A 115343-nucleotide genomic window follows, 5' to 3' on the forward strand; every position below is an offset into this window, starting at 1 on the left:
CAGAATAATCAGCATCAAGAAAAACAACTATATCTGTATTATCACAAGTTTTAAGGTAATCAATACCTTTTAAACATGCTCTTCCATATCCTTTTTCAGGTTGGTCGAGCACAGTAGCACCTGCTTTTGATGCCTCTTTCGAAGTTTGATCTACAGATCCATTATTTACCACTATCACCTCTTTAACGATGTCCATGGGTATTTCATTTACGACCTTCCCCACGGCATTTTCTTCATTAAAGGCAGGTATTATTATCCTTATATCCGGCTTTCTTTTCATAAGAGGTTAAAAAATGGCAAAATTACGATCCAACATCAGTCATAACAAGGTCTGGAGCAATTCATTTAGGCCGAAACAGTGTTTTCATTACCAGTCAGAACTTTGTCTCCAAATCTTCCTTTGCCATCTTTAACTTCAAGGTTTAGTACTCCTCTTGGGCAAACCGAAGAACATACACCGCAACCAACACAGGAAGACCTGATAATATTCTGACCTCTTTGTGCATACCATCTTACATCAATACCCATTTCACAATAAGTGGAGCAGTTACCGCATGATATGCATTGCCCTCCATTTGTCGTTATTCGGAATCTTGATTTAAATCGTTGAACGAGTCCCAGGTAAGCAGCTAATGGACACCCGAAGCGGCACCAGACCCTATTACCCATAAACGGATAAAAACCGGTTCCGATCGCCCCGGAAAATATAAATCCGATACCAAACCCGTACCAGCTTCTTATATCGTAACTGCTGATGCCAATAATATTTGCTTTTCCCGTGAAATATGTATAGAGAACTGCTCCGGTCATAACCACGGAGAATACTAATACAGAATGAACCAGCACTCTTTCTATTTTCCATGATTTTAATGACTTATCACTCAGGTGTCTGTATGGATCACCGAGAGTTTCTGCTAATCCTCCGCATCCGCAGACCCAGCTACAGTACCATCTTTTACCATAAAAATAAGTAAGAAGGGGTACGCCTATTATAATCAGGATTATGCCCCAGACCATCATCCAAATACCTATCGTTCCGGATTCTATATATTCATTTATTCTGTATTCAAAGAAGAATGTGTAATCCAACGGCCAGATATTTTTAAGATCTACTGAAGGAAGATTAAGAATGTAGAGTATTTCAGGAATAATAAATGCAAAGCTGACCTGAAAGAACATTACGGATGCCGTCCTTAATAACTGATAATTACTATGACGGTATTTTTTAAACATTCTGATACCCATGATCAAAATTGCCATGGTATAGAAAAACCCATACATAAACCATTGACTTGCGGTTTCGCCTTTGATCAGCATTGTAACTGGATCAAAAAGCATTATCCATTCGATAATGTAGGCGGGAAGTTTGTATAAGAAGATATAGAAAAGAATCAGGAAGATCCCCAGGGCTATTCCAATGACACCCCGATTGGTCATTGACCTGAACATAAGGTGGTCATTTTTTATTCCTGCGGGCTGATTTTTCCATTTCTGACTGATATACATTAAAGAACCAATAATACCTAAGCTAAGAATGGCTAACAGCCATAGAAGAGTATTAGATTTGACAGGCCCTGAAAGTGAAGCTCTTGTCAATGATAAGGTGTAGTCTGTGTAAATTACTTTATCCCATTCTCCCTTATCTTTAAATTGCTGGTTTACCGATTCCTTAACTGAGTTTACTTCGGAAATAAACTCTAATTTACCGAGTTGCCTGCCATAGATTTTTTCAAGTCCGGGATACAGACTTTCTAAATGGGATGATTCATCTATTGTATTTTTGGTGATTTCACTGGTCAGCGTAAATGATGATGAGAACAATAAGCTAATGAATATTGCCAGAGAAGAACAAAATGCTATTATACCGATTTTCTGAATAGTATTCATATTATGCAAAATCTTTTTATACCAGGGTTTTTGCTGGCTTTTCATTTCAATTTCAGGATAGGTGGTCTTAAACTCTGAGATTATTTCATCTTCATAACTTTTAAAAAACTCCGGATCAAAAGTAGCTTCTTTCAATTCAGACATAACATCACCAACCGAAGCTTTCATTTTGATCTTTTTATCAAAAAACTCATGCCTCAACCTGATGCCAAAATTATTTATCCCGATAAACCTTTCTGTGTTTTTATCAAATGCGATATGTACGGCGACGTTGTTTTTGGGATGCTTCCAGTAAAATCTGTTTTCATTTTCCTGCTTTTCAGAATTAACCATTCCGTAGGTTTGATATTCTATGTCAAAGAATTTAGCCGAGTTAAACCAGGGGCCGGGATTATAATCTATGTTTTTTCCGGTTAGGATTTGAGCCAGCGTTTCCCCCATAATTCTACCCGTATACCATACTTGTTCTATGTTTCTACGGCCTTCTGGTGGATTTTTATGTTGAACACAATCTCCTATTGCATAAATATCATCAACTGATGTCCTGAACTTTTCATCGATAAGCACACCTTTATCAGTTTCAATATTTGAATCTTTTAAAAATTCAATATTTGGAGATACACCGGCAGTGATGCCAACGAAGTCAGCCTCAAATTCTTCTCCTTTTTTTGTCAGTACACTGCTAACTCTTTTGCCATTCTTACTTTTACACTCACAGGCTTCGGTATTAAACCTCAGGTCAACATGGTGTTTTCTCATATGATCAGCGATCATTTGAGCTTCTTCTTCAGGAAGTACATTTCCCCAGAAATGACTTTCACGAACCAGGAATGTTACTTTTATATCTCTGGTTCTAAGCATTTCAGCCATTTCGACACCAATGAGGCCACCTCCGATGATAATCGCCTGTTTAATTCCCTCCGTGTTTTTCTCCATCTTCTGAAGGTCCTGATAGCTGTATAAACCCTGGATACCTTCATAACCTTCTCCCGGCCATCCGAAAAAATTAGGCCTTGATCCGGTGGCAATAACCAGCTTATCATAGCTGATCTGTTCCCCAGATTCTAATTTTAGTGATTTGTTATCAGTGTTAACCTTTTTTACATGATCATACACCAGATCAATATTATTTTCAGACCAGAAAAAATCTTCATATGGCTTGGTGTGCTTATATTCCATATGTCCCATATAGATATACATCAAAGCAGTTCTGGAGAAGAAATGTTTAGTTTCTGATGAGATTATTATTAATTGATCCCGGTATCCCAATTTTCTCATGAACCTTGCAAAGGTCACACCTGAGATACCATTTCCTATGATCACGATCTTTTCCATTAATGGCAGTTATTCAATTTCAATTTCCCCAATTTATATAAAAGTAGTGGTGTTTCTGAACCTTTAATCATGTCAATTGTCCCTACGGAGACAAAAAATTTATATCGGGCGGTATATATTTATTTTTAACACTAAAACACTAAATTTTTTTATTATGAAATATCCACTGGTATTAATTTTTTTCTGTCAATCAATACGCTGTTTGCCAATAATGAATACTATACATTTATTGACAAAGCAGATGAGTTTTTGAAAAAGCATGTTAAAAACGGCAAGGTTGCTTATCCGGAAATTAAGAAGAATCCCACGGAAATAAATAACCTGTATAACATGCTTTCTACTGTTAAAGTGGCTGGAAAAAGTAAAAATGAATTAACAGCATTTTACATTAATGCGTACAATATCATTGTAATTCATCAAATCGTTAAATACTATCCACTTAAGTCTGCGATAAATAAAAACGGCTTTTTTAATATGATCAAGCATGATGTGGCTGGTGAAAAACTCACACTAGATAAGATAGAGAAAGGGAAAGTCATATTTAAATATGGTGACCCAAGAGTTCATTTTGCTTTCAGCTGTGCAGCGAATAGTTGCCCCGAACTAGCCAATTTTGCATACAGGCCATCCCAACTTGATCAGCAATTAGATATTCGAACAAAAAAAGCACTAGATGATCCGGGTTTTATACGAATTAATACCTCAAACAATAAAATAGAGTTGAATCAAATATTTGAATGGTATAAAAAGGATTTTACATCTGCTGATAAAGACCTGATCAGCTGGATCAATAAATATAAAACCAAGGATATCCCAAATTCGTATACAATAACATATTATAAATACGATTGGGGATTAAACATCCTCTATTGAATTTAAATAAATTGGTTGTTGATTAAGAGGCTGTTTTTACACAGCCTCTTTTTATATTTTACAGGAAGTAATTATTCAAAATATTCGTTGCCATTCGGATCGATAAACCCTCTGACTCCTTTCACTCTCACTTCGATCAGGCCATTATTCATATTACTTAATGGAGTTCCAATACGGTCATATTTTATATCGGTCACTTGCTTATTATCGACAGATACAAGCCCGTATTTACCGTTCTTATACACTTTAATAAGTCCGTTTCCGAAAAACTCACTCATTTTATCGTAATAGAATGGCACAATTGTTTTTCCATCAGTATTGATAACACCGGCCTGCCCCTTGTCTCCAACAACTGCATAACCATTTACAAAAGGACCTCCGAAATCGTATTTGGGTTTGATTATTTCCTTTCCGTTTTTATCAATAAAACCAATTTTGCCATCCTGGTTGACCATAGCATAACCACCGGAAAACTTTACAACAGGCAGGTCATATTCAAATTCGGTTATTCGGTTCCCTTTTTTATCTATATATCCCCATCTCTCATTTAATCTTACCGCAGCCCGGCCTTCGGAAAAATGGTCAACATCTTCATATTTGAAAGGGATGATGATCATTCCCTGCTGGTTGACAAAACCCCATTTGTCATTGAGTTTTACTGCTCCCATGCCTTCTGTAAACCAGAGTGCATCTTCATATGCAAAAGGAACAACAACTTTACCTTTTCTATCAATGTAGCCCCATTTGTTTCGTTTCTTAACGCAGATGATAGGAGCTACTTCAGTGAAAATTCTTGCGAAAGGAACACTTTGATATTGTGCCTTGATTACTTCCCGACCACTTTCATTAATAAAGCCCCACAAACCGTCTTTAAAAACAGGAGCGAGGTCACCATTCCAGCCGGAAATTTTATCATACTCACCAAATTTAACGACTTCTTTGCCTTTCATATTGATCATGCCTAAGTCGTTTCCTTTAAGTACCTTGGCAAGACCATTCTCGAAGTCTTCTATTAGTTTTGAATATTGAAAAGGGATAACAAGCTTTCCTGTTTCATCAATAAATCCAACCCTTCCATTCATCTCCACTGCAGCTAAGCCCTCTGAAAAGGGTTAGCATTGTCATATTTAAAATCGATGATTACTTTTTTAGCTTTGTTGACATATCCCCACTTATCTCCTTTGCGAAAAGGAATCAGGTTTTGCGCAAAAGATACATTCACACTTAAAATTAGTGCTAGAATGAAGTAAAAAGATCTCATATTAGTTAGGTTAAAATCGAAAAAATGTCTTCCAATATAAAAAATGATTTTATAAAAATAATAATTTCAACTGTTTAAATATTACAGGGTTTTTATCGTTTCCAGAAATTGTGACATTTGCGAAAACGTTTTTTTCCCTAACCTATAGATCAGTTTTTTGTCGTTTTCTGTCACTGATACTATTTCCGGGATGTTTTCCGGGATGTTGTGTTTATTAAATGCATGCTCAACCCATTTTACCAAATGTGGAGATCCTTCTATTTTATATTTTCTGGAAAAATTATTTTTTCGAATAAATCTCCCCTGGTCCAAATCGAATTCAAATCCTTTTCCGGCAAAAAGATCATTGATCGAACCATCCATTATCAGTTCTTCCGGAAGTTTATCTACCAGCTCGCCTCTTTCATTAAGTAACCAAAACCGATGACATTTTTGAATTGCCAGGTCGAGGTCATGAGTTGCTGTGATCACCGTTTTATTTTCTTTTCTCACCAGGTCTGAGACCAAGCCAAAAATCTCCATTTTGCTGGGTTGATCCAGAAAGGAAGTTGGCTCATCCAAAAACAGGATTTTGCTTTCTTGGGCCAGAACTCTGGCTATCCATGCTTTTTGAAGTTGTCCATCGCTCAGCTCGCTTAACAGGGATTTTCTTTTTTATAAATTCCGGTTGCTTCAAGGGCATTGCTGACTTTTTTCAGATCTTCTTTAGTTAACCTGCCATGCCACGGTGTAAAAGGGTATCGTCCGAGCATGACCAGGTCTTCTACAGTCATGTTGGCTATTACTTCTCTTCGTGTCAGAACAATCCCTGTAAACTGGGCCTTATCTTTATCGTCTAAATGGTCCGAATCCTTTCCATTGATAGATATACTTCCGTCTAATTTGGGCTGTAAAAGACTTAAGGTTTTTAAGAGAGTTGATTTACCACTTCCGTTTTGGCCTACCAGAGCGATATTCTCACCCCAGTTAACTTTAGCAGATAGATTGGTAGCCACCGGTTCATTTTTTGAGTAACCTATAGACAAGGAGTCAAATTCAAGGGCGATATCGTTAAATTTGTTTATCAATTAAAAGTACCGCTTAGTTTTTTTCTAAGTAAATAAATAATGACCCACGGTGCACCGAAAAGAGCAGTGACAGTGTTTATCGGTAGCACAAAGTCCATCCCCGGTACTTGTGCGATAATATCACAAAATAGCAGAATTGCTCCACCTGTAATTGCCGTACCGGGAATCAGCCATGCAGGATGAAAAGTCTTTAAAAATTGCCTGCTTAAGTGAGGAACTGCCAAACCAATAAATCCAATCGGCCCGCAATATGCTGTGATCATTCCCGCCAGTACTCCTGAGGTAAGCAATATTAAAATTCTTACCGTCTGAACTTTTACTCCCATTGATAATGCGTATGACTCTCCAAGGTTAAGAGCGTTTAGTGGTTTTATAATTACTATTAATACAGTAACACAAACCAATAATGCGATAACAAGGCCTGAAATTTCCCACCAGCTCAATGCACCCAGGCTTCCCATGGTCCATAATAAATATCGCTGGATATCTTGTGACTGACTGAAATACTGAATCAGGCTGATCACCGCACTGACTGCCGATGAGATCATGAGCCCGACAATGAGTAGCGTGGTATAATCTTTATTGATCGACTGAATTAAAAGCAATAGCAACAAAACAGCCATAGCCCCAATTATAGCAGCAAAACTGACCATGGTTGACTGATGAATATCTATGCTACCCAGGGAAAGGCCTGCATACCATCCGGTCATTATTAATATAGCCACAAATAATCCTGCACCACTACTTACCCCCAGGACAAATGGTCCGGCCAGTGGGTTTCTGAAGAAATTTTGCATTAATAATCCACTGATGGATAAAGCCATGCCGGCGATCACTGCTGTTATGGCTTTTGGTAACCTGTATTCTATTATTATATCAGAATAAATAGAGCTTTTACCTGAAAACAACGCATCAATGATCTGCGAAGGCGAAAGTAAAACAGACCCAAGGCACAGGCTTAATATAAAACCTGCAAAGAGGATGATCACCAGAAAGATCAGTATGGTTGTTTTACTCATTTTAAAGCTTTGTAGTAAGTAAGTTCATGATCCTGGATCATTTCAGGATGCAAGATCAGTACGATATCTTTTAAAAGGATATCCGGATTCACAGGGCCGGTTTCAAAATAATCATTACCGCCATTTTCCCTTATTTTTCCAATGTAAGTATACACATTCTTATTTTCAACGGCTTTGATAGATTCAAACAACTTATCGTGCTCTTTTAATTTTGCATAATTATCAAATGCTGCTGCACCGATCCAGTAATCAGCCTGATTTGCACGGGTCAATACAATTTCTTTTGCAAGGGGTAATCCTCCGGTACCTTCTTTATCACTCCATATATAATCTCCACCGGCATCTGATATCAAAGTAGCCATATACGAATCTCCACCGGGGGCAAACCAGGCATCTTCATAAATCATCCCGCTTGTTACTCCCGGTTTATTTTCTACATTCCCGATCTTTTCTTTCAGGCAAAGGTAATTGTTCTTTATATCTTCGAAAATGGCTACGGAATGGTCGTATTTACCAGTTAATAATCCAAATACTTTGATCCATTCAGCTTTTCCCAATGGGTGTGTTTCCTGGTAATCCTGAACAAAAATTACCGGTATACCGAGCTTCCTGATATTTTCAATACTTGGATCTTCAGCTCCAAAAAGATTCAGGATCATCGCATCGGGATTCATTTCAGCGACTTTCTCTACATTCCACGAGATTTGGTTTCCGAGGTCAGTCACCTTACCATTTTCGATCCGATCGAGCAGCTTTTGATTGTACACTAGTTGCTTGCCGGGAAATCCCTGAATAACTTCTATTTTATTAAGCGTATTAAGAAAACCTATAAAAGTAGACGATCCGATTATTGTCTTTTTTAAAGGAATTTCAAGCTGTTGATAATTTGTGTTTTCTTCTGATTTTTTTTCTGTTAAGAAGATCTCATTTAATGGGTTTGAATTATTAACATCAAATAATCTTAGCAGGTATCCGTCTTTTGTTTTGGTGATTGAAAAGCCTTCGGCATAATCATTTTTTATTATTTCAGAAGTTGATTTGTCTCCTTCTGAATTTTGTTTTTTGCATCCTGAGAAAGCAATTGTCAGGATCAATATTAGATAAATAAGTCTGAGGTCAGTTTTCATTAATTAATTATAATGCTAATGAAGGCGATTTAATAATATGGATGTAAAACTATGAAATTCATCAATACTTTGTACATTTGCAGTGCATTTTGGTTTCGAAGGACTATCATCCGGAGAATTAATAGGGAATTTCGTGAGAATCGAAAGCTGTACCCGCAACTGTAAGCATTAAGATGCTGCTGTCTAATCTGCCACTGTGAAAACACGGGAAGGCGACAACAGTAATGCAAGCCAGGAGACCTGCCAGAACGCTCAACATTCAAGGCTTTCGGGATGAAAAGCGTTGAAAGACATAGTCTTTTAATTCTTCACGTATTCGTGTTACCAGAAGCTTTGGATCATTAATAAAAATGATTCAAATGCGAGTATTAGTATTAATATCAATTTTTTTAATTTCTACTCCCTTTTTGGGATTAGGTCAGACTGATTCTGTTCGGGTTTTAAATGAGGTCGAGGTAGTTTCTTCTCCATGGGAAAAGTTTATTCCTTCTCATAAAAAATATACAGCAGATTCGGTCATCAGATCCCTGGTTCCATATCAGGATCTTGCCTCCAGATTAAATTATATTTCTCCGGTGCATATTCGGTCTTATGGTGTTACTGGCTTAACGACCATTTCACAACGTGGCTTCGGAGGATCGAGAACTAAAATTTTATGGAATGGAATAGACCTCCAAAGCCTGTCAAACGGGAGTCTCAATATTGGGCAGATACCTGCTTTTTTCTTCGATAACATGTCTTTGTATAGTGGAGGGCAATCAGCAGTTGCAGGTTCGGCGGCGATAGGGGGAATTCTAAATCTTAAGCCAATTAATGATAAACGCAGACCGGCAAATCAAAGCCAGATATTTTTAAGAGCAGCAAGCTTTAATAGTGTTTCAGCAGGAGGAAAAACTAACTTTTCAAAAGGAAAACATAGTGGAAGCATAAAATTGTTTTACCATCTGGCTGAAAACGATTATTCTTTTATTAACACCTATAAAAGCGGGGCGCCTGAAGAAAGGCTTTCCCATGCTAACCGGGAATCAGGTTCCCTGGCAGCTGACTATAAATTTCAGCTGAATGACAAAGTATATCTTTCCACTTCCTTTTGGGGGCTTTATTCAGATAGCCAACTACCGCCTTTAGCCTCGAAAACAATGGGGTCTCAGGAGGAGCAAAACGATGAATACCATCGTGGAGCGTTTAATGTTTCAATTGAAGAAAAGAATTTTGATCTACAACTCACAACAGGGGTAGATCATCAAAATATTCTTTATTTGAATGATGCTACAGACCTCAAGTCGGAAACTGTGAGCTTCAGATGGCAAAACAATTTTATTTACAATTACTACCTGAATAAGTGGACATTTAATTTTACAGGAAAAGCAAACAGGGAGGAGGTGATCTTTAATAATGAAGGATACCCGAGAAAAGAAAATCGCCTGACCGGGGAAGTGCTTGGATTTGCACGCTACGAACCAAAAGCCGGCACGATCATAACAGGAGGGATTAATCAGACGCTTGTAGAAAATGTTAAAGTTCCTTTGACCCCTTCACTTTCTGTATTACACCAACTAAATAATCTGATATCTGCTCATGGAGAAATCAGTAGAGTCTTTAGAGTACCAACATTTAATGACCTATACTGGCGAGGAGCAGGAGCAAAAGGCAATCCCGATCTTAAACCGGAATCCGGAATCAGTGGTAGTTTTGGTGTAGAAATTAACACAGTTCAAATCACATCCTTTCGATCTTCCTTAAGTGTTGATTTGTACAGCACCAGCTTAAATGATCAGATTACCTGGGCACCTGATTTCGAGGGAGACTGGACTCCGATGAATTTACAGAAAGTATGGTCGCGTGGAGTTGAGATGGAGTCATTTTCTAAAATGAAATTTTCTCAAACTGAGATTTCAGTGAGATTGAATTATCAATTGACACGAACATCCTTGATGGAAGATAATTCTATTTCTGATGAGTATACAGGTAAAAAGAACCAACTGTTTTACACACCCGAACATGTATTTGGTGCCAATATTTCTATGAAACACAGCAGATGGTTACTTGCCATTTTTAACCAATATACCGGAAGTCAGTATACCACTCTGGATAATAATGAGCGATGGAGTCTGGATGGCTGGTTTTTATCAGATTTAAGCCTGGCTTATGCGATGCCATTAGGAGATCATACAATGTCTTTTGCGGGAGAAGTAAAAAATATTTTTGATACCGCGTATGAGGTTCGAAGAGAACGAATCATGCCCGGTAGAAATTACAGTCTTTCAATAAACCTTATATTAAACCACTAAGATGAAACAATTAAAATTTTTATTTATTGCGCTAGGTATAGCGTTGACAGTTGCATGTGATAATGAAGATCCCCAACCATCGGTCTCAGGGAAGGGGATTTTGATATTAAATGAGGGGAGCTTTGGAAACGGTAATGCCTCATTATCATACTATTCTTTTTCAGATGCTTCTGTGACCAATAATGTATTTTATAATACCAATAATTTTGATCTGGGGGATCAGGCTCAAGGAATAACTACCTATGATGGAGAAGTTTTTATAACTGTACAGAACTCTGGTAAGATTGAGGTGATTAACTCTACCGATTTTACTTCGATATCAACTGTTGATTCCAGGTTGATCTCCCCGAGATATACCTATGCAGGCCCTGAAGGCATTTTTGTCACTGATTGGAATGATGGATATAACGGATGGTTAAAAGAGATTGATCCATCTAGCTATGAAGTTATCGATTCTGTAGAGACAGGTGCAGGACCAAATGAACCTGCTATAGTAAACGGTAAAATCTGGGTACCGAATGGGGGAGGCTTTACAACCGATAGTACAGTTTCTATATTTAATGCTGACCTTTCTTTAGATAAGGAAATAGAAACAGGTATTAACCCTTCGTTTATAGTTGAAGATAATGCGGGTAATGTGTGGGTAGTGTGTAAAGGAAAATCGTGGCCAGCAGATGATACCAGGCGAACTTCAGTATATAAGTTCGACAGTAACGGGAATTTTCAGGAAGAAATATTAGGTCCGGAAGGCCAGTATTTTAATTCTGTATCATATAATTCGGCAGAAGGATTGATCTACCTGGGTAGCTCTTCGGGAGTTCATACTTTAGGCCAGGAAAAGACCTCAATAACACAATCTTTCATCGATGTTCAAGGTGTCTATGGATTGGAATATGATGAGATTAATGGATTAATAATGGTTGGAGTTTCAACAGGATTTACCACAGATGGAGAAGTTCATATATTTAATGAGGATGGTACTTTTGTGAAGAAAGAAACTGTTGGAATCGGTCCTAATGGATTTTCATATGCCCAAAAATAAAAACTATATAAGCTGGAGCGGCGGTAAGGACGCTGCTCTGGCTTTGTACTTTGCTCAAAAACGTGGATTAAATGTTGATCTGCTTTTCACTTCTATTCAGGCATCCGTAAACAGGGTGAGTATGCATGGAGTAAGAAGGGAGCTGATTAAAAAGCAGGCTGCATCAATTGGTTTGCCATTGCATACAGTTAACCTTTCACCGGAGACATCAATGGAAAGCTATCGGGAGCTTATGCGCGAAGAAACCTTGAGATTAAAGGAGAAAGGATATTCCGGCTGTGTATTTGGAGATATTTTTCTCGAGGATCTTAAAGAGTTGAGAGAACAACAGATGAAGGAGGTTGGGTTAACAGCTCATTTCCCGATTTTTGAACGAAACAAAACCAAAGATCTATTGCTGGAATGGATTGATCTTGGGTTTAAAGCCAGAGTTGTTTGTTGTAGTCTGCAAAAACTTGACAAATCTTTTTTAGGAAGAGAAATAGATTATTCATTTATCAATGAGCTTCCGGAAAACGTTGATCCATGCGGTGAGAATGGAGAATTTCATACGTTTGTTTATGACGGTCCGATATTTATGGAACCAATAGACTTTGAACTGGGGGAAATAGTAGAGAAAACATATCCAGCTTCAAGTCCCGGAGCACATGATACGCAGTTTGGATTTATCGATATGAAATAAATTAGTGCTTTAAATTGTCCTGCTTATTAACAGGAGCCTTTTGCATTTTTTTATTTGAGTGAGAAAAGAACCCACGAGGGTAGTGAGTTACCGACCAATTGGCAATAAATACTGATGTTGCCAATGCCAGGCAAATTCCTGTCTGGAAACTATTTGTGACCAGGGAAAGCGGAATAAATAAGACCGCGAAGAAACCAATAATATAATATAAAAATATATTGGCTCTGTTGAATAGTGTCCTGAATTTCTCAACTGTGGACTTCAACCCTGAATGCTTCTCTGAGGTAGCGATATTTTTAGTGTCTAAAAATTGCCTGAACTCAGTTTTTTCTTTTGGCAATAGCCATTCTTCAGAACTATCCATAAAAATATAGTGCCTTTATATAGCTTAAATGTTTATTGAAAGTATAATAGTTAAACGAAATAAGCAAGATATTATTGGTGAGGTTATCCACATTCCATACATGGGTATGAACAAAAAAAAAGCTGTCCGGGGAGGACAGCCATCTTTCAACCAAAACATTAGGATTTATCAACTATGCTAATGTGATAACGCTAAGATAGAAAAAAAGTTTAACATTCAAAGACTATTTCTAAGAAAAATGTCAAGTAACTTGTCTTTTCCCGCCGAAGCGTCAATATTTCCCGACAAAACTCCTGATTTTATCGACGAAATTTTTTGTCTTACCGCTGAGTTTTTATAAAAAAGGTCAAGAAGTTCCTCGGAAATCAATGTATTAAACCAATATAAATTTTGACTTTTCCTGTTTTCTTCAAAGTGTCCTGATTCCCGGTTTTGAGAAACGAATTTTTTTATTACAGAAAGGACATCATCCATCCCTTCATTTTTAATTGCTGAGGAGGTTGTTACCTGGGGAATCCAGCCATTTGGTTTAGGAGGAAAAAGGTGCATGGCATTTTTATATGTTCGCTTGGCACGTTCAGCTTGCTTCACATTATCACCATCGGCTTTTGTAATGGTAACGAGATCTGCCATTTCCATAATTCCCTTTTTAATTCCCTGAAGTTCATCACCGGCTCCACTAAGCATTAATAATAAGAAGAAATCGACCATTTCCTTGACCATAGTTTCACTCTGGCCCACTCCAACAGTTTCAATCAATATCATGTCATAACCAGCGGCTTCACATAAAAGCATCGTTTCCCGGGTTTTATTCGCTACTCCTCCAAGTGATGTACCGGCTGCCGAAGGTCTGATGTAAGCTTTTGGATTACGACTCAGGTGTTCCATCCTTGTTTTATCACCTAAAATACTGCCTCTGGTAACTCTACTGGACGGATCAACGGTCAAAACTGCGATCTTATAACCTTCTTCTATTAGTTTTAAGCCAAAAGATTCAATAAATGTACTTTTTCCGACCCCGGGGACACCGGTTATCCCAATCCTGATTGTATCATCCTTTTTTGGAATTTCTTTGATTATATCTTTTGCCAGTTCCCTGTCATCATCTCTCGTGCTTTCAATTAATGTGATCGCTTTACTAAGGATAAAACGATCTCTGGACAAGATGCCATTTAGATATTCTTCTTTCGTCAGTCGCCTTTTTTTTCTCCTTTTGTTTGCCTGGTCCATGAACAGATATTAAAAATTTTGCTGGAATTTAACTAATTATCCGTATTTTGTCCCCATGAAGCGGAATTCGGATTTTAGAATACGCTCCGGGAAATTTTTTCGTCATGTTATCGGGGCCACTTTTTTTATTTTTGCTTTTATTTTTATCGCCGGGAAGTTTTTGAATTCATTAGATTTTCTTGATCCGGTAGGAGAAGCACTAGCAGATTTTGATTTCACTGACATTGCCTTTATTGAGTTCAGAGATGAGCCAACGGATGATGAGCGGATCACCCTGGTAAATATTGGTCAGCTCAATCGTGCCGGGATAGCACGACAGCTTGAAATTATAAATAAGTATGACCCGAAAGTAATCGGTGTCGACATCGAATTTGATGGTGCTAAAGATTCAATCAGTGACCTGATGCTAAAGTTCGCAATGGCTGAAAGTGAAAATCTGGTGATGATCTCAAGGCTGGATTATGATAGCTCTTCAGGAATATTTAATGTAATTACTCCCCCTGAATCCTTTCTCGAGCATGGAACTCTTTCGTATGCCAACCTGATCTCACCGGCCGGGAGCCAGGAACAATTAAAAACATGTCGTTCTTTTTCTCCTGCTGAACCAACAACTATGGATTCGATGAATGCATTTAGTGTTGCTTTAGCAATGAAATATTCACCAGAGAAAACATCGGCTTTTCTTGAAAGAAAAAATCCTTATGAGCTGATTAATTTCCGGAGAAATATCTTTGACCCTTATGGGTACAGTGTTTTCCATGGAAGATACCTATCTGTCGATCCATTTCAGATACTTGAAGAAAATTTTGAACCGGAAATAATTAAAGACAGGATAGTAATACTCGGTTACTTGGGTGAAAATATACTGGACCCGAGCTGGGAAGATAAATATATCACTCCGTTGAATGTTAATTATGCCGGCAGGACCAATCCCGATATGTTCGGAGCCGTTATTCATGCTAATATAATCAGTATGATACTGGATGAGGATTACATTAATGAAATGGGGCCGGCGCAATCACTTATCTGGGCTATTTTACTTTGTCTGTTAAATGTGGCATGCTTTATGATAGTATACTATCGTCTGCCTGATTGGTATGACGGCATTACGAAATTAATCCAGTTGGTCGAGGTGATTTTTTTGTTTTTCGTAATTATTTACGTTTTTGCGGTTTATAACTATAAGATGCATTTGGAATTAGCTATAATCGCAATTGCTTTATCGGGAGATATGCTCGAAATATATAATGGAGTTATTAAAAATATAAGTACAAAGATTAAAAGAAAGATCAAACCAAAACTATCATGGTCAGAGTAATAATTTTTTTATTCACTGTTGGACTAACCCTTAATTTAACAGCACAAAGTAATAGCTTTAGAGTATTAGCTGTAAGTGGAGCTAACCAGTATTCAGAAAGTGGTTCTGCATGGAAGCCTTTGAAAGTAGGAGTTAAACTTTCGGGAGATTCCAAAATTAAAACCGCAAACGGGTCTTATGTTGGACTTATCCACCAGACCGGTAAAACATTTGAGATCAAAAAAGCCGGGGTTTATGACCTAAAGGCGATCAATGACAAAGCAGTCGCTTCAGCAGGCAGCACAGAATTGAGTGATAAATATGCTGAATTTGTCGTTAATAAGCTTTCAGAATCAGAAAACGAAGACATCAATAAAAATAAGGAACGGTATATGAATGTTACCGGGGCGGTGAAGCGCGCAGATGATGAGATCCTTGTGTTGATGCCTGAATTGAGTGAAGCGTATGGACCGGAAGTGAATATCACCTGGACAAGCATGCCTGATATCAATAATCCGAATTACCTTGTGGAGGTAAAAAACATCTATAACGAAGTTTTAAAGAAAGAAGCAGTCCAGGATACCAGTTATACATTAAGTTTTGACGAAGCTCCTTTTAACGAATCAAAAATGTTATTGATTTCAGTTACAGTTGATGGACGTCCGATGGTTACATCAAACAAGGTAGGAATCAAGAAACTTGAAGAAGATAAAAGAAAAGAGATCGAAGAAGAGCTGAATAAATTGAAATCAACACTTAGTGAGGATAATGCACTGGACATGTTGATCCTTGGAACTTTCTTTGAGGAGCACGGACTGAGAGTTGATGCATTAAGTGCCTATCATAAAGCGGTAGAATTAGCTCCGGATGTAGAGGTATTCAGAAATACCTATTTAATGTATGCTGCGAGCGCAGAGTAAAACGAGATATTAATAATTTAAAATAATGGCCTTCAGATTATTTCTGGAGGCTTTTTTTGTCTGAACTAAGATGGGTAGGATAGGAGGATGATAGGATGTCGGTTAATGATGTAGTTTTCTTTATTTAAGAAATAGTAGTATCCAAATTAAAAAGCTGCCTCATCGCCCTTGTTTAGCGAAGCGTAACGAGGGTGTGGGAGAACAGCGTTTGTAACGCTGGATTTGCTGTTTCAAATTATTTGGTCCACATCGTAAATAAAAACTGCTACATTGCTTGCCTGTGTCTCCACAGGCAAGGTGAAATATGTTATACATTTCAAGTGGAGACACTTGAAATCAGAGGCTGGGTTGTAGTAGTTGACCGATGTTTTCAATTCGAATTTAATTTTAATTTCAAAGCTGGATTACAAATTAAGGTATAGGACTTCGGAACTTTGGTAAAACTTTGTGTCAAGGCACAAGCGGATGCTTGCGCCAGCGGTTGACAGGAACCATGGCATGGTGGCAAGGATATAATAATTACATCCCAATCATAACAAATGGTGCCCAGTATTTTGGTTGGGAGTAGTTGGCTTTTACTTCTTTCTTCGCTGCGTAAAAGGCTTCTCTCTTGTCTTTGCCTTCTAACATCTGCTTGTAAAAGGTGATCATGAACTCACTGGTTACTTTGTCGTCTACTTTAAAAAGACTCATTACCAGTGTTTCTGCTCCAGCTACTAAAAAAGCTCGCTGTAATCCATAAACTCCCTCGCCAACTTTGATATCTCCACCTGCTGTTTCACAGGCACTCAATACTACCAGATCAGTATTGTCAAGGTCCATATTCATCGCTTCAAAAGCGGTTAACACGCCATTATCCGCATTGTAATTTGCCGGATGTTCGGCTAATAAATCTCCTGCACCGGTAAGCAGCAATCCACTACGCAAAAGAGGGTTGTATAAAGGATTTTGCAGGTCAGGTCCCTGGTCCGTTCCTTCATTGAAGAAGCCATGGGTCGCCACGTGAAATACCTTCGGGTTTTTGATTTCTTTAATTCGTTCTTCACTTGCCTCTATACCTGTCAGGGTATTGGTCGTCCAGCCTTTTGATGAAAGTAATGAATTGAGTTCTTCAGCTTCTTTCTTCGTTCCAGGCAATGCTTTTATCGTTTTTTTTCGCACATCATTGCTTGTATAAAACAATGGTGAACCGATGATTTCTGCTTTGTTATTTTTGTTCTCAATCTCACTATTATTTCTTTTCTGGTAGATTTCTTTGGTATTACTTACCAGTATAATGTTGGACTCATCAAACACATAGCTACCGTTATCATCACTTAAACTTTCCAGGTTGATCTGGTTATAGACACCATCTGGTGAAAAGTAGATTTTTGAAGCATCTGTGATCTGATTAGCAACTGACTTCCAGTATAGATCGTACGATTCATTATCTTCAATACCGAAATAGATTGAATTCTTATATAGAGCATGGCCTTTCGATTCCATGTAATTACCTCTTGATAAGTTCACCCGTTTGATCTCTTTATCATTTAGGATGTAGCTGACATAGATCACGCTGTCACTGAAATACTGATCAAAAGTTCTGATTCGAACCATCTCAATAGCTGTTTCATTGTCATCGAGACTCTTTTGTACGTCATTGGAGGTGATTTTATTACGATCTTCTTCTTGCAGGAATAATACTGACTTACTGGTAAGTTGCTTTTCAAGCTTTTCTGTTTGTCTGGAAAGATCATTAATATCAATGCCGAGTTCTGTTTGTCTTTCGGCACTCATTGATACTGCCTGTGCCATCAATTCTTTAGACATACGCCAGGTTTCAAACATGTCGATCAGTTCTTCATCTCCGGAATTTAAAATTCGGTTTCTCAACTTAAGCCCTGAGTTAAGTAGAATGGCTTTAGTAACTAATGCGTAATCATACGCCTGCTCCAGTTCCTTATCTTTTGGATCATCCTTTTTGCTGATCAGGAAGTGATAGAATTCAAAATCATCTCGAATTGTATTCCAGTATTGTGTCTTGGCTCTCTCAGAAAGGGCGGGGAAGTAATCGGTGAGATAATTCAGGTGATTATCCAGAGCTTCCTGGAGATATGATTCAGCTCGTTTAGTATTGCCCTGCATATATTCTGATCTGGCAAGCTTAGCTGTGTTTTTCACATATTCAGGATGCTTTTCATTAAAGATCTTGCGGAGAGTCTTTCTCGCATCCTCATAGTAGTCTTCCGATTTAGAATATTCCTTTTTACTGTAATGCCAGTCACCTTTAAGGGAAAGAATTGACGCCAGGTTCACGTTGTTTCTTCTTCCGATTTTATCTTCATAAACATCTTCGGCATGGTTGAGAAGCCTCATCGCTTCCTGATATCTTTTCTTTTTGATATAATAGACTGCCTGGTCTTTTGATACGGAAGCAAACTCAGGGTTCTTCGTTCCTAATTTTGAGCCGAGAGTAGCTATTGCTTTCTTAAAAAGCATCTCAATTTCTTCTTCATTCTTATTCTGGTAATTCAGTAGTAAGGCCAGGTAAGCCTGAGAAGATGCTACATCTATATGTTCCTCTCCAAAATACTTTATCTGTGTTTCCAGCACTTCACGAGTTAACTCTTCCGCGCTTTCATAATCTCCAATAGCAGTACTTAGTTTGGCCAGTATTTTTGCTGGCTGAATCGCTTTAGAAGTGTTTTCTCCATAGAAAGATAGTGCAATGTTTCTGGCCCTTGAAGCAAATATTTCTGCGGTTGAATAATCACCATATATAAACTCCAGTTCTGCTTTTTGGGTATTGGGAACGATCATTTTAAAGTGATCTTCACCATATTTTGCTCTGGTATCAGCGAGCTGAGTGTGGATAATTTCCAATGCCTCGTCGTATTCACCGATAGCCAGATAGATCTTTGCTTTTTCGGCTTCCGTGCTAAAGCTTTTAAATTTCGACTGCATTATTATGTCAGCTTTTCTGATCAGCTTATCTACATCTTCGATAAGTTCTTCAGCTTCGTCATATTCGGCTTCGATGGTTTTTAAATTGGCTTTTGTTAAAAGAGCTTTTGGATAGTAGATACCGTATTCTGTATCTTTTTTATTTTCTTCCAGGATCTCTAATGCTTTATTGAGGTTCCATCGGGCCTGGCCATAGTCTGCTAATTTAACTTGCAGTGAAGCCATGTATTCCAGTTGAACTGCTCTTGCAGGATCATCTTCAACGCCTCTGAATTTTTTGTCAGTAGCATCTTTGGCTTCTTCCAAAGTTTGTATGGCCTTTTGATGTTCATCAGCTACCTCGTAATATGTGGCGAGGTGATTCAGTAAATTTAGAACTTTAGTATGCTGATTGGTCGATTGATCTTTTAGTATCTTTTCATAGCTATTTTCATAAATCTCCCCTGCTAATTTAATTTTTGCAGTAAAATCAACATAAAAATTTGCCAGGTCGATTTTAGACCAGTGATATTCTACAGAATTTTCTCCGTAAATGTTCTTTTTAAGCTCAAGAGCCTCGTTAAGATAACTCTCTACATTTTGGGTGCTTTCTTTTAAAATGGCAACCTCAGCAAGAGAATAATACCAGTTTAACTTTCCGGGATAATTCTCCGGTAATGAATTCGAGCTTAGGATGATATTCAGGGTGTTTTCAACTGAAGAAAGTTCAGAGTCTGTTAATTTTCTTCCAGTGTTTAGTGCCTGGTGATGCAGGTTATAAATTGAAGACTCATCATATGACCGGGCCTCTCTTTCGTATCGGCTTTCATATTTCCGGTAGCCGCCCTCGTCACCTCTGTATAAATATGCAAGTGCCAGTTCCCTTAGGATATGCATTTTCAGAAAGTGACTGTCTTCAGCTCCTTTGAACTCATGATAGGCGTCGATAAGTTCTTCAGGAACATCAAAGCTGCCATTTTCATTAGCAATCATCCCTGTAAAAAATTTGTTTTCGGCATACCCCTGAGTATCGTCTCCCTTTTTGCCTCTGATAAAAGTAGCGGTAGAGGTCAGGTGTGAAAAAGCTTTCTGAATTTCTCCGTATCTCGCTAATGCCAGACCATAATAGTTATTCCAGGATGAATAATGGTTAATAACTGTTGTTAGATTTTCTGATTTTGAGGATTGAGCTTTAAAAAGACGTTGTCCAAAAAATTCATTGTAGTCATTAAACAGATCGAATACTTCATTGTACTGACCTTTTTTAGTGAGATTTTTTATTTTAATAAGCCGGTAGAGAGAAAGGTAGCTACCTGTACGTTGAAGGTTATTTTCAGTTATTCTTTTTTCTGCCAGGTTCAGAAGACTATCTGATAACAGGATATCTCCATAGTCGGAAAAAACCTCAGCTGATTCGAGGATATAGTAGGGTCCTTTTGGGTCATCGTTCTTATAGAGAACATTGATCAATTCGGTAAGCTTTGTAAAGTCCTTAATTAATTCTTTAGGCTGGCCTGTGTAAAAATTGAGTTTGAGTTTATAGAGTTGATGATCAACTAAGTACGGATTGTTTGTGTCGTATTTCTTTTCAGATTTTTTCAGCAGTTTCTCATTGAATTTTTGAGCCTTATCATAATCACCTTCAACGATTTCGTCATTGATTTTCGAAATGTATTTGTCAAGCTTCGAGTTTTGAGCTTCTGAATTAAAAAAGACAAATGTTGAAAGAGTAAGCAGAATTAAAAAATATCGCATAACTGAAAAAAATCTAATACACCGAATTCAAAAATAACAAAAAATATTGTTAATGAGATTAAAATCAGGGAGTTGTTGGGTTATAAAAGTCTCGTTATGTGTGATTACCGGATTACAAATCCGTGGATAAGGCTTCGGAATTACAAATTCCGAAGAGCGTTAATGATGTAGCTATAGTTAAAAAGGCAGCTTCATTTTGTAAGGTTGAATCATTAGAGAAAGCTGCTGTTCGACATTTGCAATGTCGAACTGTTATCATAGGATTTGTAATCCGAATTAATAGCTTAATATTTTAAACGTTTATTTTTAAGCAAAGAAAGTCCCAGTCTTTAAATTTGAGTCAATTTCAAACCACTTCATAGGATTTTATTTGATAATTATGGGGTATAGCTATGTTATTAAAGATCAAGGAGCTGTTCATTTTGTGACTTTTACAGTGCATCAATGGATAAATGTTTTTACAAAAAGTGAGTATGTGAAAATATTGATCGATAGCCTTAAGCATTGTCAAAAAGCAAAGGGACTAGAAATATATTCCTGGGTAATTATGAGTAATCATTGTCATTTTATTTTAAAAGCGCAAAATGAAGATTTGAGCGATATAATTCGCGACTTCAAAAAATTTACAGCTAAAAGAATTTATTCAGCGATTAAAGGTAATATGAATGAGAAAAGGCGAGATTGGCTACTATCTGCTTTGAACTATAAGGGGAACATATGGTTTTGGCAAAGAGGTTATCATGGTGAGGAGATCACGACTGACAATTTCTATGATGTGAAAGCCAACTATATTCATATGAATCCAGTTAAAGCGGGGATCGTTGAAAAGGAGGAAGATTATTTATTAAGTAGTGCTGGTGATTTTTATGGAATTCGTAAAGGTCCTATAAAATTAGATTATTTTTAATATCGTTCATGATTACAAATCCAGAGATAGGGCTTCGGAATTACAAATTCCAAAGAGCGTTATTGATGTAGCTATAATTAAAAAGGCAGCTTCATTTTGTATAGTTGAATCACTAGAGAAAGCTGCTGTTCGACATTTGCAATGTCGAACTGTTATCATAGGATTTGTAATCCGAATTAAACTAAAAAAAGCGAGAACCTTTATCCTCGCTTTTCATTTATAATTCTCAAAATACGTTCTATTCTTCCAGGTATTTTTTCATAATTTTTACTGCTGCATCAGGAATTACCGTTCCTGGTCCGAAGACTGCCGAAACGCCTGAGTCGAATAAAAATTGATAATCCTGCTGAGGAATTACTCCACCGGCGATGACCATGATATCATCTCTTTCGATCTTTTGAAGTTCATTGATCAAATCAGGAATAAGAGTCTTATGACCACCGGCCAAACTACTCGCACCGATAAAATGCACATCATTTTCTGCCGCCTGTTTTGCAGCTTCTTCCGGTGTCTGGAATAAAGGTCCGATATCCACATCAAATCCGATGTCGGCAAAGGCAGAAGCAATTACTTTGGCACCTCTGTCGTGTCCGTCCTGACCCATTTTTGCAATCATGATCCTTGGTCTGCGTCCTTCAGCTTCAGCGAATTCATCAGACATTTTAACTGCATTATTAAACGCTTCATTTTCTTTAGATTCGCCACCGTATACTCCGGATACAGATTGACTTTCAGCTTTATGTCTTCCAAATACTTTTTCCATGGCATAAGATATTTCTCCTAAAGAAGCTCTCTTTTCTGCAGCGGTGACAGCCAGCTCCAGTAAATTTCCTTCACCGCTCTCAGCTGCTTTGGTGATTGCATCCATTGCTTCCTGAACTTCTTCATCATTTCTATTATTTCGAAGCTCATCGAGACGATCTAACTGAGATTTCATCACCGCAGAATTATCGATCTCAAGTATTTCAAGCTCAGTTTCTTCTTCAGAAACATATTTATTAACACCAACGATTACTTCTTTCCCTGTATCAATACCGGCTTGTTTTCTGGCCGCCGCTTCTTCAATTCTCATTTTTGGCAGTCCGGTCTCAATAGCTTTTGCCATACCGCCCAGTTCTTCAATCTCTTCGATATGCTTCCAGGCTTTGTCAATAAGTTCCTTAGTCAGCTTTTCAACATAATAAGAACCAGCCCATGGATCAACAAAGTTCGTGATACCCGTTTCTTCCTGAAGAACGAGCTGAGTATTTCTTGCTATTCGAGCACTAAAATCGGTAGGCAGAGCAATCGCCTCATCCAGTGCATTAGTATGGAGTGACTGAGTATGTCCCAATGCTGCCGCCATTGCCTCGATACAAGTTCTGGCCACATTATTATAAGGATCCTGTTCCGTTAAGCTCCATCCGCTGGTCTGGCTATGGGTTCTTAAAGCCATCGATTTCGGATTCTTTGGGTTGAATTGTTTAACAATCGATGCCCAAAGAATTCTGGCTGCCCTCATTTTGGCTACTTCCATGAAATGGTTCATCCCAATTCCCCAGAAGAAACTTAGTCTTGGTGCAAACTTATCAATGTCCATTCCGGCTTTGAGGCCTGTACGGATATATTCAAGACCATCAGCCAGAGTATAAGCTAATTCGATATCTGCAGTAGCTCCTGCTTCCTGCATATGATAACCGCTAATACTGATCGAGTTAAACTTCGGCATATTCTTAGAAGTATATTCGAAAATATCAGCGATGATCCGCATCGATGGTTCGGGAGGATAAATGTAGGTGTTTCGAACCATGAACTCCTTCAGGATGTCATTCTGGATTGTCCCTGTTAATTTTTCAGGAGATACACCCTGCTCTTTTGCGGTAGCGATATAAAATGCCATGATGGGAATAACCGCCCCGTTCATCGTCATTGAAACTGACATTTTATCGAGTGGAATCTGGTCGAACAGCACTTTCATATCAAGTACCGAATCGATTGCTACACCGGCTTTACCTACATCTCCTTTTACCCTCGGATGATCAGAGTCATATCCTCTGTGCGTTGCCAGGTCAAATGCTACAGACAAACCACGCTGACCTGCAGCGAGGTTTCTTCTGTAAAACGCATTGGATTCTTCTGCTGTACTAAATCCGGCATATTGCCTAATTGTCCATGGCCTGGTGACGTACATGGAGCTGTAAGGTCCTCTTAAATAAGGAGGTTTACCCGCTCCGTAATGTAGGTGATTAATGTCGTCAAGATCATTTTTTCCATATACGGATTTGATCTTTATCTGTTCTCCGGATAACCAGGGCTCGTGTCCATTGGAATCCTGGGTATATAATTTTTTTGTTTCTCTTATATCCGTTTTAGTGAAATCAGGTCTCATGCTTCAGTTTCTTTTTCAGTTGAAATTACACCCAGCTTCTTCTGCATATGAGTCAAAAGATCGATCGTGTTTGTCTTTTGGTTAATAAAAAAGTCAATTGCATCACAACTCTTTAACTTGTCGTAATCAGTTGGCTTTCCCAAAACACTAAGAATCTGTTCTTCTGATTTTTCATTAAGCTTGTAGTCATCAAAAAGTTTTATCTCTTCGTCTACAAGAGCATCATTATCCGCACAAAAAGCAATTATCGCTTTTGGAAACTTATGGGCATATTCTAACTGCTCATCTAATGATTTATTTACCATAGAATCCTCGATTCGGAATCCTGCAGATCCAAAAAATAAGCCTGCATATTCTTTTCGAGCACGGGCTACGGCAGTATTATTAAGCAACACCGGGATCACCATTGGCCTGTAGTCTTGCCCAAGTCTTTTAACAAATGCCTCGGTTCTCAAGCGCAACTGGTTAAACTCAGTCATTGAAGAAATAGGAGTGAGGGCTTTATCGATTTCCGGATTACCATTAAAATCATGGTTGATCGCATCCGGATCGATGATCTCAGCCGACATTTGGAATTTAGTCGTTCCGATATAATCTTCTTTATGTGCAGCAAGGTCACTGATCTTTCTTAACCTCACTTCATTGATCTCCTGCTGAACGAAACCCTTTTTAAGGGCTTCCATATATCCACCATGTTCTTCGGTCTTAAGGAATAACTTCCAGGCAGCACCAATCAATTTATCCGTCAGACTATCGATCAACCAGTTTCCTGCTACCGGATCAGCCACTTTATCAAAATGACTTTCATGTCTGAGCAGATGACTTATATTTCTCGATATTCTTCGACTGAAATCGTCGCTAGGTCTGAATGGAGCATTGAAATCAGCTATTTTTATATAATCAGCGCCACCCAATAATGCGGACATTGTTTCAGTAGTAGTCCTTAATATATTTACATATGGATCGAAAAGACTTTTATTCCACATGCTTGTTCTGCTTAGGATGTTGAAATCATGTGGACTAATGTCTTTAACCCCAAATTCCTGAGCAATTTTATAGAAAAGGTATCTTAGAGCTCTTCCTTTAGCAATTTCCAGAAAGAAATTTTGGCCGGTACCCATTTCGATAGTCAGCTTTTCTGAAATAGTAGTTTGAAGAGGGACACCCATATCTGAAAGCCTTGTACAGTATTCAGCAAATTCAGAACATGAAAAAGCTAATTCCTGGGTTACAGAAGCCCCGGCATTGCTAAATGTTGATGAGTCTACAGAAAAAACTGTGAAGTCTTTTATGTTTTCAGTTCTTTCCAGCATTGATATGATCTTGGAAAACACCGCATCATCAATTGAGCCATGCCTGCTAAGTAGAGATAACGGATCGTAGAGAATTCCTCCAGATAGATTCTGGATGATCTCAGTTTTAGAATAATCTGTAAACCTATTCAGGCAGGTAAATGCTCTATTGTCGGACTCCAGAAATATTTTAAACTCTGTTTGTTCTATACTATCCAGAATTTTACTGAATTGAATATCCGGATCATCATAAAGGTCAAGAATAAAGCCGCCAACATCGGTTTTTAATGCTTTTTTAATTTCCTTATTCGCATTGAAATCATTGGTTACCTTAATTCTTTCGAGGTAACACCATTCTCTGGGTTTATTTTTATCAGTCGGGCGATTTAAAATTTCCAGATATTTCCATTGTCCGGATTCCTGTTCAGTATAAAAAGGGTCTACATCAAAAGGCTCATATGTTTTAGCCTTTAATTTTTCGATGGAAGTTTTTCCTTTGAGATCCTCAATAATCTTGTCATACCATTGAGGCTTATCGATCGGGTCAAAAGATTGGTTCTCAAGTTTAATTTTATCCACGGGAAATATTGTTCATTGATTCTTTTCAAATATACACCGAAACTGATGATTTTGCAGTGATTTTACCTCAGATAGCTATTTTTGTCCTAAAAATGCTCTAAAATACTATTTGTCTTTTTTTAATAAATCATAGTATTATTTTATGAAATATAGATTTTTATTTAACCTTAATCCTATAATATTTAGAGGAATAGCATTTTTGCAGAAAGTCAAGGTAATACACATTTTTTTTAGAACTATTTTTTTATCAAATTTGTCTTCCCGTTTTGGGAATAATCCATAGTAAGCCATCGTTTTTAAGTTAAATGCAAAAAGACTGCAAGACAGTTTGGGAAGATTGTTTGCGCCATATTAAAGCCGAAATCGGAGAACAGAGCTTTAATACGTGGTTCAAGCCAATAGTGCCTCTTAAGATAGAGGGACAGGTACTTACTATACAGGTGCCCAGTCAGTTTTTTTACGAATATCTCGAAGAGCATTTTATTGGACCCATGAGGAGGTCGCTTTTGGCAAATCTTGGAAACAAAGCCAGGCTTCAGTATTCAGTAATAGTCGATAAAGGTGACGAGAGCCACAAACCAATGTCGGTCAATTATCCTACTTCAGACCGAAAAGTAAATGGCAAGACTAATATTGAGAATTTTAGTCCTTTCGATATTAAGTCTTCTGCTCCGACACATGAATCCAACTTAAATTCAGGTTACATATTTGATAATTTTGTTGAAGGCGATTGCAACAGGCTGGCTCGATCAGCAGGATATGCTGTGGCTAAGAAACCGGGTGTTACCAGTTTTAACCCTTTACTATTATATGGAGGGGTAGGGCTTGGAAAAACCCATTTGGTGCAGGCTGTGGGAAATGAAATAAAAGGTCAGTATCCTGACAAATTTGTTCTCTACGTTTCATCAGAGAAATTCACCAACCAGTTTATTGAAGCGCTGAGAAACAATAATATTCAGCATTTCAGTAATTATTACCTACAGGTTGATACACTTATTATAGACGATGTGCAATTCCTTTCAGGTAAAGAAAAGACACAGGAAATTTTCTTCCACATCTTTAACCATTTGCACCAGTCGGGTAAGCAGATAATTATGACAAGTGATTGTCCACCTCGTGATCTTAAAGGATTACAGGAAAGATTACTATCAAGATTTAAATGGGGTTTAACTGCAGATCTTCAGACACCGGATTTCGAAACTCGTATTGCAATTATGCAAAAGAAACTACAGTCTGAAGGAATTGATATTCCCGATAATGTACTGGAATATCTTGCCTACAGTGTTGATACGAATATAAGAGAGCTGGAAGGAGTATTGATCTCTCTGGTTGCTCAAGCTTCTCTTAACAGAAAGGAAATTGACCTTCAATTAGCTAAAGACACTTTAAAAAATATAGTTCAGGATATCGATAGTGATGTTGGGGTAGACTTTATCCAAAAAACAGTTGCTGAGCATTACGATGTGAGTCTTGATGATATAAAATCAAAAACCAGGAAGAAAGAAATAGTGGTTGCCAGACAGGTAGCAATGTATTTTAGCAAGGAGCATACTTCATTATCATTAAAGTCCATCGGTTATCATTTTGGAGGTCGAGACCACAGTACAGTAATTCACGCAGTGCAAACTGTCAGTGACTTGATGGAAGTTGATAGTAAGTTTAAAGATGAAGTAGATAATATCCGGAAGAAATTACAGATAAAATCTTATAACAGATAGAAGAGAAAAGGCTGCAATCGCAGCCTTTTTTATTTTAGAATAAGTAACTAAAATATCCTTTTACTCCCCGCTGATTAATTCCTTCTACAACTACTCTTCCTCGGGCTTGCTGAAGAATGTCTGCCAGTTCCTGGGCAGAGTCGATCACTTCACCATTTACTTTGGTAATAATGAACTCTTCCGTCAGGTCCATTCTTTCAATCAGGCCGGGCTTTACATTTTTAATTCTTAATCCTCCCTCTACATCAAATGCTTTTAATTCATCTGGAGATAAGGATTCAAAATCTGCTCCGAGCCTTTCAGAAGAATAAAACTCTCTTTTTATAAGATTGGTAGTTCCAAGAGCATTTGTCAACGTGAGCTGTCTTGAGATTATATCATCATCTCTTTTGGCATAAACAGTGACTTTATCACCCGGAGAAAAATATCCCAGGGTCTCATCATAAGCTGTTTTATTCGGAACCGGGATATCATTTATTCGAATGATCATATCACCTTCTTCCAGGCCTGATTCTTCAGCAGCACCATTATTATTTAATTTGGTTATTAGCACTCCATCAGTAGATCCGTCGGGAGAATATTCCCTGTTTTCATAGGTAATATCAATTACTGAAGCTCCGATGAATGCTTTTTGAACTTCCCGGTAATTGATCAGGTCATTAACTACTTTTTTGGCAATATCGATCGGAACAGCAAAACCGTATCCTGCATAAGATCCTGTTTTTGAAAGTATCGCAGTATTAATCCCGATCAGTTCTCCATTGGCATTGACCAGGGCACCACCACTATTTCCGGGATTAATTGCAGCGTCAGTCTGAATAAATGACTCTATAGGAAAATTACCTTTTAATATGTTGATCGACCTTCCTTTGGCACTGACGATCCCTGCTGTTACGGTACTGGTTAAGTTAAACGGGTTACCTACAGCTAATACCCATTCTCCGACAGCTACTTCCCTGGAACTGGCAATTTCGATTGCCGGTAGATTTTTAGCCTCTATTTTCAGCACAGCTATGTCAGTAGAAGGATCTGTACCAATCACCGTGGCCTCATAAGAACGTTGTTTTGCCATTACTTCGATTCTGTCTGCTCCCTGGATCACATGATTATTTGTGATTATAAATCCATCTGAGGTATAGATCACTCCAGACCCTGAGCTTACTCTTGGTGAAGGGCTTCCACCACCAAAAAACCATTCGTAGAATGAGTCTCCGCTTCTACCACTGGCCATAGTTTTAATATAGACGACACTTTCAGTAGCCTTTTCTGAAGCTTCGCGAAAATCAATATTTATATTTTCAATTCCTGCTCTAGTAATATTGCTTGAATTATCACTGGTGAATTGAGTTTGTGAATGCCCGAGTTCATTTGAGGCAAAAACAAAATCATCGTCATCTGTAGGAACAACACTGATCTTTGAGTAGAAAAAAGCACCAGCAATTCCTGACAAAAATGACACTAAAATGACAAAAAGTGTTTTTTTCATGTCTTACTCCTTTGCTTTTATGTTTAAAGTTATTCATTTATTACGTATCAAAATAAATGCCAGTTGTTGATAGGTTAAAAGTTGACGTCCTACGCATTAATTTTATTATCTTGCATGGCTATGGGATTAAAGTCTTTTTTAAGTAAACCATTCGCGGCTTATATAGCCAGTAAACAGAAGAAATGGTCTGCTGATCCGGTAAAGTATCAACAAAAAGTATTTGATAACCTGATCAAGGTAGGAAGTAAGACTGTTTTCGGAAAAGATCATGATTTTGCGAATATTAAAAGTCACGATGATTTTAAAAAGCGTGTTCCTATTAAAGATTATGAAGGGCTAAAACCGTATTTTGACAGGGTCGTTGATGGTGAGCCTGATGTATTGTGGAAGGGCAAACCTAAATACTTTGCCAAAACAAGTGGTACAACTTCCGGAACCAAGTATATTCCGATCACCAAAGATTCAATCCCCAATCATATTAACAGTGCCCGAAATGCTTTGTTGAATTATATTCACGAAACAGGGAATAGTTCTTTCGTTGAAGGTAATCTGATATTCTTATCAGGAAGCCCGGAAATGTACCGTACTAACGGAATTTTGACAGGTAGATTATCTGGAATTGTTAACCATCACGTACCCAATTATCTTAGAACTAACCAGCTTCCAAGCTATAAAACTAATTGTATAGAAGACTGGGAAGAAAAACTTGATGCAATAGTGAGTGAAACCAGGAATAGAGACATGACATTGATCTCGGGTATTCCTCCATGGGTGCAGATGTATTTTGACCAGCTAAAAGAAGAGACAGGTAAAAAGGCAGGTGAATTGTTCCCTAACTTCTCATTGTTTGTTTATGGAGGTGTGAATTTTGAACCATACCGGGCCAAGTTATTTGAAAGTATAGGTCGCCACGTCGATAGCATCGAAACATACCCGGCTTCAGAAGGGTTCATAGCCTATCAGGATAAGCAAGGTGATAAAGGTTTATTGCTATTGGTAGATAGCGGAATATTTTTTGAGTTTATCCCAGCTGATGAGGTGTTTGATGAAAACCCTACCAGATTGAGTGTAGGAGAAGTAGAGCTGGATAAAAATTATGCAATAATTATAAATAACAATGCCGGTTTATGGGGTTATAATATTGGTGATACAGTAAAATTCGTATCCAAATTTCCTCACAGATTGGTAGTGACCGGCAGAATTAAGCATTTCATATCAGCATTTGGAGAGCATGTAATTGGAGAAGAAGTTGAAAAAGCACTTGCTTCAGCTGTTGAGAAATTTTCTGAAACAGAAATCGTTGAATTTACGGTTGCTCCACAGGTAAATCCTGATGAGGGGCTTCCTTTACACGAATGGTATATAGAATTTGATAAAGAACCATTAAATTTGCAGGATTTCGAAACTGAAATCGATAATAAATTAAGAGAATTGAATTCTTATTACGATGACCTGATTAGTGGTAGTATTTTGCGCAAACTAAAAGTCAGGCCATTGAAGAAGAATGCATTTATAGAAATGATGAGGCAGCGAGGTAAACTGGGTGGTCAAAATAAAGTACCGAGACTCTCAAACGACAGGTCACTTGCTGATGAACTAGAGAATTTTTTAAAAAATAATGATTGATAAAAAAGATCAGAAGAAAAGACATGTTGCGATACTAGGGTCAACCGGTTCGATTGGTGTTCAAGCCCTGGAAGTTATCGAGGCAAACCCGGATAAATTTGTAGCAGAAGTTTTAACAGCTCAAAATAGTGCTGAAAAGCTGGTTGAGCAGGCATTGAAATTTAAACCCAACACAGTAGTTATTGCTAATGATGATAAGTATCAGGAAGTATTTGATGCTTTAGATCCGCATGATATTAAGGTTTATGCGGGAGAAAATGCACTTTCTTCCGTTTTAGAAATGGATACTATCGACATAGTTCTGACAGCAGTAGTTGGTTATGCCGGCCTCAAGCCTACGATAAGAGCAATTGAAAGCGGTAAGCCGATTGCGCTGGCTAACAAAGAAACGTTAGTAGTAGCTGGTGAACTAATCACAGAGCTAGCTCGCCAGAAAGGTGTGAATATTTATCCGGTAGATTCAGAGCATTCTGCCATTTTCCAGTGTCTTGCCGGAGAGTTCCACAACCCGATAGAGAAAATAATCTTAACAGCCAGTGGAGGTCCTTTCAGAGGTAAAAAGCGAGCAGATCTTGAGAGAGTATCGAGAGAACAGGCCTTAAAACACCCGAATTGGGAAATGGGAGCTAAAATCACGATCGATTCGGCATCGATGATGAATAAAGGTCTTGAGGTAATTGAAGCGAAATGGTTGTTTGGATTAAAGCCCGAGCAGATAGAGGTTGTTGTCCATCCTCAATCAATTATCCATTCGATGGTGCAGTTTGAAGACGGCAGTATGAAGGCACAAATGGGACTGCCGGATATGAAAGTGCCTATACAATATGCATTGACTTACCCTGACCGGATCAAATCAAATTTTCCTAGGTTTGATTTTGCCAAATATCCACAACTTACTTTCGAAAAGCCGGATACAGATACGTTCAGGAATTTAGCATTGGCATTTGAATCATTGGAAAAATCAGGCAATATGCCTTGTATTTTAAATGCAGCAAACGAAATTGCGGTCGATGCGTTTTTAAAGGACAAGGTTGGATTTTTAGAGATGTCGAATTTAATAGAGCATTGTTTAGAGAAAATAGATTACATATCATCTCCGGGTCTTGATGACTATGTAGAAACAGATAAAGAAACCCGGAGTTTAGCAAATGCGTATTTAGGATAAATATTTTATAATGGAAGGAATTATTATGTTCGCTCAGTTAATTCTGAGCATATCTATTTTAGTAGGATTACATGAGTTGGGCCATTTGGTGGCGGCCAAAGTGTTTGGCATGAGAGTGGAGAAGTATTCAATTGGTTTTCCTCCTAAAATATTTGGTTTTCAGTGGGGAGAGACTGAGTACAGTTTCGGAGCTATACCACTTGGTGGATTTGTAAAGATATCCGGTATGGTTGATGAATCTTTGGATACTGAAAACCTTGATGAAGAGCCTCAACCGTGGGAATTCAGAGCAAAACCTGCATGGCAAAGACTAATAGTGATGCTGGGAGGAATTATAATCAATGTTATTACCGGTATCATTATTTTCATCAGTTTACTCTATGTCAATGGTGAAGAATATCTCCCTAAGTCTGAAGTGAACAAAGCCGGGATTTATGCATTGGAATTAGGAGAGAAAATCGGGTTACAAACAGGAGATAAGATTCTGAATGTAAATGGTAAAGACTGGGATCGATTTGGCGACCTAAGTAATATCGAAGTGTTGCTTGAAGATGATTCTTATTATACTGTATTGCGAGATGGAGATACAGTTACAGTGAATGTGCCGTCTGATTTTATGAATGATCTCTCGGAGAAAAAAGGTCAATTTATATTCTACAGACACCCATTTGTAGTGGGTGATGTAAGCAAGGATAGCCCCGGAGATAAGGCTGGGCTCAGGCAAGGTGATAAAATACTTGCTATCAATGGTGAGGAATTCACTTATTTCGATGAATTCAAATCGGAGATAAACCAATATGCCGGCAAAGAAGTTAATCTCGAGGTTAGCAGAGATGGTAATATCGAGAATATGAATGTTGCTTTAGGTGACAGTGCTATTATTGGGTTTAAGCCGGTAATTGATGGTGTTAACTTTGAAAGAGAAGAGTATAGCCTTGGTCAGGCGATTCCAATGGGAACATCCAAAGCATTTACTGTTGTTTGGGTAAACATCAGGGCTTTTGGCAAAATGTTTAGTGGAGATCTTGATCCGACAAAATCATTACAAGGGCCTATCGGTATTATGAGAACATTTGGAGGAACCTGGGATTGGACTAGATTCTGGGCCTTGACCGGATTGTTATCTATGGTACTGGCATTTATGAACTTATTACCTATACCTGCTCTCGATGGTGGTCATGTGGTGTTCTTATTATATGAAATGGTTTCTGGAAGAAAGCCAAGTGATAAATTTTTAGAGGGCGCACAGAAAGTCGGAATGGCTATTTTATTAACTTTAATGGTATTTATATTTGGAAACGATATCTGGCAATGGATCAGAGATTCGTTTCTTGGATGATATTTAATTCAGGATTAATAAGAAAACCCGAAGTAGATGCTTCGGGTTTTTTTATAATCTATTTTTTATTTACTCATTTTTGGAGGTCTTTCAATTTGGAATTCCACTCTTCGATTGAGCTGTTTATCTTCCTCAGTTTTTTCTTTAACAAGAGGTTTGTCTGATCCATAACCTATTGCTTCAATTCTGTCTGCATCTATTCTGTAGAAGCCTATTAAGAAATCTTTAATTGCTTCTGCTCTTCGTTGAGAAAGATCTTTATTCGCTGCCGGATTACCATCACTGTCAGTATGGCCTGCTATCGTTAACATGTAGTTTGGATGATCAAGTAAAAAGTTTCCCACCTTATCAAGGTCAGAATGCATTTCGGGTTTGATTTCAGCTTTACCATTATCAAATACAACTGATTCAAATTCCATGGTTGCATTGATCTCCTGAGCCTCAAACTCTACGGTCATGTCCCCCTCAACAGTAAAAATCTCTTCAATACGGAAGAAATTATCTCCTTGTAGAATAATAAGGTATTTTTGGTTATCAATGAGATCAAAAGCAAATGTACCATCGTCTCGTAAGAACTTCGGAGCTACCTCTATTCCGTTTTCTATATCGATTACAGAAACAATGCCCTCAAATTTTTGCCCCTCCATTCCTTCAAGCCTTCCTGCAAATAATGTATTTGCTGCGGGTTGAGCTCCCATTGGCAGTGGGAAAGAATGAAGATCCAGGTCATTATTTTGTGTGTCGGAGGATTTGGCGTAAAAAAGCAAGTCAGCCTTGCTGTCTATGGTAAAATAATATTCGTTACCTGGCCCGTTAACAAGCGGCCCTACATTTTTTGGTTCTGCCCAGGCTCCTTTCTTATAATAAGACTTATATATGTCAAACCCACCAAATCTTAATAGCTGACCGGTGCTACTAAAATAAAGCACTTTATATTTATGGTCGTAATAGGGACTTACTTCGTTGCCATTAGTATTAACTACTGGACCTAAATTATAAGGTTTGCCCCATGAGTTATCGTTTTGACGAACCGTGTAATAAATATCTGACAAACCGAATCCTTCAATCCTGTCTGATGCAAAAAACAAAGTATCCTCAGTAACTGAAAGACTTGGATGTGAATCCCAATTTACAGAATTAACCTTCTGACCCAGGTTTTTAATTTCTCCCCAGGTGCTGTCAGATTGTAATTTTGCTTCGAATATATCACAGTTTCCATAACTATCCGGACTGTTACATCTAACAAAATACAATGTTTGTCCATCTCTGCTAATACATGCAGAACCCTCATTGTACTGTGTATTTACTCCCACGAAAGGTTCAGATTCTTCCCATCCGCCATCTTTGAATTTAGTAAAGAAAAGGTCCTCATTTTCTCTAACTTCCATCATTGACGTTTTATGAACGTTACGCTTAGAGGTGAAAATCAGGGTAGCATCATCTGCACTGAGTGTAGGGCCGTAATCAGGAGTCTTACTGTTGACCTGTTTTCCCATGTTTAAAAGCACCCCACGAGGAGGCCTTAAAGTATCGATCTCCTTCCTGAAATCAACTAATTCATAATAGTATTCTAAAGGAACGTAATAGTCCTTTTCATTTTTAGTTAGTGAATCGTAATGAAGCTCAGTTTTTCCGATATCAAGATCTTCCCTGTGATGCTTCAGCACCAGGCGGTAATAATATTTTGATTTTTCTGTTTCACCAAAGTGTTCAGCCAGCTTGGCCAGCCTCCAGAGAAGGTAATTATCTTTGAAAAAATTTTCCACTCCAAAATTAGCTACATAGATCTCAAGAGTCGGATAGAGGTTTTCCCAGTCTTTTTTTCTGTCCCACTCGAGGATTTTTTTCTGGAGCTTAGCATCAGCAAAATAGTCGAGACGGTTAATATTGGAAAATTCAAATACGTAGGTGGAATCAGTTTTTTTTAGCAAAGATTGTTCAGGGGAAACAATATTATAGCTCCTTCCCTTCTTCTTGTCTTTCTTCTGCGCTATCGCTAAATCGGTAACAGTTAGAAATAAAAATGTAAAAACTAAAAAAAACCTCATTAAGCTTGTCTAAATACAATTATTTAGATAAATGTACAAAAATTATACCGTAAATGTGAACTCCTAACGGTTAAGAAAAGCAATAATTGCCCGTTAATCGGGTTTTTTAGATGCCAGTAAGTATAGAACAGCCATTCTAACAGCTACCCCATTTTCTACCTGATCGAGTATAATCGCGTTATCCGCATCGGCCGCATCAGAGGCTAATTCAACCCCTCTGTTAATTGGTCCTGGATGCATTAAAACTATCTCTTTATTCAGTCTTGCTAATCTTTTCCTGTCAATTCCGAAATATAGTGAATATTCCCTTAAACTTGGAAAATATTTTATTTGTTGTCTTTCCAATTGGATTCTAAGTACGTTGGCTACGTCACACCATTCAAGGGCTTTATCGACATCTAACTCTACTTTTACCCCCAGGTCAGAAATATATTTAGGGAGTAAGGTGTTAGGTCCGCAAACCATTACATCAGCTCCCAGTTTTTGCAGCGCAAAGATATTAGAAAGAGCCACTCTTGAATGAAGAATATCTCCAATTATAGCCACTTTTTTTCCTTCAAGGGTACCCAGTTTTTCGTGAATACTAAAAGTATCCAAAAGAGCCTGGGTCGGATGCTCATGAGTTCCATCGCCGGCATTAACTACTACCGCGTGTTTTCCGGTTTTAGTATTGGCAAGACTTCTTGCTAGGAAGTGTGGTGCACCGGGACTACCATGTCTCATAACGATCATATCCACTTTCATGGCGAGGATATTCTGAACGGTATCCACCAGGGTTTCTCCTTTTTTAACAGAGCTGTTCGACGATGAAAAATTGATTACATCTGCGCTTAATCTCTTTTCAGCCAGTTCAAAAGAAAGCCTGGTCCTTGTGGAGTTTTCAAAGAAAACATTTGCAATAGTAATATCTCGTAATGAAGGGACCTTTTTTATGGGTCTGTTAATCACCTCTTTAAATGAAGAAGCTGTCTGAAAGAGAAGTTCGATATCCTCCCTGGTCAGGTCTTTAATTCCAAGTAAATGCTTTACGCTTAGCCGGTTCATTAATAAATCAATTGTCTATGAGCCAAACACTGTTTTCATTTGCTCCCTGATCTTTCCACTCAACAAGCACTTTTTGTGATTTTATGGTATTTACATTCCTCCCGGTATATTTAGGTTCTATAGGTAGGTCTCTACTATATCTCCTGTTTACCAGAACAAGTAACTCCACAGTTAGCGGTCTTCCAAAAGCGATCATTGCATCCATTGCAGCCCTGACACTTCTGCCTGTAAATAAAACATCGTCTATCAGGATAACATTTTTGTCCTCGAGTAAAAAAGGAATGTCTGTTTGATTAGCTGTAATTGGAGTATCTCTTCTTCTGAAATCATCTCTGTGGAAGGTAGTATCAAGAAATCCAAGAGGAACCTCAATGTTGGTGAGCCCCTTCAATTTCTGATGTACTGTCCGTGCAAGATGACTTCCCCTCGGTTGAAGCCCGAGAATAACGGAGTTTTCAAAATCACCATGATTCTCTATAAGCTGTTGACAGAGCCTGAGAATGGTGATCTCCAGAAGTTCATGATTTAGAAGATTTCGCTTTTGCATAAACTTGAACAAAGATAGAATAAACCTACGAAAATTCTAATGTATTCAGCCAACCATTAATCTTCGTAGTAAATTTTATTTATGTAAAATACTTTTCTCACCACCTCGGAGCCCTCCAGTGAATTATTTCTTATCCTCTGCAAGCCTGTAGCGTAGAAATATTTATCATACCACTTCTCAATCCTGCCAAGTTCATCGAACCGGTCTCTCACATCATCATTTTCGTATTTTAACTCAATTTCAGTATCAGTTTTATCTTCTATTACTTCATCACCTTTGATCACCTGGCTTTTGATTTTGCCTTCATAAAAATATAATAAAGCTATCCGGTCTGGATCAACATCAATACTAACCTGGTGCTCCAGGTTCATAGTTTTTATCTCATCAATTTCAAAACTATTATCCCACAGCATGTTTCCATTTTCATCAAAAGCTAAAATTACAGCATGTGAAAAATTAAATTCACTAATAATTTGACCTGTCCCGGGGTAATAATCAAAAGTGGAAGGGTTATATGTAGTTCCCGGCATATAATCTTGCCTTATATAGGTAGGATAAAATGCTTCACCAACGATAATATATTGATCGTTTCTTTTGATTACATCGTGGATTAGTAAGCGGTAATTAAATTTTGGCTTTTTACCTTTATTTCTTTTTCTAATTATTCTTTCCCTGATTCGTTTTTCTTTTTTGTCTTTTAGATAGGAAAAGAAATTCTCGAGATCTGCATAATTATAAAACTTCACAATATCCTCTTCTCCGGGATTAGGGTGTATTTCTCCAAAAAACATTCCCCGGCTATATTGAGATTTATTATTTGACCAGGTTCCAATTATAAATGGCTCATCATTTAAAAATGAAGTGGCAGTACCATCGATAAAATTATGATCTTCTCCTGGGGTTAATTCGGTGTCAAATAATAATGTTCCCTGTTTATCATAGGATTTAACAGTTATATATTGATTTCTTCGGGGTTTCCGTACAAGAAAAGTTAATTGAAATACACCAAGAGAAAAGTTTCTCTGGATTTCAAGTAAATCACTATCATCACTGTAAAGTCCCTGCAGGGCAATAAAACGTTTTTCTTTAAGATTGTACAGGGCAGCATTAGTTTTGTACTTCGTTTTACCTGCAAAAAGTAAAACATCGTCAATAGTTTCGAAATGGGTGAGGACAATCGGTATTGGTCTTTCGATTTCATGAAGCGAAATATCACCGTTCGAAGTTATAAAGCGGGCCACTTTTAAATCTCCTTTTTCTGTACCTCCTTTAGAAAATAGAAGGAATATCCTGCCATTATTATAGTCGTGACCGATTACATCATAACCATAATCTATTTTAAAGGCTTTTGTCCATTTTAGCTCAAGCTGAGTATCGTACAATGATAATTCCCAAATAAATCCGCCATTAGCTCTTTCGTTGGTGTTTCGGTATATAAAAATCCCTTCTCTTCCGGCACTATATACCTCGTACATATCCTCATTAAAACCTATTTCAATCTCTAATCTAAGAGGTTGTTTTATTTGGGCATTTAATGATTGAAATGAAAAATAGATCAGTATGGTTGATAATAAAAATAGCCTCATTAATCTCCTTTGTTTATTGAGATAAGTTAATAATAAAATTGAATTCTTCTTTATTTAACGGAATAACTGACAATCTAGATTGCTTTACAAGCTGGGAATCAGCTAATTCGTCATGTTTTTTAATTTCTTTTAAGGTAACTTTTTGATTTAACTTTTCTTTTGGCTTAACATCAACAGCTACCCATTTGTTATCATTAGCAGTAGGATCCGGGTAAGCTTCTTTAACTACTTCTGCAGTTGCAACGATTCCTGCATTTTTACCGCTGTGATAAAATAATAACAGATCACCTTTTTTCATTTCCCTGATATTATTTCTAGCCTGATAATTCCTCACACCACTCCAGACACCAACTTTATCTTTAACGAGGTCATCAAAACTGTATTCTTCAGGCTCAGATTTTATGATCCAGTAGTTCATTTATTAATCCTTTAGTGTTTTAAACCAGGTAGAATCTTAAATTTGTGTATTCAATTACTGATTAAAATAAATAAAAATCTTGGATAATAAAACGATAATTAAGTTACTCAAGCAGGCTGCTGATCTTATGGAACTTCACAGTGAAAATCCTTTTAAAGTTAGGAGTTACAGTAACGCAGCTTTTAAACTTGAGCGGTTTGATGGAGTGATTTCTCAGCTGTCAGATAAAGAAATAGCTGAAATCGATGGAGTGGGCAAAAGTATCGCGGAAGCTATTTATGAAATTAAAGATACCGGGACTTTTACATTTCTGGATGAGTTAATAGCCAAAACACCGGAAGGTGTGTTGGAGATGATGCAGGTTAAAGGTATCGGGCCGAAAAAAATTGCTGCTCTGTGGAAAGATCAGGATATTGATTCTGTCGATAAGCTACTTGAAGCTGCTGAAGAGGGTAAATTATCAAAGATGAAAGGCTTCGGCGCAAAAACCGAAGAAAAAATCATTGAACAAATTTATTATATCAGGGAAAATGAAGGTAAAAAACACTATGCTGAAGTAGTAGATCTGGAAAAGGAAATAACTGATATTTTAAAAAGAGAATTAAATACTGATAAAGTTTCTTCCTCAGGGCAATTGAGAAGAAAAATGCCTGTTATCGAAAAAATGTCATTTGTTACCGCTTTTGAAGACCCTGATGACTGGGAAAATAAATTAATATCTCTGGAAGATTTTTCATTTGTAGAGGAAGATTCTTCACCTTTTACCTTAAGGGGGATTCATCTTGAATCGGGAATGGCAACTGAAGTATTTTATACCTCACCTGAAAAGTTTATTCAAAGATTATTCGAAGCGACCGGCTCTCCACTTCATCTGAATTATCGATTCAAAGATGATATTTCTTTATTCAATATTAATCGAGCGAAACTTTATTCGACTGAAGAAGAGATTTACAAGGAAGCTGAATTGCCATACATCCAGCCGGAATGCAGAGAAGGTCAATTTGAATTTGAATATGCTGAAAATGAAAAATTCGATAATTTAATTACTGACAATAGCATAAAAGGGATTCTCCATGCACACTCGACATACAGTGATGGTAAGAATACACTGAAAGAAATGGCTGAAGATTGCCGGAACCGAGGCTATGAATATCTTGGAATTACAGATCATAGTAAGACCGCCGGTTATGCTAATGGATTACAGGAATTTAGAATTAAGAAGCAGTGGGAAGAAATAGATCAACTTAACGAGGATCTGGCACCTTTTAAGATATTCAAAGGTATTGAATCGGATATTTTAACTGATGGGGCCCTGGATTATACGGATGATATTCTAAGTGGATTCGATTTTATAGTTTCTTCTATTCACTCCCCATTAAATATGGATAGAAACAAAGCTACCGCCAGGTTGTTAACAGCTATAAACAATCCATATACTACAATACTCGGACACCCTACCGGAAGATTACTACTGAGAAGAGAAGGCTATCCAATTGACCATAAAAAAGTAATTGATGCTGCCGCCGAAAACAATGTAGTAATTGAGATAAATGCTAATCCATGGAGGCTCGACCTGGACTGGATCTGGGTAAAATACGCATTAGATAAGGGTGTGAAATTGTCAATTAATCCGGATGCTCATGAATTGGACGGGTATGATCACACTAAATTTGGTGTAATTGTAGGTAGAAAAGGAGGGTTGACAGAAGATATGACTTTGAATGCCATGGGAGTCAAAGAATTATCTGATTACTTTAACAACAGGAAATCAAAAATATAAATGAAGGAAAATCCAAAGATTCTTATTCTCAGGTTTTCATCTATTGGTGATATTGTACTGACCACCCCGGTGGTTAGGGTTTTAAAAAGTCAGTTAAATGCAGAGATTCATTATTGTACAAAGCCGGCATTTGAAAAAATAGTTAAACCTAACCCATATATTGATAAGGTTCATACTTTAACCGGCTCTCTGGGAGATCTGATTAAAGAATTGAAGGCTGAAAATTTTGACTACATTGTTGATCTTCATAATAATTTAAGAACCAGAATCATCAAATTGAGAATGAGGAAAATCCCTTCGTTTTCATATTATAAGGCCAATATTGAGCGTTTCCTTTTGACTAAGTTTAAGATCGACAAAATGCCCAAAAATCATGTAGTGGATAGATATATGTCTGCCGCTTTACCATTGGGTGTGAAAAATGATGAATTGGGGCTCGATTATTTTATTCCACCGGCAGACGAGGTAGATATCAAGACTGACCTTCCGGAGTCATTTCATAAGGAATATGTGGCTGTGGTGATTGGAGGTGCGCATGCAACTAAAAGACTTCCTTTTCATAAGCTAGTAGAATTATGTGATAAAATAGCCAAACCGGTTGTTTTGATAGGGGGCCTGATGACGCTGAGGTAGCGAATAAAATTGAGAAATTTTTTGAGAAAACGGAGAAATCCGAACCTTATGAAGAAAAGCTTAAGGAGCTAGGTAAAAAAACGGTAATTTTTAATGCCTGTGGTAAGTATAATCTAAATCAATCGGCTTCACTTGCGAGGCAATCTCTTGTTGTGTTTGCACATGATACCGGCTTGATGCACATTTCTGCCGCTCTGAAGAAAAAAATCTATAGTATTTGGGGCAATACTGTTCCGGCATTCGGATTTTACCCATATAAGACGAAGTTTGTAGTTTTTGAAAATAATAAAATTGACTGTCGACCGTGCTCAAAAATGGGATTTAAAAAGTGTCCGAAAGGTCATTTTAAGTGTATGGAAGACCAGGTCTTTGATTTTTATTTACCTTGATAACTAATTTATTTTTAAATCAGTTTTCCAAAACATGCCTAAGAATAAAGATTATTTAAAAGGATATTATCTAACCAGTTTTGCTTTTTTAGCAATAATTAGTGTAGTGTTTTTTATAATTTTTGGAGTAAGAATGATACTTGGATATGAGCCGTTTCGCTTAACAAAACTTATTGTTTTAATTTGTATTGGAATTTTTTTTAGAGCAATGTCATATTTTATATATCGATCAGATGGTTAATGTCGCTTCTCGGTAAACTTTTGGTAAACCTTATGAAGATAAGCCTGACCTAGTTGGAAATCTTTATCTGTTATCGTAGAATCCCTGACTATAAAATCTTCACTTGAAGTACTGTAGCTGTAAGTGCCATTTGGTACTTTAAAACTGTATCCCTGGCTGAAACTATACCAGGCCATTGGTTTAAAATCTACCTGAAATAAATTTTTAGAAAAATAATATTCAGAATGATCGATGTCCATTTCACCAAGTAAGGTCGCGGGAAAATCTGTCTGAGAAGAAAGTCGGTCGATCGTAAATCCTGTTTGGTTTAATGCTCCGCCTGTCCAGATCATAGGAATTTTAAACGTTTCTTCTGCAAAATATTCTGACCCATCTGGATCTCTTACCCCATGGTCAGCCATAATTACGACTAATAGGTCATTCCATAAGGTTTTCTCTTCTTTGAGGCTCTCGATTACTTTTTTGATCTGCAGGTCAGTAAAGTGAGAGGTAGAATAAACTCTTTCCTGTAATGAATTATCACCAAATTTATATTCTCCGGGCACCTCATATGGAGGATGATTTGATAGTGTAAACCAGGTAGTAAACCAGGGTTTGTTTTTACCATATTGATTAATCCGATCTATTAAAGTATCACTGACAATGTCGTCATGAACTCCCCACTTAGTTGTGCTTAATGAATCCGGGAAATTACTTTCAGTAACCAATTCATCCGTTCCGGCAGAAAGAAAATATCCTTTAAAATTGGCAAAGGTCAGATCACCTCCGTAAAAAAAGCTTGTGTGGTAGCCTTCCTTTACCAGATCCTTTGTTAAATGGGGCAAACCATAGGCGATAGCAGGGTATTTAATCACGGGAGCAACAGGATGTGCAGGAAAACCACTAAAAATAGCAGTCATTCCTTTATGAGATCGGTCTCCTGAAGCATAAAAATTATCAAAATAAATACCCTTTCTGGTAAGCTGATCCAGATAAGGAGTTACCTCCTGACCATTGTAATTTTTGTGCATGAATTTAGATGCCATGCTTTCGATAATGATCAAGAGAATATTTGGTCTTTTGGTATTTAAAACTTCTAAAAAGGGCCTTTTAACATTGAGTTTGGTAATTAAGGAATCTGCTTTCTCGTCATTATACCAATCTTTTTTTAATGCTTCGGGGTCGTATTTTGAAAGGGCATAGTTAAAATTCCACGCCGGATTTAATGCCAGCTGATTGATCTCCGAATGATTGCTGAAAAAGACTGAACCTGGATTAAGTGGAGCAATACCTATTCCACCCCGGACAGGAATAATCAGGAATCCAAGTAATAGCATAAAACCAAGAGAAAAAGGAAGCCTGAATTTAGGGAATAAAAGAATGTCCCTGGTCAGATTTAAGATAGAAAAAACCAGAAAGCCACAAAACAAAATAAAATATAAGACGGGTATTATGACCTCAGTAAATCCAACACTAGCCACTGCTTCACCAGGTGTATCTAAGAAAAGTAAGGGGCAGTGTCTAAACGAAATCCCCAGAATTGAAATAATTTCAGGTCTACAGCAGCCATTAAAGACAGGATGACAGCAAATAATATTAATATAACCCTGTTAGCATAAAACTGAAATCTATTTGTAAACAGGAAACCGACAATTAACAACACAATTGGAATTGCGACAACATATGAAGCGATTGACAGATCCATTCTCAGGCCATGAACAAATGCCATCAGGACTTCAGTAGTCTCAGCATTCCTGGTTATTTCGGAAAAATGAAACAATAAAAAAACCAGTCTGATCAGGAAGCCGGCAAAAACAAAAAGTCCAAATACTTTTAGTAGATATAAAAAGCGTTGCTTCATAAATTATTCTCCGGGTTATGATGTATACAGATCAATTGACCTGTCAAACAAAACGTAAAATTAATAAATAGTGGGATAACCAGTTGTATATTTATAATTTAGTCAAAACAGGAAGTCCTAAATGGCACTAATAAGCAAAAAGAAAATACCTTTTGAAATAAGTACCGGCCTTCGGAACTATCTTAATAAACACGACCGGTCATTTAAATCGCCTATTCATTATTCGGATTTATTGCGCTTTAATAGTACAATAGCCTTGTATGATAGAAAGGGTGATGATACACTATGGGAAACTGTTTTTTATGCAGGAAGTGAAATGGGGCATATTAATGAAAGCCTTAAAAAGATTTATGCGCTGTTAAAATCGGATGGAGATCTTTCTGTTATAGAACACTTATTTATTGACAGGGTCGATATTTGCCCCTATGGAAATAGCATGCCTTTTCGAGTAAGAATCGTCAACCAGATTAATGATAATTTTGACTATTTCTATGTAAAAAAAGCTGATGCAAGCAGGATCTATGGCCTGGAACTGGAGCATCTTTTGTCTCCTAATAGAATCAATTACCTGGTAGATGGTGATACTTTAATTGAAGAGCATATTGCAGGAGTACCTGGTGATCAGTTTATCGTGACCTATCTTGAAAATGATCATCAGTTAAATAAGATTCGATTAGCCAAAGAATTTGTGAAGTTCAATGAAAGATGCTTCGTAAGGCTTCTTGGTGATATGCACAGCAGTAACTTCGTAATTGATATTACCCCTGATTTTGAAGAAATACATTACAGAATAAGGTCTATCGATTTTGATCAGCAATCTTATGAAGGACGGAGGGCAATTTATATGCCCAAATATTTCAAGCAAAATTACCCTTTGATAAAATTAGGACTGGAAACAATGACACCGGAATCAGTTCGCCAATACCAAAAAGAGGAACGAGCGTTAATCGTTCACAGAATTCGTGCTTCCAGATATGCCTTGAAAGATTTAATGGATGTTATGATGGTTGATAAAATTTCTTTGCCAGAGCATGTAGAAAGCCTAAAAAAAGAATTGGCCGATCATTATGAAGCTCCACAATTTCTCGAATGTAAATCCATGGGAGAAATTGTGAAGCAAAGTCTTAAAATGTTACTAAGGAATATTTAATCGCGGATAATTCCATCCGGATAACTTACTATACTTTGATTTCCTTCTTCGTCTACAGCTGATATACCAAATAGATAATTATCAATTACAATTCCTTTTAAGGTATATGCTGTGGTGTTTTTATCAACAAAAACAGAATATTGCCATTGTGGTGAAGTTGTTTCCCTGTAGTGAATGATATATCCCTTAAGATCATCAGTTTCAATAGCATCCCAGCTTAATTTCGCTGAAGGCTCAACTATCCCTCCAATTTTTACATTCTCAGGAGAAGGCGGGGCTAAAGCTACCGATGCCATCGTGATTGCATTTACTGCAGTTAAAAGCCTGGTGTATTCAAAGTTCACTCCTTCAACAACATCACCATATTCTATTCCATCCTCAGTTCTGAGATCCTGGTGTTGTCTGTTATAATTTTCATGAGCTTCCATGATCCGCACTCCTGCAAATCCAAGATCATTAAATGGTCTGTGATGGCCACCTCTTCCAAACCTGTCTAAGCGATAGATCATTATTGGATTCATATATGGCATATATTTCTCAGTTACGTAGTGTACATATCTGGCTAGCTGTCTGCTGTTTCCATCATTTTCACCACCAAAAAATCTTCTTAATCTACGATCACGTTCTGATTCGGTAGGAGGAACAGGTTCTGAAAATATTCTGAAAGAGCGGTTGTCGATCACTCCATCAACACCTTCAATATTTCCAATCATATCATTATTGAGTACACCAACAATATTCCATCCTTCATCTTTTGCTTTTTGTGCAAGAAATTTCCCTCCGTATAATCCTTGTTCTTCTCCACTCAAACCCGCATAAATAATACTGCATTCGAAATCGTATTTTGATAAAATACGGGCAGCTTCGATTGCTCCGGCCATTCCTGAAGCATTATCATTAGCGCCGGGAGCATCATCTTTATAATTTAAAACATCAGAGATTCGGCTATCAATATCACCAGACATGATTATATACCGGTTTGGATATTTTGTTCCTCTTTGTATTGCAAGAACATTAACAATATAGGTATCCTCAGGAATTCTTTCGCTTTCACCTTTCTTCACGAGGTTTCTTTGATAAGATACCTCCAGACAACCATCACATTCTTTAGAAATTTCATCAAATGTAGATTTAATCCATCTTCTGGCTGCACCTATGCCCGGGTATCAGAAATGGTGTCAGATAATGTGTGACGAGTGCCAAAACCGGCAAGGGTTCTAATATCTGATTCTAACCGTTCAGCTGAAACCTCATCTATAATTTCGTACATAACGGGATTGAATTGGGTAATACCGCTCTGTGATAAAATGGGTAAGCATAAAACAAATAATATAGGAGCTAAAATTTTTTTATACATAAGAGTTAAATTTTTATATCAGTTTCTTTTGTTTAACCAAATAAACAAAAATTAGTTTCAAGGCCTAATTCACGGTCGTAATTGCTACATCTTGCCATGATTATTTGTAAATTGAATTGATCTAAATGCCAGAACTTATGTCATTAAATAACAAAAACTTATTAAGAAATAAAGCATATATAAATGGTAATTGGAGAGAAGCATCATCGGGAAATACTTATGACGTTAAAAACCCGGTGGATGATTCTGTTATCACCAGTGTTCCTGATATGGGAATGGAGGATGTGAAAAAAGCAATAGATATAGCTGATCAGAAGTTTGAAGAATGGTCATCGATGCTTGCAAAGGACCGCAGCGCAATATTAAATAAATGGTACAGGCTACTCATGGAAAACCAGGAAGATCTTGCCATTTTAATGACTAAAGAAATGGGTAAGCCCTTAAAGGAATCAAGAGGAGAGATTGCCTATGGAGCTTCTTTTATTCAATGGTTTGCTGAGGAGGCAAAGCGAATTTATGGTGATGTCATTCCTCATCATGCTGATGGCAAAAGAATTGTAGTAATAAAGCAACCAGTAGGAGTAGCCGGCATTATTACTCCATGGAATTTTCCTTTGGCTATGATAACCAGAAAGGTAGGGCCTGCACTGGCGGCGGGATGTCCTGTTGTAATCAAACCTGCACAAGATACGCCACTGAGTGCTTTGGCTGCGGCTTATCTTGCTGAAGAAGCAGGTGTTCCGGCAGGTGTTCTTAATATTATCACTTCGAGTTCTTCGTCTGAGATTGGTAAAGAATTAACAACCAGTGATAAGATCAAAAAAATATCGTTTACCGGATCGACTAAAGTAGGTAAATTACTGATGAAACAAAGTGCATCTACAGTAAAAAAAATATCCCTTGAATTGGGAGGTAATGCTCCTTTTGTAGTTTTCGAAGATGCCGACCTGGACGAGGCTGCACAAGGAGCAGTTGACTGTAAGTTTAGAAATGCTGGTCAAACATGTGTTTGTGCTAATCGAATATTAGTTCACGAAGATGTCTATGATGATTTTGTAGAAAAGTTTGCTGCTAAGGTAAAAAAACTAAAAGTAGGCAACGGCTTGGAAACAGGTATAGATATTGGCCCGTTGATTAACGATGATGCAGTAAAAAAAGTAATTGATCTTGTTCAAGATGCAATTGATAAAGGAGCTAAAATAGTCGCGGGAAGTAATGAACCGGACGGTAGATTTATTGATCCAATTGTCCTGACAAATGTGGATGATTCAGTTGAAATGTTCAATAAAGAGATATTTGGTCCTGTTGCACCGGTTTATAAATTCAGTAATGATGATGAGGCGATAAAGCTTTCAAATAAAACTCAATTTGGTTTAGCTTCGTATTTTTATTCCAGAGATATAGGTCGGATCTGGAAGGTTGCCGAACAGCTTCAGTATGGTATGGTAGGAATAAATGAAGGGTTGATTTCTACTGAAGTTGCTCCTTTTGGAGGAGTGAAAGAATCAGGTATGGGACGTGAAGGATCAAAGTATGGTATTGAGGAATATATTAATGTGAAATACATGTTAATGGGAGGGTTGTAAGCAAGTATATTAAGTTTACTTAAAGAAAATGAATAAATTTCAGTCACCGAAAAAAAATCAAATTGGAAACCTAACTACGAGGGTAGTCGGTGTCTTTTTGATTATTTTTTTAGTGGTTGGTGGATTTGGTTATATCTCCTATAATAGCTTCAATTCTCTTAATAATTCTGTGCGTTCATTAGCCTCAGCTGAAGAGACCTCAGAGCAATTAAATGAGTTGTTCAGAGACATGATGAAAGCTGAAAACCTCATCAGAATCTACATTATTACAGAAGATGATTCGACCTTCAGGGAGTATAATCAATTAAAAGACTCTATTAATATAGGATTGAAAGACCTTCAAAAGGCGATCGGAGATGATCCTTTAAGAGGAAGAAAAGTTGATACATTAAAATCTTTGTTTGACCTGAAGCAGGAGATGCTGACTGATTTTCTGGCTTTGAAGAAAAAGCAATTAAGAAATGCCTATACCGATAAGGCATTGAGAGAATTAAATCTTGATGGAAAATCAAACGATCAGATTCGTCAATTGCAATCGACCTCTGTTAGTCCAAAGTCTGATTCTCTGGTTGGAGGAGAGGTGAGTTACAGGGTCGTTGAGCGAGAAAAGCAAGCCAAAGGCATAATCGCTTCATTAAAGAGATTATTTGGTAGTAGAGAGGTAGTATATGATACAATTCCTGTGCTTGATGCAGAAAATGATTCTGCTTTAGTTACTAATGGTACTGGCTATGTCAAAAGATTAGTAGATGGTGATTCATTAGTTAATCGAATTGAAGAAATACTTACCGATTTGAGGGCAGAAGAAAGATATTATCGAAATCTCCTTTCACTTCGGGAATATAGAATATTAGAACAGGATCAAAACCTACTATTTCAAATTCAGGAGACGCTGAATGAATTAACCTCAATTGAAAGACGAACTAATTTAAGCAAACAAGAGGAGGCTCAAAATGTCGCTGATGAAGCAACAAATACCTTGTTTGCTATTGGATTAGTAGGGCTTATTGGGTCTGGAATATTGCTCACACTTGTTTTCAGAGGCGTTTCGAGAAGTAATTATTACCGCCAACGAGCTGAAATGGAGAAAAACAGGGCGGAAAGGCTGGCGAGAATTAAAGAGGAATTTCTGGCAAACATGAGTCATGAAATCAGGACGCCAATACATTCTATCAATGGATTCCTGGGGTTATTACAAGATACAGAACTTAATGAGGACCAGGTGAAATATTTGCGGACAATTAATGGAAGCGCATCTTTTCTTCTTCGTCTGGTGAATGATCTGCTCGACTTGTCTAAGCTTAATGCGGGAAAAGTAACATTACATAATGAAGGTTTTTATCCTTCTCATTTACTCGGGGAGATAATAGATTCATTTAAACCTCAAGCTGATGAAAAAGGAATTGAATTGAAATATGCTTTTAAAGCAGATAAAGATCTGGCGCTGGAAACAGATGTTTTCAGGTTCAGACAGATTCTAACTAACCTGTTAAGTAATGCTATAAAGTTTACAGAGAAAGGAACCGTTGATTTAACCTTTCAGTGGAACAATAAATACAATGTAGCAAAGATCAATATTTCTGATACTGGTATAGGGATGACTCCTGAAGAGCAAAGAAAAGTATTTAGTTCATTCTCCCAGGCAGACGCCAGCATAACCAGAAAATACGGAGGTACTGGTTTAGGTTTGGCAATTGTTAAAAAAATGATCGAGCTATTTGACGGTGCGATTGATCTGATTAGCACAAAGGGAAAAGGATCTGATTTTACAGTAAGAATCCCTATGCAGCTGGCAAGCAAGGAATTTCAGGAAGTACCGCAATCAGATGAAAAAATTAAAAGTCTGAAGGATCTTTCAGCTGCAGTAGTTGATGATGATCCAAATAACCGACTTTTGATGTCTAAAATTTTAATATCAATTGGATTTGAGGTCAGTGTTTATGAAAACCCGAAAGAATTTCTCGACAAAATCGAAAAACAGAGGTTTGATTTTATTTTTTCAGATATACAAATGCCTGATATTGATGGATTGACTCTTTCAAAAATACTTCGTGAAAACCATCAGGATAATTTCGAAAAACTGGTAGCAATGACAGCAAAAGGTGAAAGCAGGCCCGATGTACAGGAAAATAAATCAAATTTTGACAGTATTTTATTCAAGCCTTTTTCCAGAGTGGAGCTGATCAATACTGTGTTTAATCTTGCTGAAATTGAACCTGAAAAAGAAGTCTTTTCAGAAAAACCTAAATCTGATGATGGTAATAGTTCAGAATTGGATATCTCAGAAATAAAAGTTTTTGCCGGTGATGACCCTGAGATGATTCGGAATATGATAGAGGGTTTATACGGTAATATGCAAAATGACATTGCAAACTTTAGATCATATGCTCAGCAAAATGAGATCGATAACCTCAGGAAACTTGCTCATCGAATGATTCCATCCTGGAGTCACTTTTCATTTGATACTGTTTCTCAGAAACTCCGGGTTCTTGAAGAGACGATCGAGTCTAATCCAGATGCATCAGAGGAAATTTATCTGATGGCAGATGATCTTGCGGAAGAAATGTCAGCAGATATTGCTCTGATAGATAAATGGCTCAGGCGTCAATCTCATATCGCTTAATCTTATTGTACAGGGTTTTCCTGTCAATGTTCAGGATCTTAGCAGCTAAGCTTTTATTGTAGTGAGTTTCTTTTAATACCTTTTCTATAGTTTCTTTTTCACTAGTCTCCTGAAGTTGTTTTAAGTCTTTAGGATTAGTTTCCTCACTACTTTCTATACTTCCATTATTCGAAGGTAGAGTTTGTTCTGTTATTACCGGAGAAACACCTGATTTGATTTCTTCAGGCAGTTGTTCTGGAGTAATTTTATTATCCTGACAGAGCAGAACGGCTCTTTTTATAACATTTTTTAATTCACGAAGGTTGCCCGGCCATGGGTAATTCTTAAATACCTCGACTGTATCTGCGGTGAACCCCTCTATGTCTTTTCCCAATTCGTCGTTCGCTTCATTTAAGAAGTGATCAGCAAAAATAAACAGATCATTACCCCGATGCCTCAAAGGATATAATTGAATACTAAATTCGTTTAATCTATGATAAAGGTCCAGTCTGAAAGAACCCTCTTCAGCTTTTTTCTTGAGGTTATCATTAGTAGCAGCTATTATCCTTACATCGACTTCTATATCTGCGTTTGACCCAATTTTTCTAATTTTTTGTTCCTGAAGTGCCCGGAGTAATTTAACCTGAACTTCATATGATAGGTTCCCAACCTCGTCAAGGAATAAAGTCCCTCCATTTGCATATTCAAATTGGCCGGTCTTATCTTGAAGTGCTCCTGTAAAACTGCCTTTTACATGGCCGAATAATTCACTTGCAGCAAGTTCATCACTTAGGGCTCCACAGTCCACAGCAATAAAAGGCTTGCCCTGACGATTACTCTTTTCATAAATCAACTTAGCGGCAAATTCTTTACCGGTACCACTTTCACCTAAAATGAGAACACTCATGTCAGTAGGCCCAACCAGGGAAGCATGCTCATATACCTTTTTGGCATATTTAGATTCCCCGGAAATATAATCTAAGTCACCTTTTTTCCTGGATTTTTTTGATTTGCCTGAAGGGACGACTTCTTCTACCGGGTCTTTCTTTTCCTTAAGAGCTCTTTTTACTAATAATAATAGTTCATCAGGGTTCACTGGCTTGGTGACAAATTCAAATGCTCCGATCTGAATAGATTTAACAGCAGTTCTGATATCAGCATAGTGGGTCATTAATATCACCGGTGTTCCGGGATAATCGTCTTTTACTTTTTTGATTACAGAAATTCCATCCTGATCAGGAAGTTTATAATCTGTTAAAACCAGATCAACTTGATGATTTTTTAAATGATCAATTCCTGATTCAGCAGAATGAGCACTTTCCACCTCAAACTCATTACGCTTGAGGAAAGTGGTCAACATCATGTTGAATGAAGGATCATCGTCTATTACTAGTATCTTGGGCATGTAATCTTTATCTATTCCTTAGCAAATATAAAATTAGACCTTATTTTTCGAATCAGCTATTTTAACTGATAAATTTGGAACTAATTGTTTAAAGATCGACTCATTTCTACAGGAGTCACTTTAAAGCCAAGCTTTCTCAATCCTGAAATTAAACCTTCCTTACCTACCAGGTGACCGGCACCGACAGCAATAAAAGAATTTTTGTTATTGATTAAATCGGGGATTTTACTCAGCCATTCTCTGTTTCTGTCTCTTAGTAGCATATTTTTTTCATCTTCACTTAATCCATTAGACATCAGGTCTGCTTCTATAGACTCCAGTTTATTAGCAAAGTAATTCCGGATCATCAGGTTCAATAATACTTTATTTTCATCTATGTTATCTACAGCATCTTCTAGTATTTCAAGCTGCCTTAAGACACTGATTCGGTTAAAAAGCAAATTCATCTGAAAAGATGTAGTTTCAAGTCCTACTAATTCTATATTATTGTTATTTGCATAATCCAGGAAATACTGATCGATTAACACTTCGTTTGTTTCAGCAAGAACAGGGAATTCCTGCACATAAATAGCCTGAGTAAACATGCTCCAAGCCATCGCTGGTTTAAACTGGTTTAAATATAAAACAGATACACCCAGGTTTTCTTTCAATAGGTTATTGAGTTTCTTAAACTTAACACTATCCATTATATCACTTAGGAGAGTGTCCTCCATCAGGGTGTATTTTATAACTTTCCTAAGAAGGTCTGTAGAATCGGTAACTGTTTCACCTACAATTAATTCAGCTCGTGTTAAAGCCTCGGTCACTGCAGGAAGGCTGTCAATATAACTTTTGTCTAATAAATGTAAAGTGCCATAAAGATATGAGACTTTATCTGTTTCAGGATGCTCGATTTTCCAAAGCAAACTGGAGTTTTTCTGGGAAAAAAGTATTTCCGGGTGGCTAATCAGAATTATAAACAATATATAAACGCACGATTTTCTCATCCACTTTTTAATAAAAGATACATTTAATTTCGGGTTATTTCAATAATGCGAAATAAAAAAGGATCAGCAGGCGCTGATCCTTAATTCCATAGCCGGAATCTGTTAAGTATATGGTATTAGCCCGGTTGTTGCTAATACTTATTAATACTACAAAACCGTGCCAAAATGAAAAATAGTTGAAATCTGCTTAAAATCAATATGTGTGTAAATATTAGGTGAGGACCCTTTCACCTTTTTGTAGAATAATTCCACAATGTAGGGCAAAAAAAATCAGACGGTGTGTACGTCTGATTTAATTGATCGTGTGTGTGTGAATGGTTAATAAATAATAACCTTTACCTGTCCCAATAAACTTTTTATTTATGACAATTAATGTATTTCTTTTTAACTGAAATATTTAACCTAAACCGCCATTAATAACCTATTCTGATAAGTATATGGAAATTTCCATGCCAAAAATATAAATCGTTGATTGTCAGCGTATAGATTGATAGGGTTATAAAATACCCATGGACAATAACTACAAACTGGGGAATTGTTCCACAAAAAAAGGGGAACAATAACTCGTCCCCTTTTGTTTATGTTATTGCTACGCTATTAATATCTGTAGTATTCAGGCTTGAAAGGACCTTGCTTACTAACGCCGATATATTCAGCTTGCTCATTTGTTAATTCTTCAAGCTCGACGCCAATTTTTGAAAGGTGAAGTTTAGCAACTTTTTCATCAAGATGCTTAGGCAAAGTATATACCTTGTTTTCATATTTATCACCTTTATTCCATAATTCGATTTGAGCAAGAGTCTGGTTTGTAAATGAATTTGACATTACAAAACTAGGGTGTCCTGTAGCACAACCAAGATTAACCAGTCTTCCTTCAGCTAAAAGGATGATATCTTTTCCTTCGATTGTATATTTATCCACTTGTGGTTTGATAGTCTTTTTAGACTCACCGTGGTTATTATTTAGCCATGCAACATCAATTTCGTTGTCAAAGTGGCCTATGTTACAAACAATAGTTTTATCTTTCATCCTGGTGAAATGATCACCTGTGATGATATCTTTATTTCCTGTAGCAGTTACAACAATGTCAGCTTCTTTAACTGCATCAACCATCTTCTTTACTTCGTAACCATCCATTGCAGCCTGTAAAGCACAAATTGGATCAATTTCGGTGACGATAACTCTTGCACCTGCACCTCTTAATGAAGCAGCAGAACCTTTGCCCACATCTCCATATCCACCTACAACTGCTACTTTTCCGGCGATCATTACATCAGTCGCTCTTCTGATAGCATCAACTAATGATTCTTTACAGCCGTATTTGTTATCAAATTTAGATTTAGTTACTGAGTCATTAACATTGATCGCAGGCATCGGAAGAGTGCCTTTTTTCTCACGCTCGATCAACCTTAAAACTCCTGTGGTAGTTTCTTCAGAGATACCCTGGATGTTTTGTGCAAGTTCAGGATGCTTATCCAATACCATGTTGGTTAAGTCTCCACCATCATCAAGGATCATATTCAATGGTTGTCCATCTTCAAAAACTAATGTCTGCTCGATACACCAGTTATATTCTTCTTCTGTTAAACCTTTCCATGCATAAACTGGAACACCTGTTTTAGCTATAGCAGCTGCTGCATGATCCTGGGTAGAGAATATGTTACAAGATGACCACTGAACCTCAGCTCCAAGTTCGACAAGAGTCTCAATTAAAACAGCAGTTTGAATTGTCATGTGTAAACATCCAGCAATTCTTGCTCCTTTAAGAGGTTTGTCTTTTCCGAATTCCTCACGAATCGACATCAGGCCTGGCATTTCAGCTTCTGCAAGCTCAATCTCCATCCGGCCATAATCAGCAAGATTTATGTCTTTTACTTTGTACTTTAATTTAGTATCCTTTGCTTCTATCATGATGATATTACTGTTGATAATGTTAATTCTAAATTTAGAAACACAAATTTACTAAGTATGTTTTTAAATTTTCATGTTTAAACACTTATTCCTTAAGATTTTAACCTGAAATGGTCAGCTTCTGTTTATTACAAATGAGATTTCTTTTAATCCAAAGGCTTTTATACCCTCATCTGTTGACACCTGAAGTTTACCTTCATTATTTACTCCAAGGATAGTTCCATGAAAAAATTTATCTCCTGCCTGAAATAATCTTTCTTCCTGGTACCAAAGCATATTTCTATAATAAAGTGATTTTAGATAAGATGATTTTCCAGCTCTTAGTTTTAGATAAAAGGCCTCAATATTTTGGAGTATACGGAAATAGTAATCTTCAATTTCTATTTCCTTATTGGTCTCTAAAAATATAGAAGTAGCGGATGGATGGAGATTATGAGTCTGATTAATATTACTTCCAATGCCAATGATCCCTTGTTCTATTTTTCCATTTTTTAACATATTTTCTATCAATATCCCGGCGATCTTAAGTTTTTCAACGTAGATATCATTAGGCCATTTTATGTAAACATCTTTATCGGGGATAAAAGATTTTATTGTTTCGCATACTCCCAGGCTGATGGCCGCTGTAAGCAGGAATTGATTGCCTGCATCAAGAGTTTTGGGATATACAACTATACTCAATAAAAGATTTTTACCTGGTTCAGATTCCCAGGTATTACCGCGCTGACCTTTGCCGGCCGTTTGATTTGTTGTCCAGACAACATGGCCGTCCATCAAGTTTTTGCTTTGCGATAACCCTGCGGCTATGTCATTCGTAGACTGACATGATGGCAGATAATTGGAAGTTCTTCCTAATATTAAAAGATTGGTAGAATTTTTATGCAATTATTTTTAGTACTTTTGGAACAAACAATTTTTATACAATAATAAATGAATTCATCAGAACTTGCAGCATTGGTTGTAGAGGGAATGCAAGATAAGAAAGCAAAAGACGTAGTGCTTCTTGATCTTCGTGAGGTTAAAAATTCGATTTCAGATTATTTTATCATCTGTACAGGTGGTTCTGACACTCAAATTGATGCTATTGCAGACTCCGTAGAAAAAAAGGTTTACGAAGAAGCAGCAGAAAATCCGTTTAATAAAGAAGGAAATCAAAATAATCAATGGGTAATTATCGATTATGTCGATGTAGTGGCCCATGTCTTCTCCCCAAAAAACCGTGAACACTATAATCTGGAAAACTTATGGGGTGACGCAAATATTAAACACTACGAAAACACTATTTAATTTTTAGGCTTAACGAACAAAGTATTATATTGAACGTTAATGTATCAACACATAAACTGTAAGGTGTAAAGAATGGCAAACGAGGGAAAAAATAAAGGCAAAAAGAATTTGCTTCCCAATAAAAATCCGCGCAGACAAAATTATCAGATGTTAATTATTCTGATCATCCTGTCGGTACTTGTTGGTTTCATGATGTTAAATAACTCCGGAGGAGCTACCAGAATCACACAGAAAAAATTCGAGGAAATGTACCTCGATAAAGATGTGAAAAGGGTAGAGCTGGTCAAGAACCAGGATCTAGTGGAGGTATTTCTGAAAGAAGAAGCACTTGAAAATGAAAAATATAAAGAACTTTTAAATGGAAATTCAACCTTCGGCTTTACCGGAGGGCCGCAATTTTTCTTTAAAGTAGCTGGTGCTGAAAAGTTCGCTGAAGACTTTAGCAAACTAGAGGCCGAAGCCGGTGGTGATCAACCGGGTCTTGAAATTACTGAAAGGGAATCTCTCGGAGAATTCTTTTTTAGTTATGGATTGATCTTTTTAATGATCATCGGATTTTTCTTCCTTATGAGAAGAATGACCGGTGGTGGTGGTCCTGGTGGACAAATATTCAATATTGGTAAATCTAAAGCAGCTCTATTTGATGCTGAAAATAAGGTTAAAATTACTTTTAATGATGTTGCCGGTCTGGATGAAGCTAAGGAAGAGGTAAAGGAAATTGTTGAGTTTCTTAAGAATCCGGGAAAATTCACTAAGCTGGGAGGTAAAATACCTAAAGGTGCACTCCTTGTAGGACCTCCGGGTACAGGTAAAACTCTTCTTGCAAAGGCAGTTGCCGGTGAGGCAGCAGTTCCTTTCTTTAGTTTATCAGGTTCTGACTTTGTGGAAATGTTCGTCGGTGTTGGAGCAGCACGTGTGCGTGACTTATTTAAGCAGGCTAAAGAGAAAGCACCTTGTATCGTATTTATTGATGAGATCGATGCAATTGGTAGAAGCAGAGGTAAAGGACAGATGCCGGGTTCTAATGATGAACGTGAAAATACACTGAATTCATTACTGGTTGAAATGGATGGTTTCTCTACTGATAGTGGAGTTATTATACTGGCAGCGACCAACAGACCTGATGTTCTAGACCAGGCGCTTTTGAGACCTGGACGTTTTGACCGTCAGATCAGTGTCGATAAACCGGATATCGTAGGACGTACTGCAATTTTTAAAGTTCACCTAAAGCCAATCAGATTGGATAGCGAGGTAGATGCTAAAAAACTTGCTGCTCAGACTCCGGGTTTTGCAGGAGCTGAAATAGCCAACGTCTGTAATGAAGCTGCTCTGATTGCAGCCAGAAAAAATAAAGAAAAAGTCGATATGCAGGATTTTCAGGATGCTATCGACCGGGTGATCGGAGGATTAGAGAAGAAAAATAAAATCATTTCCCCTGAAGAAAAAGAGATTGTTGCTTACCACGAGGCTGGTCATGCTGTAGCAGGTTGGTTCCTTGAGCATGCAGATCCATTGGTAAAAGTAAGTATAGTTCCAAGAGGTATTGCCGCATTAGGTTATGCACAGTATTTACCTAAGGAGCAGTTCCTGTATCAGACAGAACAGTTAATAGATGAAATGTGCATGGCTCTTGGCGGTCGTGCAGCCGAAGAAATAACTTTTGGTAAGATTTCAACAGGTGCCTTATCTGATTTGGAAAGAGTGACTAAAATGGCTTATTCTATTGTTACTGTTTATGGAATGAATGATAAAATCGGAAATGTCTCGTTTTATGATTCAAAAGGTCAGAACGATTACTCGATGACTAAGCCATATTCAGAAAACACAGCTAAGTTGATAGATGAAGAAGTTAAAAAAATCGTTTCATCAGCTTACGAGAGAGTAAAGAAACTACTTCTTGATAAAAAGGATAAATTAGAGATTCTTGCAAAAGAACTTCTAGAGAAAGAGATTCTTTTCCAAAACGACCTGAATAAGTTGATCGGTCCAAGACCATTTAAGCATCAAACAACTTATCAGAAATTTACCAGTGAGGTAGAAGAACAGGAAAAAGAAGAAGAAAAGAAGAAAAAAGAAGAAGATAATAAAAATCAGGCTTCGACCAATGGTCATGAAAAACCGGAAGCTGCAGAAGTAGATTCGACCGGTGATAAGCCTGATGAGGATTCCAAGTCCTGATCAATTAATAAAAATTCACAAAGCCGGGTACAAATGTGCTCGGCTTTTTTTATTTTACTTGATAATTATTGCAAAAAAAGTGCATTTTTGCACAAATTTTTTAAATAATGCCTGAATTAAAGATCGATCTTCAAGAAGATAAAAAATTATATTTTGCTTCTGATTTTCATTTGGGAGTTGATGCTATCGACACAAGTATAGAAAGGGAAAAAAAGCTTATTTCCTGGCTTAAAAGTGTATCAGAAGATGCTCATGCAATTTTCCTTGTCGGAGATATTTTTGATTTTTGGTTTGAGTATAAGAAAGTAGTTCCCAAAGGGTTTGTTGGTTTTATTAATCAAATTCGTGAAACGGTAGATTCCGGGATTCCGGTTTACCTTTTTAAAGGAAACCACGATATGTGGATGTTCGATTATCTACCAGAGGTTACAGGGGCTGAAATAATTTCTGATGAACTGAAAATAGGTGTTAATGGAAAAAGGCTATTTATACATCATGGAGATGGTCTTGGGCCTGGAGATAAGTCATACAAACTACTCAAGAAAGTTTTTCGAAGTTCAGTTTGCCAGTGGTTGTTTGCTGCATTACACCCCGCAATTGGAATGGGCATAGCCCACTTTTGGTCCTCTCAGAGCAAGAAGAAAAACAATGGCCTGGAGCAAACTTTTGAAGAAAAGGAAAAAGAAAATATTTGGCTGTTCTGCCGTGAAAACGAAAAAGTTCAGCACTTTGACATGTACATTTGTGGACATAGACACTTGGTGCTAGAAATGGATGTAACAAAAAATAGTCGTTATTATAACATCGGAGAATGGATGACAGGAGCTCCATACGGAGTATTTGATGGTCAGGAATTTCACTTATGTACTTACACAGGATAACTATAGCATTTATTATTGGATTGATAATACTGGCTTCTCCAGGTGGATTTGCTCAGAAAAATAATACAGTACTAATACCTGTTAATAACACATGCCTGGCAGTAATTACCGATGATCAAATTGTTTTTAAGGATGCTTTAAGTAATGTTGATAAAAAACTACCTACCAGAAACAGAAATCAACTCGTTTTCTATGGCGGGAATGAAGTGATAACCTTTGACAAATTCTCTCAAACTGTATATTTCCTCGATGGGAATTTAAATCTTGTGAGAGAGTTATCTCTTTTTGATTATTCGAATTTTTCTATTGATTATTTGTTTTACAAAGGGTTCGATGTATTCACAGCAATTTCAATAAATGAGAAAAAGGTCAGTAACATTGATCTTAAAACTGGTGAGGTATTAGAAGTTTCTGATAATGAGCTTTCAAAACTAGGTCAAAACTCAATCGTTATACCCACCAGGATCCCCACCGCATTGATTTCTGACAATAAATTGATCTATGTCACTGATTCCGGAATAGATATCCGCGAAGATCATCTATTCGATAAAGTGATTGGGTTTCAAGGCAAGGATCTTCTCCTTCATTCAGTTGATGGAGAAAATTTTATTTTCAATTTAAAAGCAAACCATCTTTTTGAATGTGATGGCCTGGAGATTGATTATCAGGAGAAAGATTCCATAAGAATCATGGACGGAAAGCTTTACTATTATACCGCTCAGGGACTTCTACTTCCATTAAGCACTCAGATTTACCGTTGCAGGTAAAATATTCTCTTCTCCTTGTCCGAAAACGATACAAATAGACTATATTGTGTTCAATAATGAACAGCCGCTTTTTCGGTTAATTGCTTTATAGTGTGATTACGGGCATTTTTATTATTGGCACATTATTGGACTTATATTTTTTACAAAGAAGAGAAAAACAATGGAAGAAAAAGAACTGGGTAAAATATTAATAATCGATGATGATGAGGATGTGTTATTGGCTGCCAAGCTGCTATTGAAAAAGCATGCGAAGGAAGTAATAATAGAAAAGAACCCTAAGAAAATCCCTTTTCTCCTTAATAACGACACCTATGATGTAATCCTTCTGGATATGAATTTTAGTAAGGATATCACCTCTGGGAAAGAAGGTTTTTACTGGCTAGAACAAATTAAAGAAAAGGACCCCAACGCAGTCGTTATTCTTATTACAGCTTTTGGAGATGTAGAGATGGCTGTTAGAGCACTTAAAGTAGGAGCAACCGACTTTGTATTAAAGCCTTGGCAAAATGAAAAGCTGGTAGCTACAATTTCCTCAGCCTCTCGTTTAAAGCAATCATATAACAAGGTTGAGCAATTAAGTACTGCAAAAAAGTCTCTGGAGGAAGAAATATCCCAATCTTTTAAAGATATCATTGGTGAGAGTCAACCGATGCAAGATGTGTTCAATCTTATTGATAAGGTTGCTAAGACAGATGCAAACGTATTGATTCTTGGTGAAAACGGAACCGGAAAAGAGTTGGTTGCAAGAGCTTTACATGCCAGGTCGCTAAGGCATGAAGAGGTATTCGTATCGGTTGATATGGGAGCAATAACAGAAACGTTATTCGAAAGTGAACTTTTCGGGCATAAAAAAGGAGCGTTTACAGATGCCAAGGAAGACAGAGCTGGTAGGTTTGAGGTAGCGAATAATGGAACGCTCTTTCTGGATGAAATCGGAAACCTGAGTCTTCCCCTTCAGGCGAAACTTTTAGCAGCACTTCAAAACCGGGAGATCAGACGTATTGGTTCAAATAAAACAGTTAATATCGATATACGATTAATTTGTGCTACCAATATGCCGGTATATGAAATGGTCTCAGATAATTCATTCAGACAGGATTTGCTTTACAGGATAAATACAGTAGAAATTAAGCTTCCTGCACTGAGAGAAAGACGTGATGATATTCCTCTTCTTGTTGATCACTTTGTAAAAATATATTCGAAGAAATACAGAAAGCCTATTCAACGTGTTTCAGCAAATGCTTTGAAAAAATTAAAGGCTTACCAGTGGCCAGGTAACATAAGAGAATTACAGCATGTGGTTGAACGATCTGTCATTATGAGTGATGGTGACGTACTGGATGAACACAACTTTTTACTTTCTTCTCAGGCAACGAGCGACGAGCCAATTTTAGGAGAAGATGTTTTTAACCTGGATGAAGTGGAAAAGCAGGTAGTTCAAAAGGCAATTAATAAACATAGTGGAAATATTTCCAAGGCAGCAAAGGAGCTAGGGCTTACGCGTGCTGCATTATACAGAAGATTAGAAAAACATGGTCTCTAGTACCTTTAGATTTAATATAATTTTTAGAATCGCGATATTATTGATATCGGTTTTCCTTTTAGCACATCAGGTTTACTCTAATGGAAATCTGTTGGGAAGCTTATTAATTCTTTTGCTAATCGTCTTTCAAATCATTTCCTTCGTAAAATATATCGAGAAATCTAATGAAGAGATTCTGGGTATAATAGATAGCCTGGGAGAAGAAGATTTCACTGTTGAAAATCAGAAAATCGCCAACGACTCTCCCGATGCAACCTCTAAAATTCTTCAGAAGCTTCAGGAAGTAAACCAGGAGAAGGAGGCACATTATCAATACCTGAAAAATATAGTTCAGCATTTGGGAATTGGTATTATAACATTCGATAAGAATGGGAAGATTCAGATCATGAATACTGCCGCTAAAAGGTTGCTGAAAGTTAGACAGGTCAAATCTCTGGAGGAACTCAGACCAATTAGTGAATTGCTTGTAAACTCATGTTATGAATTAAGGACTGGAGGAAGAGATCTGATTAAAATAAAGCAGCAGGATGATATGGTTCAATTGGCTATTTACGCTATTGAATTAACTCTTAAAGATGAAGAATTCAAACTTGTATCAATTCAGAATATCCAGTCTGAACTCGAAGAAAAGGAAATGGAAGCCTGGCAAAATCTTATCAGGGTACTTACCCATGAGATTATGAACTCTGTTACTCCAATTAGTTCATTAGCGGCAACCGTAGAAGGGGAGCTCCAGGGTCAGCTCTCAAATGGTATGGAAATGAACACAATGTCTAATGAAGATGTTGAAACAATCCATATGGCAGTCCAGACAATCCAACGACGAAGTGAAGGATTAATAAAATTTGTTTCAGATTTTAGAAACCTGGCTCGGGTCCCGGATCCCAAATTTGAAGATGTTCAGCTTATTACAATATTTAACAGATTGAGAACATTATTTAAAAATGATCTGGATAGCAATGATATTGAATGCAATTGCACCATCATACCAGAAGATCTGACCTTAAAAGCAGATCCGGAGTTATTGGAGCAGGTATTTATCAATTTAATAAAGAATTCGATTCAGGCATTCGAAAATTTAGATGATGACAGAAAAAGGATGATCGATATTCATGCTACCCAGGGACCTAAGAATCAAGTTCTTATTAAAATTGAAGATAATGGGCCGGGAATAGATCCTGAAGCCCTGGAAAAATTATTTATTCCATTCTTTACCACCAAAAAGTATGGTTCTGGTATTGGATTGAGTATTTCAAAACAAATTCTTAGAAAGCACAAAGCTGCTATATCAGTAAAATCAGAAGATAATGTTGGTACTGAATTTACTATCAGGTTTTAATTAGATTCTGATAAATGGGACCAGAGAAGACACCTTTTTAATATAATTAGTATATCCTGGCTTTCTCTCTATATTTCTTTTCTCCATCATTGGTATACTGATAAATTTAAAAAGAAAAATTAGTGAGATTAGGCCTGATATTGTCCACATTCCTTCAAAACCAGGTAATGGAATAACGGAAATGAATATTCCTGTCCAGAAAAGAAGCTCCCCAAAATAATTCGGGTGCCTACTAATTTTCCATATTCCACTATCAATAAATTCATTGGAAGATGAAAAAGTTTTGAAATCCCTGAGTTGTTCATCTGCCATTAATTCTATAAATGCCCCGGCTGTGCAGACTATAAAAGCTACATAATCCCATGGGTTAAGAACGGAACTATAAGGTATAGCATAAAACAAAGGCAGACAGCCTGCATAAACCCAAAGCGTAGGTAGAAGATGAATACCAAAGAAACTGGCAGGCCAATATAATTTACCTGTTTTTTCAGCTATAATTTTGTAACGCCAATCTTCATGATCCAATCCTTTCCATCCTTTAATCCAGTTTATGGTTAACCTAATTGACCAGATTAAAACTGCTGTTAAAATCATTCCTTGTCTTTCTGTATTGCCTTCCGGGTTCTCTATTATCAATGCAATGACAATCAAAGGAGGGACAACCGACCAATACGGATCGTACATGCTCGAATTTCTTGTAATGACACTTCCGATAAAAATAACAACTGTTCCCGCCACGTCTGCAAAGAAAATTCTGTAAAAAGAGTTGAACTCTGAAGTATAGATCCAAACTAAGGCAGCTACACCCAAAGCAATAAGGTAGCAGGCTGTTACAATTATTAAACTCGAGGTTTTATCGGTTTTCATTATTATCTTCTGGTTAATAGAAAAATTTTATGGCTGGTTTTAATCTACCGCCGGTATCAACACTGGCAGGCACAGACATTTTTAATTTCTTTAAGATAATAAGGAAGGGAAGAATTCAAAAGCGCTATTATTTTAAAGTATTTATAACGTTTTTAATTTGCTTAATAGCATCACCATTTCACTTATATGAGAAAGTATTTTTTAGCAATAAATTAAAAAATCACAATTTTTCTAATCCACCTTTATTTATCATTGGCCATTGGAGGTCTGGAACAACCCATTTGCACAATTTATTGGCACAGGATCCCAGTGCTTCATTTTTTACAACTTACCAGGGAGTCTTTCCTGATAACTTAAAAAGCAAGCTGATTTTTAAATCTTTCATGAAAATGTCGATGCCTGGTAAAAGACCTTCTGATAATGTAAAGCTCAACGTTAATTATCCTCAGGAGGACGAATTCGCAGTGAGTAACTCAGGACTTGAATCATTTTATAACTTCTTTTATTTCCCTCATTTATATGATTATTATTACCAAAATGGAGTCAAATTTAATGAGGATAAGGATATTATTTCCTGGTTAACTGGATATGAAAGGTTGATGAAGAAGGCAGCTTACAATACTGGAGATGGACGCCTAATAGTGAAAAACCCTGTAAATACGGCTAGAATAAAATACCTGGCAGAATACTTTAAAGAATCAAAATTTATTTTCATATATCGGAATCCAATAATAGTTTATTTGAGTACTCGTTCATTTTTTAATAGTTTGTTCCCCTCATTAACTCTTCAGGAAATAAACAAGGAACAAATCGATGAGATAGTGATAGATCTTTATAAGAGATTGATGAACGATTATTTTGAGCAAAAAGATAAAGTCAGGAGGGATAATTTAATAGAAATAAAATTTGAGGATCTTGAGAAATACCCAATACAACAGCTACGCGAAATATATGCGAAGCTTGACCTTGAAGACTTTGAAGGAATAAAAACTCATTTCGAAACATACCTCAATTCAAGGAAAGGATATAAAAAAAATAAATACTCAATATTCTCAGAAGAACTAGATGTGGTATCCAACCACTTAAAGCCTTATATGGAAATTTTGGATTATCAAATCCCTGAAGATCTTAATGTAATTTATTAAATAAGAAGGTTGCCAGCTAAAAAATAATTAAACCCATTGTGTAAACAACATGAACTTCATAGTAGTTATTGACCTATATTTGCATTGATTAAAACATCTTCATACTATGCACAAGGTAGTGACTCTGGTGAGTCTGATTTTTTTGGTAAGTATAAATTTATCTGCTCAGGAAAAGTTTACAATAAGTGGATATGTCAAGGAAGCTTCGACCGGGGAAGCCCTGATTGGTGCATCTGTAGTAGCCAATACTACCCCTCCTAGTGGTTCTGTTACAAATAATTATGGTTTTTACTCTCTCACTTTACCTGAAGGTAAGTACGAAATCACTTTTTCTTTTATTGGGTTTGAACAAGTCGTTCGGAATGTTGACCTCAACGGCAATCTAAAAATAAATATTGAACTGGAAGATGTTGGCCGGGAATTAGAAGAAGTTGTGGTTACCGGAAAAAGAGAGGATGAGAATGTGGAAGATATTTCAATGTCAAAAGAAGAATTGAGCATTGAAAAAATAAAAGCCATGCCAGCCTTATTTGGAGAAGTAGATATAGTAAAGAGTTTACAAATGCTGCCGGGAGTTCAGTCGGCTGGAGAAGGTACAACCGGATTGTTTGTAAGAGGAGGAAGTTATGATCAAAATTTAGTCCTTCTCGATGAAGCTACTGTTTATAATGCCTCTCATTTTTTAGGTTTTTTCTCAGTTTTTAACCCCGATGCTGTTAAGAAAGTTACTCTGTACAAAGGAGGAATACCAGCAAAATATGGTGGTAGACTTTCGTCGGTAGTTGATATCCAGATGAAAGAAGGAAATAGTAAAGAATTTTCCGGTTCAGGAGGCATCGGAACTATCTCAAGCCGACTTACTTTGGAAGGACCAATTAAGAAAGATGTAAGCTCATTTATAGTAACTGCACGGAGAACATATGCTGACCTGTTTCTTGCTTTAAGTAACGATCCAAACATTAGTAACAACAAATTATATTTTTATGATTTTAATGCGAAGGCTAACTATAGGTTCAGTGAAAAAGACCAGATCTTCGTGTCAGGATATTTTGGTAGGGATGTTTTCAATTTTGATAATGACTTCGGCTTAAAATGGGGAAATACCACGCTGACAGGAAGATGGAATCATGTTTTTAATGATAAGTTATTCCTTAATTCAACAGCTCTATATAGTAGTTTTAATTACGGGTTTCAGATAGATAATTCTTCTCAGAACTTTGAATGGCTGGCAAATCTCAGTGAAGTTGCCGGCAAATTTGACTTTACATACTTCCATAGCCCTTCAGTTACCTTATCATTTGGATCACATTCAATCTATCATATATTCTCACCTGCTGAAATAGAACCTCTCAATGATGAATCTATAGTAGAGAGCTTTTCTTTAGATAATAAATATGCTTTTGAGCAGGGACTTTATGTTGATTATGAGAAAAAAGTTAATGAAAGGTTATTGTTACAAGCGGGCCTGAGATATTCCCTTTTTTCTAATATCGGACCAAGTGATGTGTATATCTATGAAGGAGGCGAACCATCTCGAGATGCTGAAATAATTGATACGGTATCCTTTGCCAGAGGAAAGAATATTGCTTTTTACGATGGTTTCGAGCCACGGCTTAATATTAGGTATAAGCTTAATAAGAGTTCATCGATTAAGGCATCATATATGCGGACAATGCAATATTTACAAATTGCAGCCAACTCAACCGCTGGTTTACCTATTGACAGATGGATTCCCGCAGATAAATATATTAAACCACTTAGTGGTAACCAGGTGGCAGTTGGGTATTTCAGGAATTTTAAGGAAAATACATTCGAGTTTTCAACGGAACTTTATTATAAGCATATGGAGAACGTAATCGACCTTCTCCCTGAAGCAGATGTTTTTCTAAGTAATAATATTGAAACCGAATTAGCCGCTGGCCGTGGCTGGGCCTATGGTCTCGAATTTCAAATGAAAAAACAAAAGGGTGCTACAACAGGCTGGTTAAGCTATACTTTATCCAGAACTTTCAGACAAGTACCGGGCATAAGTAATGGAGATCCTTACCCCGCCAGATATGATAGGATACACGATATATCTCTGGTATTAAATCATGAATTCAATAAAAGAGTTTCAATGGGATTAAATTTTGTTTACTCTTCCGGACAGGCAGTTTCATTTCCTATTGGACGGTATGAGGTAGATGGTCAATCTGTTCCATACTATGATGACAATAACAGAAATAGTTCCAGAATGCCTGATTACCACAGGCTAGATCTCAGTTTGACTTTAAATGGAAAGGAAAAATCTGACCGTAAATGGGAATCATTTTGGAATTTTTCAATTTATAATCTGTATTCAAGAAAAAATCCGTTTTCGATTGAATTTAGACGAATTTATAACAATGACGTAGATTTTGATCCGCAGGAAGATGGTAATCCAGGAGAACAATATAATAGCAGACCAGCATCTGTAAAAACGTATTTATTTGGCATCATTCCTTCAGTATCTTATAATTTTAAATTTTAAATGAAAAGATCACTTTTATATATCGCAGTTATTGTCGGGTTGCTCATTGCATCCTGCCAGGAAGAGGTAAGACTCGATCTAACTGACGGAGACCCACAGATAGTTATTGAAGCCAGAATAACAACTGACCCGGGTCCGCACCTGATTAAATTAGGTTTAACAACTAGTTATTATGAGGAATCAGGTAATGATACTGTAAGAAATGCTGCTGTTCGACTTATAGAAGAAAATGACGGAGAAGTTACTCTAAACGAAATGTATCCGGGTTATTTTTATACTCCAGAAGGGTTTCAGGCCGAAGTTGGTGAAGAATATACTCTTGAAGTAGAATATAATGGGCAGACATACTCAGCGACCGGAGAGGTTTTGCCATTTCCAATCCTGGACTCGGTAGTTGTCAGATATCAGGAAGAAAGAGTATTTAGAGAGGCAGGATACTACTGTTATTTTTATGGTAAGACTCCAAAAGGTCAGATAAATTATTATAGGTGGATGGTTTATGAAAATGATACTTTATTCAACGACAGGGGTGATTATCTTCTGGCAGATGATGAGTTCGTCCAGGAAGATATTTCGAACTTAGAACTACCTTATCCATTTGAAGTTGGGGATACAGTAAGAATAGAGCAATACGCATTGAACGAAAAGACATATACTTATTTCCTCGGCCTGGTAAACTTACTATTCAACGATGGAGGTATATTTTCTCCCGCTCCTGTTAATCCAACTACTAACATTAAAAATGTCACCAATGAAGGCAATCCCCCGTTGGGATATTTTCAGGTTTCGAGTGTTATAACAGAAACTCTAGTAATAGAAGAAGAATAATAGTATGTCGAATGACATTTAATAGTATTTAACTTAAATGGCCTAAGTATTGTTAAAGTCTTATTCTATCTTTGCATCCTAGATAAAGGATAAAAAATGAAAGAGGGAAAAGCCATAATTTTTGCAGCACCATCTGGCTCAGGGAAAACAACGATTGTTAAACACTTGCTTAAAAACAATGATTTTCTTGGGTTTTCAATTTCTGCCTGTACCCGAGACAAAAGAGGTCGTAATGAAGAAAACGGGAAAGATTATTATTTTTTAACTCCTCACGAGTTCAAAGAAAATATAGATGCAGATGAGTTTATCGAGTGGGAGGAGGTATATCCTGGTAACTTTTATGGCACCTTAAAATCAGAGATCCAAAGATTATGGGATGAGGGCAAAACTGTTATTTTTGATGTAGATGTCAAGGGAGCATTAAATCTTAAAGAATACTTTCAAGATAAAGCATTGGCGGTTTACGTAAAAGTTCCTTCAATTGATGAATTGGCAAAGAGGCTTAGAGACAGAGGAACAGAAAGTGAAGACAGTGTGTCGAGAAGACTCTTTAAAGCAAAATTTGAGATGGAGTTCATGGATAAATTTGACGTTGTTCTGGTAAATGATGACCTGGCGAAGGCTCAGGAAAAATCACAGCAGTTACTAGATGAATTCATGGAAAAATAAATCTTATGAATAGAACCATCGGCTTATATTTTGGCTCTTTCAATCCAATCCATATAGGGCATCTTATTATAGCTCAAACTATTGTCGATTCAGATAATGTTGATGAGGTGTGGTTTGTTGTTTCTCCCCAAAGTCCTTTCAAAAAGCGAGCCTCACTCGCCCACGAGCAAGACAGGTTTGATATGGTACAGGCTGCGATTTTCGATAATTATAAATTTAGGGTGTCTGATATCGAATTTAATATGCCTAAACCCAGTTATACTATTGACACCCTTACTTACCTCAGAGAAAAATATTCAGATTATCAATTTAAACTGATCATGGGCGAAGATAACCTAAAAGGGTTTCATAAATGGAAAAATCATGAGGAGCTGATCAAACAAACAGGAATAATTTGTTACCCCAGACCTGGCACCAGGAAAACCAAATGGCATGATGATGAAAGAGTTCAAATGATCGATGCACCATTCATAGACATTTCAGCTACGTTCATAAGAAACTCTGTAAAACAAGATAAATCGATCAGGTATCTTGTACCAAAAGAAACTGAATTACTGATCAAGTCGAGGAAACTATATGATTAAGTAATTCTAAATTTACCAAAACCACTATCAATCAAGATGAATAAGACATCATCTCTAATCATCGTATTTCTTTTTCTGGCTCATTTGGGGATTCAAAGTCAGACATTAAAAGGAACGATCAAAGACCAACAAAATAATTTATTAGGTTTCACTGCTGTCTATGTTGAAGAAACAAATAATGGCACCACCTCAAATGAAAAGGGTGAATTTGAAATTAATCTTCCTCCGGGCAATTATCATGTTTCTTTTCAATACATGGGATTCAAGTCAAAAACGATCAGTGTAAGCCTGTCTGAAGGTGAAACAAAAGAAATAGGTGTTAACCTGGAGGCACAGATTTATAATTTGCCAGAACTTGAAGTTACCGGATCTTTTGAAGACCCTGCTTATGCAATAATCCGAAAAGCAAGTGCTAAAGCGAAATATCACCTTCAGCAGGTAGATGAATATACCGCGAGAGTTTATCTAAAAGGTAAAGGAAAATTTGATAAAATACCGGGTATAATTAAAAGAAGACTTGAAAAAGAAGGCTTGAATCAAGATCAGCTTTACATTGGTGAAAGCATTGTGAAAATCACTTATAAACGTCCTTCAACATACGAACAAGAAGTAATTGCTGTGAGAAGTAAAGGAGATAGTCAGGATTTCAGCCCAGGACAATATATTTTTGGAAGTTTTTATGAAGAGTCTATTGCAGGCATTATTTCTCCGCTATCAAGAAAATGTTTTTCTCATTACAAATATGAATTTCAAGGTCTATTTGAAGAAAATGGATATGTAGTTAATAAAATAAAAGTAATTCCAAGAGTAAAAGATAGTGAGCTATTCAATGGCCATGTTTATATAGTAGAAGATCTTTGGAATTTACATAGCGTTGATCTGACAACCACCCAATCTGGTATTAATATTAATATCCAGCAAAATCTGGCACCTGTTCGAGAAAATGTCTGGCTGCCTGTAACACACCGGTTTTTTGTCAGTGGATCATTCGTTGGATTTGAATTTTCATACAATTATCTGGCAGGGGTATCAGATTATAATGTAAAAATCAATGAAGAACTGGCCAGGACTGTAAAAGTAATTGATGAAAAAACCGAAACAGCCAAAGTAGAAACGATAGAAAATGAGCGATCAGAAATTAAAGGTGATTCAGCTGTTTTTACTGTAAGCAAACTCAAAGAAGACATTGAAACATATGTCGAGGAAGAAAAAAAAGAAAGCGGTAATCCAAAAATTCTTGAGCGAATTGTTGTTGAGGACGATAATTCACTTAAAACAGTAGATAAAAATTATTGGGACGATATCCGAACTATTCCTTTAACCGAAGCTGAAATTAAAGGCTACCAGAAGCTCGATAGTACAGTTGCTGTTATGGATAGTGTATCAGCCCGTGATTCCGTTAATGCCAAGAAGTTATCTCCGTTTTTTCTTTTGACAGGTGATTATTTAAGGTTTAAGAACGGAAATAGTCTGAAAATAGGCGGACCTCTTTTCAATACATTTTATAACACCGTAAATGGCTGGAATATATCCATGCCGATAACTTATACTGTAAAAACAAGAAATGATAACAAATGGAAATTAGATCCGACTTTCAGATATAATTTTGCCTCTGAAAATTTTCAGATAAAAGGGGGGCTCCAATGGAGTAATGATGACAGGGACAGTACATTAACTTTTGGTATTGAAGGTGGTTATTTTGTAGATCAAATTAATAATGAAGAGCCTATCTCTCCACTGATCAATTCGATTAGCACCTTATTCTGGAGAGGTAACTTCATGAAGTTATACGACAAGAAATATGTAGATTTTTCAATATATAAGAATTTTGTTCATTCATTAAAAATAAGGTTTACAATAGGGTGGGAACATAGACAACAACTACAAAACAATACTGATTATACTTTTAATGGACGTGTTAATAAAGAATACAGTTCAAACCTTCCCCAAAACATGTACCTTGAGAATACTTCCTTTCCAAACCATCAGATATTTTATCACCAGGGGGAAGTCAGTTTTGTTCCTGGACTGAGGTACAATATGTATAATGACCGATTAATTCCTTTAGATGATAAGAAGCCGGAATTCAGATTAAATTGGAAAGGAACATTACCGGTTGATAAGCTTAATGATCTTGACTTTCTTAAAACATCGGTTGGTGTGAGGCACAAAATTGTACCTGCCGCTAACCTTTCAATTTTATATAATCTGGAAGTTGGAGGATTTCTTTATAAAGATTCCTTGTCCTTTATTGATTACAATCATTTTAACGGAAATCAAACGCCATTTTTACCCTTTGAACCTTCAGGAAGTTATAATTTCCTTGACTATTATGAATGGAGTACCGACGAGCCCTATTTATCAGGGATGGTCAAACTTAGCTTCAGGCAATTATTATTTACTCAGTTAACAGAACTAAGGTTAATCGGTATGAAAGAATATTTCTTTTTTAATAATCTGACTCACGCAAATGGGAACAATTATTTTGAAGCGGGATATGGCATTACTAATGTTTTCAGAATTCTCAGGCTTGAAGTGGGAGGAGGGTTTGACAACTTTAATAATACTTATTGGGGAATTCGGATAGGAATCTCGGCAGATTTATTTTAAAATAAAAAAGGGAGCAGTTGCTCCCTTTACTTTATGACTTAAACTGTCATAATATCTTTTTCCTTTGCTTCTAAAACTTCATCTGTTTTAGCAACATATTTATCAGTAAGCGTTTGAACCTCATCTTCCGCACCTTTGATAAGATCTTCTGAAACACCGTCTTTTTGAAGTTTTTTCAATGCATCATTAGCTTCTTTTCTGGCATTACGGATACTAACTTTTCCCTGTTCAGCCAACTGGCGGCAATGTTTTACGAGTTGCTCTCTACGTTCTTCTGAAAGGGGTGGGATATTGATCCTGATTATATCTCCATCATTCTGTGGGTTAAATCCCAAATCACTATTAATAATGGTTTTTTCGATTTCAGGAATAATATTCTTTTCCCATGGTTTAATAACTATTGTGCGAGCATCTGGTGTATTTACAGATGCTACCTGGTTTAATGGGGTTGGATTTCCGTAATATTCTACTCTTAACCCATCTAACATTGAGGGCATAGCTTTTCCGGCTCTTACCTTGTTTAGTTCAGCCTGGGTATGCTGAACAGATTTTTCCATTTGGTCTTTGGCCTCTTCGAGGTATAAATCTATGTCTTCCATATTACAAATATAAACTAATTCGATTTATTCAATTAATGTACCTACTTCTTCTCCAATTATTAAGTTATAAAGATTTCCCGGGACATTCATGTCAAACACCCTGATTGGTAAATTATTTTCCTGGCAAAGTGTAAATGCAGTGGTATCCATAACGTTTAGCCCTTTACTGATCACATCACTAAAAGTAATGTTGTGATATTTTTCAGCATTTGGATCTTTCTCAGGATCTGCAGTATATACACCATCCACTCGAGTGCCCTTTAATACAATATCAGCCTCAATTTCTATTGCTCGAAGACTGGCTGTTGAGTCAGTTGTAAAATAAGGACTTCCTATCCCGGCACCAAAAATAACTACTCTTCCTTTTTCCAAATGCCTGATAGCTCTTCTTCTGATAAAAGGTTCACAAACTTTTTCGATATCAAATCCCGACATAAGACGAGTATAAATATTGTTTTTCTCCAGGATACTCTGTAAAGCCATTGCATTTATCACCGTCGCAAGCATTCCCATGTAATCTCCCTGTACCCTGTCAATTCCAGATTTTTCAGCTTGAACTCCACGGTAGATATTTCCGCCACCTATTACAATGGCAAGCTCAACCCCCATGTCTTTTACTCGCTTGATCTCCTCCGCATATTGTTGCAATCTGGAAGAATCAATACCGTACTGTTGTTGTCCCATCAGCGCTTCCCCGCTAAGCTTCAGAAGTATCCGTTTGTATCTCATATAAGTATGGCGAAGTTGTATATATAAAATTAAAATTTACCGTATATAAAATATCCGCTCTAAAAGCGGATTAATAATTGATTCTTTTCAACTGACTGACCTTCCTTAACTTCAATGCTGGTTATCTCTCCATCACCCGGAGACTTAAGAACATTTTCCATTTTCATCGCCTCCAAAACCATCACCGAATCCCCTTTCTGAATTGTCTGTCCAGGCTCTACCTTTATTTCAAGTATCATACCAGGCATAGGAGCTTTTATATCAGTAATCTGGCTGCCGGCAAGATCTGACATCCCCATTTTCTCAAGAAGGATATCCATCTTATCTTTTATTTTTAATCGGCAAACTTTACCATTTATTTTTAATGTAATGATTTTTTCTTCAGCATCAGTAGATACGTGCTCAAGCTTGAAGCCTTTACCGTTTTTAATTACGTGGAAGTGAGAGTCGTCAATACGACTTATGTCCCAGTCGAGAACTTCATCATTAACAAGAATGTTCTCATCTTCAAAATTAACTGATATTGACTTATCAGAAATAGATTCTTCGTCGTTAATTAGGTGTGCCTGGTACATAATGCTTTTTCATGCATAATTACGGTTATTCTATCTTTTTTACAAGCATGAAGTAAGCAAATTGCTACCAGACTTTCAAAAATGAAACCAGGAGAAGACGTTTTCCGCATTTTTTTTGTAATCTTTGAGAATAAAATAATCAGTTATGTACAAGAAGATATTTTTATTTGGAGTTAATACAGCATTTCTATTTTTAATATTTTCCTGCTCTCAATCAACTCCCCAAACTACCGTTTCCGAAAATGATAATCTGGATTCAGCAGCTATTGAGGAGGAGCAAGCTAAACTAACTCCTGTGGCTGTTCCATATCACACAGCCAATCCACTGGTATTTGATATTTTACACCTGGATCTTGATCTGTCTTTTGATTTTGATGAGGAAAAGGTACTGGGTAAAGCAATTATTACAGGAACACCTTACAGCTATCCTATAAATGAAATTACTCTTGATTCAAAGGGCTTGGAAGTTAAAAAGGTGGTGATGCCTGACAGAAATAAAAATATTCCTTTGAGATACAGGTATGATTCCCTGGAATTACAAATTAGCCTGGATCGAACCTATCAACCTGATGAGATTATTTCACTCGAAATAGAATACGTAGCTGATCCTGAAGAAAGTCCGATGGCAAATGCCGGGTCATATCATGATTCAAGAGGGCTTTACTTTATTAAAAATGAAAATGGCGAGGTTACCCAGATATGGACACAAGGGGAGCCTGAAAACAATAGCCGATGGTTTCCGGTGATCGATGCTCCCAACGAACGTTATAAACAAGAAATAAGCATAACTGTGCCGGCTGATTTTGTTACTCTCAGCAATGGCCTTATGACTAGCAGTGTAATAAATGAAGACAGCCTCAAAACGGACACCTGGAAGTTGGATAAAGATCACGCAGCTTATCTTACTATGGTCGCTGCCGGGAAATTTGCCATGGAAGAAGAAACCTACAAGGAAATCCCACTTCAATACTATGTCGATCCAAAATATGCAGATAGAGCAAGCGAGATATTTAAGTATACTCCTGAAATGATTCACTTCATGGATAGCCTATTAGATGAACCTTATCCCTGGTCTAAATATGCTCAAATATCAGTGAAGGATTTTGTGTCTGGAGCAATGGAAAATACGACAGCATCGGTTTTTATGGAAGAAGTTCAGTTAACTGAAAATGAAGCATTAGATGAAGATTATGAAGGCATAATAATTCATGAATTAAGTCATCAATGGTTTGGGAATCAATTAACAGCTGAATCATGGGCAAACATTGCGATGAATGAGGCATTCGCTAATTATTCAGAATACCTATGGGCTCAATATAAGCATGGTGAAATGGAAGCCGGTCTGCTTGCTGTTGAAGAGGAAGCTGGATATTTTGATGAGGCACTCCAAGACACCCATCCATTGATCAATCACAATTATTATACTCCCGATGAAATGTTCGACGCACATAGTTATAATAAGGGAGGAAGAATTCTTCACATGCTGAGAATATATCTTGGGGATGAGATCTTTTTTAAAGGATTAAGAAATTATATCGATGAATATAAAGGGGAATCAGTTGAGGCAGCCAATCTTCGTCTTGTAATGGAAGACTCAAGTGGTGAAGACCTTAGCTGGTTTTTTAATCAATGGTTCTATAGTGAAGGTCATCCTGAATTAACAATGGCTTACACTCATGAAAACGACACTTTGTACTTAGAGATTTACCAGGTGCAATCGGAAGAATTTCCTGTATTTATACTTCCGGCTACTATCGATGTTTTTTCAAATGGGAAAGGATCCAGGTATACAGTGACAATTGATAAACCTTACCAACTGCTTGAAATACCGATGGAAAACACTCCGGAGGCTGTAATATTTGATCCGGAGCACGACCTTCTAGTGGAAATGGCCTATGAAAAACCACTTTCAGACTGGATGTCACAGTATCATAATGCCGTTTCTTATAAATCAAAAATGGAAGCATTGGAATACCTTTCAGATTCTATTTCAAATCAGGAGGTAAGTAATTTATTTCAGGAAGTTTTAAAAGATGAGTTTTGGGCAATTCGTCAATATGGAATAAATGTGTGGGCAACAATAGCTGAGGATATCCCTGAAGAGGTGATTGCCAAGATAGCATCCATGGCAATGTCAGATCCGGACTACATTGTCAAAGCCGATGCTATTGCAGCAGTTGGAGGCTGGGATGCTGATTCCTACCTTTCAGTAATTGAGAAAGGACTTGAAAGCAAATCATTCAGTGTTCTTGGAGCATCTATAGAGGCACTGAGCTTAAGTAATGAGGAGGATAAACTAAAAAGGCTTGAACAATACGAAATACACAACCAGACGGAAACTGTAATACCTTTAGCTTTTTATTATCTGGATAGCGGACACGTTGAAAAAATATCATGGCTTGAGGAGAAGATTGAAAATCTGGGTAGAGCAGAAAGATTTTATGCGCTTCAATTATATATGATGTGGCTTCCGCAATTAGATGATTCATATGATCTGAATGCTAAAGCTGATTTTCTGTTTGGTATTTTAGAGAATGAAAGATTCATAAATAACAGAACGACAATTTATCTTTTACTTATGATGCTCGAGGATGTGCCCGGAGTCAGAGAAAAGATTGAAAAAAAATTATCCAATGAAAATTATCCGGAAGTCATTGATAATCTGGAAGCTGTGACGGTGTCTCCTGATGAATAAAATTATGGGGGGCGGATTTTTTTTAAATTTTCATCAGGAATGTTTGAAAGATAGAAAATGATATATATTTTTGCACCACCTAAAACAAAACGGAGACACAAAATGTCGGGTTTTAGGTAGGTTAATTGAATATCTGAAACCGATAATTGGGGGAATACCAAAGCGGCCAACTGGGACGGACTGTAAATCCGTTGTCTTATGACTTCGCAGGTTCGAATCCTGCTTCCCCCACAAAAACTCTTGAGAATCTTATTTAAAGCGAGCAATTCATGCTATCTTTAAATGAGGTAGGAGATTAAGCGGGCGTAGCTCAGTTGGTAGAGCGACAGCCTTCCAAGCTGTAGGTCGCGGGTTCGAGCCTCGTCGCCCGCTCAATTTTATTGTCGGTTAAAGCCGATGTAGCTCAGGGGTAGAGCGCTTCCTTGGTAAGGAAGAGGTCACGGGTTCAATTCCCGTCATTGGCTCAACTAGAAAATATAATTGCCGGATTTATCCGGAAATCATAAAATCTTAACCACCTTAAAAAGTACTTTTTAAGGTGTTTTTGTCAATTAAGTAAATGAATTTATAACTAAACCGAGGATTATAAGAAAATGGCTAAGGAAACCTTTGATCGTTCGAAACCGCACGTTAATATCGGTACCATCGGTCACGTAGACCACGGTAAGACAACTTTAACTGCGGCTATTTCAAAAGTTTTGGCAGATAAAGGTCTTGCAGAGAGTAGAGACTTCTCTGCCATCGATAACGCACCAGAAGAAAAGGAGCGTGGTATTACTATCAACAGTTCGCATATCGAGTACGCAACTGAGAATCGTCACTATGCACACGTTGACTGTCCAGGTCACGCTGACTATGTGAAAAACATGGTTACTGGTGCTGCTCAGATGGACGGTGCGATCTTAGTTGTAGCTGCAACTGATGGACCAATGCCTCAAACTAGAGAGCACATCCTTCTTGGTCGTCAGGTAGGTGTACCTGCGATTGTTGTATTCTTAAACAAGGTAGACCTTGTTGATGATGAGGAATTATTGGAACTAGTTGACATGGAAGTTAGAGATCTTCTTTCTTCATATGACTATCCTGGTGATGATACTCCAATTATCGCTGGTTCTGCTCTTGGAGCACTTAACGGTGAGCCTAAGTGGGTTGAGAAAGTTGATGAGTTAATGGCTGCTGTGGATGATTTCATTCCACTTCCAGAAAGACTTATCGACAAAGATTTCTTGATGCCTGTTGAGGACGTATTCTCTATTACTGGTCGTGGTACTGTTGCTACGGGTCGTATCGAGAGAGGTGTTATCAACTCAGGTGATCCTGTTGAGATCTTAGGTATGGGCGCTGAAAACCTTAAGTCTACTATTACTGGGGTTGAGATGTTCCGTAAGATCTTAGATAGAGGTGAAGCTGGTGATAACGTAGGACTTCTACTTCGTGGTATTGAGAAAGCTCAAATCAAGAGAGGTATGGTAATCTGTAAGCCAGGTTCTGTAACTCCTCACCACCACTTCAAAGCTGAGGTTTACGTTCTTTCAAAAGAAGAAGGTGGACGTCACACTCCATTCTTCAACAGATACCGTCCTCAGTTCTACTTCAGAACTACTGACGTAACTGGAGAAATCAAACTTCCAGAAGGAGTTGAAATGGTAATGCCAGGTGATAACGTTTCAATCGAGGTTGAATTAATTAGCCCGATTGCAATGGAAAAAGGTCTACGTTTCGCTATCCGTGAAGGTGGTAGAACTGTAGGTTCTGGTCAGGTTACTGAAATCATAGAGTAATTTTGATATAAATTATAAAACGCGTTTCTGATTTTTCGGGAACGCGTTTTGTTTATCAATAATATTTAACTATCTTTGCATTCCGTTTTTCGGGGTGTTAGATACACGGGTGTAGCTCAATTGGTAGAGTAGTGGTCTCCAAAACCATTGGCTGGGAGTTCGAGTCTCTCCACCCGTGCCAATTTTATTAAGATATTATTCATGAATAAGTTAGTATCATATATTAAAGAGTCGTACATCGAGCTGACTACTAAAGTTAGCTGGCCCGGCTACAGAGAATTGCAAAATAATGCTGTACTGGTATTGATTGCCTCTTTAATTTTTGCATTGGTTATTGGTCTGATAGATTCTGGTTTCCAGAACCTGACCGATTTTTATTATAATAATATTAAATAATTGACTGTTACGCCGAGGTTATGAGTGAGCATAAATGGTACGTACTGAGAGCTGTAAGTGGTCAGGAGAAGAAGGTGAAAAACTATCTTGAAAACGAGATAGCTCGACAAAAACTTGAAGATCAGGTACCACAAATCCTGATTCCTTCTGAAAAAGTTTACGAAATGCGCAATGGAAAGAAGCGTATAAGAGAAAGATCATTCTTCCCGGGCTATGTGCTGATTCAGGCTAACCTTTCTCATGGAGAAGTTATGCACACAGTAACCAGCATTCCAGGTGTTATCGGTTTTCTCGGAGCAGGAGGGGGAAATGCTTCCAAAAATCCAGTACCCCTTCGTCAATCTGAAGTCAACAGAATCTTAGGTAAAGTTGACGAGACTGAAGAATTCGAAGAGAAATTAGATACACCATATATTGTAGGTGAATCTGTTAAAGTAATGGACGGCCCATTCAGCGGATTTACTGGCCACGTTGAGGAGGTTTTTGAAGATCGTAAGAAACTTAATGTTATCGTGAAGATTTTCGGAAGAAATACTCCAGTGGAATTAAACTATATGCAGGTCGAAAAAGTAGAATAGTAATGGCAAAGGAGATTAGTGGTTACCTGAAGTTACAAGTAAGGGGTGGACAAGCCAATCCGTCTCCACCTATCGGTCCGGCTCTTGGTGCCAAGGGTCTTAATATAATGGACTTCTGCAAGCAGTTTAATGCTCGTACACAAGACAAGCAAGGGATGGTTCTACCAGTGGTAGTAACTATTTATTCTGACAAGTCTTTCGACTTTGTCATTAAAACTCCTCCTGCTGCAATCTTGTTAAAAGAGGCTGCAAAACTTAAGAAGGGTTCAGCGGAACCTAACCGAGTTAAAGTAGGATCTGTTTCTTGGGATCAGGTTAAAGAGATTGCTGAAACTAAAATGCAGGATTTAAATGCATTTACAGTTGAATCAGCAATGCGAATGGTTGCAGGGACCGCAAGAAGTATGGGAATAAAGGTTCAGGGAAAAGCTCCTTGGATGTAACTAATCTTAAGGTAACATGGCAAGATTAACAAAAAAACAAAAAGAAGCATTTTCTAAGTTAGATCCTGAAAAAGCTTACGCAATAGGCGAAGCAGCGGCACTTGTGAAAGAAGTGAACTATGCTTCATTCGATGCTTCTGTTGATCTCGATATTCGTTTAGGAGTTGACCCACGTAAAGCTGATCAAATGGTCAGAGGTGTCGTAGCTCTACCTCACGGGGTAGGTCGCGATGTTCGCGTGTTGGTTCTTTGTACTCCTGACAAAGAAGAAGAGGCAAAAGAAGCTGGTGCAGACTATGTAGGACTTGACGAGTACATCAAGAAAATCGAAGATGGCTGGACTGACGTAGACGTAATTATAACAATGCCGACTGTAATGCCTAAGATTGGTCGTTTAGGTCGAGTATTGGGTCCACGTGGTTTAATGCCAAACCCAAAGGCGGGTACGGTTACTCTTGAGGTAGGAAAAGCTGTACAGGAAGTTAAAGCGGGTAAAATTGACTTTAAAGTCGATAAATTCGGAATTATTCACACATCAATCGGACGAGTTTCTTTCGATAAAGATAAGATTTACGATAATGCTGTTGAATTAATCCAGACCATCGCTAAGTTAAAACCTGCTTCAGCTAAAGGTACTTATTTTAAAACGATTTCGATTTCTAGTACTATGAGTCCTGGTATCGAAATTGATAAAAACTCTATAGCAGGATTATAACCATGACTAGAGAAGAAAAAGCACAAGTAATAGAAAGTCTTGTTGAAAAGTTTAACAACAATCCTTTTTTCTACATCGCTGATGCTAGTGGGTTGTCTGTTGGACAAGTAAACGACTTTAGAAGGTTATGCTTTAAAGAAGGTGTTGAATATAAAGTTGTTAAGAATACTTTGATCAAGAAAGCTCTTGATCAGCTTGACAACGACTTTAGCGAATTAGATGTAGCATTAAAAGGATTCAGTGGAATTATCTTTTCTGAAGAATCTAATAATGCTCCGGCAAAAGTTATTAAAGCCTTCAGAAGCAAGCAAGGTAAAGAGATTAAAAGACCTTTATTGAAAGGTGCATCGATCGATTCTGATATCTTTATCGGTGATGAAAACCTTGAAACACTAAGCAATCTTAAATCGAAAAGCGAGCTTATCGGCGAAGTTATATCGTTGCTTCAATCACCAGCTAAAAACGTTATCTCTGCACTTAGCAGTGGTGGCGACAAACTTGGCGGTATTGTTAAAACGTTACAGGATCGAGAAGCTTAATTACAATTATTTATTACAATTTTATTAGAAACAATTTAAATCGGGAATAAAATGGCAGATTTGAAAGAATTCGCTGAGCAGTTAGTTAATTTATCTGTAAAAGAAGTAAACGAATTAGCAGAAATCCTTAAGGAAGAGTACGGTATCGAGCCTGCAGCTGCAGCAGCACCAGTAATGGTAGCTGGCGGTGGTGCTGGTGGAGACGGCGGTGAAGACGAAAAGTCTGAATTCGACGTAGTACTTAAGTCTGCTGGTGGCGCGAAACTTGCTGTAGTGAAACTAGTAAAAGAATTAACTGGTCTTGGGCTTAAAGAAGCTAAAGAACTAGTTGACGGTGCACCTAAGGCTGTGAAAGAAGCAATGCCTAAGGATGAAGCTGAAAGCATGAAAAAACAACTTGAAGAGGCTGGTGCCGAAGTAGAGTTGAAATAATTTGACCGTCTTGGTCAACCCTGTTTAGGCCCTGATATTTTATTGGGGTCTTTTCCTGTTTGTACGAACATACATTGCTGAAGAGCATATGTGTCGGGTTCCAAAGCGAAACCCGGCACCTTTTGTGAAAACTTAAACTCTGATAGTCTTGGCTAATAAGATTCAAACCGAAAGAATTAATTTCTCATCTATAAAGTCAGTAATTGATTACCCTGATTTCTTGGATGTACAATTACAATCTTTCCGCGATTTCTTCCAGTTGGATACCCCAGCGGAAAAAAGAAATCACGAAGGTCTCTATAAAGTATTTATGGAGAATTTCCCTATTTCTGACTCAAGAGAAAATTTTGTTCTTGAATTCGTCGACTATACTATCGACCCCCCTAAATATTCTGTACAGGAGTGTATCGATCGTGGTTTGACGTATGCAGTTGCTTTAAAAGCAAAATTGCGACTCTCTTGTAATGATGAGGACAATGAAGATTTTGAAACTATTGAGCAGGAAGTTTTCCTTGGAAGCGTTCCTTTAATGACCGCTAAGGGATCTTTCGTGATCAATGGTGCTGAACGTGTGATTGTTTCTCAACTTCACCGTTCTCCTGGTGTTTTCTTTGCTCAAAGTAAACACACTAATGGTACTACTTTGTACTCCGCGAGAATTATTCCTTTCAAAGGATCGTGGATAGAGTTTGCCACTGACGTAAACAACGTCATGTATGCCTATATCGACCGTAAGAAAAAATTCCCGGTCACTACTCTCCTAAGAGCTATCGGCTTCGGATCTGATAAAGATATTCTTGATCTTTTCGACCTTTCTGAAGAAGTTGAAGCGACTAAGGCAAACCTAAAAAAAGTTATTGATAGAAAGTTAGCTGCAAGAGTTCTTCGTACCTGGACTGAAGACTTTGTGGATGAGGATACTGGTGAAGTTGTTTCAATCGACCGTAACGAAGTGATCCTTGAGCGTGACTCTGTACTAACTTCAGAAGATATTGATCTTATCCTGGATGCAGGTGTTAAATCAATTATCCTGCATAGGAAAGATGCTAATGTAACTGACTACTCTATTATATATAATACCCTTCAAAAAGATAACTCAAACTCTGAGAAGGAAGCAGTAGAACAGATATACAGACAGCTACGTAATACTGAGGCTCCTGACGAAGCAACTGCAAGAGAGATTATTCAAAATCTTTTCTTCAGTGATAAGCGTTATGACCTTGGTGAAGTTGGTCGTTACAGAATTAACACCAAATTAGGCCTTGATCACTCTAAAGATTCAAGAGTTTTAACTACTGAGGATATTATCCTTATCGTTAAATATCTTATCGGATTGATTAACAGTAAAGCTGTAGTTGATGATATTGACCACTTAAGTAACAGAAGAGTAAGAACTGTTGGAGAACAGTTATATTCTCAGTTCGGAGTTGGTCTTGCAAGAATGGCTCGTACCATTAAAGAAAGAATGAACGTTCGTGATAACGAAGACTTCAAGCCTGTTGATCTGATCAACGCTAGAACGTTATCTTCAGTTATTAACTCATTCTTTGGTACTAACCAGTTATCTCAGTTCATGGATCAAACCAACCCATTAGCTGAGGTTACTCATAAAAGAAGAATGTCTGCTTTAGGACCTGGAGGTCTTTCTCGTGAAAGAGCTGGTTTCGAGGTTCGTGATGTTCACTACACTCACTATGGTCGTCTTTGTACGATTGAGACTCCTGAAGGTCCGAATATTGGTTTGATTTCATCTCTTTGTGTTCACGCCAAAGTGAATAGCATGGGATTCATCGAAACTCCATATAGAAAAGTTCAGGAGGGTAAAGTGACTAGTGATGTAGTTTATCTGACTGCTGAAGAAGAAGACAATCACTACATTGCTCAGGCAAACGCACCAATCACAGATAATGGTGATTATGTGAATGACAGAGTTAAAGCAAGATACGAGGGTGACTTCCCAGTTATGGAACCACATGAGCTTTCATACATGGACGTTGCTCCTAACCAGATTGTATCTGTTGCTGCATCAATGATTCCTTTCCTGGAACACGATGATGCCAACCGTGCATTGATGGGATCGAACATGCAGCGCCAGGCAGTACCTCTTTTAAGACCTGAAGCTCCAATCGTAGGAACAGGACTTGAAAAAAGAGTTGCTCTTGACTCAAGAACTCTTGTTGTTGCTGAAGCAGATGGTGAAATAGATTTCGTAGATTCTACAGTAATCAAAGTTCGATATGACAGATCTGAAAATGAGCGTCTTGTTAGCTTTGATGATGATGTAGTTACATACGACCTGATCAAATTCAGAAGAACTAACCAGGATACCAGCCTTAACCTTGTACCGATTGTTAAGAAAGGTGAGAGAGTTGAAAAAGGCCAGGTTCTTTGTGATGGTTACGCAACTGATCAGGGAGAACTTGCTCTTGGTAGAAATATGAAAGTTGCTTTCATGCCATGGCAAGGTTACAACTTTGAGGATGCGATCGTTATTTCTGAAAAAGTTGTAAGAGATGATATTTTCACTTCTATTCACATTGATGAATATGAATTAGAAGTTAGAGATACAAAACGTGGTGAAGAAGAATTAACTTCTGAAATTCCTAACGTAAGTGAGGAAGCGGTTAAACACCTTGATGAAAATGGTGTTATCAGAACCGGAGCTGAAGTTAAAGAAGGAGATATCCTAATCGGTAAGATCACTCCAAAAGGAGAAAGTGATCCAACTCCGGAAGAAAAATTACTCCGCGCTATATTTGGAGATAAAGCTGGTGATGTAAAAGATGCGTCTCTTCGCGTTCCTCCTTCAGTCAAAGGTGTGGTAATTGATACTAAGTTATTCTCTCGACCTAAAAAGGATAAGGAATCAAGAGCTCGAGCTAAAAAAGAGGTTCAAACTCTAATGGCTGAGTACTCCAAAAACCTTAGAGGATTGAGAGCTAAGATGATTAATAAGCTTGTATCTCTTCTTGAAGGAAAAACTTCACAGGGAGTTAAACATAAATTTGGTGATGAACTACTAAGCAAAGGAGTTAAATTCAATCACCAGAATATTGAAAACAACTTATTCCCTGAAAAAAATATATATAGAGATGAATCTGGTTATGCAGTACCAGAAGAGGTTAACCTGATTGCAGATGTTATCCTAGAAAGTTGGACTGATGACGAGAAAACTAACGAGTTACTTGTTACTCTTGTTAAGAATTACTTAAATAGACGAAACGAGCTTGCAGGTGAATTTAAGCGTGAGCGATTTACTCTGGAGGTTGGTGACGAACTTCCTGCTGGAATAGTAAGACTGGCTAAAGTTTATATTGCTAAAAAGCGTAAACTAAGAGTTGGTGATAAAATGGCAGGACGTCACGGTAATAAAGGTGTTGTTGCCAAAATCGTTAGACAAGAAGATATGCCATTCCTTGAGGATGGAAGTCCGGTTGATATCGTGTTGAACCCATTAGGTGTACCTTCACGTATGAACCTTGGACAGATATACGAAACCGTATTAGGTTGGGCTGGATTAAAATTAGGTCGTAAATACGCTACACCGATCTTTGATGGAGCATCTGCTGATGAAGTTGATGCACAACTTAAAGAAGCAGGTCTTCCACATTTAGGTAGAACTTACCTTCATGATGGATTAAGTGGTCAGCGATTTGATCAGCCAACTACTGTGGGTGTAATTTATATGTTGAAACTGGGCCACCTTGTTGATGACAAGATGCACGCCCGTTCAATTGGACCTTACTCACTTATTACTCAGCAACCACTTGGAGGTAAAGCTCAGTTTGGTGGACAGAGATTTGGTGAGATGGAGGTTTGGGCTCTCGAGGCATTTGGTGCTGCAAATATTCTACAGGAAATTCTGACAATTAAGTCTGATGATGTTGTGGGAAGAGCCAAAGCTTACGAGGCAATAGTAAAAGGAGATAATCTTCCAAGACCGAACATTCCTGAATCATTCAACGTATTGATTCATGAACTGAGAGGATTGGCTCTGGAAATTACGCTCAAGTAAAAATGTTAAATTAAGGCGATGTGCCTACCTATAGATAAGGAACATTATGGCATTTAGAAAAAACAAAAAAATCAATAATGACTTTTCAACAGTTACGATAAGCCTTGCTTCTCCGGAGTCAATTCTGGAAAGCTCTTTTGGTGAAGTAACCCAGCCGGAAACTATCAATTACAGAACTTACAAACCTGAGATGGGTGGTCTGTTTTGTGAAAGAATATTTGGTCCGGTAAAAGATTGGGAATGTCATTGCGGTAAATACAAAAGAATAAGATATAAAGGAATTATTTGTGATCGATGCGGTGTCGAAGTAACTGAAAAGAAAGTTCGACGTGAGCGTATGGGGCACATTGAACTGGTAGTTCCTGTTGCACATATCTGGTATTTCCGTTCATTGCCAAATAAAATCGGATACCTACTGGGGCTTCCGACTAAAAAGCTCGATCAAATTATTTACTACGAGCGCTATGTAGTTGTTCAGCCTGGATTAAAAGCTGAAGATGGTATCGAACAGATGGACTTCCTGACTGAGGATGAATATCTGGATATCATGGATAAATTGCCAAGAGAAAATCAACTTCTTGATGATGATGATCCAAATAAGTTCATCGCAAAAATGGGTGCTGAAGGTATCGAAATGTTACTTTCGAGACTTGAACTAGATGAGCTATCTTATCAGTTACGCCATCAGGCAGCAACAGATACTTCTCAGCAGAGAAAAGCTGAGGCTCTGAAAAGACTTAAGGTTGTTGAAGCATTTAGAGATGCTAAAACCAGAATCGAAAACAAGCCTGAATGGATGATTATCCGCATGGTGCCTGTTATTCCACCGGAGCTAAGGCCATTAGTTCCATTGGATGGTGGTCGATTTGCAACATCTGACCTTAATGACCTTTACAGAAGAGTTATAATCAGAAATAATCGTCTGAAAAGATTGATAGATATCAAAGCGCCTGAAGTAATCTTACGTAACGAAAAACGTATGCTTCAGGAGGCTGTAGATTCTCTTTTCGATAACAGCCGTAAAGTAAATGCGGTTCGATCTGATGGAAACAGAGCTCTTAAATCTTTAAGTGATATGCTTAAAGGTAAGCAAGGTCGATTCCGTCAAAACTTATTAGGTAAAAGGGTTGACTATTCAGGTCGTTCGGTAATTGTAGTAGGTCCTGAACTTAAACTTCACGAATGCGGTCTTCCTAAAGACATGGCTGCGGAGTTATTCAAGCCGTTTATTATCCGTAAGTTGATTGAAAGAGGAATAGTAAAAACTGTTAAGTCTGCTAAGAAGATCGTTGACAGAAAAGATCCGGTTGTATGGGATATACTTGAGAATGTATTGAAAGGACACCCTGTACTTCTTAACCGTGCTCCAACTCTTCACAGACTTGGTATCCAGGCGTTCCAGCCAAAACTTATTGAAGGAAAAGCTATTCAGTTGCATCCTTTGGTATGTACCGCATTTAACGCTGACTTCGATGGTGACCAGATGGCAGTTCACGTTCCATTAGGACATGAGGCAATACTTGAAGCATCTGTTTTGATGTTGTCTTCTCACAACATTCTTAACCCTGCTAACGGTGCTCCTATTGCAGTACCTTCACAGGATATGGTTCTTGGACTTTACTACGTAACCAAAGGGCGTAAGTCTACTGATGATCATCCGGTAGCTGGAGAGGGAATGACTTTCTACGGCGCTGAAGAGGTTATCATTGCTTTGAATGAGAAGAGAATCTCTAAACATGCACATATTAAGGTAAAAGCCAAAGCAAGAAACTCTAAAGGTGAACTTGAAGATCAGTTGATAGACACAGTTGCCGGTAGGGTTTTATTTAACCAATATGTACCTGAGGAAGTTGGTTTTGTTAATGAGTTATTAACGAAGAAAAAGCTTCAACAGATTATTGCTAGAGTATTCAACATCGCAGGAATGGCTAAAACAGCGCACTTCCTAGATGATATTAAAGAACTAGGATTCCAGATGGCCTACAAAGGTGGTCTGTCAATGGGTCTTGGTGATATAATTATTCCAACAGCGAAAGAAGAATTGGTTGATAAAGCCAAAGAAGAAGTTGATGCAGTTTGGAATAACTACCTGATGGGTCTGATTACAGACAACGAGCGTTACAACCAGGTGATTGACATCTGGACAAGAATTAACTCTCAGTTGACTAATACTCTGATGACTCAGCTTGAAGAAGATAATCAGGGATTCAACAGTATTTATATGATGATGCACTCAGGAGCTCGTGGTTCCAGAGAGCAGATCAGACAGCTGGGTGGAATGAGAGGATTAATGGCAAAACCACAGAAAAACCTTAGTGGATCTGTTGGTGCTATTATTGAAAACCCGATTCTGTCTAACTTTAAAGAAGGACTCGATGTAATCGAGTACTTTATATCAACTCACGGTGCTCGTAAAGGTCTTGCGGATACAGCACTAAAAACAGCCGATGCCGGTTACTTAACTCGTCGTCTTGTGGATGTTGCTCAGGACCTTGTTGTTTCCGAAGAAGATTGTGGAACATTAAGAGGACTTGCAGTTTCTGCATTGAAGGACAATGAAGAAGTAGTTGAGTCTTTGTCTGAGCGTATTGCAGGTCGTGTAGCAGTACACGATATCTATCATCCTGAAACTGATGAGCTGATCATGGCTGCAGGTGAAGAGATTACTGATGAGATCGCCGATTATATTGAAGAAGCCGGAGTTGAAGAGGTTGAGATCAGGTCTCTGTTAACTTGTGAAACCAGACAGGGAGGTTGTGCCAAATGTTATGGTAGAAACCTTGCTACTGGTAATATGGTTCAGAAAGGTGAGGCTGTTGGTGTAATCGCTGCGCAGTCTATCGGTGAACCAGGTACTCAGTTAACACTAAGAACTTTCCACGTGGGTGGTACTGCTTCAAACATTGCTGTAGATGCTAAAATTACCGCAAGAAATAGTGGTATTATCGAATTCGAAGGTCTGAGAGCTATTAAGACCAAAGATGAGGAAGGTAAGAATATTGAGATCGTAATGAGTCGAATGACAGAAGTTAAGATCATCGATCCAAAATCTAAAACAATGCTTAGCAGTAACCACGTTCCATATGGAGCAACGTTAACTGTTAAAGAGGGCGAAAAAGTAGAAAAGGGACAAGAACTTTGCTACTGGGATCCTTATAATGCTGTTATCTTGTCAGAATTTGATGGTTCTATCGAATTTGAAAGTATCGAAGAAGGGATTACTTACAAAGAAGAATCTGATGAGCAGACAGGTCACAGAGAGAAAGTAATTATAGAAACCAGAGATAAGACTAAAAACCCAACGGTTATAGTTAATCCTTCTAAAGGTGATCCTAAGGGATATAACATTCCGGTAGGTGCCCACCTTGCAGTAGATGAAGGTCAAACTATTAAAGCTGGTCAGGTACTGGCTAAGATACCTAGAACCGCAGGTAAGTCCAGAGATATTACAGGGGTCTTCCAAGAGTTACAGAGCTGTTTGAGGCTCGTAACCCATCGAATCCTGCAGTAGTTTCTGAAATTGACGGTGTTGTAACTTATGGTAACATTAAACGTGGTAACAGAGAGATCTTCATCGAATCTAAAGATGGAGTGAAGAAGCGTTACATGGTGCCATTATCTAAACACATTCTTGTTCAGGATGGTGACTTCGTTAAAGCTGGTTATCCTCTGTCTGACGGAGCGATCACGCCTAACGATATCCTTTCTATTAAAGGGCCTAAAGCTGTACAGGAGTACCTTGTAAATGAGGTTCAGGAAGTATACAGGCTTCAGGGTGTTAAGATCAATGACAAGCACATTGAAGGTATCGTAAGACAGATGATGCAGAAAGTAAGAGTAATTGATGCTGGTGACACTAGCTTCCTGGTTAATCAGGTAGTTGATAGATTCGCTTTTGCTGATGAAAACGACACAATGCTAGACAAGAAAGTCGTTACTGATGCAGGTGACAGTGAGTCAATGAAGCCAGGTAAGATCATTACTGCACGTCAGTTAAGAGACGAGAATTCTATGCTGAAGAGAAAAGATATGAAACCTATCCAGGTAAGAGATGCTCAGCCTGCGGTTTCTAAAACTATTCTTCAGGGTATTACTCAGGCATCTCTTGGTACTGAAAGCTTTATTTCTGCTGCTTCCTTCCAGGAAACAACGAAAGTATTGTCAGAAGCCTCTATCTGGGGTAAGAGGGATCAGTTACTCGGACTTAAAGAGAATGTGATCGTTGGACACCTGATTCCAGCTGGAACCGGTATCCGTGATTACGATAAACTGATCGTAGCTCCTAAAGATGAGTACGAAGCAATGCTAGCCGGGAAGAAAGAGCGTAGCGAGAGAGAAGCGGTAAATTAATGACCGCTCTACAAAATATATTTTATCAGGCACCCCGAAAGTTTTTCAGGGTGCCTGTTTATTAATTCCGAAATACAATGGCAGAAGAAAAAGATAAACAAGGACAAAATCAGATCAATATTGAGCTTTCAGAAGAAACAGCTGAAGGTGTTTATGCAAATCTTGCAATGATTGCACATTCGAATAGTGAGTTTGTTATTGATTTTATCCGTTTGATGCCGGGTGTTCCAAAGGCAAAGGTAAAATCACGTGTAGTGATTACACCCGAGCATGCGAAGCGTCTCCTGAATGCATTGGCTGACAACATAGAGAAATATGAAAGTACCTATGGGGCAATCAAAAATAGTCAGGAAACACCAAAATTCCCGATGAATTTCGGAGGAACGATGGGAGAAGCATAGGGTTGGAAACAGCTTAAAGCAAGGTTTAGAAAGAATTACTGAAAATTTGGTCAGTATACTTTGGATAATCCGCTGATTTTCCTACCTTTGCAATCCAAAATTTCGATAGGTCTATATTAAAATTAAACACAGAGAGTTAAATGCCTACTATACAGCAATTAGTAAGAAAAGGTAGAAAAAAGTTAACCTCAAAATCAAAATCTCCCGCTTTGGACTCATGTCCACAAAGGAGAGGGGTTTGTACAAGGGTTTACACTACCACTCCAAAAAAACCTAACTCTGCGATGCGTAAAGTGGCAAGAGTAAGGTTGACAAATGGAAAAGAAGTTAACGCATATATCCCAGGTGAAGGACACAACCTGCAAGAGCACTCAATCGTGCTTATTCGTGGTGGTCGTGTAAAAGACCTTCCTGGTGTAAGATATCACATTATCCGTGGTGCGCTTGATACTGCAGGGGTAAACGGACGTTTACAAGGTCGTTCAAAATATGGTGCTAAAAGACCTAAAAAATAATTTTACACAGCAATGAGAAAAGCAAAACCAAAAAAGAGATACATCCTTCCGGATCCTAAATTTCAAGATACGCTAGTAACGAAATTCGTTAACTATCTGATGGCTGATGGAAAGAAGTCATTAGCATATGGAATTTTCTACGATGCGATCGATATCGTTAATGAAAAAACTGGTGAAAACGGTTTAGAGGTTTGGAAGAAAGCACTTAATAACGTGATGCCTTCTGTCGAGGTAAAAAGTAGAAGAGTGGGTGGTGCTACATTTCAGGTACCAATGGAAGTTAGACCAGAAAGAAAGACTTCATTAGGTATTAAGTGGTTAATCTCCTATTCACGTTCTAGAAATGAGAAAACGATGGTAGAAAGATTAGCTAACGAAATCGTTGCGGCTTCAAAAGGTGAAGGTGCTGCCATCAAGAAAAAGGATGATACTCACCGTATGGCAGAAGCGAATAAAGCTTTTTCACACTTCAGATTCTAATAGGATATTAAAATGGCTAAAAAAGATTTAACCTACCTTCGTAACATCGGTATCATGGCTCACATTGATGCCGGGAAAACGACAACGACTGAAAGAATTCTTTTCTATACCGGTCTTAGTCATAAAATTGGAGAGGTACACGATGGTGCCGCTACAATGGACTGGATGGAACAAGAGCAGGAGCGAGGTATTACTATTACTTCAGCTGCTACTACTACTTTCTGGAAGTACCCTACAAAACAGGGACAACCTCTGGATGACACTAAAGAATTCAAAGTAAACATTATTGATACTCCGGGTCACGTTGACTTTACCGTTGAGGTAGAGCGTTCTCTACGTGTTCTCGATGGAGCTGTAGCTCTTTTCTGTGCAGTATCTGGTGTTGAGCCTCAGTCTGAAACAGTATGGAGACAAGCTGACAAGTACCATGTTCCAAGAATTTGTTTCGTAAACAAAATGGACCGTGCTGGAGCTGACTTCTTCAATGTTGTTAACGAAATCAAAGACAAATTAGGCGCTAACCCTGTTCCACTTCAAGTACCTATCGGAGCTGAAGATTCATTCAAAGGTGTAGTTGACCTTATTACTAATAAAGCTGTAATCTGGAACGACGAAGATTTCGGAATGACATACGAGGTTGTTGATATTCCTGCTGATATCGAAGATACAGTTATGGAGTGGAGACAAAATCTTGTTGAGGCAGTAGCTGAATACGATGATGCACTTCTAGAGAAATTCTTTGAAGATCCGGATTCAATTACAGAAGAAGAAATGATGGCTGCAATCCGTAAAGCTGTTATCGACATGTCTATGTCGCCAGTTATGTGCGGTTCGGCATTTAAAAATAAAGGGGTTCAGGCAGTGCTTGATGCAGTTTGTGCATACTTGCCTTCTCCATATGACATGCCTGCTGTAACAGGTGTTAATCCAAATACAGAAAAAGAAGAGACAAGAACTCCAGATAATGATGAGCCATTCTCTGCACTTGCATTTAAAATTGCTACTGACCCATTCGTAGGTCGTCTTGCATTTATGCGTGTATATGCTGGTACTCTGGACGCGGGTTCTTATATATTAAATAACCGTACAGGTAAAAAAGAGCGTATCTCTCGATTGATGCAGATGCACTCAAACAAGCAGAACCCTATTGATAAAGTAGAGGCTGGTGATATCTGTGCTGGTGTTGGTTTTAAAGATATTAAAACAGGTGATTCATTAACTGACGAAAAGAATCCATTAATTCTTGAGTCAATGGAATTCCCTGAGCCGGTAATCGGTTATGCGATCGAGCCTAAAACTCAGGCTGATGTTGATAAGCTTGGTACTGCAATTGCTAAGTTAGTTGAAGAAGATCCAACTCTACACGTTGAGACTGATCACGAAACAGGACAGACTGTACTTAGAGGTATGGGTGAGCTTCACCTTGAGATCATCATTGATCGACTTAAAAGAGAATTTAAAGTAGAGATCAACCAGGGTGCTCCTCAGGTTGCTTACAAAGAGTCTGTTACAGATTATGTTGAGCACAAAGAGGTTTACAAGAAGCAGAGTGGTGGTAAAGGTAAATTCGCTGATATTGTATTCGAATTAGGACCTGCTAAAGACGACGACGAGAAGTTGGCTGCAGCTGCTAAGGATGGTCTTCAGTTTGATAATAAGATCGTTGGTGGTGTTATTCCTAAAGAATTTATCCCTGCGATAGAAAAAGGATTCAGAGAAGCAATGAAGAACGGTCCTTTAGCTGGTTTCCCTGTAGATAATCTTTATGTTAGATTATACCACGGTTCATTCCACGATGTTGACTCTGACGCTCTTTCTTTCGAATTGGCTGCTAGATTAGGATTTAAGGCTGCTGCTGGTAAAGCTAAGCCTCAATTACTTGAGCCGATCATGAAAGTTGAGATCGTTACTCCTGAAGAGTTTACTGGTCCTATCACTGGTGACTTGAACAAGAGAAGAGGTATCATGAGAGGAATGGATACAAAAGGAGGAGCTCAGATCATTAAAGGTGATGTTCCTTTATCAGAACTTTTCGGCTATGTTACTGACCTTAGAACAATTTCTTCAGGTAGAGCAACTGCATCTCTAGTGTTCTCACATTACGATGCGGTACCTAAAAACATAGCAGACGAAGTGATTGCTGAAACTAAAGGTACAGCCGTTTAAAAAACAGAATTATGACACAGAAAATAAGAATAAAACTTAAGTCATACGATCATAATCTCGTTGATAAATCATCAGAAAAGATCGTTCGTGCTGTAAAAACTACTGGAGCAGTAGTAAGTGGTCCTATTCCTCTTCCAACAGAGAAGGACATCTTTACAGTGTTACGTTCTCCACACGTAAATAAGAAGTCAAGAGAGCAGTTCCAGCTTTGTACTTACAAAAGATTGGTGGACATCTATTCAAATAGTGCAAAAACTGTTGATGCACTTATGAAACTTGAACTTCCAAGTGGTGTTGATGTAGAGATTAAAGTTTGATCTTAACACACAGAAATATAAAAGAACCAATCATTGTATTGGTTCTTTTTTTATTGTCTAAAGTCTGCAACCGGAAATTATTGATAATAAGTTTTTTTTAATCACATTAATTTCTATCTTTGCAGTCCTTTTGCGCGGTGATTCCGCAACTCATTGGGCAAAAGGGAGTTAAAAATTAAAGAAATGTCAGGAATAATAGGTAGAAAAATCGGAATGACTAGCGTTTACGGTGCCGATGGACGAAACGTCGCATGCACGGTGATAGAGGCTGGTCCTTGTGTGATTACACAAGTGAAGAATGAAGAATCTGACGGCTACAATGCTGTACAATTAGCGTACGGTGAGCGTAAAGAAAAGCGTACACCTCAGGCATTGTTAGGTCACTTTAAAAAAGCTGATACAACACCTAAATCCAAGGTAGTGGAATTCAGAGATTTCCGTCTTGAGTTTGAAGGTGGTATTGAGCTTGGTAAAGAAGTCAGTGTACAGGACGTCTTTGAGGAAGGTGACTTCCTTGATGTAAAAGGCGTAAGCAAAGGTAAAGGTTTTCAAGGTGTAGTTAAGCGTCATGGATTTGGTGGTGTAGGCCAGGCAACTCATGGTCAGCACAACAGATTAAGAGCACCTGGATCAATTGGTGCAGCATCGTATCCTGCGAGAGTATTCAAAGGAATGAAGATGGCTGGACAGACCGGAAACAAATCAGTTAAGGTAACGAACTTAAAAGTTATGAAGATTCTTGCTGATGAGAATCTTATTCTAGTTAGTGGTTCGGTACCCGGTGCAAAAAATTCATACTTAATTCTAGAGAAGTAAGATCATGGAAATAACAGTATTATCAAGAACCGGAGAGGATACGGGTAGAAAGGTTAAGTTAGCTGATTCAGTTTTTGGAATTGAACCAAATGATCACGCAATATATCTTGATGTGAAACAATACCTTGCTAATCAAAGACAGGGTACTCACAAGTCTAAAGAACGTGCTGAGATCACCGGATCTACCAAGAAAATAAAGAAACAGAAAGGTACAGGTACTGCTCGTGCAGGTAGTATTAAATCTCCAATTTTTAAAGGTGGTGGACGTGTATTTGGTCCTCAACCAAGAAACTACGGATTTAAGCTTAATAAAAAAGTTAAGCAATTAGCGCGAAAAAGTGCTTTAGCATATAAAGCAAAAGATTCAGCAATTACTGTTTTAGATGGTGTTTCATTTGATGCTCCAAAAACTAAAGAGTATTTGTCAATGCTAAATGCATTGTCTCTTGCTGACAAAAAGACGTTACTTGTTGTTGATTCTGCAGATAAGAATTTATTATTATCAAGCAGAAACATTAAGAAGACAGACGTAATAACGTGTGACGAATTAAGCACGTACAAAGTGATTAATGCTGATACGCTAATTTTGAGCGAAAGCAGTGTAGAACAATTGGAAAAACTTTTTAATAAGTAAGCCATGAGCGTACTGATTAAACCTATAGTGACCGAAAAGGTCTCGGAGATGAACGAAAAGGGTAAGTATGGCTTCGTAGTAAGTCAAAAAGCCAATAAGCTGCAAATAAAAAAGGCTGTTGAACAAGCCTACGGCGTATCTGTAGAAGCCGTTAACACAATAAACGTACTAGGTAAGAAGAAAACGAGATATACAAAGTCTCAAATCCTTACCGGAAGAAAGCCTTCATACAAGAAAGCAATTGTAACTGTTGCAGAAGGCGAAGTAATAGATTTTTACAGTGGTATATAATCAACTGAGAAATGGCAGTTAAAAAATTAAGACCGGTAACTCCGGGACAACGATACAGATTAGCTCCTGTTTACAGTGGCATCAGCAAGGAGGCTCCAGAGAAGTCATTACTTGTTGGTAAAACTAAATCAGGTGGCCGTAATAACCAGGGACGTATGACAATGCGTTACATTGGTGGCGGACATAAGCAGAAATACAGAATAATCGATTTCAAAAGAGATAAAAGAGATATTCCGGCAACGGTAAAAAGTATCCAGTACGATCCAAATCGTACCGCTTTCATCGCGTTGTTGTTCTATGCTGACGGAGAGAAGAGATATATTCTTGCTCCTGAAGGATTACAGGAAGGACAACAGATAATTGCAGGACAGGATGCTGCTCCAGAGCTAGGAAACGCTTTACCATTGGCAAAGATTCCATTAGGTACAATTCTTCATAACGTAGAATTACAACCAGGAAACGGAGCTTCAATGGTTAGAAGTGCAGGTTCTTATGCTCAGCTTTTGGCTCGTGAAGGTAATTATGCTACAATCAAGCTTCCTTCAGGTGAAACAAGAAGAGTATTAACCAGATGTTATGCAACAGTTGGTGCGGTAAGTAATGCTGACCACATGAACGTTAAGCTTGGAAAAGCTGGTAGAAACAGATGGTTGGGAAGACGTCCACGAGTACGTGGTGTTGTAATGAACCCGGTTGATCACCCAATGGGTGGTGGTGAAGGACGTGCATCAGGAGGACATCCTAGATCAAGAAACGGACTTTACACCAAAGGGCTAAAAACTCGTAAACCAAAGAAATACTCTGACAGATTAATCATCAGTAGAAGGAAGAAGAAGAAATAATTATGGCTAGATCATTAAAAAAAGGACCATATATTGATTTCAGGCTCGAGAAGAAAGTCGATGCCATGAATGAAAGCGGCAAAAAATCAGTGATCAAGACCTGGTCGAGAAGATCAATGATTTCGCCGGACTTCGTAGGATATACATTCGCGGTCCACAACGGAAATAAATTTATCCCTGTTTATGTTACAGAAAACATGGTAGGGCATAAGCTAGGAGAATTTGCCCCAACACGTACCTACAGAGGGCATGTGAACAAAAAGGATAAAGGCAAACGTTAAGCGCTAAAAAGATGGAAGCAATAGCAAAATTAAACAATGTGCCTACTTCACCTCGCAAGATGCGTCTTGTAGCGGATATGATCCGTGGAGAAAGAGTGAACAGGGCCTTGAATATATTGAAGTTTGATTCCAAGCATGGTTCTGCCAGGCTGGAAAAACTGTTACTTTCTGCTATCGCCAATTGGCAGCAAAAGAATGAAGATGCCGATTTGGAGGAAGCTGACTTGTACGTTAAAACAATCTTTGTAGATAGTGGTCGCATGCTTAAGCGACTTCGTCCGGCACCTCAGGGCCGAGCACACCGAATCAGAAAGCGTTCAAATCACGTTACAATCGTGGTTGACAGCCTTCAAGCGGTAGATCATACAGCAGAAATTAATCAGGAACAAGATAACAACGAATAGGAATGGGACAAAAAGTAAATCCTATAGGTCTTAGACTGGGAATAATAAAAGGTTGGGATTCTGCCTGGTTCGGAGGTAAGGACTTCAGCGATAAGCTGGTAGAAGACCACAAGATAAGACAATATGTAGAAGCAAGGATACCAAAAGGTGGTATCTCAAAAATAGTTATAGAACGCACCCTTAAGCGCATCACGCTTACCATACACACTGCCCGCCCGGAGTCGTTATCGGGAAAGGTGGCTCGGAAGTAGATCGTATCAAAGAAGAGCTTAAAAAGTTAACTGGTAAGGACGTTCAAATAAATATCTTTGAAATTAAACGCCCTGAGTTGGATGCCAAACTCGTAGGTGATAGCATTGCGCAGCAGCTTAAAGCTCGTATCTCGTATAGAAGAGCGATGAAGCAAGCCATCTCATCAGCAATGAGAGTTGGAGCGCAAGGTATTAAGATCAAAGTTAGCGGACGTCTAGGTGGCGCAGAAATGGCTCGAACTGAGCAATATAAAGAAGGTCGAATTCCTTTGCATACCCTACGTGCAGATATCGACTATCATGTGTCTGAAGCCGATACCGTTTATGGTATAATCGGTATCAAAGTTTGGATCTTTAAAGGTGAAGTGTTCGGCAAGCGCGATTTATCGCCTAACGTTGGAGGCGGTTCAAATCAAGGAAACAGCGGAGGCGGAAGAAAACGTCAACGCAGAAAGCGCTAACCGACGCAGGGTTTAAAAGATTGCTGAACGTTAACAAAATTTAAAAATGTTACAACCTAAAAGAACAAAATTCAGAAAGCAGCAGAAGGGTAGAGTTAAGGGAATAGCTCAGCGTGGTTATACCATTTCGTTCGGTTCTTTTGCGATCAAATCGCTAGAGCCAGGATGGATCACTGCTCGCCAGATAGAAGCTGCTCGTATCGCCATGACCCGTGCTATGAAGCGTCAGGGTCAGGTATGGATCCGAATCTTTCCTGATAAGCCCGTAACAAAGAAACCTGCAGAGGTTCGTATGGGTAAAGGTAAAGGTGCACCGGAATATTGGGTGGCTACTGTAAAGCCGGGTACAATCTTATTTGAAGCCGGAGGAGTGCCACGCGCATTAGCTCAGGAAGCAATGAGATTAGCTCAGCAAAAGCTACCTATCAGTACAAAATTTGTTGTAAGAAGAGACTATACTGAATAAGGGTATGAAAACGAGTGAAATTAAATCTCTGACAGCCGAAGAGCTAGAAGCTCGCATAAACGAGGAAACTGAAGCACTAAGCAAACTTAAGTTTGCACACGAGATCTCTCCGATTGAGAATCCGATGAAGATCCGTGAGTCGCGCAGGTTAATAGCTCGTCTTAAAACAGAACTAAGAGCAAAAGAAATTGCTAAATAAGAAAAAAGGCAATGGAGAATCGAAAATTAAGAAAAGAACGAATAGGTAAAGTTGTCAGCAATAAAATGCAAAAGACAATTACCATTTCTGTTGATCGAAAAGAAAAACATCCTATCTACGGTAAATTTGTTGGTAAGACCAGCAAATTCACTGCGCACGATGAAAAAGAAGAGTGCGGTATAGGAGATACAGTAAGAATCATGGAAACTCGACCTATGTCTAAAAACAAAAGGTGGAGATTAGTAGAAATCTTAGAGAGAGCGAAGTAATCATGATACAGCAAGAGTCTAGACTTAACGTTGCAGATAACAGTGGTGCCAAAGAGGTACTTTGTATTAGAGTACTCGGTGGAACCGGAAAGCGATACGCTTCTGTCGGTGACAAGATCATCGTAACAGTAAAATCTGCATTATCATCAAGCAACCTGAAGAAAGGTACAGTTTCAAGAGCTGTTGTTGTTCGTACGAAGAAAGAAGTTCGTCGTAAAGACGGGTCTTACATTCGCTTTGAAGACAACGCCGCTGTGCTGCTGAATAACAATGACGAGCCTAGAGGAACCCGTATTTTCGGGCCTGTTGCACGTGAACTTCGTGAAAGGCAATTCATGAAAATTGTTTCCTTAGCTCCTGAAGTACTTTAAGTTATGAAGAACGCACACAAAACAAATAAATTCCACATCCGTAAGGGTGATACCGTAAAAGTGATTGCTGGCAATCAAAACGGTAAGACAGGACAAGTTCTTGAGGTGATTCCTTCAACATACCGCGCTATCGTAGAAGGCGTAAACATGGTAACAAAACATGTTAAACCTTCAGCTACAAAACCAGAGGGTGGTATCGAAAAAGTTGAAGCACCTATTCATATGAGCAACCTGATGTTGGTTGATCCCGCAACTGGCGAGCCTACAAGAGTAGGTCGTAAAGTTGATGAAAACGGTAAACTACAACGTTATTCAAAAAAAACCGGAGAGGTAATTAAAAATGGCTAATCCAAGATTAAAAGATAAATACCTAAGCGAGATCGCACCTGCACTGAAAGAAAAATTTCAGTACAAGTCTGTAATGCAGGTGCCTAAGATCACCAAGATTTGTATCAACAAAGGTATTGGTGCAGCAGTTGCCGATAAAAAGTTGGTAGATGTTGGTGTTGAGGAATTAACTGCAATCACAGGTCAGAAAGCCGTAGTTACCCTTGCGAAAAACTCTGTCTCTAACTTTAAGCTAAGAGAAGGCATGCCTATCGGAGCTAAAGTTACTTTGAGAGGAGAGCGCATGTACGAATTCCTTGATAGATTATTAAATATCGCACTACCACGTGTAAGAGATTTCCGTGGTGTAAGTGACAAAGGATTCGACGGCAGAGGTAATTACACTTTAGGTGTGAAAGAGCAGATTATTTTCCCTGAGATCAGTATCGACCAGGTTAAGAAAATAAACGGTATGGATATAACGTTTGTAACGACCGCCGATACAGATGAAGAGTGTTTTGAATTGTTGAAAGCGCTGGGAATGCCTTTCGTAAACAAAAACAAATAAGAAATTATGGCAAGAGAAGCATTAAAAGCCCGAGAAAGAAAGCGTGAGCGTTTAGTAGCTAAGTACGCTAAAAAGCGTGCTGAATTAAAAGCTGCAGGCGATTACGAAGGTCTTGATAAACTTCCGAGAAATGCCTCACCAGTTAGATTACACAATAGATGTAAATTAACTGGGCGTCCTAAAGGTTACATGAGAAAATTTGGAATCTCAAGGGTAACATTTAGGGAAATGGCACTTGACGGAAAAATTCCGGGTGTTAAAAAAGCAAGCTGGTAATTATCAGCCCTTTTATTTTATATATAAGAAAAGTTCTTTATCTTTGCACGCCTGTTTCAAATCAGGCTTAACGATATTATTGATTAAAGATGACTGATCCAATAGCAGATTATTTAACAAGGATTAGAAACGCGATGACTGCTAACCACAGAGTGGTTGAGCTACCCGCTTCGAATATTAAGAAGGAAATGACAAAAATCCTTCATGATAAAGGTTATATCCAAGGGTATAAGTTTGAAGATGATGTGAATGTACAGGGCACAATCAAGATCGCGTTGAAGTACAACCCTGTAACCAAGGCTCCTGCTATCGTTCATCTAGAGCGTGTTAGTAAGCCTGGTTTGAGAAAATATGCGAAAGCCTCCGAATTACCTCGTGTACTTAACGGTCTTGGAGTTGCCATTTTATCTACTAGTGTAGGTGTGATGACCGACAAAGAAGCCCGTACACAGAATATCGGTGGTGAAGTTTTATGCTACGTATACTAATTAGGAAATTATGTCACGAATTGGTAAAAAACCGATAACTATACCAGAAGGTGTAACAATAACTCATAAACCTGGACAAATCACAGTTAAAGGCCCAAAAGGCGAACTGGTACAGGATGTGAGCGAAGAGATAAAAGTATCTATCGAGGACGGCGAATGTATTTTTGAGCGTCCAACCGAACAGAAGAAGCATAAAGCATTGCACGGTTTAACCCGGGCGCTGGTTGCTAATATGGTTGAGGGTGTTGTTAACGGTTATAAAAAAGAATTAGAGCTTGTTGGTGTAGGTTACAAAGCTACAGCACAAGGTCAGTTACTTGAGCTTAACCTTGGATACTCTCATAGTATCTTCTTCCAGGTACCTGAAGAGATTAAAGTAACTGCTGCTACTGAAAAAGGTAAAAATCCTATCGTTACTTTAGAGAGTAATGATAAGCAATTAATCGGCCAGGTTGCAGCTAAGATTAAATCACTAAGAAAAGTAGAGCCTTACAAAGGTAAAGGTATCCGTTTCGTAGGTGAAAGAATTAGACGTAAAGCAGGTAAAACCGCTGCTAAATAATAAGAAGTAATATGGCTATTAAAAAATATAACCGCAGATTACGAATAAGAAGAGGAATACGTAAAAAAGTAAGTGGTACAGCAGAGCGTCCTCGTTTGAGTGTATATAAAAGTAATTCTTCTATATATGCGCAATTAATAGACGATTTAAACGGTAATACACTTGCTTATGCTTCTTCTCGAGAGGTAAATCCTTCTAAGAAGAATTTCAATGTAGAGGATGCAAATAATGTAGGTAAGAAAATTGCTGAACTAGCAAAATCTAATGGCATCGAGACTGTTGTTTTCGACCGTAGCGGATACCGCTACCATGGCAGAATAAAGTCACTAGCTGAAGGTGCTAGAGAAGGAGGCCTAAAATTCTAAGAATATGTCACAAAGTAGTACAATAAGATCAGTAAAAGCGAGTGAATTGGACCTTAAAGAAAAGGTCGTTGCAATTAAGCGTGTAGCTAAAGTAGTAAAAGGTGGTAGACGCTTCAGTTTCTCTGCAATTGTTGTTGTAGGAGATGGTAATGGAGTGGTTGGTTACGGATTAGGTAAAGCTAATGAAGTAACAGATGCTATCACTAAAGGCATCGATGATGCAAAAAAGAATCTGATCAAAATTCCTGTACTAAAAGGATCTATTCCTCATGAAACCGTTGGAAAGTACGGTGGTGGACTAGTATTGATCAAACCTGCATCTCACGGTACTGGAGTTATCGCTGGTGGTGCTATGCGTGCTGTACTTGAAAGTGCAGGTATTACAGACGTACTCGCTAAATCTAAGGGTTCATCAAACCCTCACAACGCTGTAAAGGCAACCTTTAATGGACTGTCTAAGTTACGTGATGCTTATACTGTGGCACAAACAAGAGGTGTTGAACTAGATAAAGTATTTAACGGGTAAAGATTATGGCGAAGGTTAAAATTACGCAAGTAAGAAGTACAATTGGTCGTCCAAAACGTCAGGTTAGAACTATTGAAGCACTGGGTTTAGGACGTATCAATAAATCCGTAGAGGTAGAGAATACTCCTCAAATAGCGGGTATGATCAATAAAGTTAGTCACTTGGTAAATGTAACTGAGATATGAAATTACATACATTAAAACCTGCCGCGGGATCGACGAAGAATTCAAAGAGAATAGGTAGAGGTCAGGGAACTGGCCGTGGTGGAACTTCAACAAGAGGACATAAAGGTGCTAAATCCAGATCAGGATACAGCAGCAAAGCTGGTTTTGAAGGTGGACAAATGCCCCTTCAAAGAAGGGTTCCTAAGTTTGGATTCAGAAATCCTAATAGAGTAGAGTATAAGCCTGTAAACTTGTACCAAATACAAGAGTTGGCTGATAATAAAAAATTAGATGCGATCGACCTACAGGTTTTGATCGATAATGGGTTTGCTCAGAAAAATGATTTGATCAAAATTCTTGGCAAAGGAGAATTAAAGTCTAAATTAGCAGTTACTGCTCATAAATTTTCGGCTTCTGCTAAGGAAGCTATTGAAAAAGCAGGCGGATCAGTAACAACACTTTAATTAGAAGAATGAAAAAGTTTATTACGACCATCAGGAACATTTTTTCGATTGAGGAACTAAGAACTAGGATCCTTAACACCCTTGGCTTTTTAATTATATTTCGCCTTGGGTCTTTTATCGTTTTACCTGGCGTTAATCCAGATCAACTACCTGAGTCAGCAGATGGAATATTCGGTTTGCTTGACAGTTTTCTAGGTGGTGCATTTAATAATGCTGCGATTTTCGGTCTTGGTATTATGCCATATATTTCGGCATCGATCGTAGTTCAATTGCTAACCATAGCTATTCCTCATTTCCAAAGATTGCAGAAAGAAGGGGAGAGCGGTCGTAAAAGATTAACTCAGATAACTAGAGTACTGACCATCATAATTACTTTAGGTCAGTCTATAGGATACCTTACTGCTTACATTCCAGGTGAAGCAGTTGTGGTAGATCCTTTATTCTTTAAAATCAGTTCAGCAATTATTCTGACATCGGGAACCATGTTCTGTATGTGGCTTGGTGAAAGAATTACTGATAAAGGAATTGGAAATGGTATTTCAATGCTGATCATGATCGGTATTATATCGAGATTTCCAAATTCATTGATTTTTGAATTTACTTCAAAAGGCGATCAGGGAGGTATAATACTTTTCGTGTTGGAAATGGTTGCTTTGTTCTTTGTTGTAATGGCAGTAGTTGCTCTTACAAAAGCAGTAAGAAGAATTCCGGTAAATTATGCTAAAGCGCATGTTTCAGGAGGAAGGGCTTATGGAGGACAAAGACAATACATTCCTTTAAAAGTAAATAGTTCAGGTGTAATGCCAATCATTTTTGCTCAAGCATTGATGTTTTTACCTGCCTTATTTGCTCAGCCTTTTCAGGACACAGATCTGGGTAACTATTTTATAACAACGTTCTCAAACTACCAGACTCCGGTTTATAACATAACCTTTGCGATATTAATTATTCTTTTCACGTTCTTTTATACTGCTATTACCGTAAACCCTACAGAAATAGCTGACGGATTGAAAAGAAACGGAGGGTTTATTCCGGGTGTTAAACCAGGTAAAGAAACATCAGAGTATCTTGATAGTGTTTTAACTAAGATTACTCTTCCAGGATCAATATTCCTTGCAATTGTAGCTATTTTACCTGCATTTGCAACATTAGCGGGGGTTTCTCCAATGTTCTCTCAGTTTTATGGTGGAACAAGCTTATTGATTATGGTTGGAGTTATTCTTGATACTCTACAGCAGATAGAAAGTTATTTATTAATGCGTCATTACGAAGGACTAATGAAGTCTGGTAAAGTAAAAGGACGTTCTGAAGCAGCAGTTGTTTAATTTATGATCCCTGTTAAGTCTAAAGAAGAAATAGAGATCATAAAAGAGAGCGCTGATATACTCGGAAGAGCTCATGGTGAAGTTGCAAAAGCAGTTAAGCCAGGAGTTTCGACGAAAGCTCTTGATAAGATAGCTGAAGAATTTATAAAGGATCATCAAGGACATCCGTCCTTTTTGGGATATAGCGGGTTTCCCGCATCACTTTGTATATCAGTGAACGAAAACGTCGTTCATGGTATTCCCGGTGAGTACGTTTTGAAAGATGGAGATTTAGTTTCAATTGATTGTGGTGTTTTTTATAAGGGCTACCACAGTGATTGTGCTTACAGTTATGCAGTAGGTGAAGTTAGCGAAGAATTAAAGCGGCTGATTCGAGTAACTCGCCAATCCCTCTATGAAGGGATCCAGGCTGCAGTAGCCGGACACAGGATCGGAGATATAGGCTATGCTGTACAATCATTTGTTGAAAAAGAAGGTTATTCAGTTGTAAGAGAACTTGTCGGCCATGGTGTCGGTAAGAATCTGCACGAAAAGCCTGAGGTTCCTAATTATGGGAAGCGCGGTCGTGGAGCTAAATTGAAGCCGGGTTATGTATTAGCAGTTGAACCAATGGTTAATCAAGGTGGACGAAGTATTGTTCAGGAAGCCGATGGTTGGACCATTAGAACTGCAGATAGATTACCGAGTGCTCACTTTGAGCACACAATTGCTATCACCGAAGAAGGTGAGGCAGAGATTTTAACAACGCATCAATATATTGAAGACTATTTAAAAGAACAATATGGCGAAACAATCATCCATTGAACAAGACGGTACAATAACCGAAGCATTGTCGAATGCGATGTTCCGCGTTGAACTTGAAAACGGGCACGAAGTTATTGCTCATATATCAGGTAAGATGCGGATGAATTACATTAAAATATTACCAGGAGACAAAGTTAAATTAGAAATGTCTCCGTATGATTTAACTAAAGGTAGAATCGTTTACAGATACAAATAAAGTCATGAAGGTAAGAGCATCCGTAAAAAAGAGAAGCAGCGATTGCAAAATCGTACGCCGAAAAGGAAAGGTGTACGTTATTAACAAAAAGAACCCTAAGTTTAAACAAAGACAAGGATAATTATGGCACGTATTGCAGGAGTCGATATTCCGGATAACAAGAGAGGGGAAATTTCCCTTACGTACATCTTCGGTATAGGAAAAAGTTCAGCTCAGGAGATTCTGTCTAAAGCCGGGGTCGATAAGGATAAAAAAGTAAGCGAGTGGACTGATGATGAGTCAACAGCTGTTCGTAACGTCATTTCTGAGAACCACAAAGTAGAAGGTGTGTTAAAATCAGAAGTGCAGCTTAACATTAAGCGACTTATGGACATCGGTTGTTACCGAGGACTTCGTCACAGAAAAGGTTTACCTGTTAGAGGTCAAAAAACTAAAAACAACTCGAGAACGAGAAAAGGTAAACGTAAAACTGTTGCTAACAAGAAAAAAGCTGTTAAATAATAGCAAACAGGATAGATTACCTTCCTGAAAATTGTAGTGAAATATGGCTCAAAAAAGAAAAGATAAAGCAAAAAAGAGAGTAGTAGTTGTTGACGCAGTAGGTCAGGCTCATATCAAAGCGACCTTCAACAACATCATTATCTCAATGACTAATCAGGCCGGTCAAGTTATTTCATGGGCTTCTGCAGGTAAAATGGGCTTTAAGGGTTCTAAAAAGAACACTCCTTATGCTGCTCAAACTGCTGCTCAGGATTGTGCTCAAAAAGCATATGATCTTGGTCTTCGAAAGGTTGAAGTATTCGTTAAGGGTCCTGGTGCTGGTCGTGAATCAGCAATCAGAACAATCCAGAACACGGGTATCGAGGTGACAATGATTAAAGATATCACACCTCTTCCACACAACGGATGTCGTCCACCAAAAAGAAGAAGAGTCTAATTTAATTAACTGAACGGAAAAAAATAATGGCTAGATATACAGGTCCAAAGGCTAAAATAGCCCGTAAATTCCAGGAAGCGATTTTTGGTCCGAGCAAAGCGCTTCAAAAGAAAAGTTACGGTCCGGGACAACACGGACGTAGCCGCAGAAGAAAGCAGTCTGAATACGCTATTCAGCTTGCTGAAAAACAAAAGGCAAAATATACTTACGGTGTATTAGAGAAGCAATTCGCTAATACTTTCGAAAAAGCTACAAGAAAGAAGGGTGTAACTGGTGAGGTTCTTCTTCAATTATTGGAAGCTAGATTGGACAACACCGTTTATAGATTAGGTATTGCGCCAACAAGAAGGAGTGCAAGACAACTTGTATCTCATAAACACATAACTGTTAATGGCGAAATCGTTAACATTCCATCGTATTCTTTAAAAGAAGGTGATGTAGTTGGTGTACGTGAGAGAAGTAAAACATTGGAAGTTATCAGTAACTCACTTGCTGCAGGTAGAAAGCAATTTTCATGGCTTGAGTGGGACGGAAAAGAGTTTGCTGGTAAATTCGTAACAATGCCACAACGTGATGAAATTCCTGAAAATATTAAGGAACAATTGATCGTTGAATTGTACTCTAAATAATCCTATTGACTAATATAAAGACTCGAAATAATATGTCCATTTTAGCATTTCAAATGCCCGAAAAGGTGGCGATGGAGAAAGCAGATGATTTTCACGGGCTTTTTACATTTAAACCACTTGAACCGGGATATGGAGTTACTATAGGTAATGCGCTTAGAAGAATCCTTTTATCTTCTTTAGAAGGATATGCCATCACCGGTATAAAAATTCCGGACGTTCTACACGAATTCTCTTCTATCGAAGGTGTTGTAGAGGATGTATCTGAGATCATCCTTAACCTGAAGATGGTTAGATTTAAGAAAGTAGGCGACCTTGTTGAAAACAAAATCACAGTTAAGGTTGGCGGTAGCAAAGAATTTAAAGCTGCAGATATCGGTGGAAATACCTCTGCCTTCGAAATTCTAAACCCAGACTTGGTGATTTGTCATATGGACGAGTCTGTTGATTTCGAAATCGAATTAACTGTCGATAAAGGAAGAGGGTACTTACCAGCTGAGGAAAACAAACCAGCTGAGCAGGTATTCGGATTTATTCCAATTGATGCGATTTTCACTCCTATTAAAAACGTGAAATTTAGCGTCGAAAATACTCGTGTTGAGCAAAAAACTGACTACGAAATGTTAGTGCTTGACATTGAAACTGACGGATCTATTCATCCTGAAGATGCATTAAAAGGAGCTGCCAATATTTTGATCCAGCACTTTATGCTATTCTCTGATCAGAATATGATCCTTGAAACTGAGAAATCAGGAGAGCCTGAGCAAGTAGATGAAGAAATGCTTCATATGCGAAAGCTGCTTAAAACTTCACTTAGTGATCTTGACCTATCAGTAAGAGCTTACAACTGCCTTAAAGCTGCAGATGTTAGAACTCTTGGTGATCTTGTAAGACTTGAGATCTCTGATATGATGAAGTTCCGTAACTTCGGTAAGAAGTCGCTTGCTGAGCTTGAGCAGTTAGTTCAGGAAAAAGGATTAACTTTTGGAATGGATTTGTCTAAGTATAAACTTGACGAAGAGTAAGAAAAATGAGACACGGTAAAAAATTTAATCACTTGGGTAGAACTGCCTCTCACAGAAAGGCAATGCTTTCTAACATGGCAAGTTCACTCATCCTACATAAGAGAATAACGACGACTGTAGCTAAGGCAAAAGCTCTTAGGAAATATGTTGAGCCTTTGATTACTAAAGCTAAGGCTGATTCAACTCACTCTCGTCGTGTAGTATTCAGTTACCTTCAAAATAAGTACTCTGTAGATACTTTATTTAATGAAGTAGCTGATAAGGTTGCCAACCGACCAGGTGGATACACTAGAATTATCAAGCTTAATTCAAGACTTGGAGATAACGCTGATATGTGTATCATGGAATTAGTAGATTACAATGAGCTACTAGTTAAAGAAGAAAAGTCTGCTGGTAAGAAAACCAGAAGAAGCCGAAGAGGTAGTGGTTCTAAAACTAAATCTGCTGCTCCTAAGTCTGAAGCTAAAGCCGAAGTGACTAAAGCAGAAGAAAGTAAAACTGAAGAACCTAAAGCAGAAAAGCCTAAAGCTGAAACTAAAAAAGCTGAAGCTAAGAAAGCTGCACCGAAAAAAGAATCTAAAAAATCTGATTCTGAATCAAAGTCTTCTGAAGAAAAGAACGAAGATAAAGGTGAATAATAAATATTTACTAAATAAATTTAAAAGGGAGCAAACATATGTTTGTTCCCTTTTTTATTTTTGCACAAAATCTATTTCGCAAATACATTATGACTACAGCCAAGTATAATCCGCACTCTAAAGCAAGCTTGTTACTCGAAGATGGTACTTTGTTACATGGTATTTCAGTAGGTTACTCCGGTACCGCTGGTGGTGAGATCTGTTTTAATACTGGTATGACAGGTTATCAGGAAATTTATACCGATCCTTCTTATTACGGACAGGTAATTATCAGTACGACTTCACATATTGGTAATTACAATGTCATTGATGATGAACAAGAATCTGCTAATCCTCAAATAAGTGGAATCATCGTAAATGAATTTTCCTGGAAAGGAAGTAGAAAAACTTCTGATGAAACGCTACATAAATATCTTAATGACAATAAGGTTGTAGGGATTGCCGACCTTGATACCCGAAAACTGGTCAAGCATGTAAGAACAAAAGGTGCCATGAACTGTATCATCAGTTCTGAATATCATACTAAAGAAGAACTTCAGAAGGAACTGGATAAAATTCCTTCAATGCTAAACCTGGAGTTAAGTACTCAGGTGACAGCTAAGGAGCCTTATTATGTAGGAGATCCTTCCGGAATAAAGGTAGCTGTTCTCGATCTTGGTTGTAAGACAAGTATCCTTAGAAATATGACCTCAAGAGGTATTTATTGTAAAGTGTTTCCTGCTAAAACATCTTTCGAAGAAATGAAAGAATGGGGACCTAAGGGATATTTTATTAGTAATGGTCCCGGAGACCCTGCAGCTACTTCTTATGCAGTTGAAACTGTCAAGGAAATTCAGGAAAGCGGAAGCCCGATGTTCGGCATTTGCCTGGGGCATCAAATGATCGCTCTTGCCAATGATGTAGAAACCTATAAGATGCACCATGGTCATAGAGGATTAAATCACCCAGTTAAAAATCTCCTTACAGGAAAAAGCGAAATAACTTCTCAAAATCATGGATTCTCTGTAAGTATGGAATCTGTGGAACAACACCCTAATGTTGAAATGACACACATTAACCTGAATGACAAAACCGTTGAAGGAATCCGGATAAAGGATAAAAAGGTGTTCTCGGTACAATATCACCCGGAAGCCGGCCCTGGGCCTCATGATTCCAGATACTTATTTGATGATTTTATTGCGTTAATGAACTAAAAACTAAAACTATGAGTTTAATTGAAAGTATCCACGCCAGACAAATTCTGGATTCACGTGGTAATCCAACCATTGAAGTAGATGTAACTACAGAAAACGGCTTTGTTGGCAGAGCTGCTGTACCATCAGGTGCTAGCACAGGTGTGAATGAAGCAGTTGAATTGAGAGATGAAGATAAAGATAGATTTGGCGGGAAGGGTGTCTTAAAAGCTGTCGAAAATGTAAATGAAGTTATTGCCCCAGAATTAGTTGGGTTTGATGTGTACGAGCAAAACATGCTTGATAAAATCATGATCGAACTTGATGGTACCGATAATAAGGGTAAACTGGGAGCTAACGCTATCTTAGGTGTTTCATTAGCAGTTGCTAAAGCAGCAGCAATGGAATCCGGACAGTCTTTATATAGATATATTGGAGGTGCAAATGCACGTACACTTCCTGTTCCTATGATGAATATTATCAATGGAGGTTCTCACTCTGATGCTCCTATTGCTTTCCAGGAGTTTATGATCAGACCCATCGGTGCACCTTCATTCAATGAAGCAATGCGAATGGGGACAGAGATCTTCCATCAATTAAAGAAGATCTTAAAGGGAAAAGGATTAAGTACTGCTGTAGGTGATGAAGGAGGTTTTGCTCCGGAATTTACAGGAGGCACTGAAGAAGCTTTAGATACTGTTTTACAAGCAATCGAAGAAGCAGGATATAAACCAGGTACTGAAGTAACCTTAGCGCTAGATTGCGCCTCTTCGGAATTTTTCGAGGATGGGGTTTACAATTATGCTAAATTCGAGGGCGAGAATGGTAAAAAGAGAAACCAGGAAGAGCAAGTTGATTACCTGGCAGAATTGATCGGTAAATATCCAATCGATTCAATCGAAGATGGATGTGCCGAAGAAGACTGGGATGGATGGAACCTGTTAACTTCCAAAATAGGAGACAGATGCCAGCTAGTTGGTGATGACCTTTTTGTAACTAATGTCAAGTTTCTTGAAAGAGGGATTAAAGAAAAGTCTGCAAACAGTATTCTAATCAAGGTAAATCAGATCGGTACGCTTACAGAGACTCTTGAGGCTATTGATATGGCTCACAGAGCAGGATTTACTGCAGTGATTAGTCATAGAAGTGGTGAAACAGAAGATGCAACTATAGCAGATATTGCTGTAGCAACTAATGCTGGTCAGATCAAGACTGGATCTCTGTCAAGAAGTGATAGAATGGCAAAGTATAACCAATTACTTAGAATAGAAGAAGAATTGGCTGAGGTAGCTAAATATCCAACTGCCAAAAAATAATATTTATTATACTTAGAAAGAAAGCTGTAGACTTCACGTTTACAGCTTTTTTTATTGAAAGTATCGATCAAGATTATTATTTTACTTAAAACAGGTATCTTTGAGAGAGATAAATAATTTTTATAATGTTAGAGCTGGAGAAATTTTTGAGTCGTGTTAAAAGTAAGATGTCTAATGTTTATGTTCTTAGTCTTGCAGTATTTTTAGTTTGGATGCTTTTCTTCGATAACACAAACTTCATAACTACTTTTAAGCTCAATTCTAAGCTAAACAACCTTGAAAAGGAGAAAGAATATTATGAGGAGAATATTCAGCAGGTTGAAAAAGACAGAAAGGAATTATTAAGTAATACTGAGTTGTTAGAAAAGTTTGCCAGGGAGAGATATTTTATGAAGAAAGAATCTGAAGATTTGTATATAATCGTAGACCATACCGAATAAGAATGAAAAATCTATCAATCACCATTATTATTTTCATCTTTATCGCTTTCAATTCTTTTAGCCAGGAGTATTATAAGGAAGGCGACAGAAATGAGGATTCAGTTGAAGTCAAAGAAGAAACAGCAAAGACTTATCAACAGGCAAAGGAAGAAAATGAGTTTTGGCAAAAAGTTAGATTTGGCGGAGGGTTTGGATTAGGGTTTAATCCATTTTATGTGGATCTGTCTCCTTCTGTTGGCTACATGGTCAATCAACGTTTAATGACCGGTATTGGAATCAGATATTTATATGTCAGATACGATGATCCATTTTTTGAAGGGTCTTATAACAGTTACGGAGGGAGTCTCTGGGCCAATTATTTCGTATTAGATAATATATTTCTACGTACAGAATATGAGACGTTAAGAGTAGATTTTGTTGAAGATGCAAGGCTAAAAAGAGAGTGGGTGCCTTCATTTTTTCTAGGGGGTGGTTATGTTCAACCGATAGGAAGGACAGGATCAGGATTTTATCTTACTGCTCTTTATAATCTTCTTCATGACGACCTAAGATCACCATACGGAAGTCCACTAGTTATCAGGGCAGGAGTTATGCTTTAATTAATTCGGATTTGGCAAATCCACATCAAACTTTTCTGAAAGGTTTTTAAGACTATCTACTACAGGTTTTAGTAAGGGAATACCGTTTTCTTTTCTTTCTTTCTCGAACATTCTTTCAGGGTCACCTGGGATTTTTACTTTTTTCTCATTGTTTATAGATTCTGTTACCCTGAATCTTCCAATCCATTGATCCATATGTTTTAAGAAATCTTCTTTTGGCCGAAATGCATCAACTCTCATTGCGCCAAAGAAATGACCCAGACCTTCTCCTACCGGATTATCTGAAACAGGTAAAAAACTCACGAATGGAGGTACCCATGGTCCATAATTCGCTCCTGATAAAACCCCGGATAAAATATCAACTACCGATCCGAGAATATATCCTTTATGTCCTGCATTTTTTGGAGATCCACCTAATGGCAATAACGCTCCACCATCTTTTACAGCACCGGGATCAGTAGAAGGATTCCCTTCTTTGTCCTGTACCCACCCTAAAGGAGCTTGTTCATTTTTTCTTTGAAGAATTTCCAGTTTGCCATTAGCAGCTGTGGTAGTTGCCATATCAGCGACAAATGGAGGTTCATTTTTGGCTGGAATTGCTACACTTATCGGGTTAGTACCAAGCATTCTTTCCTTTCCAAAGGTGGGAGCAACAAGTGGACTGGCATTAGTGAAGCTAAAGCCAATCATGTCTTCTTCCAATGCCATCATGCTATGATAACCAGCAATACCATAATGATTGGAGTTTTTAACTGCTACCCATCCGGTACCTACATTTTTTGCTTTTTCCATAGCAATTTTCATTGCAGCAGGGCCAACGACAAGTCCTAAGCCTTTGTCTCCATCCACAACCGCAGTTGAAGGAGTTTCATGAACAACTGTAATGTTCGGTTTTGGATTCACTCTTTTGGACTCCCAGAGTCTGACATATCCGATCAGCCTGGCTATACCATGAGAATCAACCCCTCTCAGGTCTGCTGACAACAATGTATTAGTTGCCTGTATTGCATCTTGATCGCTGCAACCAATTGCTAGAAATATTTTTTTAGCGAAATTATATAGTTCCTTATAGGAATAATTAGTAGTCATTTGCTAATTATTTTCTTCATCTTCCTTTAATAAAACCTCATGTAAAAGGCCTTCTTTCAATGATGCAGGAGATATTCGAATTCTTTTTAAATCAAGGGTGTTTAATACAAATTTTATTAATACGCCGGCAACAACTATCATATCAACCCTTAGAGGAATCATGCCGGGAATCTGTAATCGTTCCTTCCTTGATTTTACAACAAGATTGCTGTAAATTTCTTCAAAATCTTTAAGATCAAGCCATAAATCGGATTTAATTTTATTGTATTTCAGCGGATACTTTTCACATGAGATGTCATTTAACGTATCAAAACTACCTGATGCACCAATCAAAACCACAGGATGGTATTTTTCAGCTGCATCGACAAGAGGTTTAAGCATAATCTCAAGATAGTTATTTAATTCTTCTATCTTGTTATCTGGCATAGGATCTGATGATTGGAACATATCTACCAATCTCTGTCCGCCAATTTCAAATGACTGTTTCCAGAATATGTTGTTTTCATCACAAATTATAAACTCAACACTTCCTCCTCCAATATCAAGAATCAGAGATCTTTCATCACCAATGTAGATTGCCGATTTTACACCTTCATAAATATATTCCGCTTCTTTATCACCGTCAATGATCTCAACATTAATACCATATTTTTCATAGATCAGGTTTGCTATCTCCTGTCCGTTTTTAGCATTGCGCATTGCACTCGTAGCAGTCGCGTAAATGTGGTCAACTTCGAGTTCGTTGATTACCTTTTTAAAACTGGATATTGCCGTTAAACCCCGGTTTTTGGCATCCTCGGTTATAAAACCTTTGGAAATACCTCCTTTACCAATTCCCACAGCTTGTTTTTCCTTGTGTAATACCTCTATTTCATGGTTAACAACTCTAACGATTAAAAGGTGCCATGTATTGGTACCCAGGTCTATTACGGCAGTTTTCTGATTATTCATATTGGCTTAAAAAATCGGCGAAATTTAGCTATTTTTAGCCTCGCAACAAAACATATGACAATGCATTTGATATTTTGGGTGTATAAGCCTGAAGTTATATATATTTGATAAACAAAATAAACCCATTTAAGAACATGAGTTCAGATTCTGAAAAAAGTAAAGCAATATATACACTACCTACCAGGGAAGAGAAATTTGATTTATTAGCCAGAAAACATAAAGAGGCAGAACAAGGTGGGGGTGAAGCACGGATTAAAGCACAACATGAAAAGGGTAAGTTGACCGCGAGAGAGCGTATAGAACTTCTTCTTGATGAAGGAACTTTCGAAGAAATCGGGAAATTTGTGATGCATCGTGCAAAAGACTTTGGTCTTGATAAACAACATTACCTTGGTGATGGTGTTGTGACAGGATATGGTAAGATTCATGGAAGACCTACTTACGTTTTTTCGCAGGACTTTACTGTGTTTGGCGGTTCACTTTCTGAAACTCATGCAGAAAAAATTGTCAAGATCATGGATCTTGCAATGAAAAATGGAGTGCCGGTAATTGGTTTAAACGATTCGGGAGGAGCTCGAATTCAGGAAGGTGTTGTTTCGCTGGCAGGTTATGCAGATATATTTTATAGAAATGTAAGGGCATCTGGCGTGATACCTCAAATTTCCGCTATCATGGGGCCATGTGCAGGAGGAGCTGTTTATTCCCCAGCCATTACAGACTTTATTATGATGGTAGAGAACACCTCATATATGTTTGTAACCGGGCCAAATGTTGTTAAAACAGTTACTCAGGAAAATGTTACAGCTGAGGAGCTGGGAGGAGCAAGTGCTCATAGTACGAAAAGTGGAGTAACACATTTCTCATGTGCAAACGAGGTGGAATGTATCAATAATATAAAGAATTTGATGAGCTATGTTCCTCAGAATTGTGAAGAATTGCCTCCATCGGTTCCTTATGATGAAAAGTCAGATGAAACTCGCCAGCAACTTGATGAAGTAGTACCTGAAAACCCAAATCAACCATACGATATTAAAGAGGTGATTGAAGGTATTGTTGACACAAATTCATTTCTTGAAGTCCATAAGGATTTTGCAGAAAATATAGTTGTTGGCTTTGCCAGACTAGCAGGAAAAAGCATAGGTATAGTTGGTAACCAACCAGCTTCACTGGCTGGAGTATTAGATATCCATGC

Annotated in this window: 107 protein-coding genes, 4 tRNA genes, 4 pseudogenes and 1 riboswitch (2 of these 116 cut by a window edge); of the genes and pseudogenes, 82 read left to right on the forward strand and 33 right to left on the reverse strand. The window is 37.9% G+C overall.

The window, feature by feature from the left end; translation table 11 throughout:
* Positions 1-280 carry the start of a glycosyltransferase family 2 protein gene (locus tag DCC35_RS03890; protein WP_137089555.1) on the reverse strand. The gene continues 416 nt to the left of window position 1, outside the view, so 280 of the gene's 696 nt are visible here — the first part of the coding sequence; its start codon is at positions 278-280; the stop codon falls past the left edge of the window.
* A 65-nt stretch (positions 281-345) separates the two neighbouring features.
* Positions 346-3222: an FAD-dependent oxidoreductase gene (locus tag DCC35_RS21710; protein ID WP_175402706.1), complete on the reverse strand. Its 2877-nt coding sequence runs from the start codon at positions 3220-3222 to the stop codon at positions 346-348.
* 249 nt (positions 3223-3471) lie between these two features.
* On the opposite strand from DCC35_RS21710, the gene DCC35_RS03905 reads away from it, so the two are divergent.
* Positions 3472-4095 carry a DUF547 domain-containing protein gene (locus DCC35_RS03905; RefSeq protein ID WP_137089556.1) on the forward strand — a complete coding sequence of 208 codons (624 nt, stop codon included), beginning with the start codon at positions 3472-3474 and terminating at the stop codon, positions 4093-4095.
* 71 nt (positions 4096-4166) lie between these two features.
* Here DCC35_RS03905 and DCC35_RS03910 read toward each other — a convergent pair whose 3' ends face one another.
* The 7 genes and pseudogenes from DCC35_RS03910 to DCC35_RS03935 form a co-directional block, all read right to left on the reverse strand.
* Complete coding sequence (locus tag DCC35_RS03910) at positions 4167-5177, reverse strand: WG repeat-containing protein (RefSeq protein ID WP_137089557.1); 1011 nt, start codon at positions 5175-5177, stop codon at positions 4167-4169.
* An 11-nt stretch (positions 5178-5188) separates the two neighbouring features.
* Positions 5189-5356, reverse strand: coding sequence for a WG repeat-containing protein (locus DCC35_RS03915; protein WP_137089558.1), 168 nt, complete (start codon positions 5354-5356; stop codon positions 5189-5191).
* A gap of 81 nt (positions 5357-5437) precedes the next feature.
* Positions 5438-5878, reverse strand: a complete 441-nt coding sequence (locus tag DCC35_RS03920; RefSeq protein ID WP_246070271.1) for a hypothetical protein — start codon at positions 5876-5878, stop codon at positions 5438-5440.
* 33 nt (positions 5879-5911) lie between these two features.
* Positions 5912-5998, reverse strand: a pseudogene (locus tag DCC35_RS22005) (hypothetical protein); the annotation flags it as partial.
* Entirely contained in the window at positions 5992-6423 is a 432-nt protein-coding gene (locus tag DCC35_RS03925) for an ATP-binding cassette domain-containing protein (RefSeq protein WP_137089559.1), read from the reverse strand. The gene DCC35_RS03925 and the pseudogene DCC35_RS22005, both read right to left, overlap by 7 nt.
* On the reverse strand, positions 6420-7442 hold the full coding sequence (locus DCC35_RS03930; RefSeq protein ID WP_137089560.1) for an iron ABC transporter permease: 1023 nt from the start codon (positions 7440-7442) through the stop codon (positions 6420-6422). The genes DCC35_RS03925 and DCC35_RS03930 overlap by 4 nt, the downstream gene beginning before the upstream one ends.
* Positions 7439-8569, reverse strand: a complete 1131-nt coding sequence (locus DCC35_RS03935; RefSeq protein WP_137089561.1) for an ABC transporter substrate-binding protein — start codon at positions 8567-8569, stop codon at positions 7439-7441. The genes DCC35_RS03930 and DCC35_RS03935 overlap by 4 nt, the downstream gene beginning before the upstream one ends.
* Before the next feature lie 73 nt (positions 8570-8642).
* Positions 8643-8831, forward strand: a riboswitch (cobalamin riboswitch).
* Between the two features lie 97 nt (positions 8832-8928).
* Here DCC35_RS03935 and DCC35_RS03940 point away from each other — a divergent pair.
* Genes DCC35_RS03940 through DCC35_RS03950 form a run of 3 tightly spaced genes read left to right on the forward strand, consistent with a single transcriptional unit; the run spans position 8929 to position 12584 of the window.
* On the forward strand, positions 8929-10860 hold the full coding sequence (locus DCC35_RS03940; protein ID WP_175402707.1) for a TonB-dependent receptor plug domain-containing protein: 1932 nt from the start codon (positions 8929-8931) through the stop codon (positions 10858-10860).
* 1 nt (position 10861) lies between these two features.
* Positions 10862-11902 (forward strand): YncE family protein, encoded by a 1041-nt coding sequence (locus DCC35_RS03945; RefSeq protein ID WP_137089563.1) that lies wholly within the window; start codon positions 10862-10864, stop codon positions 11900-11902.
* Positions 11889-12584, forward strand: coding sequence for a Dph6-related ATP pyrophosphatase (locus tag DCC35_RS03950; protein WP_137089564.1), 696 nt, complete (start codon positions 11889-11891; stop codon positions 12582-12584). Before DCC35_RS03945 ends, DCC35_RS03950 begins: the two co-directional genes overlap by 14 nt.
* Before the next feature lies 1 nt (position 12585).
* Here DCC35_RS03950 and DCC35_RS03955 read toward each other — a convergent pair whose 3' ends face one another.
* The gene (locus DCC35_RS03955; protein WP_137089565.1) at positions 12586-12948 is read right to left on the reverse strand and encodes a hypothetical protein; all 363 of its coding nucleotides are present in this window, start codon (positions 12946-12948) and stop codon (positions 12586-12588) included.
* A 216-nt stretch (positions 12949-13164) separates the two neighbouring features.
* Entirely contained in the window at positions 13165-14178 is a 1014-nt protein-coding gene (meaB, locus tag DCC35_RS03960) for a methylmalonyl Co-A mutase-associated GTPase MeaB (RefSeq protein ID WP_137089566.1), read from the reverse strand.
* 160 nt (positions 14179-14338) lie between these two features.
* Between meaB and DCC35_RS03965 the strand changes: the two genes are divergently transcribed.
* Together DCC35_RS03965 and DCC35_RS03970 are read left to right on the forward strand one after the other, a co-directional pair.
* Positions 14339-15496, forward strand: coding sequence for a CHASE2 domain-containing protein (locus DCC35_RS03965; RefSeq protein WP_217495911.1), 1158 nt, complete (start codon positions 14339-14341; stop codon positions 15494-15496).
* A complete protein-coding gene (locus DCC35_RS03970; protein WP_137089568.1) occupies positions 15484-16395 on the forward strand; it encodes a hypothetical protein in 912 nt (303 codons plus the stop codon). The genes DCC35_RS03965 and DCC35_RS03970 overlap by 13 nt, the downstream gene beginning before the upstream one ends.
* Positions 16396-16914: 519 nt before the next feature.
* On the opposite strand, the gene DCC35_RS03975 is transcribed toward DCC35_RS03970, so the two are convergent.
* Positions 16915-21072: a CHAT domain-containing protein gene (locus DCC35_RS03975; protein ID WP_137089569.1), complete on the reverse strand. Its 4158-nt coding sequence runs from the start codon at positions 21070-21072 to the stop codon at positions 16915-16917.
* A 379-nt stretch (positions 21073-21451) separates the two neighbouring features.
* Here DCC35_RS03975 and DCC35_RS03980 point away from each other — a divergent pair, with 379 nt between their 5' ends.
* Entirely contained in the window at positions 21452-21979 is a 528-nt protein-coding gene (locus DCC35_RS03980) for an REP-associated tyrosine transposase (protein WP_137089570.1), read from the forward strand.
* A gap of 238 nt (positions 21980-22217) precedes the next feature.
* Here DCC35_RS03980 and scpA read toward each other — a convergent pair whose 3' ends face one another.
* On the reverse strand, positions 22218-24347 hold the full coding sequence (scpA, locus tag DCC35_RS03985; RefSeq protein ID WP_137089571.1) for a methylmalonyl-CoA mutase: 2130 nt from the start codon (positions 24345-24347) through the stop codon (positions 22218-22220).
* Positions 24344-26218 (reverse strand): methylmalonyl-CoA mutase family protein, encoded by a 1875-nt coding sequence (locus DCC35_RS03990; RefSeq protein ID WP_175402708.1) that lies wholly within the window; start codon positions 26216-26218, stop codon positions 24344-24346. Before DCC35_RS03990 ends, scpA begins: the two co-directional genes overlap by 4 nt.
* A gap of 305 nt (positions 26219-26523) precedes the next feature.
* Here DCC35_RS03990 and dnaA point away from each other — a divergent pair, with 305 nt between their 5' ends.
* Entirely contained in the window at positions 26524-27936 is a 1413-nt protein-coding gene (gene dnaA, locus DCC35_RS03995) for a chromosomal replication initiator protein DnaA (protein ID WP_137089573.1), read from the forward strand.
* Between the two features lie 34 nt (positions 27937-27970).
* Here dnaA and DCC35_RS04000 read toward each other — a convergent pair whose 3' ends face one another.
* Complete coding sequence (locus DCC35_RS04000; RefSeq protein WP_137089574.1) at positions 27971-29422, reverse strand: trypsin-like peptidase domain-containing protein; 1452 nt, start codon at positions 29420-29422, stop codon at positions 27971-27973.
* Between the two features lie 120 nt (positions 29423-29542).
* Between DCC35_RS04000 and DCC35_RS04005 the strand changes: the two genes are divergently transcribed.
* Genes DCC35_RS04005 through rseP form a run of 3 tightly spaced genes read left to right on the forward strand, consistent with a single transcriptional unit; the run spans position 29543 to position 33552 of the window.
* Positions 29543-31048 (forward strand): GH3 auxin-responsive promoter family protein, encoded by a 1506-nt coding sequence (locus DCC35_RS04005; protein ID WP_137089575.1) that lies wholly within the window; start codon positions 29543-29545, stop codon positions 31046-31048.
* Positions 31041-32213, forward strand: a complete 1173-nt coding sequence (locus DCC35_RS04010; protein ID WP_137089576.1) for a 1-deoxy-D-xylulose-5-phosphate reductoisomerase — start codon at positions 31041-31043, stop codon at positions 32211-32213. Before DCC35_RS04005 ends, DCC35_RS04010 begins: the two co-directional genes overlap by 8 nt.
* Before the next feature lie 10 nt (positions 32214-32223).
* Positions 32224-33552, forward strand: a complete 1329-nt coding sequence (gene rseP, locus DCC35_RS04015; RefSeq protein WP_137089577.1) for an RIP metalloprotease RseP — start codon at positions 32224-32226, stop codon at positions 33550-33552.
* Between the two features lie 65 nt (positions 33553-33617).
* On the opposite strand, the gene DCC35_RS04020 is transcribed toward rseP, so the two are convergent.
* The 5 genes from DCC35_RS04020 to DCC35_RS04040 all read right to left on the reverse strand — a co-directional run bounded on the left by DCC35_RS04020 (position 33618) and on the right by DCC35_RS04040 (position 39195).
* Complete coding sequence (locus DCC35_RS04020; protein WP_137089578.1) at positions 33618-35600, reverse strand: OmpA family protein; 1983 nt, start codon at positions 35598-35600, stop codon at positions 33618-33620.
* 93 nt (positions 35601-35693) lie between these two features.
* Positions 35694-36644, reverse strand: coding sequence for an aspartate carbamoyltransferase catalytic subunit (locus DCC35_RS04025; RefSeq protein WP_137089579.1), 951 nt, complete (start codon positions 36642-36644; stop codon positions 35694-35696).
* A gap of 7 nt (positions 36645-36651) precedes the next feature.
* Positions 36652-37191 carry a bifunctional pyr operon transcriptional regulator/uracil phosphoribosyltransferase PyrR gene (gene pyrR / locus DCC35_RS04030; protein ID WP_137089580.1) on the reverse strand — a complete coding sequence of 180 codons (540 nt, stop codon included), beginning with the start codon at positions 37189-37191 and terminating at the stop codon, positions 36652-36654.
* A 56-nt stretch (positions 37192-37247) separates the two neighbouring features.
* Positions 37248-38777: a hypothetical protein gene (locus DCC35_RS04035; RefSeq protein WP_137089581.1), complete on the reverse strand. Its 1530-nt coding sequence runs from the start codon at positions 38775-38777 to the stop codon at positions 37248-37250.
* Positions 38778-38790: 13 nt separating this feature from the next.
* The gene (locus DCC35_RS04040; protein ID WP_137089582.1) at positions 38791-39195 is read right to left on the reverse strand and encodes an EVE domain-containing protein; all 405 of its coding nucleotides are present in this window, start codon (positions 39193-39195) and stop codon (positions 38791-38793) included.
* Positions 39196-39274: 79 nt separating this feature from the next.
* On the opposite strand from DCC35_RS04040, the gene polX reads away from it, so the two are divergent.
* The 3 genes from polX to DCC35_RS21720 all read left to right on the forward strand — a co-directional run bounded on the left by polX (position 39275) and on the right by DCC35_RS21720 (position 41997).
* A complete protein-coding gene (gene polX, locus DCC35_RS04045; RefSeq protein ID WP_137089583.1) occupies positions 39275-40975 on the forward strand; it encodes a DNA polymerase/3'-5' exonuclease PolX in 1701 nt (566 codons plus the stop codon).
* Positions 40976-41608: a glycosyltransferase family 9 protein gene (locus tag DCC35_RS21715; protein ID WP_317128982.1), complete on the forward strand. Its 633-nt coding sequence runs from the start codon at positions 40976-40978 to the stop codon at positions 41606-41608. It begins immediately after the preceding gene.
* Positions 41609-41694: 86 nt separating this feature from the next.
* Positions 41695-41997: a glycosyltransferase family 9 protein gene (locus DCC35_RS21720; protein ID WP_317129011.1), complete on the forward strand. Its 303-nt coding sequence runs from the start codon at positions 41695-41697 to the stop codon at positions 41995-41997.
* Between the two features lie 237 nt (positions 41998-42234).
* Here DCC35_RS21720 and DCC35_RS04055 read toward each other — a convergent pair whose 3' ends face one another.
* Entirely contained in the window at positions 42235-43698 is a 1464-nt protein-coding gene (locus DCC35_RS04055; RefSeq protein ID WP_137089584.1) for an LTA synthase family protein, read from the reverse strand.
* Between the two features lie 17 nt (positions 43699-43715).
* Entirely contained in the window at positions 43716-44078 is a 363-nt protein-coding gene (locus DCC35_RS04060; protein ID WP_137089585.1) for a hypothetical protein, read from the reverse strand.
* Between the two features lie 121 nt (positions 44079-44199).
* Between DCC35_RS04060 and DCC35_RS04065 the strand changes: the two genes are divergently transcribed.
* Positions 44200-45228 carry a hypothetical protein gene (locus DCC35_RS04065; RefSeq protein WP_137089586.1) on the forward strand — a complete coding sequence of 343 codons (1029 nt, stop codon included), beginning with the start codon at positions 44200-44202 and terminating at the stop codon, positions 45226-45228.
* Here the strand turns inward: DCC35_RS04065 and DCC35_RS04070 are convergent.
* Positions 45225-46292 (reverse strand): M28 family metallopeptidase, encoded by a 1068-nt coding sequence (locus DCC35_RS04070; protein WP_217495912.1) that lies wholly within the window; start codon positions 46290-46292, stop codon positions 45225-45227. The two genes, DCC35_RS04065 and DCC35_RS04070, sit on opposite strands and share 4 nt — an antisense overlap.
* A gap of 430 nt (positions 46293-46722) precedes the next feature.
* On the opposite strand from DCC35_RS04070, the gene DCC35_RS04075 reads away from it, so the two are divergent.
* Together DCC35_RS04075 and DCC35_RS04080 are read left to right on the forward strand one after the other, a co-directional pair.
* Positions 46723-48171, forward strand: coding sequence for an NAD-dependent succinate-semialdehyde dehydrogenase (locus DCC35_RS04075; protein ID WP_137089587.1), 1449 nt, complete (start codon positions 46723-46725; stop codon positions 48169-48171).
* A 28-nt stretch (positions 48172-48199) separates the two neighbouring features.
* Entirely contained in the window at positions 48200-50794 is a 2595-nt protein-coding gene (locus DCC35_RS04080) for an ATP-binding protein (RefSeq protein WP_137089588.1), read from the forward strand.
* Here the strand turns inward: DCC35_RS04080 and DCC35_RS04085 are convergent.
* The 4 genes from DCC35_RS04085 to DCC35_RS04100 form a co-directional block, all read right to left on the reverse strand.
* A complete protein-coding gene (locus tag DCC35_RS04085) occupies positions 50769-52178 on the reverse strand; it encodes a sigma-54-dependent transcriptional regulator (protein WP_137089589.1) in 1410 nt (469 codons plus the stop codon). The genes DCC35_RS04080 and DCC35_RS04085 overlap by 26 nt on opposite strands.
* A gap of 80 nt (positions 52179-52258) precedes the next feature.
* Complete coding sequence (locus tag DCC35_RS04090) at positions 52259-53083, reverse strand: TraB/GumN family protein (protein ID WP_175402709.1); 825 nt, start codon at positions 53081-53083, stop codon at positions 52259-52261.
* A gap of 678 nt (positions 53084-53761) precedes the next feature.
* Positions 53762-55075, reverse strand: coding sequence for an adenosylhomocysteinase (gene ahcY, locus DCC35_RS04095; protein WP_137089591.1), 1314 nt, complete (start codon positions 55073-55075; stop codon positions 53762-53764).
* 114 nt (positions 55076-55189) lie between these two features.
* The gene (locus DCC35_RS04100; protein ID WP_137089592.1) at positions 55190-55960 is read right to left on the reverse strand and encodes a biotin--[acetyl-CoA-carboxylase] ligase; all 771 of its coding nucleotides are present in this window, start codon (positions 55958-55960) and stop codon (positions 55190-55192) included.
* A 45-nt stretch (positions 55961-56005) separates the two neighbouring features.
* Between DCC35_RS04100 and rsfS the strand changes: the two genes are divergently transcribed.
* The 6 genes from rsfS to DCC35_RS04130 all read left to right on the forward strand — a co-directional run bounded on the left by rsfS (position 56006) and on the right by DCC35_RS04130 (position 63070).
* Entirely contained in the window at positions 56006-56362 is a 357-nt protein-coding gene (rsfS, locus tag DCC35_RS04105) for a ribosome silencing factor (protein WP_137089593.1), read from the forward strand.
* Positions 56363-56434: 72 nt separating this feature from the next.
* Positions 56435-58540 carry an ATP-dependent zinc metalloprotease FtsH gene (gene ftsH, locus DCC35_RS04110; protein WP_137089594.1) on the forward strand — a complete coding sequence of 702 codons (2106 nt, stop codon included), beginning with the start codon at positions 56435-56437 and terminating at the stop codon, positions 58538-58540.
* A gap of 107 nt (positions 58541-58647) precedes the next feature.
* The gene (locus DCC35_RS04115; RefSeq protein ID WP_137089595.1) at positions 58648-59421 is read left to right on the forward strand and encodes a UDP-2,3-diacylglucosamine diphosphatase; all 774 of its coding nucleotides are present in this window, start codon (positions 58648-58650) and stop codon (positions 59419-59421) included.
* Positions 59403-60188 carry a hypothetical protein gene (locus DCC35_RS04120; RefSeq protein WP_137089596.1) on the forward strand — a complete coding sequence of 262 codons (786 nt, stop codon included), beginning with the start codon at positions 59403-59405 and terminating at the stop codon, positions 60186-60188. The genes DCC35_RS04115 and DCC35_RS04120 overlap by 19 nt, the downstream gene beginning before the upstream one ends.
* 160 nt (positions 60189-60348) lie before the next feature.
* Positions 60349-61731: a sigma-54-dependent transcriptional regulator gene (locus DCC35_RS04125; RefSeq protein WP_137089597.1), complete on the forward strand. Its 1383-nt coding sequence runs from the start codon at positions 60349-60351 to the stop codon at positions 61729-61731.
* A gap of 91 nt (positions 61732-61822) precedes the next feature.
* Positions 61823-63070 carry a sensor histidine kinase gene (locus tag DCC35_RS04130; protein ID WP_246070142.1) on the forward strand — a complete coding sequence of 416 codons (1248 nt, stop codon included), beginning with the start codon at positions 61823-61825 and terminating at the stop codon, positions 63068-63070.
* Here the strand turns inward: DCC35_RS04130 and DCC35_RS04135 are convergent, their stop codons facing one another.
* Positions 63071-63937: a DUF1295 domain-containing protein gene (locus tag DCC35_RS04135; RefSeq protein ID WP_137089599.1), complete on the reverse strand. Its 867-nt coding sequence runs from the start codon at positions 63935-63937 to the stop codon at positions 63071-63073.
* A 29-nt stretch (positions 63938-63966) separates the two neighbouring features.
* Here DCC35_RS04135 and DCC35_RS04140 point away from each other — a divergent pair, with 29 nt between their 5' ends.
* The 6 genes from DCC35_RS04140 to DCC35_RS04165 all read left to right on the forward strand — a co-directional run bounded on the left by DCC35_RS04140 (position 63967) and on the right by DCC35_RS04165 (position 72282).
* Positions 63967-65082: a sulfotransferase family protein gene (locus tag DCC35_RS04140; protein ID WP_137089600.1), complete on the forward strand. Its 1116-nt coding sequence runs from the start codon at positions 63967-63969 to the stop codon at positions 65080-65082.
* Between the two features lie 106 nt (positions 65083-65188).
* A complete protein-coding gene (locus DCC35_RS04145) occupies positions 65189-67591 on the forward strand; it encodes a TonB-dependent receptor (protein ID WP_137089601.1) in 2403 nt (800 codons plus the stop codon).
* Entirely contained in the window at positions 67592-68419 is an 828-nt protein-coding gene (locus DCC35_RS04150; protein ID WP_137089602.1) for a DUF4249 domain-containing protein, read from the forward strand.
* A 96-nt stretch (positions 68420-68515) separates the two neighbouring features.
* Positions 68516-69088: a guanylate kinase gene (gene gmk, locus DCC35_RS04155; protein ID WP_137089603.1), complete on the forward strand. Its 573-nt coding sequence runs from the start codon at positions 68516-68518 to the stop codon at positions 69086-69088.
* Positions 69089-69093: 5 nt separating this feature from the next.
* Entirely contained in the window at positions 69094-69672 is a 579-nt protein-coding gene (gene nadD, locus DCC35_RS04160; protein WP_137089604.1) for a nicotinate (nicotinamide) nucleotide adenylyltransferase, read from the forward strand.
* 36 nt (positions 69673-69708) lie between these two features.
* Positions 69709-72282, forward strand: a complete 2574-nt coding sequence (locus DCC35_RS04165; RefSeq protein WP_137089605.1) for a DUF5686 and carboxypeptidase regulatory-like domain-containing protein — start codon at positions 69709-69711, stop codon at positions 72280-72282.
* A gap of 38 nt (positions 72283-72320) precedes the next feature.
* Here DCC35_RS04165 and frr read toward each other — a convergent pair whose 3' ends face one another.
* The 3 genes from frr to DCC35_RS04180 are packed head-to-tail and all read right to left on the reverse strand — an operon-like array spanning position 72321 to position 74185.
* A complete protein-coding gene (frr, locus tag DCC35_RS04170; RefSeq protein ID WP_137089606.1) occupies positions 72321-72881 on the reverse strand; it encodes a ribosome recycling factor in 561 nt (186 codons plus the stop codon).
* Positions 72882-72905: 24 nt separating this feature from the next.
* On the reverse strand, positions 72906-73610 hold the full coding sequence (gene pyrH / locus DCC35_RS04175; RefSeq protein WP_137089607.1) for a UMP kinase: 705 nt from the start codon (positions 73608-73610) through the stop codon (positions 72906-72908).
* 59 nt (positions 73611-73669) lie between these two features.
* Positions 73670-74185, reverse strand: coding sequence for an acetyl-CoA carboxylase biotin carboxyl carrier protein subunit (locus tag DCC35_RS04180; protein WP_137089608.1), 516 nt, complete (start codon positions 74183-74185; stop codon positions 73670-73672).
* 145 nt (positions 74186-74330) lie between these two features.
* Here DCC35_RS04180 and DCC35_RS04185 point away from each other — a divergent pair, with 145 nt between their 5' ends.
* From DCC35_RS04185 to DCC35_RS04440, 52 genes and pseudogenes are all read left to right on the forward strand, one after another.
* The gene (locus tag DCC35_RS04185; RefSeq protein ID WP_137089609.1) at positions 74331-76880 is read left to right on the forward strand and encodes a M1 family metallopeptidase; all 2550 of its coding nucleotides are present in this window, start codon (positions 74331-74333) and stop codon (positions 76878-76880) included.
* 148 nt (positions 76881-77028) lie between these two features.
* Positions 77029-77111, forward strand: a tRNA-Tyr gene (locus tag DCC35_RS04190).
* Between the two features lie 68 nt (positions 77112-77179).
* Positions 77180-77252: transfer RNA gene (locus DCC35_RS04195), tRNA-Gly, on the forward strand.
* Between the two features lie 20 nt (positions 77253-77272).
* Positions 77273-77344, forward strand: a tRNA-Thr gene (locus DCC35_RS04200).
* 129 nt (positions 77345-77473) lie between these two features.
* Positions 77474-78661, forward strand: coding sequence for an elongation factor Tu (tuf, locus tag DCC35_RS04205; protein WP_137089610.1), 1188 nt, complete (start codon positions 77474-77476; stop codon positions 78659-78661).
* 105 nt (positions 78662-78766) lie between these two features.
* Positions 78767-78842, forward strand: a tRNA-Trp gene (locus DCC35_RS04210).
* 20 nt (positions 78843-78862) lie between these two features.
* Positions 78863-79057, forward strand: a complete 195-nt coding sequence (secE, locus tag DCC35_RS04215; RefSeq protein ID WP_137089611.1) for a preprotein translocase subunit SecE — start codon at positions 78863-78865, stop codon at positions 79055-79057.
* Positions 79058-79077: 20 nt separating this feature from the next.
* Positions 79078-79635 (forward strand): transcription termination/antitermination protein NusG, encoded by a 558-nt coding sequence (gene nusG, locus DCC35_RS04220; RefSeq protein WP_137089612.1) that lies wholly within the window; start codon positions 79078-79080, stop codon positions 79633-79635.
* Between the two features lie 2 nt (positions 79636-79637).
* Complete coding sequence (rplK, locus tag DCC35_RS04225; RefSeq protein ID WP_137089613.1) at positions 79638-80078, forward strand: 50S ribosomal protein L11; 441 nt, start codon at positions 79638-79640, stop codon at positions 80076-80078.
* A gap of 16 nt (positions 80079-80094) precedes the next feature.
* On the forward strand, positions 80095-80793 hold the full coding sequence (gene rplA, locus DCC35_RS04230; RefSeq protein WP_137089614.1) for a 50S ribosomal protein L1: 699 nt from the start codon (positions 80095-80097) through the stop codon (positions 80791-80793).
* Positions 80794-80795: 2 nt separating this feature from the next.
* Positions 80796-81332 (forward strand): 50S ribosomal protein L10, encoded by a 537-nt coding sequence (rplJ, locus tag DCC35_RS04235; RefSeq protein ID WP_137089615.1) that lies wholly within the window; start codon positions 80796-80798, stop codon positions 81330-81332.
* 51 nt (positions 81333-81383) lie between these two features.
* Complete coding sequence (gene rplL / locus DCC35_RS04240) at positions 81384-81764, forward strand: 50S ribosomal protein L7/L12 (protein ID WP_137089616.1); 381 nt, start codon at positions 81384-81386, stop codon at positions 81762-81764.
* A gap of 148 nt (positions 81765-81912) precedes the next feature.
* Positions 81913-85779 carry a DNA-directed RNA polymerase subunit beta gene (gene rpoB / locus DCC35_RS04245; protein WP_137089617.1) on the forward strand — a complete coding sequence of 1289 codons (3867 nt, stop codon included), beginning with the start codon at positions 81913-81915 and terminating at the stop codon, positions 85777-85779.
* Positions 85780-85825: 46 nt separating this feature from the next.
* Positions 85826-90129 (forward strand): annotated as a pseudogene (gene rpoC / locus DCC35_RS04250) (DNA-directed RNA polymerase subunit beta').
* A gap of 77 nt (positions 90130-90206) precedes the next feature.
* The gene (locus DCC35_RS04255) at positions 90207-90530 is read left to right on the forward strand and encodes a DUF3467 domain-containing protein (protein ID WP_137089618.1); all 324 of its coding nucleotides are present in this window, start codon (positions 90207-90209) and stop codon (positions 90528-90530) included.
* A gap of 140 nt (positions 90531-90670) precedes the next feature.
* Positions 90671-91045: a 30S ribosomal protein S12 gene (rpsL, locus tag DCC35_RS04260; RefSeq protein ID WP_137089619.1), complete on the forward strand. Its 375-nt coding sequence runs from the start codon at positions 90671-90673 to the stop codon at positions 91043-91045.
* Between the two features lie 12 nt (positions 91046-91057).
* Positions 91058-91525 carry a 30S ribosomal protein S7 gene (rpsG, locus tag DCC35_RS04265; RefSeq protein WP_137089620.1) on the forward strand — a complete coding sequence of 156 codons (468 nt, stop codon included), beginning with the start codon at positions 91058-91060 and terminating at the stop codon, positions 91523-91525.
* Positions 91526-91537: 12 nt separating this feature from the next.
* The gene (gene fusA, locus DCC35_RS04270; RefSeq protein WP_137089621.1) at positions 91538-93691 is read left to right on the forward strand and encodes an elongation factor G; all 2154 of its coding nucleotides are present in this window, start codon (positions 91538-91540) and stop codon (positions 93689-93691) included.
* A gap of 11 nt (positions 93692-93702) precedes the next feature.
* Positions 93703-94008 (forward strand): 30S ribosomal protein S10, encoded by a 306-nt coding sequence (rpsJ, locus tag DCC35_RS04275; RefSeq protein ID WP_137089622.1) that lies wholly within the window; start codon positions 93703-93705, stop codon positions 94006-94008.
* A 183-nt stretch (positions 94009-94191) separates the two neighbouring features.
* The gene (gene rplC / locus DCC35_RS04280) at positions 94192-94824 is read left to right on the forward strand and encodes a 50S ribosomal protein L3 (RefSeq protein ID WP_137089623.1); all 633 of its coding nucleotides are present in this window, start codon (positions 94192-94194) and stop codon (positions 94822-94824) included.
* A gap of 4 nt (positions 94825-94828) precedes the next feature.
* Positions 94829-95458 (forward strand): 50S ribosomal protein L4, encoded by a 630-nt coding sequence (rplD, locus tag DCC35_RS04285; protein ID WP_137089624.1) that lies wholly within the window; start codon positions 94829-94831, stop codon positions 95456-95458.
* Positions 95459-95461: 3 nt separating this feature from the next.
* A complete protein-coding gene (gene rplW, locus DCC35_RS04290) occupies positions 95462-95749 on the forward strand; it encodes a 50S ribosomal protein L23 (protein WP_137089625.1) in 288 nt (95 codons plus the stop codon).
* An 11-nt stretch (positions 95750-95760) separates the two neighbouring features.
* Positions 95761-96591 carry a 50S ribosomal protein L2 gene (gene rplB / locus DCC35_RS04295; RefSeq protein WP_137089626.1) on the forward strand — a complete coding sequence of 277 codons (831 nt, stop codon included), beginning with the start codon at positions 95761-95763 and terminating at the stop codon, positions 96589-96591.
* A 2-nt stretch (positions 96592-96593) separates the two neighbouring features.
* Positions 96594-96872, forward strand: a complete 279-nt coding sequence (gene rpsS, locus DCC35_RS04300; RefSeq protein ID WP_137089627.1) for a 30S ribosomal protein S19 — start codon at positions 96594-96596, stop codon at positions 96870-96872.
* 11 nt (positions 96873-96883) lie between these two features.
* Positions 96884-97276 carry a 50S ribosomal protein L22 gene (rplV, locus tag DCC35_RS04305; RefSeq protein WP_137089628.1) on the forward strand — a complete coding sequence of 131 codons (393 nt, stop codon included), beginning with the start codon at positions 96884-96886 and terminating at the stop codon, positions 97274-97276.
* Between the two features lie 2 nt (positions 97277-97278).
* A pseudogene (gene rpsC / locus DCC35_RS04310) lies at positions 97279-97988 on the forward strand (30S ribosomal protein S3).
* Between the two features lie 46 nt (positions 97989-98034).
* Positions 98035-98454: a 50S ribosomal protein L16 gene (gene rplP / locus DCC35_RS04315; RefSeq protein ID WP_137089629.1), complete on the forward strand. Its 420-nt coding sequence runs from the start codon at positions 98035-98037 to the stop codon at positions 98452-98454.
* Between the two features lie 4 nt (positions 98455-98458).
* Positions 98459-98653, forward strand: a complete 195-nt coding sequence (gene rpmC / locus DCC35_RS04320; protein WP_137089630.1) for a 50S ribosomal protein L29 — start codon at positions 98459-98461, stop codon at positions 98651-98653.
* A gap of 11 nt (positions 98654-98664) precedes the next feature.
* Complete coding sequence (gene rpsQ / locus DCC35_RS04325; RefSeq protein ID WP_137089631.1) at positions 98665-98922, forward strand: 30S ribosomal protein S17; 258 nt, start codon at positions 98665-98667, stop codon at positions 98920-98922.
* A gap of 2 nt (positions 98923-98924) precedes the next feature.
* Complete coding sequence (rplN, locus tag DCC35_RS04330) at positions 98925-99293, forward strand: 50S ribosomal protein L14 (RefSeq protein WP_137089632.1); 369 nt, start codon at positions 98925-98927, stop codon at positions 99291-99293.
* A gap of 3 nt (positions 99294-99296) precedes the next feature.
* A complete protein-coding gene (gene rplX, locus DCC35_RS04335; RefSeq protein ID WP_137089633.1) occupies positions 99297-99641 on the forward strand; it encodes a 50S ribosomal protein L24 in 345 nt (114 codons plus the stop codon).
* Complete coding sequence (gene rplE / locus DCC35_RS04340; protein WP_137089634.1) at positions 99634-100188, forward strand: 50S ribosomal protein L5; 555 nt, start codon at positions 99634-99636, stop codon at positions 100186-100188. Before rplX ends, rplE begins: the two co-directional genes overlap by 8 nt.
* Before the next feature lie 6 nt (positions 100189-100194).
* Positions 100195-100464: a 30S ribosomal protein S14 gene (gene rpsN, locus DCC35_RS04345; RefSeq protein WP_137089635.1), complete on the forward strand. Its 270-nt coding sequence runs from the start codon at positions 100195-100197 to the stop codon at positions 100462-100464.
* Between the two features lie 89 nt (positions 100465-100553).
* Positions 100554-100952, forward strand: coding sequence for a 30S ribosomal protein S8 (gene rpsH / locus DCC35_RS04350; protein ID WP_137089636.1), 399 nt, complete (start codon positions 100554-100556; stop codon positions 100950-100952).
* A gap of 10 nt (positions 100953-100962) precedes the next feature.
* The gene (rplF, locus tag DCC35_RS04355; protein ID WP_137089637.1) at positions 100963-101514 is read left to right on the forward strand and encodes a 50S ribosomal protein L6; all 552 of its coding nucleotides are present in this window, start codon (positions 100963-100965) and stop codon (positions 101512-101514) included.
* Between the two features lie 11 nt (positions 101515-101525).
* Entirely contained in the window at positions 101526-101879 is a 354-nt protein-coding gene (rplR, locus tag DCC35_RS04360) for a 50S ribosomal protein L18 (protein ID WP_137089638.1), read from the forward strand.
* A gap of 4 nt (positions 101880-101883) precedes the next feature.
* Positions 101884-102405: a 30S ribosomal protein S5 gene (gene rpsE / locus DCC35_RS04365; protein WP_137089639.1), complete on the forward strand. Its 522-nt coding sequence runs from the start codon at positions 101884-101886 to the stop codon at positions 102403-102405.
* A 5-nt stretch (positions 102406-102410) separates the two neighbouring features.
* Positions 102411-102590: a 50S ribosomal protein L30 gene (rpmD, locus tag DCC35_RS04370; protein ID WP_137089640.1), complete on the forward strand. Its 180-nt coding sequence runs from the start codon at positions 102411-102413 to the stop codon at positions 102588-102590.
* A complete protein-coding gene (rplO, locus tag DCC35_RS04375; RefSeq protein ID WP_137089641.1) occupies positions 102587-103033 on the forward strand; it encodes a 50S ribosomal protein L15 in 447 nt (148 codons plus the stop codon). The genes rpmD and rplO overlap by 4 nt, the downstream gene beginning before the upstream one ends.
* Before the next feature lie 8 nt (positions 103034-103041).
* Complete coding sequence (gene secY, locus DCC35_RS04380) at positions 103042-104358, forward strand: preprotein translocase subunit SecY (protein ID WP_137089642.1); 1317 nt, start codon at positions 103042-103044, stop codon at positions 104356-104358.
* A gap of 3 nt (positions 104359-104361) precedes the next feature.
* Positions 104362-105162, forward strand: coding sequence for a type I methionyl aminopeptidase (gene map, locus DCC35_RS04385; protein ID WP_137089643.1), 801 nt, complete (start codon positions 104362-104364; stop codon positions 105160-105162).
* Positions 105140-105358 carry a translation initiation factor IF-1 gene (gene infA, locus DCC35_RS04390; protein ID WP_137089644.1) on the forward strand — a complete coding sequence of 73 codons (219 nt, stop codon included), beginning with the start codon at positions 105140-105142 and terminating at the stop codon, positions 105356-105358. Before map ends, infA begins: the two co-directional genes overlap by 23 nt.
* Positions 105359-105362: 4 nt before the next feature.
* Positions 105363-105479, forward strand: coding sequence for a type B 50S ribosomal protein L36 (gene ykgO / locus DCC35_RS04395; RefSeq protein ID WP_137089645.1), 117 nt, complete (start codon positions 105363-105365; stop codon positions 105477-105479).
* A gap of 2 nt (positions 105480-105481) precedes the next feature.
* Positions 105482-105859: a 30S ribosomal protein S13 gene (gene rpsM / locus DCC35_RS04400; RefSeq protein ID WP_137089646.1), complete on the forward strand. Its 378-nt coding sequence runs from the start codon at positions 105482-105484 to the stop codon at positions 105857-105859.
* Between the two features lie 43 nt (positions 105860-105902).
* Positions 105903-106295, forward strand: coding sequence for a 30S ribosomal protein S11 (rpsK, locus tag DCC35_RS04405; RefSeq protein ID WP_137089647.1), 393 nt, complete (start codon positions 105903-105905; stop codon positions 106293-106295).
* 26 nt (positions 106296-106321) lie between these two features.
* Positions 106322-106924 (forward strand): 30S ribosomal protein S4, encoded by a 603-nt coding sequence (gene rpsD / locus DCC35_RS04410; RefSeq protein ID WP_137089648.1) that lies wholly within the window; start codon positions 106322-106324, stop codon positions 106922-106924.
* Positions 106925-106956: 32 nt separating this feature from the next.
* Positions 106957-107946: a DNA-directed RNA polymerase subunit alpha gene (locus DCC35_RS04415; RefSeq protein ID WP_137089649.1), complete on the forward strand. Its 990-nt coding sequence runs from the start codon at positions 106957-106959 to the stop codon at positions 107944-107946.
* Positions 107947-107951: 5 nt separating this feature from the next.
* Positions 107952-108584 (forward strand): 50S ribosomal protein L17, encoded by a 633-nt coding sequence (gene rplQ, locus DCC35_RS04420; protein WP_137089650.1) that lies wholly within the window; start codon positions 107952-107954, stop codon positions 108582-108584.
* A gap of 89 nt (positions 108585-108673) precedes the next feature.
* Positions 108674-109777, forward strand: coding sequence for a glutamine-hydrolyzing carbamoyl-phosphate synthase small subunit (gene carA / locus DCC35_RS04425; RefSeq protein ID WP_137089651.1), 1104 nt, complete (start codon positions 108674-108676; stop codon positions 109775-109777).
* Between the two features lie 11 nt (positions 109778-109788).
* Entirely contained in the window at positions 109789-111072 is a 1284-nt protein-coding gene (gene eno, locus DCC35_RS04430; RefSeq protein ID WP_137089652.1) for a phosphopyruvate hydratase, read from the forward strand.
* A 125-nt stretch (positions 111073-111197) separates the two neighbouring features.
* On the forward strand, positions 111198-111512 hold the full coding sequence (locus DCC35_RS04435; RefSeq protein WP_246070144.1) for an FtsB family cell division protein: 315 nt from the start codon (positions 111198-111200) through the stop codon (positions 111510-111512).
* A gap of 2 nt (positions 111513-111514) precedes the next feature.
* The gene (locus tag DCC35_RS04440; RefSeq protein ID WP_137089653.1) at positions 111515-112111 is read left to right on the forward strand and encodes a hypothetical protein; all 597 of its coding nucleotides are present in this window, start codon (positions 111515-111517) and stop codon (positions 112109-112111) included.
* Here the strand turns inward: DCC35_RS04440 and DCC35_RS04445 are convergent, their stop codons facing one another.
* Together DCC35_RS04445 and DCC35_RS04450 are read right to left on the reverse strand one after the other, a co-directional pair.
* Positions 112112-113200, reverse strand: coding sequence for an Ldh family oxidoreductase (locus DCC35_RS04445; RefSeq protein ID WP_137089654.1), 1089 nt, complete (start codon positions 113198-113200; stop codon positions 112112-112114).
* 3 nt (positions 113201-113203) lie between these two features.
* Complete coding sequence (locus DCC35_RS04450) at positions 113204-114151, reverse strand: Ppx/GppA phosphatase family protein (RefSeq protein WP_137089655.1); 948 nt, start codon at positions 114149-114151, stop codon at positions 113204-113206.
* A gap of 134 nt (positions 114152-114285) precedes the next feature.
* On the opposite strand from DCC35_RS04450, the pseudogene DCC35_RS04455 reads away from it, so the two are divergent.
* Positions 114286-115343, forward strand: a pseudogene (locus tag DCC35_RS04455) (acyl-CoA carboxylase subunit beta) (it continues 534 nt past the right edge of the window).

Source organism: Mangrovivirga cuniculi, assembly GCF_005166025.1.
Lineage (GTDB): Bacteria > Bacteroidota > Bacteroidia > Cytophagales > Cyclobacteriaceae > Mangrovivirga > Mangrovivirga cuniculi.

Bases quoted from the DNA above. Each gene is read 5' to 3' on its own strand.
- gmk (WP_137089603.1), top strand. From the start codon at position 68,516: ATGAAAGAGGGAAAAGCCATAATTTTTGCAGCACCATCTGGCTCAGGG.
- nusG (WP_137089612.1), top strand. From the start codon at position 79,078: ATGAGTGAGCATAAATGGTACGTACTGAGAGCTGTAAGTGGTCAGGAG.
- pyrR (WP_137089580.1), bottom strand. From the start codon at position 37,191: ATGCAAAAGCGAAATCTTCTAAATCATGAACTTCTGGAGATCACCATT.
- DCC35_RS03975 (WP_137089569.1), bottom strand. From the start codon at position 21,072: ATGCGATATTTTTTAATTCTGCTTACTCTTTCAACATTTGTCTTTTTT.
- infA (WP_137089644.1), top strand. From the start codon at position 105,140: ATGGCGAAACAATCATCCATTGAACAAGACGGTACAATAACCGAAGCA.
- rpsN (WP_137089635.1), top strand. From the start codon at position 100,195: ATGGCAAGAGAAGCATTAAAAGCCCGAGAAAGAAAGCGTGAGCGTTTA.
- rpsL (WP_137089619.1), top strand. From the start codon at position 90,671: ATGCCTACTATACAGCAATTAGTAAGAAAAGGTAGAAAAAAGTTAACC.
- rplJ (WP_137089615.1), top strand. From the start codon at position 80,796: ATGACTAGAGAAGAAAAAGCACAAGTAATAGAAAGTCTTGTTGAAAAG.
- rpsD (WP_137089648.1), top strand. From the start codon at position 106,322: ATGGCTAGATATACAGGTCCAAAGGCTAAAATAGCCCGTAAATTCCAG.
- rpsQ (WP_137089631.1), top strand. From the start codon at position 98,665: ATGGAGAATCGAAAATTAAGAAAAGAACGAATAGGTAAAGTTGTCAGC.
- DCC35_RS04135 (WP_137089599.1), bottom strand. From the start codon at position 63,937: ATGAAAACCGATAAAACCTCGAGTTTAATAATTGTAACAGCCTGCTAC.
- DCC35_RS04145 (WP_137089601.1), top strand. From the start codon at position 65,189: ATGCACAAGGTAGTGACTCTGGTGAGTCTGATTTTTTTGGTAAGTATA.
- secY (WP_137089642.1), top strand. From the start codon at position 103,042: ATGAAAAAGTTTATTACGACCATCAGGAACATTTTTTCGATTGAGGAA.
- DCC35_RS04435 (WP_246070144.1), top strand. From the start codon at position 111,198: ATGTTAGAGCTGGAGAAATTTTTGAGTCGTGTTAAAAGTAAGATGTCT.
- rplQ (WP_137089650.1), top strand. From the start codon at position 107,952: ATGAGACACGGTAAAAAATTTAATCACTTGGGTAGAACTGCCTCTCAC.
- rpsG (WP_137089620.1), top strand. From the start codon at position 91,058: ATGAGAAAAGCAAAACCAAAAAAGAGATACATCCTTCCGGATCCTAAA.
- DCC35_RS04115 (WP_137089595.1), top strand. From the start codon at position 58,648: ATGCCTGAATTAAAGATCGATCTTCAAGAAGATAAAAAATTATATTTT.
- rpmD (WP_137089640.1), top strand. From the start codon at position 102,411: ATGGCGAAGGTTAAAATTACGCAAGTAAGAAGTACAATTGGTCGTCCA.
- frr (WP_137089606.1), bottom strand. From the start codon at position 72,881: ATGGAAGACATAGATTTATACCTCGAAGAGGCCAAAGACCAAATGGAA.
- rplV (WP_137089628.1), top strand. From the start codon at position 96,884: ATGGAAGCAATAGCAAAATTAAACAATGTGCCTACTTCACCTCGCAAG.
- secE (WP_137089611.1), top strand. From the start codon at position 78,863: ATGAATAAGTTAGTATCATATATTAAAGAGTCGTACATCGAGCTGACT.
- rplW (WP_137089625.1), top strand. From the start codon at position 95,462: ATGAGCGTACTGATTAAACCTATAGTGACCGAAAAGGTCTCGGAGATG.
- DCC35_RS04060 (WP_137089585.1), bottom strand. From the start codon at position 44,078: ATGAAGCAACGCTTTTTATATCTACTAAAAGTATTTGGACTTTTTGTT.
- DCC35_RS03930 (WP_137089560.1), bottom strand. From the start codon at position 7,442: ATGAGTAAAACAACCATACTGATCTTTCTGGTGATCATCCTCTTTGCA.
- DCC35_RS04020 (WP_137089578.1), bottom strand. From the start codon at position 35,600: ATGAGGTTTTTTTTAGTTTTTACATTTTTATTTCTAACTGTTACCGAT.
- meaB (WP_137089566.1), bottom strand. From the start codon at position 14,178: ATGGACCAGGCAAACAAAAGGAGAAAAAAAAGGCGACTGACGAAAGAA.
- DCC35_RS04150 (WP_137089602.1), top strand. From the start codon at position 67,592: ATGAAAAGATCACTTTTATATATCGCAGTTATTGTCGGGTTGCTCATT.
- rpmC (WP_137089630.1), top strand. From the start codon at position 98,459: ATGAAAACGAGTGAAATTAAATCTCTGACAGCCGAAGAGCTAGAAGCT.
- rplA (WP_137089614.1), top strand. From the start codon at position 80,095: ATGGCAAGATTAACAAAAAAACAAAAAGAAGCATTTTCTAAGTTAGAT.
- map (WP_137089643.1), top strand. From the start codon at position 104,362: ATGATCCCTGTTAAGTCTAAAGAAGAAATAGAGATCATAAAAGAGAGC.
- nadD (WP_137089604.1), top strand. From the start codon at position 69,094: ATGAATAGAACCATCGGCTTATATTTTGGCTCTTTCAATCCAATCCAT.
- DCC35_RS03980 (WP_137089570.1), top strand. From the start codon at position 21,452: ATGGGGTATAGCTATGTTATTAAAGATCAAGGAGCTGTTCATTTTGTG.
- DCC35_RS03940 (WP_175402707.1), top strand. From the start codon at position 8,929: ATGCGAGTATTAGTATTAATATCAATTTTTTTAATTTCTACTCCCTTT.
- dnaA (WP_137089573.1), top strand. From the start codon at position 26,524: ATGCAAAAAGACTGCAAGACAGTTTGGGAAGATTGTTTGCGCCATATT.
- DCC35_RS04025 (WP_137089579.1), bottom strand. From the start codon at position 36,644: ATGAACCGGCTAAGCGTAAAGCATTTACTTGGAATTAAAGACCTGACC.
- DCC35_RS04450 (WP_137089655.1), bottom strand. From the start codon at position 114,151: ATGAATAATCAGAAAACTGCCGTAATAGACCTGGGTACCAATACATGG.
- DCC35_RS04010 (WP_137089576.1), top strand. From the start codon at position 31,041: ATGATTGATAAAAAAGATCAGAAGAAAAGACATGTTGCGATACTAGGG.
- DCC35_RS03935 (WP_137089561.1), bottom strand. From the start codon at position 8,569: ATGAAAACTGACCTCAGACTTATTTATCTAATATTGATCCTGACAATT.
- DCC35_RS04085 (WP_137089589.1), bottom strand. From the start codon at position 52,178: ATGCCCAAGATACTAGTAATAGACGATGATCCTTCATTCAACATGATG.
- rplR (WP_137089638.1), top strand. From the start codon at position 101,526: ATGGCTATTAAAAAATATAACCGCAGATTACGAATAAGAAGAGGAATA.
- DCC35_RS03970 (WP_137089568.1), top strand. From the start codon at position 15,484: ATGGTCAGAGTAATAATTTTTTTATTCACTGTTGGACTAACCCTTAAT.
- DCC35_RS03920 (WP_246070271.1), bottom strand. From the start codon at position 5,878: ATGGAGATTTTTGGCTTGGTCTCAGACCTGGTGAGAAAAGAAAATAAA.
- rplC (WP_137089623.1), top strand. From the start codon at position 94,192: ATGTCAGGAATAATAGGTAGAAAAATCGGAATGACTAGCGTTTACGGT.
- rpsS (WP_137089627.1), top strand. From the start codon at position 96,594: ATGGCTAGATCATTAAAAAAAGGACCATATATTGATTTCAGGCTCGAG.
- DCC35_RS03945 (WP_137089563.1), top strand. From the start codon at position 10,862: ATGAAACAATTAAAATTTTTATTTATTGCGCTAGGTATAGCGTTGACA.
- rplO (WP_137089641.1), top strand. From the start codon at position 102,587: ATGAAATTACATACATTAAAACCTGCCGCGGGATCGACGAAGAATTCA.
- rplN (WP_137089632.1), top strand. From the start codon at position 98,925: ATGATACAGCAAGAGTCTAGACTTAACGTTGCAGATAACAGTGGTGCC.
- rpsK (WP_137089647.1), top strand. From the start codon at position 105,903: ATGGCTCAAAAAAGAAAAGATAAAGCAAAAAAGAGAGTAGTAGTTGTT.
- DCC35_RS04140 (WP_137089600.1), top strand. From the start codon at position 63,967: ATGGCTGGTTTTAATCTACCGCCGGTATCAACACTGGCAGGCACAGAC.
- DCC35_RS04040 (WP_137089582.1), bottom strand. From the start codon at position 39,195: ATGAACTACTGGATCATAAAATCTGAGCCTGAAGAATACAGTTTTGAT.
- fusA (WP_137089621.1), top strand. From the start codon at position 91,538: ATGGCTAAAAAAGATTTAACCTACCTTCGTAACATCGGTATCATGGCT.
- DCC35_RS21710 (WP_175402706.1), bottom strand. From the start codon at position 3,222: ATGGAAAAGATCGTGATCATAGGAAATGGTATCTCAGGTGTGACCTTT.
- pyrH (WP_137089607.1), bottom strand. From the start codon at position 73,610: ATGAGATACAAACGGATACTTCTGAAGCTTAGCGGGGAAGCGCTGATG.
- rplX (WP_137089633.1), top strand. From the start codon at position 99,297: ATGAAGAACGCACACAAAACAAATAAATTCCACATCCGTAAGGGTGAT.
- ahcY (WP_137089591.1), bottom strand. From the start codon at position 55,075: ATGATAGAAGCAAAGGATACTAAATTAAAGTACAAAGTAAAAGACATA.
- DCC35_RS03915 (WP_137089558.1), bottom strand. From the start codon at position 5,356: ATGAGATCTTTTTACTTCATTCTAGCACTAATTTTAAGTGTGAATGTA.
- rplL (WP_137089616.1), top strand. From the start codon at position 81,384: ATGGCAGATTTGAAAGAATTCGCTGAGCAGTTAGTTAATTTATCTGTA.
- rsfS (WP_137089593.1), top strand. From the start codon at position 56,006: ATGAATTCATCAGAACTTGCAGCATTGGTTGTAGAGGGAATGCAAGAT.
- DCC35_RS03955 (WP_137089565.1), bottom strand. From the start codon at position 12,948: ATGGATAGTTCTGAAGAATGGCTATTGCCAAAAGAAAAAACTGAGTTC.
- DCC35_RS04035 (WP_137089581.1), bottom strand. From the start codon at position 38,777: ATGAGGCTATTTTTATTATCAACCATACTGATCTATTTTTCATTTCAA.
- rplF (WP_137089637.1), top strand. From the start codon at position 100,963: ATGTCACGAATTGGTAAAAAACCGATAACTATACCAGAAGGTGTAACA.
- carA (WP_137089651.1), top strand. From the start codon at position 108,674: ATGACTACAGCCAAGTATAATCCGCACTCTAAAGCAAGCTTGTTACTC.
- rpsE (WP_137089639.1), top strand. From the start codon at position 101,884: ATGTCACAAAGTAGTACAATAAGATCAGTAAAAGCGAGTGAATTGGAC.
- DCC35_RS03910 (WP_137089557.1), bottom strand. From the start codon at position 5,177: ATGAATGGAAGGGTTGGATTTATTGATGAAACAGGAAAGCTTGTTATC.
- rplP (WP_137089629.1), top strand. From the start codon at position 98,035: ATGTTACAACCTAAAAGAACAAAATTCAGAAAGCAGCAGAAGGGTAGA.
- DCC35_RS04075 (WP_137089587.1), top strand. From the start codon at position 46,723: ATGTCATTAAATAACAAAAACTTATTAAGAAATAAAGCATATATAAAT.
- ftsH (WP_137089594.1), top strand. From the start codon at position 56,435: ATGGCAAACGAGGGAAAAAATAAAGGCAAAAAGAATTTGCTTCCCAAT.
- DCC35_RS04165 (WP_137089605.1), top strand. From the start codon at position 69,709: ATGAATAAGACATCATCTCTAATCATCGTATTTCTTTTTCTGGCTCAT.
- DCC35_RS04000 (WP_137089574.1), bottom strand. From the start codon at position 29,422: ATGAAAAAAACACTTTTTGTCATTTTAGTGTCATTTTTGTCAGGAATT.
- rplD (WP_137089624.1), top strand. From the start codon at position 94,829: ATGGAAATAACAGTATTATCAAGAACCGGAGAGGATACGGGTAGAAAG.
- DCC35_RS04065 (WP_137089586.1), top strand. From the start codon at position 44,200: ATGGCACTAATAAGCAAAAAGAAAATACCTTTTGAAATAAGTACCGGC.
- DCC35_RS03950 (WP_137089564.1), top strand. From the start codon at position 11,889: ATGCCCAAAAATAAAAACTATATAAGCTGGAGCGGCGGTAAGGACGCT.
- rplB (WP_137089626.1), top strand. From the start codon at position 95,761: ATGGCAGTTAAAAAATTAAGACCGGTAACTCCGGGACAACGATACAGA.
- DCC35_RS04180 (WP_137089608.1), bottom strand. From the start codon at position 74,185: ATGTACCAGGCACACCTAATTAACGACGAAGAATCTATTTCTGATAAG.
- DCC35_RS04255 (WP_137089618.1), top strand. From the start codon at position 90,207: ATGGCAGAAGAAAAAGATAAACAAGGACAAAATCAGATCAATATTGAG.
- DCC35_RS04005 (WP_137089575.1), top strand. From the start codon at position 29,543: ATGGGATTAAAGTCTTTTTTAAGTAAACCATTCGCGGCTTATATAGCC.
- DCC35_RS04440 (WP_137089653.1), top strand. From the start codon at position 111,515: ATGAAAAATCTATCAATCACCATTATTATTTTCATCTTTATCGCTTTC.
- DCC35_RS04080 (WP_137089588.1), top strand. From the start codon at position 48,200: ATGAATAAATTTCAGTCACCGAAAAAAAATCAAATTGGAAACCTAACT.
- DCC35_RS21715 (WP_317128982.1), top strand. From the start codon at position 40,976: ATGAAGGAAAATCCAAAGATTCTTATTCTCAGGTTTTCATCTATTGGT.
- DCC35_RS04445 (WP_137089654.1), bottom strand. From the start codon at position 113,200: ATGACTACTAATTATTCCTATAAGGAACTATATAATTTCGCTAAAAAA.
- rplK (WP_137089613.1), top strand. From the start codon at position 79,638: ATGGCAAAGGAGATTAGTGGTTACCTGAAGTTACAAGTAAGGGGTGGA.
- DCC35_RS04120 (WP_137089596.1), top strand. From the start codon at position 59,403: ATGTACTTACACAGGATAACTATAGCATTTATTATTGGATTGATAATA.
- scpA (WP_137089571.1), bottom strand. From the start codon at position 24,347: ATGAGACCTGATTTCACTAAAACGGATATAAGAGAAACAAAAAAATTA.
- DCC35_RS04185 (WP_137089609.1), top strand. From the start codon at position 74,331: ATGTACAAGAAGATATTTTTATTTGGAGTTAATACAGCATTTCTATTT.
- eno (WP_137089652.1), top strand. From the start codon at position 109,789: ATGAGTTTAATTGAAAGTATCCACGCCAGACAAATTCTGGATTCACGT.
- DCC35_RS04415 (WP_137089649.1), top strand. From the start codon at position 106,957: ATGTCCATTTTAGCATTTCAAATGCCCGAAAAGGTGGCGATGGAGAAA.
- DCC35_RS04125 (WP_137089597.1), top strand. From the start codon at position 60,349: ATGGAAGAAAAAGAACTGGGTAAAATATTAATAATCGATGATGATGAG.
- rpsM (WP_137089646.1), top strand. From the start codon at position 105,482: ATGGCACGTATTGCAGGAGTCGATATTCCGGATAACAAGAGAGGGGAA.
- tuf (WP_137089610.1), top strand. From the start codon at position 77,474: ATGGCTAAGGAAACCTTTGATCGTTCGAAACCGCACGTTAATATCGGT.
- rpsH (WP_137089636.1), top strand. From the start codon at position 100,554: ATGACTGATCCAATAGCAGATTATTTAACAAGGATTAGAAACGCGATG.
- rseP (WP_137089577.1), top strand. From the start codon at position 32,224: ATGGAAGGAATTATTATGTTCGCTCAGTTAATTCTGAGCATATCTATT.
- rplE (WP_137089634.1), top strand. From the start codon at position 99,634: ATGGCTAATCCAAGATTAAAAGATAAATACCTAAGCGAGATCGCACCT.
- rpsJ (WP_137089622.1), top strand. From the start codon at position 93,703: ATGACACAGAAAATAAGAATAAAACTTAAGTCATACGATCATAATCTC.
- ykgO (WP_137089645.1), top strand. From the start codon at position 105,363: ATGAAGGTAAGAGCATCCGTAAAAAAGAGAAGCAGCGATTGCAAAATC.